The 115,343-nt window shown below is 65.5% G+C and carries 98 protein-coding genes, 7 tRNA genes and 1 riboswitch (1 of these 106 running past the window's edge); of the genes, 37 read left to right on the top strand and 68 right to left on the bottom strand.

All coding sequences use genetic code 11. The features are described from left to right. The 5 genes from ppsA to J7E83_RS10445 all read right to left on the bottom strand — a co-directional run. Positions 1-998 carry the 5' portion of a phosphoenolpyruvate synthase gene (gene ppsA, locus J7E83_RS10460; protein ID WP_214961784.1) on the bottom strand. 1,396 nt of this gene lie to the left of the window's left edge, so 998 of the gene's 2,394 nt are visible here — the first part of the coding sequence; the start codon lies at positions 996-998; the stop codon falls past the left edge of the window. A 151-nt stretch (positions 999-1,149) separates the two neighbouring features. Further along, entirely contained in the window at positions 1,150-1,968 is an 819-nt protein-coding gene (locus J7E83_RS10455; RefSeq protein ID WP_214961782.1) for a pyruvate, water dikinase regulatory protein, read from the bottom strand. A gap of 41 nt (positions 1,969-2,009) precedes the next feature. Beyond that, positions 2,010-2,462 (bottom strand): site-specific integrase, encoded by a 453-nt coding sequence (locus J7E83_RS21145; protein WP_251043722.1) that lies wholly within the window; start codon positions 2,460-2,462, stop codon positions 2,010-2,012. Continuing rightward, positions 2,369-2,977 carry a site-specific integrase gene (locus J7E83_RS21140; RefSeq protein ID WP_251043721.1) on the bottom strand — a complete coding sequence of 203 codons (609 nt, stop codon included), beginning with the start codon at positions 2,975-2,977 and terminating at the stop codon, positions 2,369-2,371. Before J7E83_RS21140 ends, J7E83_RS21145 begins: the two co-directional genes overlap by 94 nt. A gap of 222 nt (positions 2,978-3,199) precedes the next feature. After that, a tRNA-Leu gene (locus tag J7E83_RS10445) sits at positions 3,200-3,281 on the bottom strand. A gap of 204 nt (positions 3,282-3,485) precedes the next feature. Between J7E83_RS10445 and J7E83_RS10440 the strand changes: the two genes are divergently transcribed. After that, positions 3,486-4,091: an ANTAR domain-containing response regulator gene (locus J7E83_RS10440; protein ID WP_214961780.1), complete on the top strand. Its 606-nt coding sequence runs from the start codon at positions 3,486-3,488 to the stop codon at positions 4,089-4,091. 74 nt (positions 4,092-4,165) lie between these two features. Here J7E83_RS10440 and pyk read toward each other — a convergent pair whose 3' ends face one another. The 11 genes from pyk to hisI all read right to left on the bottom strand — a co-directional run bounded on the left by pyk (position 4,166) and on the right by hisI (position 19,490). Beyond that, entirely contained in the window at positions 4,166-5,656 is a 1,491-nt protein-coding gene (gene pyk / locus J7E83_RS10435; protein WP_214961779.1) for a pyruvate kinase, read from the bottom strand. Between the two features lie 70 nt (positions 5,657-5,726). After that, positions 5,727-7,184: a glutamate synthase subunit beta gene (locus J7E83_RS10430; RefSeq protein ID WP_214961778.1), complete on the bottom strand. Its 1,458-nt coding sequence runs from the start codon at positions 7,182-7,184 to the stop codon at positions 5,727-5,729. Next, on the bottom strand, positions 7,177-11,793 hold the full coding sequence (gene gltB / locus J7E83_RS10425) for a glutamate synthase large subunit (protein ID WP_214961777.1): 4,617 nt from the start codon (positions 11,791-11,793) through the stop codon (positions 7,177-7,179). The genes J7E83_RS10430 and gltB overlap by 8 nt, the downstream gene beginning before the upstream one ends. Positions 11,794-12,055: 262 nt before the next feature. Further along, positions 12,056-13,198 carry a prolipoprotein diacylglyceryl transferase gene (lgt, locus tag J7E83_RS10420; RefSeq protein ID WP_214961776.1) on the bottom strand — a complete coding sequence of 381 codons (1,143 nt, stop codon included), beginning with the start codon at positions 13,196-13,198 and terminating at the stop codon, positions 12,056-12,058. Positions 13,199-13,202: 4 nt separating this feature from the next. Then, positions 13,203-14,009 (bottom strand): tryptophan synthase subunit alpha, encoded by an 807-nt coding sequence (trpA, locus tag J7E83_RS10415; protein WP_214961775.1) that lies wholly within the window; start codon positions 14,007-14,009, stop codon positions 13,203-13,205. Continuing rightward, entirely contained in the window at positions 14,009-15,427 is a 1,419-nt protein-coding gene (gene trpB / locus J7E83_RS10410; protein WP_214961774.1) for a tryptophan synthase subunit beta, read from the bottom strand. The genes trpA and trpB overlap by 1 nt, the downstream gene beginning before the upstream one ends. Before the next feature lie 74 nt (positions 15,428-15,501). Continuing rightward, entirely contained in the window at positions 15,502-16,323 is an 822-nt protein-coding gene (trpC, locus tag J7E83_RS10405; RefSeq protein ID WP_214961772.1) for an indole-3-glycerol phosphate synthase TrpC, read from the bottom strand. Further along, complete coding sequence (locus J7E83_RS10400; protein WP_214961770.1) at positions 16,323-16,610, bottom strand: HGxxPAAW family protein; 288 nt, start codon at positions 16,608-16,610, stop codon at positions 16,323-16,325. The genes trpC and J7E83_RS10400 overlap by 1 nt, the downstream gene beginning before the upstream one ends. 93 nt (positions 16,611-16,703) lie before the next feature. Beyond that, the gene (locus J7E83_RS10395; protein ID WP_214961768.1) at positions 16,704-17,339 is read right to left on the bottom strand and encodes a Trp biosynthesis-associated membrane protein; all 636 of its coding nucleotides are present in this window, start codon (positions 17,337-17,339) and stop codon (positions 16,704-16,706) included. Continuing rightward, the gene (locus J7E83_RS10390; RefSeq protein WP_214961766.1) at positions 17,336-18,922 is read right to left on the bottom strand and encodes an anthranilate synthase component I; all 1,587 of its coding nucleotides are present in this window, start codon (positions 18,920-18,922) and stop codon (positions 17,336-17,338) included. Before J7E83_RS10390 ends, J7E83_RS10395 begins: the two co-directional genes overlap by 4 nt. Positions 18,923-19,016: 94 nt before the next feature. Beyond that, positions 19,017-19,490 carry a phosphoribosyl-AMP cyclohydrolase gene (gene hisI / locus J7E83_RS10385; protein WP_214961764.1) on the bottom strand — a complete coding sequence of 158 codons (474 nt, stop codon included), beginning with the start codon at positions 19,488-19,490 and terminating at the stop codon, positions 19,017-19,019. Positions 19,491-19,602: 112 nt separating this feature from the next. Between hisI and J7E83_RS10380 the strand changes: the two genes are divergently transcribed. After that, the gene (locus J7E83_RS10380; protein WP_214961833.1) at positions 19,603-20,247 is read left to right on the top strand and encodes a TIGR03085 family metal-binding protein; all 645 of its coding nucleotides are present in this window, start codon (positions 19,603-19,605) and stop codon (positions 20,245-20,247) included. Between the two features lie 70 nt (positions 20,248-20,317). Here J7E83_RS10380 and hisF read toward each other — a convergent pair whose 3' ends face one another. From hisF to J7E83_RS10310, 14 genes are all read right to left on the bottom strand, one after another. Then, positions 20,318-21,094: an imidazole glycerol phosphate synthase subunit HisF gene (gene hisF, locus J7E83_RS10375; protein ID WP_214961763.1), complete on the bottom strand. Its 777-nt coding sequence runs from the start codon at positions 21,092-21,094 to the stop codon at positions 20,318-20,320. A gap of 49 nt (positions 21,095-21,143) precedes the next feature. Next, positions 21,144-22,004 (bottom strand): ATP phosphoribosyltransferase, encoded by an 861-nt coding sequence (gene hisG / locus J7E83_RS10370; RefSeq protein WP_214961761.1) that lies wholly within the window; start codon positions 22,002-22,004, stop codon positions 21,144-21,146. Between the two features lie 91 nt (positions 22,005-22,095). After that, positions 22,096-22,359, bottom strand: a complete 264-nt coding sequence (locus tag J7E83_RS10365; protein ID WP_028270786.1) for a phosphoribosyl-ATP diphosphatase — start codon at positions 22,357-22,359, stop codon at positions 22,096-22,098. Positions 22,360-22,462: 103 nt separating this feature from the next. After that, on the bottom strand, positions 22,463-22,951 hold the full coding sequence (gene ribH, locus J7E83_RS10360; RefSeq protein ID WP_214961758.1) for a 6,7-dimethyl-8-ribityllumazine synthase: 489 nt from the start codon (positions 22,949-22,951) through the stop codon (positions 22,463-22,465). Positions 22,952-22,969: 18 nt separating this feature from the next. Then, positions 22,970-23,752 carry a GTP cyclohydrolase II gene (gene ribA / locus J7E83_RS10355; protein WP_251043720.1) on the bottom strand — a complete coding sequence of 261 codons (783 nt, stop codon included), beginning with the start codon at positions 23,750-23,752 and terminating at the stop codon, positions 22,970-22,972. After that, a complete protein-coding gene (gene ribB / locus J7E83_RS10350) occupies positions 23,749-24,480 on the bottom strand; it encodes a 3,4-dihydroxy-2-butanone-4-phosphate synthase (RefSeq protein ID WP_214961756.1) in 732 nt (243 codons plus the stop codon). The genes ribA and ribB overlap by 4 nt, the downstream gene beginning before the upstream one ends. Beyond that, positions 24,477-25,136 (bottom strand): riboflavin synthase, encoded by a 660-nt coding sequence (locus tag J7E83_RS10345; RefSeq protein WP_214961753.1) that lies wholly within the window; start codon positions 25,134-25,136, stop codon positions 24,477-24,479. Before J7E83_RS10345 ends, ribB begins: the two co-directional genes overlap by 4 nt. Further along, positions 25,136-26,248 (bottom strand): bifunctional diaminohydroxyphosphoribosylaminopyrimidine deaminase/5-amino-6-(5-phosphoribosylamino)uracil reductase RibD, encoded by a 1,113-nt coding sequence (gene ribD / locus J7E83_RS10340; RefSeq protein ID WP_214961751.1) that lies wholly within the window; start codon positions 26,246-26,248, stop codon positions 25,136-25,138. Before ribD ends, J7E83_RS10345 begins: the two co-directional genes overlap by 1 nt. Before the next feature lie 175 nt (positions 26,249-26,423). Then, positions 26,424-26,578, bottom strand: a riboswitch (FMN riboswitch). 40 nt (positions 26,579-26,618) lie between these two features. Beyond that, the gene (gene rpe / locus J7E83_RS10335; protein ID WP_214961748.1) at positions 26,619-27,299 is read right to left on the bottom strand and encodes a ribulose-phosphate 3-epimerase; all 681 of its coding nucleotides are present in this window, start codon (positions 27,297-27,299) and stop codon (positions 26,619-26,621) included. A 49-nt stretch (positions 27,300-27,348) separates the two neighbouring features. Further along, positions 27,349-28,935, bottom strand: coding sequence for an RsmB/NOP family class I SAM-dependent RNA methyltransferase (locus J7E83_RS10330; RefSeq protein WP_214961746.1), 1,587 nt, complete (start codon positions 28,933-28,935; stop codon positions 27,349-27,351). After that, a complete protein-coding gene (gene fmt, locus J7E83_RS10325) occupies positions 28,932-29,852 on the bottom strand; it encodes a methionyl-tRNA formyltransferase (protein ID WP_214961745.1) in 921 nt (306 codons plus the stop codon). The genes J7E83_RS10330 and fmt overlap by 4 nt, the downstream gene beginning before the upstream one ends. After that, the gene (def, locus tag J7E83_RS10320) at positions 29,849-30,436 is read right to left on the bottom strand and encodes a peptide deformylase (protein WP_214961743.1); all 588 of its coding nucleotides are present in this window, start codon (positions 30,434-30,436) and stop codon (positions 29,849-29,851) included. The genes fmt and def overlap by 4 nt, the downstream gene beginning before the upstream one ends. Positions 30,437-30,513: 77 nt before the next feature. Then, a complete protein-coding gene (locus J7E83_RS10315; RefSeq protein ID WP_214961742.1) occupies positions 30,514-31,374 on the bottom strand; it encodes a cytochrome in 861 nt (286 codons plus the stop codon). A 93-nt stretch (positions 31,375-31,467) separates the two neighbouring features. Then, a tRNA-Val gene (locus tag J7E83_RS10310) sits at positions 31,468-31,539 on the bottom strand. A 227-nt stretch (positions 31,540-31,766) separates the two neighbouring features. Between J7E83_RS10310 and J7E83_RS10305 the strand changes: the two genes are divergently transcribed. From J7E83_RS10305 to J7E83_RS10280, 6 genes are all read left to right on the top strand, one after another. Continuing rightward, positions 31,767-31,839, top strand: a tRNA-Gly gene (locus tag J7E83_RS10305). A 47-nt stretch (positions 31,840-31,886) separates the two neighbouring features. Then, positions 31,887-31,957 (top strand) — tRNA-Cys (locus J7E83_RS10300). A gap of 40 nt (positions 31,958-31,997) precedes the next feature. Beyond that, a tRNA-Val gene (locus tag J7E83_RS10295) sits at positions 31,998-32,072 on the top strand. 56 nt (positions 32,073-32,128) lie between these two features. Continuing rightward, positions 32,129-32,201, top strand: a tRNA-Gly gene (locus J7E83_RS10290). A gap of 39 nt (positions 32,202-32,240) precedes the next feature. Further along, positions 32,241-32,312 (top strand) — tRNA-Val (locus J7E83_RS10285). A gap of 161 nt (positions 32,313-32,473) precedes the next feature. Then, entirely contained in the window at positions 32,474-32,731 is a 258-nt protein-coding gene (locus J7E83_RS10280) for an antitoxin (RefSeq protein ID WP_214961740.1), read from the top strand. Positions 32,732-32,835: 104 nt separating this feature from the next. Here J7E83_RS10280 and zapE read toward each other — a convergent pair whose 3' ends face one another. Next, the gene (gene zapE, locus J7E83_RS10275; RefSeq protein WP_214961738.1) at positions 32,836-33,873 is read right to left on the bottom strand and encodes a cell division protein ZapE; all 1,038 of its coding nucleotides are present in this window, start codon (positions 33,871-33,873) and stop codon (positions 32,836-32,838) included. 217 nt (positions 33,874-34,090) lie between these two features. Between zapE and J7E83_RS10270 the strand changes: the two genes are divergently transcribed. From J7E83_RS10270 to ybaK, 3 genes are read left to right on the top strand one after another with little or no spacing between them, the layout of a single operon-like run. Beyond that, positions 34,091-35,008, top strand: a complete 918-nt coding sequence (locus J7E83_RS10270; RefSeq protein ID WP_214961730.1) for a sulfurtransferase — start codon at positions 34,091-34,093, stop codon at positions 35,006-35,008. 54 nt (positions 35,009-35,062) lie between these two features. After that, entirely contained in the window at positions 35,063-35,539 is a 477-nt protein-coding gene (locus tag J7E83_RS10265; RefSeq protein ID WP_214961728.1) for a SufE family protein, read from the top strand. Between the two features lie 13 nt (positions 35,540-35,552). Then, positions 35,553-36,047: a Cys-tRNA(Pro) deacylase gene (gene ybaK / locus J7E83_RS10260; RefSeq protein WP_214961726.1), complete on the top strand. Its 495-nt coding sequence runs from the start codon at positions 35,553-35,555 to the stop codon at positions 36,045-36,047. On the opposite strand, the gene J7E83_RS10255 is transcribed toward ybaK, so the two are convergent. Continuing rightward, the gene (locus J7E83_RS10255) at positions 36,040-37,281 is read right to left on the bottom strand and encodes a S9 family peptidase (protein WP_251043737.1); all 1,242 of its coding nucleotides are present in this window, start codon (positions 37,279-37,281) and stop codon (positions 36,040-36,042) included. The two genes, ybaK and J7E83_RS10255, sit on opposite strands and share 8 nt — an antisense overlap. Before the next feature lie 144 nt (positions 37,282-37,425). On the opposite strand from J7E83_RS10255, the gene J7E83_RS10250 reads away from it, so the two are divergent. The 9 genes from J7E83_RS10250 (at position 37,426) to J7E83_RS10210 (ending at position 47,529) form a co-directional block, all read left to right on the top strand. Beyond that, on the top strand, positions 37,426-37,917 hold the full coding sequence (locus J7E83_RS10250) for a hypothetical protein (RefSeq protein WP_214961722.1): 492 nt from the start codon (positions 37,426-37,428) through the stop codon (positions 37,915-37,917). A gap of 14 nt (positions 37,918-37,931) precedes the next feature. Then, entirely contained in the window at positions 37,932-38,438 is a 507-nt protein-coding gene (gene msrB, locus J7E83_RS10245; RefSeq protein ID WP_214961720.1) for a peptide-methionine (R)-S-oxide reductase MsrB, read from the top strand. Between the two features lie 152 nt (positions 38,439-38,590). Continuing rightward, complete coding sequence (locus J7E83_RS10240) at positions 38,591-39,970, top strand: DUF6421 family protein (protein ID WP_214961718.1); 1,380 nt, start codon at positions 38,591-38,593, stop codon at positions 39,968-39,970. A 14-nt stretch (positions 39,971-39,984) separates the two neighbouring features. Beyond that, complete coding sequence (locus J7E83_RS10235; protein WP_214961716.1) at positions 39,985-40,689, top strand: SDR family oxidoreductase; 705 nt, start codon at positions 39,985-39,987, stop codon at positions 40,687-40,689. Between the two features lie 29 nt (positions 40,690-40,718). Further along, positions 40,719-41,837, top strand: a complete 1,119-nt coding sequence (locus tag J7E83_RS10230) for a low specificity L-threonine aldolase (RefSeq protein WP_214961829.1) — start codon at positions 40,719-40,721, stop codon at positions 41,835-41,837. A gap of 61 nt (positions 41,838-41,898) precedes the next feature. Further along, positions 41,899-42,549, top strand: a complete 651-nt coding sequence (locus J7E83_RS10225; protein ID WP_214961714.1) for a DUF3000 domain-containing protein — start codon at positions 41,899-41,901, stop codon at positions 42,547-42,549. 40 nt (positions 42,550-42,589) lie between these two features. Then, entirely contained in the window at positions 42,590-43,912 is a 1,323-nt protein-coding gene (locus J7E83_RS10220; RefSeq protein WP_214961711.1) for an HRDC domain-containing protein, read from the top strand. A 174-nt stretch (positions 43,913-44,086) separates the two neighbouring features. Then, the gene (locus J7E83_RS10215) at positions 44,087-45,376 is read left to right on the top strand and encodes a thiolase family protein (RefSeq protein WP_214961703.1); all 1,290 of its coding nucleotides are present in this window, start codon (positions 44,087-44,089) and stop codon (positions 45,374-45,376) included. Beyond that, the gene (locus J7E83_RS10210; protein WP_214961701.1) at positions 45,373-47,529 is read left to right on the top strand and encodes a 3-hydroxyacyl-CoA dehydrogenase NAD-binding domain-containing protein; all 2,157 of its coding nucleotides are present in this window, start codon (positions 45,373-45,375) and stop codon (positions 47,527-47,529) included. The genes J7E83_RS10215 and J7E83_RS10210 overlap by 4 nt, the downstream gene beginning before the upstream one ends. 24 nt (positions 47,530-47,553) lie before the next feature. On the opposite strand, the gene J7E83_RS10205 is transcribed toward J7E83_RS10210, so the two are convergent. From J7E83_RS10205 to J7E83_RS10130, 16 genes are all read right to left on the bottom strand, one after another. Then, positions 47,554-48,141, bottom strand: a complete 588-nt coding sequence (locus J7E83_RS10205; protein ID WP_214961699.1) for a hypothetical protein — start codon at positions 48,139-48,141, stop codon at positions 47,554-47,556. A 10-nt stretch (positions 48,142-48,151) separates the two neighbouring features. Next, entirely contained in the window at positions 48,152-49,396 is a 1,245-nt protein-coding gene (locus tag J7E83_RS10200; RefSeq protein WP_214961697.1) for an ABC transporter permease, read from the bottom strand. Beyond that, positions 49,393-50,112 carry an ABC transporter ATP-binding protein gene (locus J7E83_RS10195; protein ID WP_251043719.1) on the bottom strand — a complete coding sequence of 240 codons (720 nt, stop codon included), beginning with the start codon at positions 50,110-50,112 and terminating at the stop codon, positions 49,393-49,395. The genes J7E83_RS10200 and J7E83_RS10195 overlap by 4 nt, the downstream gene beginning before the upstream one ends. Before the next feature lie 5 nt (positions 50,113-50,117). Further along, entirely contained in the window at positions 50,118-51,656 is a 1,539-nt protein-coding gene (locus tag J7E83_RS21410; protein ID WP_214961695.1) for an efflux RND transporter periplasmic adaptor subunit, read from the bottom strand. Positions 51,657-51,818: 162 nt separating this feature from the next. Next, positions 51,819-52,337: an AAA family ATPase gene (locus J7E83_RS10185; protein ID WP_214961693.1), complete on the bottom strand. Its 519-nt coding sequence runs from the start codon at positions 52,335-52,337 to the stop codon at positions 51,819-51,821. Between the two features lie 423 nt (positions 52,338-52,760). Continuing rightward, on the bottom strand, positions 52,761-54,284 hold the full coding sequence (locus J7E83_RS10180; protein WP_214961691.1) for an ABC transporter ATP-binding protein: 1,524 nt from the start codon (positions 54,282-54,284) through the stop codon (positions 52,761-52,763). Further along, entirely contained in the window at positions 54,281-55,033 is a 753-nt protein-coding gene (locus J7E83_RS10175) for an energy-coupling factor transporter transmembrane protein EcfT (protein ID WP_214961689.1), read from the bottom strand. Before J7E83_RS10175 ends, J7E83_RS10180 begins: the two co-directional genes overlap by 4 nt. A gap of 11 nt (positions 55,034-55,044) precedes the next feature. Further along, positions 55,045-55,866, bottom strand: a complete 822-nt coding sequence (locus tag J7E83_RS10170; protein WP_214961687.1) for an ECF transporter S component — start codon at positions 55,864-55,866, stop codon at positions 55,045-55,047. Positions 55,867-55,990: 124 nt separating this feature from the next. Further along, a complete protein-coding gene (locus tag J7E83_RS10165) occupies positions 55,991-57,046 on the bottom strand; it encodes a nucleoside hydrolase (protein WP_214961685.1) in 1,056 nt (351 codons plus the stop codon). Between the two features lie 10 nt (positions 57,047-57,056). Next, positions 57,057-58,034, bottom strand: coding sequence for an aldo/keto reductase (locus J7E83_RS10160; protein ID WP_214961683.1), 978 nt, complete (start codon positions 58,032-58,034; stop codon positions 57,057-57,059). Positions 58,035-58,043: 9 nt separating this feature from the next. After that, positions 58,044-58,604, bottom strand: coding sequence for a hypothetical protein (locus J7E83_RS10155; protein WP_214961681.1), 561 nt, complete (start codon positions 58,602-58,604; stop codon positions 58,044-58,046). Next, complete coding sequence (locus J7E83_RS10150; protein WP_311379633.1) at positions 58,601-59,170, bottom strand: DUF402 domain-containing protein; 570 nt, start codon at positions 59,168-59,170, stop codon at positions 58,601-58,603. Before J7E83_RS10150 ends, J7E83_RS10155 begins: the two co-directional genes overlap by 4 nt. Before the next feature lie 44 nt (positions 59,171-59,214). Further along, positions 59,215-61,188 carry a 1-deoxy-D-xylulose-5-phosphate synthase gene (dxs, locus tag J7E83_RS10145; protein ID WP_214961678.1) on the bottom strand — a complete coding sequence of 658 codons (1,974 nt, stop codon included), beginning with the start codon at positions 61,186-61,188 and terminating at the stop codon, positions 59,215-59,217. A gap of 127 nt (positions 61,189-61,315) precedes the next feature. Continuing rightward, positions 61,316-64,141 (bottom strand): aconitate hydratase, encoded by a 2,826-nt coding sequence (locus J7E83_RS10140; RefSeq protein WP_214961676.1) that lies wholly within the window; start codon positions 64,139-64,141, stop codon positions 61,316-61,318. A 165-nt stretch (positions 64,142-64,306) separates the two neighbouring features. Next, positions 64,307-65,716 carry a class I SAM-dependent RNA methyltransferase gene (locus J7E83_RS10135; RefSeq protein WP_214961674.1) on the bottom strand — a complete coding sequence of 470 codons (1,410 nt, stop codon included), beginning with the start codon at positions 65,714-65,716 and terminating at the stop codon, positions 64,307-64,309. Next, positions 65,713-67,689 (bottom strand): APC family permease, encoded by a 1,977-nt coding sequence (locus J7E83_RS10130; protein ID WP_214961672.1) that lies wholly within the window; start codon positions 67,687-67,689, stop codon positions 65,713-65,715. Before J7E83_RS10130 ends, J7E83_RS10135 begins: the two co-directional genes overlap by 4 nt. 119 nt (positions 67,690-67,808) lie before the next feature. Here J7E83_RS10130 and J7E83_RS10125 point away from each other — a divergent pair, with 119 nt between their 5' ends. Together J7E83_RS10125 and J7E83_RS10120 are read left to right on the top strand one after the other, a co-directional pair. Beyond that, positions 67,809-68,483 carry a TrkA family potassium uptake protein gene (locus J7E83_RS10125; RefSeq protein WP_214961670.1) on the top strand — a complete coding sequence of 225 codons (675 nt, stop codon included), beginning with the start codon at positions 67,809-67,811 and terminating at the stop codon, positions 68,481-68,483. Beyond that, complete coding sequence (locus tag J7E83_RS10120) at positions 68,480-69,229, top strand: TrkA family potassium uptake protein (protein WP_214961669.1); 750 nt, start codon at positions 68,480-68,482, stop codon at positions 69,227-69,229. Before J7E83_RS10125 ends, J7E83_RS10120 begins: the two co-directional genes overlap by 4 nt. On the opposite strand, the gene J7E83_RS10115 is transcribed toward J7E83_RS10120, so the two are convergent. From J7E83_RS10115 to dut, 4 genes are all read right to left on the bottom strand, one after another. Continuing rightward, on the bottom strand, positions 69,196-69,951 hold the full coding sequence (locus J7E83_RS10115) for a DUF3159 domain-containing protein (protein WP_214961667.1): 756 nt from the start codon (positions 69,949-69,951) through the stop codon (positions 69,196-69,198). The genes J7E83_RS10120 and J7E83_RS10115 overlap by 34 nt on opposite strands. Continuing rightward, positions 69,948-70,310 carry a hypothetical protein gene (locus J7E83_RS10110; RefSeq protein ID WP_214961665.1) on the bottom strand — a complete coding sequence of 121 codons (363 nt, stop codon included), beginning with the start codon at positions 70,308-70,310 and terminating at the stop codon, positions 69,948-69,950. Before J7E83_RS10110 ends, J7E83_RS10115 begins: the two co-directional genes overlap by 4 nt. Further along, positions 70,303-71,025 (bottom strand): DUF3710 domain-containing protein, encoded by a 723-nt coding sequence (locus tag J7E83_RS10105; RefSeq protein ID WP_214961663.1) that lies wholly within the window; start codon positions 71,023-71,025, stop codon positions 70,303-70,305. The genes J7E83_RS10110 and J7E83_RS10105 overlap by 8 nt, the downstream gene beginning before the upstream one ends. A 100-nt stretch (positions 71,026-71,125) precedes the next feature. Beyond that, a complete protein-coding gene (dut, locus tag J7E83_RS10100) occupies positions 71,126-71,680 on the bottom strand; it encodes a dUTP diphosphatase (protein WP_396020528.1) in 555 nt (184 codons plus the stop codon). 95 nt (positions 71,681-71,775) lie between these two features. Between dut and J7E83_RS10095 the strand changes: the two genes are divergently transcribed. Then, positions 71,776-72,264, top strand: coding sequence for a DUF3093 domain-containing protein (locus J7E83_RS10095; RefSeq protein WP_214961662.1), 489 nt, complete (start codon positions 71,776-71,778; stop codon positions 72,262-72,264). 6 nt (positions 72,265-72,270) lie between these two features. On the opposite strand, the gene J7E83_RS10090 is transcribed toward J7E83_RS10095, so the two are convergent. After that, on the bottom strand, positions 72,271-72,570 hold the full coding sequence (locus J7E83_RS10090) for a DUF4193 domain-containing protein (protein WP_214961660.1): 300 nt from the start codon (positions 72,568-72,570) through the stop codon (positions 72,271-72,273). 281 nt (positions 72,571-72,851) lie between these two features. Between J7E83_RS10090 and sepH the strand changes: the two genes are divergently transcribed. Continuing rightward, positions 72,852-74,261 carry a septation protein SepH gene (gene sepH, locus J7E83_RS10085; protein ID WP_214961658.1) on the top strand — a complete coding sequence of 470 codons (1,410 nt, stop codon included), beginning with the start codon at positions 72,852-72,854 and terminating at the stop codon, positions 74,259-74,261. 2 nt (positions 74,262-74,263) lie between these two features. On the opposite strand, the gene J7E83_RS10080 is transcribed toward sepH, so the two are convergent. From J7E83_RS10080 to J7E83_RS10065, 4 genes are read right to left on the bottom strand one after another with little or no spacing between them, the layout of a single operon-like run. After that, positions 74,264-74,983 (bottom strand): thymidine kinase, encoded by a 720-nt coding sequence (locus J7E83_RS10080; protein WP_214961657.1) that lies wholly within the window; start codon positions 74,981-74,983, stop codon positions 74,264-74,266. Then, complete coding sequence (locus tag J7E83_RS10075) at positions 74,976-76,211, bottom strand: alkaline phosphatase family protein (protein WP_214961656.1); 1,236 nt, start codon at positions 76,209-76,211, stop codon at positions 74,976-74,978. The genes J7E83_RS10080 and J7E83_RS10075 overlap by 8 nt, the downstream gene beginning before the upstream one ends. 1 nt (position 76,212) lies before the next feature. Beyond that, on the bottom strand, positions 76,213-76,959 hold the full coding sequence (locus tag J7E83_RS10070; protein WP_214961655.1) for a DUF5998 family protein: 747 nt from the start codon (positions 76,957-76,959) through the stop codon (positions 76,213-76,215). A 42-nt stretch (positions 76,960-77,001) separates the two neighbouring features. Beyond that, positions 77,002-79,698 (bottom strand): bifunctional GNAT family N-acetyltransferase/acetate--CoA ligase family protein, encoded by a 2,697-nt coding sequence (locus J7E83_RS10065; RefSeq protein WP_214961654.1) that lies wholly within the window; start codon positions 79,696-79,698, stop codon positions 77,002-77,004. Between the two features lie 77 nt (positions 79,699-79,775). Between J7E83_RS10065 and J7E83_RS10060 the strand changes: the two genes are divergently transcribed. Continuing rightward, positions 79,776-82,298, top strand: coding sequence for a DNA topoisomerase (ATP-hydrolyzing) subunit A (locus J7E83_RS10060; protein WP_214961653.1), 2,523 nt, complete (start codon positions 79,776-79,778; stop codon positions 82,296-82,298). Between the two features lie 9 nt (positions 82,299-82,307). Then, positions 82,308-82,826, top strand: coding sequence for a DinB family protein (locus J7E83_RS10055; RefSeq protein ID WP_214961651.1), 519 nt, complete (start codon positions 82,308-82,310; stop codon positions 82,824-82,826). A gap of 47 nt (positions 82,827-82,873) precedes the next feature. Here the strand turns inward: J7E83_RS10055 and cydD are convergent, their stop codons facing one another. The 3 genes from cydD to J7E83_RS10040 are packed head-to-tail and all read right to left on the bottom strand — an operon-like array spanning position 82,874 to position 89,140. Next, positions 82,874-86,461, bottom strand: a complete 3,588-nt coding sequence (gene cydD / locus J7E83_RS10050) for a thiol reductant ABC exporter subunit CydD (RefSeq protein WP_214961648.1) — start codon at positions 86,459-86,461, stop codon at positions 82,874-82,876. Positions 86,462-86,467: 6 nt separating this feature from the next. Continuing rightward, complete coding sequence (cydB, locus tag J7E83_RS10045; protein ID WP_214961646.1) at positions 86,468-87,517, bottom strand: cytochrome d ubiquinol oxidase subunit II; 1,050 nt, start codon at positions 87,515-87,517, stop codon at positions 86,468-86,470. Between the two features lie 21 nt (positions 87,518-87,538). Continuing rightward, entirely contained in the window at positions 87,539-89,140 is a 1,602-nt protein-coding gene (locus J7E83_RS10040) for a cytochrome ubiquinol oxidase subunit I (protein ID WP_214961644.1), read from the bottom strand. A gap of 263 nt (positions 89,141-89,403) precedes the next feature. Here J7E83_RS10040 and J7E83_RS10035 point away from each other — a divergent pair, with 263 nt between their 5' ends. After that, on the top strand, positions 89,404-89,790 hold the full coding sequence (locus tag J7E83_RS10035) for a BlaI/MecI/CopY family transcriptional regulator (RefSeq protein ID WP_214961642.1): 387 nt from the start codon (positions 89,404-89,406) through the stop codon (positions 89,788-89,790). A gap of 6 nt (positions 89,791-89,796) precedes the next feature. Further along, on the top strand, positions 89,797-90,801 hold the full coding sequence (locus J7E83_RS10030) for a M56 family metallopeptidase (RefSeq protein WP_214961640.1): 1,005 nt from the start codon (positions 89,797-89,799) through the stop codon (positions 90,799-90,801). 146 nt (positions 90,802-90,947) lie between these two features. On the opposite strand, the gene J7E83_RS10025 is transcribed toward J7E83_RS10030, so the two are convergent. Then, positions 90,948-92,480 (bottom strand): alpha-N-arabinofuranosidase, encoded by a 1,533-nt coding sequence (locus J7E83_RS10025; RefSeq protein WP_214961637.1) that lies wholly within the window; start codon positions 92,478-92,480, stop codon positions 90,948-90,950. Between the two features lie 115 nt (positions 92,481-92,595). On the opposite strand from J7E83_RS10025, the gene J7E83_RS10020 reads away from it, so the two are divergent. Next, positions 92,596-93,597 (top strand): LacI family DNA-binding transcriptional regulator, encoded by a 1,002-nt coding sequence (locus J7E83_RS10020; RefSeq protein ID WP_214961635.1) that lies wholly within the window; start codon positions 92,596-92,598, stop codon positions 93,595-93,597. A gap of 21 nt (positions 93,598-93,618) precedes the next feature. Here J7E83_RS10020 and J7E83_RS10015 read toward each other — a convergent pair whose 3' ends face one another. Further along, positions 93,619-95,727, bottom strand: coding sequence for a type IIA DNA topoisomerase subunit B (locus J7E83_RS10015; protein WP_214961633.1), 2,109 nt, complete (start codon positions 95,725-95,727; stop codon positions 93,619-93,621). A 256-nt stretch (positions 95,728-95,983) separates the two neighbouring features. Between J7E83_RS10015 and J7E83_RS10010 the strand changes: the two genes are divergently transcribed. Continuing rightward, positions 95,984-96,205 (top strand): hypothetical protein, encoded by a 222-nt coding sequence (locus J7E83_RS10010; protein WP_214961631.1) that lies wholly within the window; start codon positions 95,984-95,986, stop codon positions 96,203-96,205. A gap of 154 nt (positions 96,206-96,359) precedes the next feature. On the opposite strand, the gene J7E83_RS10005 is transcribed toward J7E83_RS10010, so the two are convergent. From J7E83_RS10005 to J7E83_RS09990, 4 genes are all read right to left on the bottom strand, one after another. Continuing rightward, positions 96,360-97,682, bottom strand: coding sequence for an RNA polymerase sigma factor (locus J7E83_RS10005; RefSeq protein WP_214961629.1), 1,323 nt, complete (start codon positions 97,680-97,682; stop codon positions 96,360-96,362). Positions 97,683-97,974: 292 nt separating this feature from the next. Beyond that, complete coding sequence (locus J7E83_RS10000) at positions 97,975-99,225, bottom strand: DUF4192 domain-containing protein (RefSeq protein ID WP_214961627.1); 1,251 nt, start codon at positions 99,223-99,225, stop codon at positions 97,975-97,977. A 73-nt stretch (positions 99,226-99,298) separates the two neighbouring features. Next, the gene (locus J7E83_RS09995; protein WP_214961625.1) at positions 99,299-100,648 is read right to left on the bottom strand and encodes a nitrate/nitrite transporter; all 1,350 of its coding nucleotides are present in this window, start codon (positions 100,646-100,648) and stop codon (positions 99,299-99,301) included. An 80-nt stretch (positions 100,649-100,728) separates the two neighbouring features. Then, complete coding sequence (locus tag J7E83_RS09990; RefSeq protein ID WP_214961623.1) at positions 100,729-101,667, bottom strand: proteasome assembly chaperone family protein; 939 nt, start codon at positions 101,665-101,667, stop codon at positions 100,729-100,731. A gap of 262 nt (positions 101,668-101,929) precedes the next feature. Here J7E83_RS09990 and J7E83_RS09985 point away from each other — a divergent pair, with 262 nt between their 5' ends. From J7E83_RS09985 to J7E83_RS09965, 5 genes are all read left to right on the top strand, one after another. After that, positions 101,930-103,456 (top strand): leucyl aminopeptidase, encoded by a 1,527-nt coding sequence (locus J7E83_RS09985; RefSeq protein WP_214961621.1) that lies wholly within the window; start codon positions 101,930-101,932, stop codon positions 103,454-103,456. 251 nt (positions 103,457-103,707) lie between these two features. Beyond that, entirely contained in the window at positions 103,708-105,090 is a 1,383-nt protein-coding gene (gene lpdA / locus J7E83_RS09980; protein WP_214961619.1) for a dihydrolipoyl dehydrogenase, read from the top strand. Positions 105,091-105,213: 123 nt separating this feature from the next. Beyond that, positions 105,214-107,001: a 2-oxoglutarate dehydrogenase, E2 component, dihydrolipoamide succinyltransferase gene (gene sucB / locus J7E83_RS09975; RefSeq protein WP_214961617.1), complete on the top strand. Its 1,788-nt coding sequence runs from the start codon at positions 105,214-105,216 to the stop codon at positions 106,999-107,001. A gap of 160 nt (positions 107,002-107,161) precedes the next feature. After that, complete coding sequence (locus J7E83_RS09970; RefSeq protein WP_214961615.1) at positions 107,162-107,515, top strand: hypothetical protein; 354 nt, start codon at positions 107,162-107,164, stop codon at positions 107,513-107,515. A 199-nt stretch (positions 107,516-107,714) separates the two neighbouring features. Beyond that, positions 107,715-108,143, top strand: coding sequence for an OsmC family protein (locus tag J7E83_RS09965; protein WP_214961613.1), 429 nt, complete (start codon positions 107,715-107,717; stop codon positions 108,141-108,143). A gap of 105 nt (positions 108,144-108,248) precedes the next feature. Here J7E83_RS09965 and J7E83_RS09960 read toward each other — a convergent pair whose 3' ends face one another. Then, positions 108,249-111,728 (bottom strand): S41 family peptidase, encoded by a 3,480-nt coding sequence (locus tag J7E83_RS09960; RefSeq protein ID WP_214961611.1) that lies wholly within the window; start codon positions 111,726-111,728, stop codon positions 108,249-108,251. A gap of 72 nt (positions 111,729-111,800) precedes the next feature. On the opposite strand from J7E83_RS09960, the gene J7E83_RS09955 reads away from it, so the two are divergent. Further along, complete coding sequence (locus J7E83_RS09955; RefSeq protein ID WP_214961609.1) at positions 111,801-112,694, top strand: TIGR01777 family oxidoreductase; 894 nt, start codon at positions 111,801-111,803, stop codon at positions 112,692-112,694. 16 nt (positions 112,695-112,710) lie between these two features. On the opposite strand, the gene J7E83_RS09950 is transcribed toward J7E83_RS09955, so the two are convergent. Beyond that, positions 112,711-114,474 carry a serine/threonine-protein kinase gene (locus J7E83_RS09950; protein ID WP_251043714.1) on the bottom strand — a complete coding sequence of 588 codons (1,764 nt, stop codon included), beginning with the start codon at positions 114,472-114,474 and terminating at the stop codon, positions 112,711-112,713. Positions 114,475-114,650: 176 nt separating this feature from the next. Here J7E83_RS09950 and lipB point away from each other — a divergent pair, with 176 nt between their 5' ends. After that, a complete protein-coding gene (lipB, locus tag J7E83_RS09945; RefSeq protein WP_214961605.1) occupies positions 114,651-115,319 on the top strand; it encodes a lipoyl(octanoyl) transferase LipB in 669 nt (222 codons plus the stop codon). The last annotated feature ends 24 nt before the right edge of the window (positions 115,320-115,343 follow it).

The following is a 115,343-nucleotide window of genomic DNA, read 5'->3' as shown; positions in this document are numbered from 1 at the left end:
GCCTGCAGGATGTACAAGCCACCGTCGATCCCGTCCTTGCCCCATTCGATGTCCATCGGACGGCCATAGTGATTCTCTATGGCGACGGCGTGGCGGGCGAGCTGCTCGACGTCGTCGTCGTCTAGGCTGAAGCGGTTCCGCAACGAGGCCTCGACAGGTACGAAGTCGATGGTGCGGCCGATCTCCCGGCTCTTCGTGTAAGTCATCTGGAGGGCCTTCTCACCCAATCCGCGCTTGAGGATGGCGGGGCGGCCGGCCTGCAGCGCGGCTTTGTACACGTAGAACTCATCAGGGTTCACGGCACCCTGAACGACCGCCTCGCCTAGGCCGTAGGAGGACGTGACGAACACGGCGTCTTTGAACCCTGACTCCGTGTCCATGGTGAACATGACCCCGGAGGAGCCGACGTCGGAGCGCACCATCCGCTGGATTCCGGCCGAGAGCGCCACCTCGGCGTGCTCGAACTTGTGGTGCACGCGGTAGGCAATGGCGCGGTCGTTGTAGAGGGAAGCGAACACGTCCTTGATTGCGAGCAGGATGTTTTCGATGCCGCGGACGTTCAGGAACGTTTCTTGCTGCCCGGCGAAGGAGGCGTCGGGCAGGTCTTCGGCCGTTGCGCTGGAACGGACCGCCCAGGACAGGTCCTCCGAGCCGCCATGCTTCTCCACCAGCTGCTGGTAGGACTCCCGGATCTGCTTTTCGAAGTCTGGCAGGAAGGGCGTCTCGCGCATGAGAGTGCGAATCTCTTGGCCGGCTGACGCAAGAGCCGTCACGTCATCGGTGTCCAGTCCGATCAGGCGGTCGGCGATTTTCTGGTCCAGGCCCGAGTCTGCCAGGAAGGTGCGGTAAGCGTCGGCAGTCGTGGCGAAGCCGTCCGGGACCTGGACGCCGGCGGAGGTCAGGTTCTGCACCATCTCACCGAGGGAGGCGTTCTTTCCGCCCACCCGGTCCAGGTCCTTGAGTCCGAGTTCTGAGAACCACAGGATGTCTGTCGTCATAGTTGCTGCTCCTTTGCAGATGATGGCAAGCAGATGTGCCGCCCAGCTCACGGCGATGACCGGTTGGTGGGCGCGAATCTTGTCCACAGTGTCAGGTCTTGGGCGCTCTTTCCACATGATGTGCGCTAAGCCACAATTGTGAAATTGTTCTCTAATGTTTGAGGTTCATGCGCTGCAGGATGGTCGCAGCCATTTCTTCCACGGACACCGTAGCTGAATTCAGGTACGGAATCCGGTGGGAGACGTACAACTGCTCGGCGCTGCGCAGCTCGAACCCGCACTGCCGCAGCGATGCGTACGGTGAGCCGCGGCGCCTCTCAGTGCGGATTTGGCTCAGGCGCAGCGGGTTGGAGGAGAGGCCGAAACATTTGTCAACGAAAGGCCTCAGCGGCTTAGGGAGTCCCTCCCGCTCAAAGTCCTCGTCCACCAGCGGGAAGTTCGCGGCGAAGATTCCGTGTTGAAGCGCCAGATACATGGTCGTTGGTGTTTTGCCGCAGCGGGACGGTGCCACGAGGATGACCTGTGCCTTTTCCAACGCTCGCAGGCTCTGGCCGTCGTCGTGTTCCATGGCGTACTCGACGGCGGCCATGCGGGATTGATACCGCTCTGCGTTGCCCAGGCCATGCGCCCTGCCGGGTTCGCCGCTAGCCGGTGAGCCGAGGGCCTGCTCCAGCTGGCCTACATGCGTCCCGATAAGATCCACGATGATCCCCTGGCATGTAGCCAAAACCTGGCGGACTTCGCCACCAACAGCGGTGGAAAAGACGATCGGCCGTGGGCCGGTGCAGGCCAGCTTGTCGATGGTACTGACCACGGTCCTAGCCTGTTCGACGGTCGTGATAAAGGGGACCGTGATGCGGTCAAAGTTATTATCGGGGAACTGCGTCAACAAGGTGTTGCCGAGAGTCTCCGCTGTGATGCCGGTGCTGTCCGAAAGGAAGTAAACAGGCCGAAGATGGTCATTGATCATGATCGCATTCTCCACTACTCGCAGTTCGGCCTGTACTGCTGCTAGCCGCGCCAGACGACCACGGAACGCTCAACTGCGTCAGCCGCATCCTGGAGGGCTTGTGGCATCAGGTGGCCGTACACCTGCTCCGTAGTGCGAGTCGAAGCGTGACCCAAGCGCCTGGACACAGTGAACAGCGAAACGCCGTCCTGGATCAACCACGACGCATGTGTATGACGCAGATCGTGAACGCGCGGAGACTTCTTCAAGCCCTTAGCCTGTGCCGCTTCGACCGCGGGCACCCAGTAGTGGTGCCAGTACAGCTTGTGAATGATCCGCTCACCCTTTGGCGTTGTAAACAGCAAGTCTGATCCAGGCCGACTGGCCACCAAGGGAATCAGTACTTCCACCACATGCGGATTCAGCGAAACGGTCCTTTTCCCGGCACCGGTCTTGGTTGCACCGATGTAGTACTCGGAATCTGTCCCCCGCTTCCATGCCTTATTGACACGCATGCTTGCCCAATGTCGGCTACGGTAACGGCAGTTGCTTCTCCGAAGCGCGTACCGGTCATGACCAGGAATTCAGTGAACGCTTTGTACCGCTCCCCCATGCACTCCAGGATCAATCCAAATTCAGCGTGCGTCAGGAACCGGGCCTCATCCTCTGCTTTTTCACCGGACGGGAGCTGAACGCCGCGGCAAGGATTGTCCTTTCGGTAGCGCAGCATGACGGCTGTCTCCATGGCCGCACATATCAAGCCATAGTTGTTTTTGATATTTTTGGCTGACCTGCCCTTGGCCTGCATTGTCTTGATCCAGTACGTCAGGTGACGGTAGTCGAGCTTGTCGACCGGAATATGCCCGATGACGTCGGCGATATGCAGCCTCAGCATCGTCCGGTACGTGTGCACCGTACCGACGGAAGGGCGAACCAGAAGGTCAATGTGCTCTTCGACAGTGGGCGACTTGGTCTGATTCTTGACCATGGCATGCTGGGCAATTTCAAACGACTGGTTGTTGGCGTCCAAGAGCCTTTTCAGGGTCTCTGCCTCCCCCGATGTGGCGAGGGTGATTCCCTCTTGTTTCCGAGTACCGGATTCCGCCAGCGGACCGTGTACGACGTGGATCCATCTGACTTTTTGCGTTCCTAGATGCTGGCCATGCCTGAAATTCTAGGCTTCGTGTGCACAAAAAACGAGCTTTTGTGCACACTCTCAGAGCCAAAACCCCGCTGACCTGCGGAAACACTGTGCCCGAGGTGGGACTCGAACCCACACACCTTTCGATACCGCATTTTGAGTGCGGCGCGTCTGCCAATTCCGCCACTCGGGCGCGGATTACATGGAGCCAACAGGGTACGCCCACAGCTGATTGTGAGCAACGCGATCGCTTCACGTACGCGGAATTACTCTACATGCAGATAGGCTGAATTCCAGAATCGCGCCGCCGACGCCGCAATTGACCATGCAGATCAAGTACAGCCGCGGGCGCGCCTAAAATAGTGATGTTCCCGCCGTACCTTTCCAAGGAGATCCCGTGACTGAACCGACGGAGCCCAAATCCTCATCCCAGCCGGCGCGCCGCGTCATTGTGGCCGAAGATGAAACCCTTATCCGCCTCGACATCATCGAGATCCTGCGCGGCGAAGGCTATGACGTCGTCGGCGAGGCAGACAACGGCGAGAAGGCCGTCCAGCTCGCGGAGGAGCTCAAGCCGGACCTGGTCCTGATGGACGTCAAGATGCCCGTCATGGACGGCATTTCCGCCGCCGAGAAGATCGTCAAGGCCCGCATCGCCCCCGTGGTGCTGCTGACCGCGTTCAGCCAGAAGGAACTCGTCGAACGCGCCCGCGACGCCGGCGCCATGGCCTACGTCGTCAAGCCGTTCACCCCGGCGGACCTCATCCCGGCCCTGGAGATCGCACTCTCCCGCCACGAGGAAATCAAGGCCCTGGAAAGCGAAGTGTCGGACCTGCAGGAGCAGTTCGCCACCCGCAAGCTCGTGGAGCGCGCCAAGAGCCTCCTGACCACCAAGATGGGCCTCACGGAACCTGAAGCCTTCCGCTGGATCCAGAAGACCTCCATGGACCGCCGCCTCAGCATGCGCGAGGTCGCAGAGACCATCATCAACCAGGTCAACTGACGCAACGGCGGACAAAAAGCAAGACAAAAGGGAAGGTCCCCGCCAAATGGCGGGGACCCTCCCTTTTCAACTGACTAAGCCTTCTTCTTGCGCTCCGGCCACGGGCCGAGCTTTTCCTTGTTCCCGGCTGCCTCGCCCGGAACAGTGGTGTCGGCGAGGTCGCCCACCTTGTGCACCTTCAGCGAGTTCGTGGAACCGGCCTTTCCGGGAGGGGAACCGGCAGCGATGACCACCAGGTCGCCGTCCTCGACGAGGTCCATTTCCAGCAGGCTGCGGTCAACCTGGGCTGTCATCTCGTCGGTGTGGCCCACCATGGGGACCAGCACCGGCTGGATGCCCCACGTCAGCGCCAACTGGTTCCAGACGTGCTCTACCGGGGTGAAGGCGAACACCGGCTTGATGGGGCGCAGGCGGGACAGGCGGCGCGCCGAATCGCCGGACTGGGTGAACGTACAGATGTACTTCGCATCCAGCTGATCGGCGATCTCGACGGCGGCGCGGGTGATGGCGCCCCCACGGGTCTTGGGCTTGGTGCCCAGCGGCGGAACGCGCTCCAGTCCGTGGACTTCGGTGGACTCGATAATCCGGGCCATGACCTTGACCGTTTCGATCGGGTACTTGCCCACGCTGGTCTCGCCCGAGAGCATCACAGCGTCAGCACCATCCAGCACCGCGTTGGCGCAGTCCGAAGCCTCCGCGCGGGTGGGCCGCGGGTTGTCGATCATGGATTCCAGGACCTGGGTGGCCACGATGACCGGCTTGGCCCAGCGGCGGGCCAGTTCGATGGCGCGCTTCTGGACGATCGGCACTTCCTCCAGCGGAAGTTCCACGCCGAGGTCGCCACGGGCCACCATGATCGCGTCGAAAGCGTCGATGATCTCGTGGAGCTGCTCCACAGCCTGCGGCTTTTCGATCTTGGCGATGACCGGCACTCGGCGGCCTTCTTCGTCCATGATCTCGTGCACGCGGACAATGTCGGAGGCATCGCGGACGAACGACAGTGCAATGAGGTCAACACCGCGGCGCATGGCCCAGCGAAGATCATCCTCGTCCTTTTCGCTCAGCGCCGGTACGTTGACCGCCACGCCGGGAAGGTTGATGCCCTTGTTGTTGGACACCATGCCGCCCACTGTCACCGTGGTGACCACCTTGACGTCATCAACCTCGATGGCGCGCAGGGCAACCTTGCCGTCGTCGATCAGCAGGGCATCCCCCACGTTGACGTCCTCAGTGAGGCTCTTCAGCGTGGTGGAGCAGATGTCCTGGGTTCCCGGAACGTCTTCGGTGGTGATGGTGAACGTGTCGCCCACGGACAGGGCGTGAGGGCCGTCGACGAAGCGGCCCAGGCGGATCTTCGGGCCCTGGAGGTCAGCCATGATCGCCACGGGCTTGTTCAGCAAGGCCGAAGCCTTGCGCACGTTCTCATAGGTGTTGTCGTGCACGGAATAATCGCCGTGGCTCATGTTCATCCGGGCAACATCCACGCCGGCTTCCAGCACCGCGAGGGTGTTCTCAAAGCTGGCAATTGCCGGTCCGAAAGTGGCCACAATTTTAGCGCGTCTCATATACCTACCCTAGTAGTTTGCTGCATTGGTTAAGTTGTTGTGGAGATGAACGTCCGGGGTTCATCCCGCATCAGAGAACGGCGATGGCCCGGTCGGTGGGCGCCACGGGCGCAGGGAGGATGGTGCTGCCCATCAGGAACTTGTCCACGGCTGCGGCGCAGGCACGGCCTTCGGCGATCGCCCACACGATGAGCGACTGGCCGCGGCCGGCGTCGCCCGCCACGAAGATGCCCTCGGTGTTGGTCATGTAGTAGCCGTCGCGGGACACGTTGCCGCGTCCGTCGAACTCCGCGCTGACCTGTTCCGTGATGCCTGCCGGCTCCGCACCGGTGAAGCCCAGGGACAGGAACACGATGTCCGCCGGGATAACCCGCTCCGTGCCGGCCTTGGGCAGCCGCTTGCCGTCGACGAACTCAGTCTCCGCAACCTTGACGCCGGTCAGCTTGCCGTTTTCGCCGACAAACTCCACGGTGGAGGCAAGGTAGGTGCGTTCGCCGCCTTCCTCGTGTGCGCTGGCAACCTCGAAGAGCGTGGGGAACGTGGGCCAGGGCTGGTGCCCTGCCCGCTCGGCGGGCGGCTGCTTGCCGATGGCCAGCGTGGTCACTGAAGCGGCGCCATGGCGGTGGGCGGTGCCGAGGCAGTCCGCTCCGGTATCGCCGCCGCCGAGGATGATCACGTGCTTGCCATTGGCGTGGATCTGGTTCTCCACGGACTCCCCTGCCACCACGCGGTTGGCCGGTACCAGGTAATCCATGGCGTAGTGGACGCCGTCCAGGTCCCGGCCCGGGATGGGCAGGTCACGCGGAACGGTGGCGCCGGTGCACACCACGACGGCGTCATAACGGCGCCGCAGCTGCTCCCAGGTCACGTCGGTGCCCACTGCAACGCCGGTGCGGAAGCGGGTGCCCTCAGCCTTCATCTGCTCGACGCGGCGGTCCACCTGCTCCTTTTCCATCTTGAAGTCGGGGATGCCGTAGCGGAGGAGGCCGCCGATCTTGTCGTCGCGCTCATACACGGCGACGGTGTGGCCCACCCGGGTCAGTTGCTGTGCCACGGCGAGTCCGGCGGGGCCGGATCCGACGACGGCGACGGTCTTTCCGGTCAGGCGCGCGGGAGGCAGCGGGTTGACCCAGCCGTTCTCGAAAGCTTCGTCAATAATCGAGACTTCGACCTGCTTGATGGTGACTGCGGGCTGGTTGATGCCCAGCACACAGGAGGCCTCACACGGCGCGGGGCAGAGCCGGCCGGTGAATTCGGGAAAGTTGTTGGTGGCGTGTAGCCGCTCAATCGCTTCCTCCCCCTTGTCCCGCCACATGAGGTCGTTCCATTCCGGAATCAGGTTGCCCAGCGGGCAGCCCTGGTGGCAGAAGGGCACGCCGCAATCCATGCAACGGCCGGCCTGGGCCTTCAGGACGCCCTTTTCCTGGGCCTCGTAGACTTCCTTCCAGTCCATGATGCGGACGGGAACGGGACGCCTTGGCTGGGTTTCACGCTGGCGTACTTTCAGAAATCCGCGTGGATCAGCCACCGGTCACCTCCAGGATTCGAGACCATACTTCTTCGCCGTCGGGGTCAAGGCCCTCTTCGATGGCGTCAAGACGGGTTTGCAGTACAGCCGCGTAATCGCGCGGCAGCACTTTGGTAATACGGGCCGCGGTGTCGTCGAAGTTCTCCAACAGCCGCGCGGCCAGCAGGGATTCCGTCTCCTCGTGGTGCTTGACCAGGAGGCCGTGGACAATGTCCCGGTCCTCGGCGTCGAGCTCGAGGAGCTGAAGTTCGCCGGACTGCAGGGCATCCTTGTTGACCCGGGTGGTCCGCAGGTCCAGCACGTAGGCAGTGCCGCCAGACATGCCGGCACCGAAGTTGCGGCCGGTGCGGCCAATGATGAGCGTCTGGCCGCCCGTCATGTACTCGCAGCCGTGATCGCCGATTCCTTCAACAACGGCGGTGGCGCCCGAGTTACGGACCAGGAAGCGTTCGCCCACCTGGCCGCGCAGGAACATCTCGCCGCTCGTGGCGCCGTACCCGATCACGTTGCCCGCGATGACGTTCGCCTCCGCTTTGAACACGTTGGTGCGGTCCGGCCGGACGATAATCCGTCCGCCGGACAGGCCCTTGCCGACATAGTCATTCGAGTCGCCATACAGGCGCAGCGTGATGCCTGCCGGCAGGAAGGCGCCCAGGGACTGGCCCGCGGTTCCGGTCAGCGTGATGTCAATCGTGTCCGTTGCCAGCACGTCGGTGCTGAACGTCTTCGTCACCACATGGCCGAGCATGGTTCCAACGGACCGGTCGGTGTTGATGACGTCCACGGCGATCTTCACCGGGCTGCGGTCGGTCAGCGCTTCGGTGGCCATCGTGATGAGGCGCTGGTCGAAGTGCTTGTCCAGCTCGTGGTTCTGTGAGGTGAGGTTGCGCAGCGGGGCGTCGTCGTCGAACTCGAGCCCATGCAGGATCGGGTCGAGGTCCAGGCCGTCGGCCTTCCAGTGGTTGATCGCGTCCCGGGCGTCCAGCATCTCGGCGTGGCCGATTGCCTCCTCCAGGCTGCGGAAACCCAGCTCGGCGAGGATTTCGCGCACTTCCTCGGCAAGGAATTCGAAGAAGTTCACCACGAACTCGGGCTTGCCGTTGAAGCGTGCCCGCAGCTCAGGGTTCTGCGTCGCGACGCCCACCGGGCAGGTGTCCAGGTGGCAGACACGCATCATGATGCAGCCGGACACCACCAGAGGAGCGGTGGCGAAGCCGAACTCTTCGCCGCCCAGCAAAGCAGCAATCACGACGTCGCGGCCGGTCTTGAGCTGACCGTCCACCTGGACCACCACGCGGTCGCGCAGGCCGTTGAGCATGAGGGTCTGCTGGGTCTCTGCGAGACCCAGCTCCCACGGCACACCCGCGTGCTTGAGCGAGTTCAGCGGGGACGCGCCGGTTCCGCCGTCGTGGCCGGAAACCAGTACGACGTCGGCCTTCGCCTTGGTGACACCGGCGGCAACTGTACCGATCCCCACCTCGGAGACGAGCTTGACGTGCACGCGGGCCGAGGGGTTGGCGCGCTTTGCATCGTAGATGAGCTGTGCAAGGTCTTCGATGGAGTAGATGTCGTGGTGCGGGGGCGGCGAGATGAGTCCGACGCCGGGGGTTGAGTGCCGGGTCCGGGCAACCCACGGGTAGACCTTCTGGGCCATCAGCTGGCCGCCTTCGCCGGGCTTGGCGCCCTGCGCCATCTTGATCTGGATGTCGTCGGCGTTGCTCAGGTACAGGCTGGTGACGCCGAAACGGCCGGAGGCGATCTGCTTGACGGCAGAGCGGCGCTCCGGGTCCAGCAGGCGGTCCACGTCCTCGCCGCCTTCACCGGTGTTGGACTTGCCGCCCAGCCGGTTCATGGCGATCGCGAGGGTCTCGTGCGCCTCCTTCGAGATCGAGCCGTAGCTCATGGCCCCCGTGGAGAAGCGCTTGACGATGCTGGAGACAGGCTCCACTTCCTCAAGCGGCACAGCGGGACGCTCCCCGGCCTTGAACTTGAGCAGCCCGCGGAGGGTCATCAGGTTCTCGGACTGGTCGTCCACGCCCTTGGTGTAGGCCTTGAAGATGTCGTACCGGCGTTCACGCGTGGCGTGCTGGAGGCGGAAGACGGTCTCCGGGTTGAAGAGGTGCGGTTCGCCGTCGCGGCGCCACTGGTACTCCCCGCCGCCCAGGAGCGGACGGTGGGGCAGTTCGATGCCGCCTTCGGGGTAGGCCATCTGGTGCCGCGCGGAAACTTCCGCTGCGATCACGTCAAGGCCCACGCCGCCGAGCTGGGAGTGCGTCCCGGCGAAGAATTCGTCCACCAGTTCCTGCCCGAGGCCCAGGGCCTCGAACGTCTGCGCACCCGTGTAGGAGGCCACTGTGGAGATGCCCATCTTGGACATGATCTTCAGGACGCCCTTGCCGAGGCCCTTGATGAGGTTGTACACGCCATCCTGCGGCGTCACACCCGTGACGTCGCCGCTGCTGATCAGCTGCTCCACTGATTCCATGGCCAGATAGGGGTTCACGGCGGAAGCGCCGTAGCCGACGAGCACGGCAACGTGGTGGGTCTCGCGGACGTCGCCGGCCTCGACCACCAGGGCGGTCTTGGTACGGTTGGCGCTGCGCAGCAGGTGATGGTGCACGGCGCTGACCAGGAGCAGCGACGGGATGGGCGCCCACTGGGCGTTCGAGTCACGGTCGGAGAGCACAACGTACTGGACACCGCGGTTGATGGCGCCGGACACCTGCTCGCAGATTTCCGTGAGCCGGGCGCGGAGCGCGTTCTCGCCGCCTTCGGGGCGGTAGAGGCCGCGGACCTTCATGGCGACCTTGTCGCCGTCGGCGTTTTCGATGTTGGCGATCTTCGCCAGCTGGTCGTTGTTGATCACGGGGAACGGCAGCGAGACCTGCGGCTGGCGGACCTGCTTGGTGTCCAGCAGGTTCCCATTGGGACCGATGGCGCAGGTCAGCGACGTGACCAGCTCTTCACGGATGGCGTCCAGCGGCGGGTTGGTCACCTGGGCGAAGGACTGCACGAAGTAGTCGAAGAGGAGGCGGGGGCGCTTGGACAGCACAGCCACCGGTGTATCGGAGCCCATGGCGCCCAGCGGTTCGGCGCCGGTGCGGGCCATCGGGCCGAGCAGGATCCTCAGTTCTTCGGTGGTGTAGCCGAAGGTGCGCTGGCGGATGTTTACGGAGGCGGCCGTGTGGACCACGTGCTCGCGCTCGGGCAAATCGTTGAGGTCGATCAGGTTGTCCTTGACCCATTCGGCCCAGGGGTTCGCCGCGGCAACGTCGGCCTTGACCTCTTCGTCGTCGATGATCCGGCCGGCATCAGTGTCCACGAGGAACATCTTGCCGGGTGACACGCGGCCCTTCTTGACCACCTTGGAGGCTTCGACGTCGATCACACCGACTTCCGAAGCGAAAACGACCAGGCCGTCCTCGGTGATCCAGTAGCGTCCCGGGCGGAGGCCGTTGCGGTCGAGGGTGGCGCCCACCAGGTTGCCGTCGGTGAAGGAGACAGCGGCAGGACCGTCCCACGGTTCCATCAGCAGGGAGTGGTACTCATAGAATGCGCGCCGCGCAGGATCCATGGTGGCGTGGTTTTCCCAGGCCTCGGGGATCATCATCATGATCGAGTGCGTGATGGGGCGGCCGGAGAGCCACAGCAGTTCCGCTACCTCGTCGAAGGACGCGGAGTCGGATGCTCCCGGCGTACAGATGGGGTAGAGCTCTTCCGGGGAATCGCCCAGCAGCGGGTTGGCGAGCTGCGACTGGCGGGCACGCATCCAGTTGCGGTTGCCCTTGACCGTGTTGATCTCGCCGTTGTGCGCGATGGTACGGAACGGCTGGGCCAGCGGCCAGGACGGGAACGTGTTGGTGGAGAAACGGGAGTGGACGATGGCCAGCTTGGTCTTGAACCGCTTATCCGAAAGGTCCGGGTAGAACGGCTCCAGCTGGGCAGTGGTGAGCATGCCCTTGTAGACGATGGTCCGCGAGGACAACGACGGGAAGTACACGCCGAACTTGTTCTGAGCGCGCTTGCGGATACGCCAGGCCCGGGAATCCAGCTCATTGCGGTCAAGTTCCTCACCGCTGGCCGAGGCCAGGAACGGCTGGGAGAAGTATGGCATGCAGGCGCGCGCCATGGCCCCAACCAGGTCCGCGACAATGGGCACCTCGCGCCAGCCAAGGACAACCAGGCCTTCGTCAGCGGCGAGGCCCTCAATGCCGGCCTTCGCGGCATCGGCTTCGCGCCGCTCGGCCGGCAGGAAGGCGGTGCCTGCCACGAACTGGCCCGGAGCGGGAAGCTCGAATTCGGTGACTGCACGGAAGAACTCGTCCGGGATCTGCATCAGGAGGCCTGCGCCGTCACCGGTTCCCTCGTCAGCGCCCACGGCACCACGGTGCTCGAGGTTGCGCAGGGCAGTCAGGGCGGCGTCGACAATGTCGTAACCGGGCTCGCCGCGGAGGGTGGCAATGATCGCCAGACCACAGGCGTCCTTCTCCTGCTCGGGGTTGTAGAGCCCCCGCGCCTCCGGCAGGGCCGCGAAGCGCTTAAACGGCGACATGGCAGCCTCTGGCTGGTCCGGTCCGGACCAGCTGGGAGTGTGAAGAGTTTGGGTCATGGGAGACGTCCTTCCTCCTGATCGTGCGTATGGAAGGGACAACGTTGGCCCCACTCAGAGCGCCTCTGTGACGGGCACAACAAAGTGTTAATTACTGGAAATTGTAGGCCAGCCGGGCCTGCTGGACTAACGGTTACGCAGGCCCCTGACCCGGACTTGACCGGTCAGCAGCTCTTGCTGTCCGGGTTTCAGCCCGATCCCACGACGCTGTGGTGTTTGGGCGCTCCGAGCGGTGACTCTGCTGCCCTGCCTTGGCGGCGTGCTACTTGGAAGTGCCAGCCTCCGGCGCGGATCCTGTGGCCTTGTGGCCGGAATCTCCAACCGCCGGCGAATCCGGAACGGACTCGTTGCCCGCCGGAGATGCCAGCACCTCTTCCGTTGGCACGGAAGGGTTGCCGGAACCGCTTTGGTTATCAGCGAGATTATCACGCGATTCACTATCTGAGACATTAGAGTCCGCATCCCGGACCGACTTGTCATCTGCGGTGTCCTCGTCCACAACGGGCTCACGGCCCGTCAGATACGGGCTGTCCGACTCCTGGCGGCCCTTCAGGCCGAGCAGGACGAAGACGATCAGCGCCACCACGAACACCAGGATGCTGGTCCAGACATTCAGCCTCGCAGTGACGCCGAAGAGGTTGATCTGTTCGGCATCGTCGATCCGCATGGCTTCGATCCAGACCCGCCCCAGCGTGTAGTACATGGCATAGAGCCAGAACAGCCGGCCGCGCCGGAAATGGAACCTCCGGTCCAGGGCCAGCAGGATCAGCACTCCGGCGATGTTCCACAGGGACTCGTAGAGGAACGTGGGGTGGAAGAGCGTATCCGCTGGCATGCCGGCGGGAAAGTTCGCGTTGTCAGGATCGATCTGCAGGCCCCACGGCAGCGTGGTGGGTCCGCCGAAGAGCTCCTGGTTGAAGTAGTTGCCCCAGCGGCCTACGGCCTGGGCCAGGAGCAAACCCGGTGCCGCAGCATCCAGGAATGCTGGGAGTTTCACACCTGCCCGCCGGCAACCGATCCATGCGCCGACGACGCCCAGTACCACCGCGCCCCAGATTCCGAGGCCGCCTTCCCAAATCTTAGGGATCCGTGAGAGGTCACCCGTTCCGTCAAAGCCGGGGCCGAAGTACGCGTCCGGGGAGGACACCACATGGTAGAGGCGTCCGCCGATGATGCCTAACGGAATTGCCCAGATGACGATGTCCCAGACGCTGCCCTCGGGTGTCCCCCGCCGCGCCCATCGCACGGACGTGAGCCACAGGCCCACCACGATACCGAGCAGGATGCAGAGGGCGTAGGCATGGATCCGGAGCGAGCCCCACGGCAGCGGAATGTCGAAGCCGGACCAGTCCGGGCTGGGAATGCTCGCGGGGACCAGGGCCGCCGCGGAAAGGAGGATCTGCATGTGGCTAGGCTTCTTCCCTGATGAGTCCGGCGCTGAGTTCCTTGGTGAGGTCGGCTACTGCGGGGACCCCGCCGTCGCGGATGGCGGCCACCAGCGCCGTGCCCACAATGACGCCATCGGCGTAGGCGCCGATCTCGCTGACATGCCCGGCGTTGGACACCCCGAGCCCCACGCAAACGCGCTCGGCGCCGGCGGCCCTGGTGTCAGCGACGAGCTTTTCGGCAGTGCTGCTGACCGCCTGCCGGGTACCTGTGATGCCCATGATGGAGACGGCATAGACAAAGCCGCGGCTTGCTTTGACGGTCATGGCCAGGCGTTCCGGGGTGGAGGACGGAGCCACCAGGAAAACCCGGTCCAGCCCATACTTTTCCGAGGCGGCGAACCATTCGGAGGCTTCGTCGGGGATGAGGTCGGGCGTGATGAGCCCGGCTCCCCCGGCCTCGGCAAGCCTCCGCGAAAACTCGTCGACGCCCATCCGGACCACCGGGTTCCAGTAGGTCATCACCAGCACGGCGACGTCGGTGGCTGCCGTGATACCGGCGACAACATCGAACACGCTCTCAACCCGGAAGCCGCCGGCGATGGCCTGGGTGGTGGCGGCCTGGATCACCGGTCCGTCCATGACGGGATCCGAGTAGGGAATGCCGATCTCGATCAGGTCCGCGCCGTTCTTCGCCATGGCAATGCCGGCGTCGATGGTGGACTGGACGTCCGGGTACCCGGCGGGCAGGTAGCACACCAGGGCCGAGCGCCCTGCGTCACGGGCGCGGTCGATGGCGGCGGCTGACTTGCTGGCCGTCTGTTCAGTCATCAATTCTGGACCTCATTGTCTTCAGCGTCGTGTGCGGCGTGATGTGCCGCTGGAACGCTGGTGGCGGGAACGGCTTCAGTGGCGGCCCTGTCCGACGGGCCCTTGGGCTTGCGGGTTGAGAGGTTGGTGCCCTTGACCTTGCCCTCCTCGTCCAGCATGTTGAACCATTCGGCCGCGGTCTCCACGTCCTTGTCGCCGCGGCCGGAGAGATTGACGACTACCACGGTTTCGGACGGGTTTGCCTTGCCCTCGGTGAGGCGCCTGCCCACCTTGATGGCGCCGGCCAGCGCATGGGAGGACTCGATGGCCGGGATGATGCCCTCGGTCTGGCAGAGCAGCTTGAACGCGTCCATGGCTTCGCTGTCGGTGATGGCTTCGTAGGTGACCCGGCCGATGTCCGCCAGGTAGGCGTGCTCCGGCCCCACGCCCGGGTAGTCCAGGCCTGCCGAAATCGAGTGCGACTCGATGGTCTGGCCGTCGTCGTCCTGCATCAGGTAGGAGCGGGCGCCGTGCAGGACACCGGGCTTGCCCAGCGTGATGGTGGCCGCGTGCCGCCCGGTGTCCACGCCGTCGCCGCCGGCCTCAAAACCGTAGATCTTGACGGAGGGATCGTCCAGGAATCCGTGGAAGATGCCGATCGCGTTGGAGCCGCCGCCGATGCAGGCGCAGACGGCGTCGGGAAGTTTTCCGGTCTGGTCCAGGATCTGGGCCCTGGCCTCCTCGCCGATCACCTCGTGGAAGAAGCGCACCATCGCCGGGAACGGGTGCGCACCAGCGGCCGTGCCCAGCAGGTAGTGGGTGGTGTCCACATTGCTGACCCAGTCCCGCAGGGCGTCGTTGATGGCGTCCTTGAGGGTCTGGGAGCCGTTCACAACTGGCACAACCGTGGCCCCGAGGAGCTGCATCCGGGCTACGTTAAGCGCCTGGCGGCGGCAGTCCTCGGCGCCCATGTACACCACGCATTCAAGGCCCAGGAGTGCCGCCGCTGTGGCGCTGGCCACGCCGTGCTGGCCGGCGCCGGTCTCGGCGATCACTCGCGTCTTGCCCATCCGCTTTGCGAGGAGCGCCTGCCCCAGTACGTTGTTGATCTTGTGGGAGCCGGTGTGGTTCAGGTCCTCGCGCTTGAGGAAGACCCGTGCCCCGCCGGCGTGCTCGGAGAAGCGCTTGGCTTCGGTCAGGAGCGAGGGCCTGCCGGAGTAGTTCTTGTTCAGGTCGGCGATCTGGGCGAGGAACTCGGGATCGGCCTTGGCCTTTTCAAACGTGTCTTCGAGCTCGTCCAGGGCTGCGATGAGGGATTCCGGCATCCAGCGGCCGCCGTAGTTGCCGAAGTATGGCCCCGGGGCGTGCTTGAGGGAGCCGGCCTGCAGGAATGCGTCCGCGGCGTTGTTGTCAGCGTTCCCTGAGGGTGCGTCAACCATCAGTCTCACCGTCCTGTTCCAGTTGGTCGTTCAGAAAGTGTGGTGCCGGCCAGCGGGCCGGCTGGTGCCGAGGCCTAGGCCCGGGCTGCGATGGCAGCAGCACCCGCCGCGGTGAACTCGGCGATCCGCTCACGGGGAGTGGAGTCGCTGACCAGGGCTTCGCCAACCAGGATGGCGTTGGCGCCGCTGGCAGCGTAGTGCGTCACGTCGTCCACGCCGCGCACGCCTGATTCGGCGATGACGAGCGCCTCGGCCGGAATCATTCCGGCGAGGGAGGCAAAAACGGAACGGTCGACGTCGAGCGTCTTCAAATTGCGCACGTTCACGCCGATGATCCGCGCCTCCGCGGCCACGGCGCGTTCGATTTCCTCTTCGGTGTGGGTCTCCACGAGCACGTTCATGCCGAGCTCACGGCTTAGTGCGCTGAAGTCCCGGAGCTGCGAATCGGAAAGCGCCGCCACGATCAGCAGGATCAGGTCGGCGCCATGGGCGCGGGCCTCCCAGATCTGGTACTCGTCCAGCGTGAAGTCCTTGCGCAGCAGCGGAACGTCGACGCGGGCACGGACGGCGTCGAGGTCCGAGAGCGAGCCATCGAACCGCCGCTTTTCGGTGAGGACGCTGATGACGGCGGCACCGCCGTCGGCATACTGCTCCGCGAGCGAGGCCGGATCCACGATGGCGGCCAGGTCCCCCTTGGACGGGCTGCGCCGCTTGATCTCCGCGATGACCTTGAGCTGGTCCCGCCGGGCCAAAGGTCCGCCCAGTGCTGCCCACGCATCGCGGGCGGGGGCCGCAGCCAGGGCCAGGTCCTTCAGTTCCGCCAGCGAAACGAGCCGCTTCCTGGCCTCCATATCCTCCCTGACACCGGCATTGATGTCATCGAGAACAGTCGCCATCAGTGGCCGGAGTTATTCAGTTTGCTGCCTTCGACGCCGTAGCCTGCCTTGCGCATGATGTAACCGGCGATCAGGCCGAGGACCATGACTGCTGCACCGGCAATGAAGATCGGTGTGCTGGCAATGACAAAGGCGATGGCCGCAATCAACGCACCGACCAGCATCACGATCACGCAGGTCCACGCTGCCGGGCTGTTGCCGTGGCCAAGTTCCTGGCTGTGGTCAACGCCGTGGCGGACATTGGATTCCGTGGCGGTCTTGGACGCGGATGCAGGTGCTTTGCTCATGTGAATCTCCTCGGGATGAATACTGCTTACATTCTGCCATTTTTTAGTTGCCGTCCGCTTACCGCCATTCAGCGGCCCTACGAAGCCAGGCGGTCAGGTGGGATCGTCACCGCGGGAGAGCCGGTCCCAGCTGTCGATTTCGTCCACCGGCCCGGCAGCGGCTGCCGCGGTGCCCGTCCCAGCGCCGGCATGTGCAGCCGTGTCATATTTTGTGCGTGTCCCCCAGTGCCTGCCGGCGGGGATGATCAGCAGGGCGCTGAGTGCCAGCAGGACACCGGCGACGACGGCGAGGGCCGGGAACGCGGTGACGGTCACCTGGGCATTGCTACCGCTGACCCCTGTGGCTGCGGCGATGGCGCCTTGTGCGGCTGACAGGGGGTCCGCCAGCACCGTGACGGCCGCGGCGATGATGCCCGCGGAGGCCAGGACGATGATGGCGGTGGTGATCCATCGCGCGATCCTTCCGGCGATGGACGCGGCCAGCCCGCCCGCAAGCGCCACCAGAGCCAGTGCCGTCACCGCCGTGGCAGCCTTGCTGCCCTGGACCTGGAGCGCGTTCTGGGCGGCCTGACCAATCTGGTCCGGATCGAGGGTGACCGTGATCCAGGTCTGCGTTGTGGTGCCGAACACGGCGAGGGCCAGCAGGGCGATCAGCAGCACCAGGGTCGATTTCCGCGCCCAGCGGGGAACAGAAGGGCTTGTGCTCCTGACAGTGGTGCCGTCGCTCATCGGTTCCCAGTCCCGGCGTCGGGAAGTGATTCGGCGTGGGGAAGCGACTCGGCGGAAATGTTGTGTAGCGATCCGGCCGTGTGGACGGCCCGAAGTGGAGCAGCAGCCTTGTTCACGGTTTCCAGGGCTTCCGTGGGGTTGACCGAATCCGCCACAATCCCGCCGCCCGCCTGCACATACGCGCGTCCTTCCCGGAGCAGGGCGGAACGGATGGCAATGGCCATGTCCATATCGCCTGCGAAGTCCAGGTAGCCCACCACGCCGCCGTAGATGCCGCGGCGGTGGGGTTCGAGCTCATCCAGCAGGCGGAGGGCCCGGGGCTTCGGGGCGCCGGACAGCGTTCCCGCGGGGAAGGTTGCCTTGAGGACGTCGTAGGCCTTGGCCGCCGGGGCAAGCTTGCCCACCACGGTGGACACCAGGTGCATGATGTGGCTGAAGCGCTCCACCTCCATAAACTGCGTGACATCCACGGTTCCCGCCACGCAGACCTTGGACAGGTCGTTGCGGGAAAGGTCCACCAGCATGAGGTGCTCCGCGCGTTCCTTCTCGTCCGCCAGCAGTTCCTCGGCCAACGCCTTGTCACCCTCCACGGTCTTCCCGCGTGGCCGCGAACCGGCGATGGGATGCGTGATGACCTCTTCACCGGTCACGGTCACAAGGGCCTCTGGGGACGAGCCGACGATCGAGTACTGGCGGCCGTCGGCATCCTCGAGGCTGAAGATGTACATGTACGGGCTGGGGTTGGTGTTGCGGAGGACGCGGTAGACGTCAAGGGGCGAGGCGCCGCATTCCATTTCAAAGCGGCGGGAGATCACTACCTGGAATACTTCGCCGTCAACAATGGCTTCCTTGCCGCGATCCAGGGCGGCCAGGTAGTCGGGCTCGTCCCAGCGTTCCTGGACGCTGGAGGCGAAATCAAGGGCAGCCGGCTCCAGCACGGACACCGGCTGGGCCACCGGTGTGCTGATCTGCGTGAGCAAAGACTTGACCCGTGCCACGGCGTCATGCCAGGCGTCGTCCACCCGGTCCGGGCTGTCATCAAAGTTGATGGCATTGGCGATCAACAGCACGGTGCCGTCAACGTTGTCGTGGACAGCCATGTCCGTGACCAGGTTCAGGGCCATTTCGGGCAGCTGGAGGTCATCCTCGGGCGGACTGGTCAGCCGTTCCCAGTGCCGGACTGTTTCCCAGCCCAGGAAGCCCACCAGTCCCGACGTAAACGGCGGCAGCCCGTCAAACCTGTCGGTGCGAAGTGCCTCGATGGTGTCCCGGATGGCATCGACGGGGTTGCCATCCACGGGAACACCTACGGGAGGCTGCCCCAGCCAATGCGCGCTGCCGTCCTTCGTGGTGAGCGTGGCACGGGATTTGGCGCCAATGAACGAGTAGCGTGACCACGCTCCGCCCACGGCTGCAGATTCCATCAGGAAGGTTCCGGGTTGTCCCTGCGCCAGCTTCCGGTAGAGGCCGATGGGTGTCTCGGCGTCCGCCAGCACTTTGAGCCGGACCGGGATGACACGGCTGCTGCCGGCGAGTTCGCGGAACTCCTCGAGGCCCGGACTGATGATTCCAAGGTCCTGCATGGCTATGCTTTCCGCCTGTTCTTGTGCGGCGCCTGTCTGAGTGGGCGCCGGAGTTGTTGCTGCCTGAATGTTTGTTTAGGCCTGCCGGCCCGGCTCAGATGGCCTGGCCGGCGGTGCCGGTGCTTGCTGTGCTGACCTGCAGTTCCCTGCCGTCGAAGCACGTGCGGGTGCCTGTATGGCAGGCTGCGCCTACCTGGTCTACGCGGATAAGGAGGGCATCGCCGTCGCAGTCCATGGCCACTGACTTGACCCATTGGACGTGCCCGGAGGTGTCCCCCTTGCGCCAGTACTCCTGGCGGGACCGCGAGTAGAATGTGACGCGGCCGGTGGTCATGGTGCGGTGCAATGCCTCGTCATCCATCCAGCCGAGCATCAGCACTTCGTTCGTATCGAATTGCTGCACCACCGCGGCCACCAGTCCGGCGCTGTCCCGCTTCAGTGCGGCGGCGACATTCTCGGGCAGTGGGCCAGCGTGAGGGCTTGCCGAGGGCGCTTCGGCCGGCACGCCGGCAGGGCCTGCGGGCTGGGCGGAAACAGGAGTTAGGGCGGGGGCGGGCTGCTCAGACATCAGACCAAGTCTAGTGCCTCTGAACAGGCCGGTAAGGAGTGTGAACAAGCGCACGGTTCCGGTGGCGGTTCTGCTGCCCAACTCCGGTGGTGTCGTGCTACTTTCACAAGTGATGCATTTCGTCGAACCGTCCCGAGAAGTCCTGGCCGAAACCCTGCTGGCGGCCGGTCCTGATGCCCCCACGCTTTGCCGCGGCTGGCGCACCAGGGACCTTGCCGCGCACCTTTACCTGCGCGAACGCAAGGCCGCTGTAGGACTGGGCCTCATCATCAAGAGCCTGGCGAAGGCCTCGGACAAGGCAACGGCCAAGCTCGCCGCGAAACTGCAAACCCCTGATGACTACACCAGGCTGGTGAACACGTTCCGTGCCGGTCCGCCTGCCTTCTCACCGATGAACATCAAGGCCCTGGATGAGAGCTCCAACCTGACCGAATACTTCGTCCACACGGAGGACATCAGGCGAGCCGTGGACCGTTGGGCGCCGCGTGCCCTCGACGAGGCCTATTCGGATGCCCTCTGGGACGAGCTCATCAAGCGCGCAGCCATCCTCTACCGGGGCGTTGACCTGGGCATCGTGCTGGTGCGCCCCTCCGGCCCGCGGCACGTGGCCAAGCGCGCACCGGTGTCTGTCGCGATTGTCGGCGAGCCGGGTGAGCTGCTGATGCACGCCCACGGCCGGACCAGGCATGCGCTGGTCACCTTCGAAGGCCAGCCCGACGCCGTCGCGCTCCTCCAGTCAGCAGAAGTCGGCCTTTAACTAAAGCGACGCGAGGTCACTTACTGCCCATAATTCCCGATGGGATGGGCCGTAAGTGACCCCGCGTTGGTTAGCGGACTTCGAATCCTGCGTCCCGGATGGCCTTTTTGACCTGGGACATCATGTCGTCCGGGCCCCAGTGAAAGATGGACGCTGCCAGTACGGCATCGGCGCCGGCTGCAACGGCGGGCGGAAAGTGTGCCGGCTCCCCCGCTCCGCCTGAGGCGATGATCGGAACCTTAACGGCAGCACGGACCAGCCGGATAAGCTCCAGGTCAAACCCGTCCTTGGTGCCGTCGGCGTCAATGGAATTCAGCAGGATCTCGCCTACCCCGCGGTCTGTGGCCTCCTTGGCCCACTCGATGGCGTCGATCCCGGTGCCGGTCCGCCCGCCGTGGGTGGTGACTTCAAAGCCCGACGGCGTGGGCTCGGATCCGGGGCGGGTTCGCCGTGCGTCCACGGACAGCACAAGCACCTGAGAGCCGAAGTGCCGCGTGATCTCATCGATGACAGCGGGCCGGGCGACGGCGGCGGTGTTGATGGAGGCCTTGTCCGCCCCGAAGCGCAGGAGCTTGTCCACCTCGGCCACACCGCGGACTCCCCCGCCCACTGTCAGGGGGATGAAGACTTCCTCGGCCGTCCGGCGGACGACGTCGAACGTGGTTTCGCGGTTGCCGGACGACGCCGTGACGTCCAGGAAGGTCAGTTCGTCGGCGCCGGCGTTGTCGTAGCGGTGCGCGAGCTCCACCGGATCCCCGGCGTCCCGCAGCCCCTCGAAATTGACGCCCTTCACGACGCGGCCGGCGTCGACGTCGAGGCACGGAATGACGCGTACAGCTACAGCCATGGGTACTCCTGGAATTCTCGGATGGTGCTGCGGGATGATCGCGGGGGGCTCAGATGCGGCAGGCGTGGATGCTGCTGACCAGGATGGCGCGGGCGCCCAGGTCGTAGAGTTCATCCATGATCCGGTTGGTTTCCTTCTTGGGAACCATGGAGCGGACGGCCACCCAGTCGGAATCGCGCAGCGGCGAGACCGTGGGCGATTCCAGGCCGGGAGTCAGGGCGGCGGCCTGCTCCACGAGCTCCTTGCGGATGTCGTAATCCATCAGGACATACTGGCGTGCCACCAGCACGCCCTGCAGGCGCCGGATAAGGACTTCGATCTCTTTGACCGTGCCGTTCGCGGCACCGCCCTCCCCGGTACGCCGGATCAGTACGGCTTCGGACTTGAGAATCGGATCGCCGAAGATTTCCATTCCGGCGGCTTTGAGCGTGTTGCCGGTCTCCACGACGTCGGCGATGGCATCCGCAACGCCGAGCCGGACAGAGGACTCCACCGCCCCGTCAAGGCGGACCACCTTGGCGCTGATGCCGCGCTGGGCGAGGTAGTCCCGGAGCAGGACGTCATAGCTGGTGGCGAGTCGCTTGCCTTCGAGCTCCTCAACCTTGGCGAAGTCGCCCACCGGTCCGGCGAAGCGGAAGGTCGAGGCGGCAAAGCCGAGCGGCAGCAGTTCCTCCGCTTCCACGTCTGCATCCAGCAGGAGGTCGCGGCCGGTGATTCCGACGTCGAGCGTTCCCTGGCCGACGTAGACGGCGATGTCGCGCGGGCGGAGGAAGAAGAATTCAATGTCGTTGTCAGGGTCCACCATGACCAGCTCGCGGGTGTCGCGTCGCTGGCGGTAGCCGGCTTCGGACAGCATGGCGGAGGCGGCTTCGGACAGGGAGCCCTTGTTGGGTACGGCTACTCGCAGCATGGGGGTCTTTCTTTGTTGGGAGGTCTGTGATCAAGCAAACGGGCCACGCGGGGCACTGGCGGCCTGTGAAGGCCGGCGGGTGCCGCAGTGGCTACAGATGCTTGTAGACGTCTTCCAGGGTCAGGCCTTTGGCGAGCATCAAAACCTGCAGGTGGTAAAGCAGCTGGGAAATCTCCTCGGCAGCTGCCTCATCGGATTCATACTCGGCGGCCATCCATACTTCGGCGGCTTCCTCCACGACTTTCTTGCCGATGCCGTGGACTCCGGACTCCAATTCAGCGACGGTGCGGGAGCCTGCCGGACGGGTGGCTGCCTTCTCACTCAGTTCAGCGAACAGCGTCTCGAAATTCTTCACGCCCACAAGCCTACTTGCTGCGGGCCGGAGGGTGCCTGTCCGCCCGTTCCATGACGGGCGCGGTGTGAGCGAACACACACCGCACCCGGCGGCTTGCTGCCACCTACCTGCTGTACTGCTTCAGCACGACGGCGGTGGCCAGCGCCGCGGTGACAGCCTCGTGGCCCTTGTCCTCGCTGGACCCCGGCAGCCCGGCGCGGTCCAGGCCCTGCTGCTCGGTATCGCAGGTCAGGACTCCGAAGCCCACCGGCACTCCGGTGGAGACGCTGACGTCGGTCAGTCCGGACGTCGCCGCCTGGCAGACGTACTCAAAGTGCGGCGTGCCGCCGCGGATCACGACGCCGAGGGCCACTACCGCGTCGAAGTGTGGTGCCAGCCGCGCGGCAGCGACCGGAAGCTCGAAGCTTCCGGGCACCCGCAGGACGGTGGGTTCGCTGATCCCGGCGTCCTTGGCGGCGCGCAGGGCACCGTCCAGGAGGCCGTCCATGATCTGGGTGTGCCAGCTGGCTGCCACTATGGCCAGCCTGAGCTGGGACGTTTCCGCCGGGTTCAGGGTTGTGAGGTCGATATCTGGTGCGCCGTGTCCGCTCATGCGTTAATCGTGATCCGTTCAGTCTTGTTCGTGGTCGAAATTGTCGGCAGAGGTGCCAGGAACCGTGACGACGTGGGTGTCCAGCGTCAGCCGGTGCTCCATGCGGTCCTTCTTGGTCTGCAGGTAGCGGATGTTCTGGTCGCGGGAGGGCACCTCGGTGGGAACCATCTCCACAACCTTCACGCCTGCCTTCGCGAGCCTGTTCTGCTTGTCCGGGTTATTGCTCAACAGCCGGACCTCATGCAGCCCCATCTCGGCGAGAACCTGGGCGGCCGCCTTGTAGCAGCGGGCATCCACGGGCAGCCCCAGCTGCTCGTTCGCTTCGACGGTATCGAAGCCGGCTTCCTGGAGGGCGTAGGCCTTGATCTTGTTTGCCAAACCGATCCCCCGGCCCTCCTGGCCGCGCAGGTACAGCAAGGTTCCGCCGAACTCCGCGATCATTTCGAGGGCATAGGCCAACTGTTCGCCGCAGTCGCACCGGTACGAACCGAAGACATCGCCGGTGAGGCACTCGGAGTGCAACCGGACCAGCGGGGCCTTGCCATCCTTGGGCGGGTTGGGCGAACTCACGGCGAGGTGCTCGGCGCCCGTCACCAGATCAGTCCACGCCTGCGCCACGAAGTCGCCAAATGCGGTGGGCAGCTGCACTATGGGACCGCCGCTTACGGGGTGCAGGACCTTACCGTTGCCGGTCTGCCCCGGATGGTGGCCGTTGCCGGTCTGCCCCGGATGGTGGCCGTTGCCGCTCTGCCCATGGTCGTGGCTCTGGTGACTGTCGCCGGGGACTCCGGTTGCCGTCATCGTTTCTCCTCTTCTCCGCCCGGACGTACTGCCCGGGTTTCACTCTCCGCGGAAGCCGCAGCCCCTTCTTCAAGGTAGGCCACCAGATCCTCGATCGAGATCAGGGGGCAACCGTGTTCGGCGGCAAAAGTCCGCAACCCGTCCAGGCGCATCATTTCACCGTCGTCGTATACAACCTCCGCGATGACACCCACGGGCTCCAGGCCGGCGAGCCGGCAGAGGTCAACTGCGGCCTCGGTGTGGCCGGGGCGTTCACGCACTCCACCCTTAACGGCGCGCAGCGGGAAAATATGCCCTGGCCGGGTCACGGACGCCGGTCCCGCTGCCGGATCAGCCAGGACACGGGCGGTCAGCGCCCGGTCTGTGGCCGAGATGCCGGTACTCACGCCGATGGCGGCGTCGCAGGAAACTGTATACGCCGTGCCCTTGGCGTCCTCGTTGACTGCCACCATCGGCGGCAGCACCAAGGCATCCGCGCGGTCCCCGGAAAGCGGGACGCAGATGACGCCGGAGCTGTACCGGATGGTCCACCCCATCAGGGCCGGGGTGGCATGCTGGGCCGCGAAGATGATGTCGCCTTCGTTTTCGCGGTCTTCGTTGTCCACCACCAGCACCGGCCTTCCCTGGGCCATTGCACGCACTGCGTCCTCGACCGGATCAAGCCTTTGCACAGGATCAAGCTTCAACGCAGGGACTGGCGCCGGCTCGAGCCGGGCCGTGCCGTTCATCGTAGGCCTCCGGTGGCGGCGGCTGTGCTGCCTTCGCTGCCGGAAAGCGTGCTGAAGGAGAGGAGGCGTTCGGTGTATTTGGCGAGGACATCCACTTCGAGGTTGACCCTGCTGCCGGCGGATTTCGCTCCCAGCCCGGTTTCGGCCAGCGTGGTGGGGATGAGTCCCACCTCGAACCATGGCTCCGGTTCCGCAGCGGGGCTGACCGCGGTCACGGTCAGCGAGACGCCGTCGATCGCTATTGACCCCTTTTCCGCGACATAGCGCGCCAGGTTATTCGGCAATCCGAAGCGGAGCCGTTCCCAGTTACCCAATGCTTCGCGTTCCAAAAGCCGGCCAACGCCGTCGACGTGTCCCTGGACCACGTGCCCGTCCAGCCGTCCGCCGGCCGGGACGCACCGCTCGAGGTTGACGGTGTCGCCAGCGGCGAGCTCTCCGATGGTGCTGCGGACCAGGGTTTCGCCCATCACGTCGACACTGAAGTCCCTGCCGTCGATTTCGGTGGCCGTCAGGCACACGCCGTTCACCGCGATGGATCCGCCCAGTGCCAGGCCCTCAGTGGATCCTGGCGCGTGCAGCCTGACGGTGGCACTGGTATCGCCATCCCTTTCAACGGACAGAACCTGTCCCTGTTCGGCGATAATTCCGGTAAACATCAGTAGCCTCCCATGGCTGGTTCCGCGCCGGGGCGGGATGATTGTGGTTCCAAAGATTGAGTTGTTTGTGGACGCAGGTGAAGCCTCAGGTCGCGGCCCAGGCTCCGTACCGAGCCGCCGTCGGACTCGTCCCATTCCCACTGCTGTGCATCCGCCAGGCTGGTGATTCCGAGTCCGTTGAGGGCAGGAGTTCCGGAACCGAGCAGGGTCGGGGCCAGATAAACGATGAGTTCGTCAACGAGTCCCGCGGCAAGGAAGGCACTGAGGATGCGTGAGCCGCCCTCGACCATGAGATGGCGCACGCCGGCAGCGTACAGCAGTGAGAGTGCTTCACGGGGATCGCGGGTGGGCAGGTGGAGCACGCGCCCGTCCTCCCCCCGGACTGCGGCATCTGCCGGAATGTCCCGCAACCCCATCACTGCCCTCAGCGGCTGCTTGCCTGCCGGGGCACCGGATGCATCCCGGGCGGTGAGCCGCGGGTTGTCCACCAGGACGGTCCGGGTGCCCACCAGGATGGCATCGATCCGCGCCCTGAGTCCGTGGTTGTCAGCGAGCGATTCCGGGCTGGAAATCCATTGGCTGGTCCCGTCCTCCGCGGCGATGCGGCTGTCCACTGTCTGGGCGATGTGGAGCGTCACGAACGGCAGCTTGGCGGCGACCCCTTGGAACCATTGCCTGTTCAGCTCCAGGGCCTCCCTGGCGGCCAGCCCGCTCCGCACCCTGATACCGGAATCCCGAAGGGTGGCTGCGCCGCCGGCCGCCGGGTCATGGGGATCGTCCACAGCGTAGATAACATCGGTGATTCCGGCCTCGATGATCGCCTGCGCGCACGGTCCCGTCCGGCCGACGTGGTTGCACGGTTCGAGCGTGACCAGCATGGTGGAGCCGCGCAGGTCCAGACCGGCGGCAGCGGCCTGGGCGATCGCGTCGGCTTCCGCATGGGCAGTGCCGGCGCCGCGGTGGTACCCGGTCACCAGCTTCCTGCCGTCGGCATCAACGACGACGGCGCCCACCAGCGGGTTCGCTCCCCGCGGCCCCCGCAGGGCTGCCTCCAGCGCCGTGTCCATGGCTGCGGTCTCTGCCGCACTGAAAGCCGTCACGACGTCGATCATCGGGCACCCGCCGGCTCGGCAGAATCAGATTGCGCCTCAACGGAGATCCTGGCATCAAAGAGCCATCGCAAAGGGTTCATGTCTGTGTGTCGTTCCTTCCCTCTAGAACCGCGATGGCTCCGGGGGTATACGACAGCAGAAGGCTGCGGCGTCACAGGACACCGCAGATACAGCTGTACGTGCTTCTCTCATCCAGACTTTAACTGTCGGTACCGGAATTTCACCGGTTCAACCGTCCGCCGGGTCCCTTCCTGGAGAGGAAAAGCACCGGCTCGCGGGTCGCGGACTGTCACCGCCGGTTCGGACTTACACCGACCCCGGAGCACGTATTGTGTGTTGCTATTCTGCCACAACCCCGAGGGGCTGCCGTCTATTCCGCCGACCCCGCGCGTAACCTCTGGCGGCCCGCCTCGCGCAGCCTGTCAATCGCGCCGGCAGGGTCAGCCGCACCGTAGACTGCCGAGCCGGCAACAAAGACGTTAGCTCCGGCCTCGGCTGCACGAACGATGGTCTCCTCGGTGATGCCGCCGTCAACCTGGATGGCGACGCCGATCCCCGAGCCGTCGATAGCAGCCCTCGCGCGGCGGATTTTCGGCAGCGTCAAGTCCAGGAACGACTGGCCGCCGAAGCCCGGCTCGACCGTCATGATCAGCAGCATGTCCAGCTCGGACAGCATGTCCAGGTAGGGCTCCACCGCGGTTCCCGGCCGCAATGCCATACCAGCTTTGGAGCCGCGGGCCCGCAACTCCCGGGCAAGCTTGACGGGGGCGATGGATGCCTCGGCATGGAAGGTCACGGAGGCCAGTCCGGCGTCCGCGAACCCCGGAGCCCAGCGGTCGGCATCGGCGATCATCAGGTGTGCATCCACCGGCACCGGGCTGACAGCCTGGATCCGCTGGACCACGGGCAGCCCGATGGTCAGGTTGGGAACAAAATGGTTGTCCATCACGTCCACGTGCACGGCGTCCGCATTGCTGATGCGCTGCAGTTCGGCTTCGAGATTAACGAAATCGGCGGAGAGGATGCTCGGGTTGATGCAGCATTCAGTCATGCGGAACCTTTCACTGGGCCTGCGGTAAGTCCTGGTCAATCTGGTCGGATCAGATTTTCTTGCGGATGAGGGCGAGGAACATCGCATCCGTGGAGTGGATGTGCGGCCAAAGCTGGGCCGTGGACTCATGGCCTGCACCCAGGCTCCCGGGAAGGCTGACGCTGTCCAGCGCCGCGCCCGCATCGAGCAGCTCAAGGTCGTCACGCTTCCGGAGCACATCAGCCACCACTGCCGTGGTCTCAGCCGGGTGCGGCGAGCAGGTGACGTAGGCCACCACTCCCCCGGGCCGGACGGCGTCGAGGGCTGACCTGAGGAGATCGCGCTGCAGCGGCCCCAGATCCGCCAGGTCCTTGGGCGTGCGGCGCCAGCGGGACTCCGGCCGGCGCCGGAGCGCGCCGAGCCCGCTGCACGGCACATCCACGAGGACCCGGTCGAAGGACTCCGGTTGCTCGGTGCCAACTTCGCGGCCGTCACCAGTGCGGACCCGCCACACATCCCGCGGCACGGCAGACAGGGCCTGGCTGACAAGTTTGGCACGGTGCGGGGCGGGTTCATTGGCCAGCAGTGTTGCACCCGAGGCGTTGGCCAGCGCGCCCAGCAAGGCTGCCTTGCCTCCGGGCCCGGCGCACAGGTCCAGCCATGCCTCACCGCCGGTTCCGCTTCCGGCGCCCGATTCAAGGCGGGGCCCAAGGTCCACGGCTGCCATGGCCCGGGCCACGAGCTGGGAGCCCACGTCCTGGACACGGGTGCTGCCGTTGCGAACGGATGCCAGCCGCCCGAGGTCACCGCCGCTTGAGAGGGCCGAGCCTTCGACGAGCACCCCGGGGGTGGCACCGCCTTCAATGGCCTCGTCAAGGTTCCCCAGACCGGGCAGCGCAACCAGGTTGACCACCGGGGCGGCGTTATCCGCTTCGAGCAGATCGTTGATTTCGGCGGCGGAGCGCCCGTGCGCCACCAGCGACTGGCGCATGGCCCGGACGATCCATTCCGGATGGGCGTATCGGAGGGAGGCGACTTTGGTTTCGTCGCTTTCGCCGGAAACCAGCAGCTCGAGCCATTCGTCAAGGCTGTGGGCCGTGACCTTACGGAGCACCGCGTTGATGAGGGCCGACGGGCCGGCGCCAATCACGGCACGCGCCAGGCCCACGGTCTGGTCCAGCGCCGCGTGGGCAGGGACCCGCATGGCGAGCAGTTGGTGGGTTCCGATCCGCAGGGCATCGAGGATAGCGAGGTCAAGCTGGTCCAGGGGCCTGTCGACGCAGCGGGCCAGGATGGCGTCGTACGTCCCCTGGCCGCGGAGGGCCCCGTAGCTGAGTTCCGTGGCGAAGCCGGCGTCGCGTTTGTCCAGCCCGTGATGACGGATCCGGGCCGGGAGCACGAGGTTGGCGTACGCGTCCTCGGCGGCGACCGCGCGCAGGACTTCGAAGGCCACCAGCCGGGCGGGGTCGGCCCGGCGGGTGCGCTGTGACGGTGCGTTCCCGGTGAAGCTCCGCTGGGAGCTGCGGTTCCGTTCCCGGCCCTGCGCGTTGCGCTGGCTGCTGTCCCGCTTCCCCCCGCCGCCACGGCCGCCACGGCCGCCGCTGCCGGCGCCACCGCTGCCGTGGCCGCCTGAATTACCGCCGGACGACTCGCTCATTCGAACACCACACTTTCAGGTGAAGCCATGCCGCGGGCCCAATCGGCCGCCGCCATCATCTTTTTGCCCGAAGGCTGGATCCGCGTTAGCTCTACAGCGTGGGATCCCGTCCCGACCAGGACGCTCTTCCCGTCGAGCTCCAACGCACCCGGGCCCAGGTGGCCGACGTCCGGCCGGAGGCGCACCGGCTCAAGCTTGACGCGCTGCGAGTCCAGGGAAGTCCAGGCGCCCGGCTCGGGCGTGACCCCGCGGGCCCGCCGTCCAATAGCGAGCGCAGGCTGGCTCCAGTCGATCCTGCCGTCGTCGATAGTCAGCTTGGGCGCGAGGGAAACCTGCCCCTGCTGCGGCTGCGCGACGGCCTTCCCGGCTTCCACCGCTGACAGCGTCTGTGCCAAGAGGACGGCCCCGCTGTGCGAGAGCCGCTCGAGCAGGACGCCGGCGGTGTCCTCCGGACCCACGCCTTCGGTCAACGTCCCGAAGACCGGTCCGGTATCCAGCCCTTCCTCGAGCAGGAAGGTCACTGCCCCGGTGATGTCGTCCCCGGCCATCACCGCACGCTGCACGGGAGCTGCCCCGCGCCAGGCAGGGAGGAGTGAAAAGTGCAGGTTGATCCAGCCATGCCTGGGGACATCGAGGGCCGCGCGCGGAATGAGCCCGCCGTAGGCGACGATAGCTGCGACGTCCGGACTGACAGCGGCGATGGTGGCCGTCACGGCGTCATCGACGCGGGCGGCATGGATGATCTCAATGCCCAGTTCTGCGGCCCGGGCGGCAACGGGCGACGGCGTCAGCACGCGTTTGCGTCCGACCGGCGCATCCGGGCGGGTAAGAACCGCAACGACGTCAAAACCGGCCTGCACCAGGGCGTCCAGTGACGGGACCGCAACGGCGGGCGTGCCTGCAAAAAGTACCCTCATGTGGCGGCGCCGCGCGGACCCGCACCAAAGCTTGTTCCACCAAAACTGGACCCGACCGTCTTGGCGCGCTTCGCCGTCGTGCGTTCAGCGACTGCGCCGTAGTCGGCATTGCGGATGGAGCGCAAGGCGGTCTTCCGGTCTTCGCCCTCAAGCCGGTCCGTGTACAGGATGCCGTCAAGGTGGTCCGTCTCGTGCTGGAAACAGCGCGCCAGCAGCCCTTCGGCTTCCACGGAAACCGGCTGGCCGTTCACGTCGAGGCCGGTAGCTCGCGTGGCGCGGTAGCGGCGGACCGGAAACCCCAGCCCCGGGATGGACAGGCAGCCCTCAACCTGGTCAGCCTGGTAGTCCTCGCTGTTTTCCAGGACCGGGTTGATGATGTGGCCTTCGACCCCGCCGATTCGGTAAGTGAAGACCCGCTGGCTGACGCCTATCTGTGGGGCCGCCAGGCCGGCGCCATCCACGTCCTCCATGGTTTCCGTCATGTCTGCGACGAGCTTGACCAGCTCCGGCCCGAATTCCGTCACGGGATCGGCAACTGTGCGAAGCACAGGATCGCCGATGATGCGGATATTCAGAATGGCCATATGCAGCACTTTCCTCACGGTGGGGTAAAGGGAACCAATCCAGTTTAGGCGCAGGGGCTTCGGTGCGGGGACTTCGGCTATGCGCTCTGGACCTGCGCGGATGGCGGTGGAGCGATGGGAAGCAGGGCCGAGCCCGCGCTGAGGGTATCTGCCGAGAGCTCCCAGACCCGCCGCAGCGCACAGAATTTCCACCAGTGGTGTTTGAGGACCTCGGGGTTGGCGCGGACGGGGCGGACTTCGGTCTCCCCGATGGCTACCGCCAGGAGGACCGGGCTCTCCCCGTACTGCCAGGATTCCCACTCACCTGCGACAGGATCCACGAGACTTTCTTCCGCCTTCATGCCGGCCACCAGCTGCATGACCACCTTGTCGTCGAGGGGCTTCACCGTGCCCTCCCGCGTGGTGCCCTTGGTCTTGTAGTCGATGAGGCAGATCCGGCCGTTGATGCGCGCCACCAGATCCAGCGTCCCCGCGTAGCCAACGGATTTGTTCCAGACGGTGATTTCGGGGGCGATGGGCTCCACGCCGAAGAGCTCCCACCATTCATCAAACCGGACAGCGAAGGCCTCCTCACCGTTTGCCGCGAGGGCCTCACGCGTTTCCTTCATGGTGTGAGGACGGCCCAGCGCACGGAGCGCAACCTGTTCGCAGTAACTGTGGACGCGGTCGCCGCGACGGGCGGCCTCATCGCGGTACGTCTCGGCCGCTTTGGCGGCCCTGTTGACGGCCTGCCGGATTTTGGCAGGGCTGCCCAGGCAGTCTGCGAGCAGCGGATCCTTCGCCAGGCTGCTGGCTCCCATATATCCGAACCAACCGTCCAGCCCATGCGGCTGCTGGCCGATGACGGTGGTGATGGAAGGAACGGAGAACTGCTCGGACGTGGAGCGCGCATACATGCGGCCGTATTCCGTGGCGTGGGCGAGAAGTGGATCAGTCATACAAAGACTCTTTCACAAGGGGCTGACAGAATGGCCGGGCACAAAAAAGGTCCGTTTCCCCTCGGTGTGAGCGGAAACGGACCAGATCCTCGGTGGGCGATACTGGGTTCGAACCAGTGACCTCTTCGGTGTGAACGAAGCGCGCTACCACTGCGCCAATCGCCCCGATGCATTTGAATGCTAGCCGACCCTGGGCCGTTTTTGGAAATCGGGAATTCATCCCGCCCGAATTACACCCTTGTAATTCGGAACTTCCGCTAGATTGCAGGGATCCAAGGCCGTTGCCGGATCTGGGAAGGGCGCGATTTGGAGAATCCTTGAACCTCCTATAGAGTTCTTACTCGTTGGAACGCGAGGAAATGCCCGGAACGGCAAGGAATCAGACTCCAAATGCGGACGTAGCTCAGCTGGTAGAGCACCACCTTGCCAAGGTGGATGTCGCGAGTTCGAATCTCGTCGTCCGCTCGCAGGACACTGTCAAGGCAAAGGTTCTTCGGGGCCGACGCTTACACGGTGGGTTGGCCGAGAGGCGAGGCAGCGGCCTGCAAAGCCGTTTACACGGGTTCGAATCCCGTACCCACCTCGGTGAAAACCATGGTTTCCGGTTCAGGCCGGGCAGCAATGGGCGATTGGCGCAGCGGTAGCGCGCTTCCCTGACACGGAAGAGGTCACTGGTTCGATCCCAGTATCGCCCACCAGGCAAGGAAACTTGCTTCATGCAGTACGTTCGGCCCGCGCCGGAACGCACTCATATGCGGACGTAGCTCAGCTGGTAGAGCACCACCTTGCCAAGGTGGATGTCGCGAGTTCGAATCTCGTCGTCCGCTCTCTTCTCACAAAACCCCTTTGACCGGACATCCGGTTCCGGGCGATTGGCGCAGCGGTAGCGCGCTTCCCTGACACGGAAGAGGTCACTGGTTCGATCCCAGTATCGCCCACAAAGCAGCTCCGACGGAGCTGCTTTTTTATTGCCCGGATTTTACGGATTGAACCCACAAATGTTGACAGGATTTGTCAATGCACCTTGGCACGTCCCCACGACAGGGCTAGGATCGGTTGCGGAGGAGCGAACTGGCTCCGCGATTGAAGGGAGGTGCTCGTGGGACTGATTGACGATCTTAAGGGCAAGGCTCAGGGTCTCATCCACGGAAACGAGCGGACCATCAAGGACGGCATCACAAAAGCCGGCGATTTCGTCGACTCAAAGACCGGCGGCAAGTACGCAGGTCATGTGAACAAAGTCCAGGAGGGCGCTTCCAAGCTTGTTGACAAGAATGACGGAACACCAGGCCAGGCACCTGCTACAGAGCAGGCTCCACCGGCCAACCCGGTTCCGCCGGTTGACAAGGCTCCGTAACAAGGATTCGGCCAGGGCATTGCCCTAGCACGTCAAGGGGGTGCGGGTCCCGCCGGGAGGCGGCGCCCGCACCTTTGGCGTTTAAGCCGGCTTGGGCGCCGCCGCTACGACGGCTCGTGGTTCTGGGCCTCACGGGCCAGCGCAGTAAGCCGGGAAACTGCCCGGTAATACTTCTTGGTATACCCGCCATGCATCATTTCGTCGGTGAAGAGTTGGTCGAAGGGAACACCGCTGGCCAGGATGGGAACATCCTTGTCGTACAGCCGGTCCGCGAGCACCACGAAGCGCAGCGCCACGGCCTGTTCGGTGATGGTTTCGACGTTGCGCCACACCACGCCGTCGATGCCGTCGATCAGTTGCCGGTAGCGGCTCGGATGCACACCTGCAAGGTGGCCGATCAACGTACTGAATTCGTCCTGCGCCACGGTCTTGCCGTCGAATTCGGCTTTCATCTGGGCTGCGAGCTGGCTGTTCTTGAGCGGGGCCGGAGGGGTAGGAAGTCCGCGGTGGCGGAAGTCCTCGCCGTCGATCCTGATCACGTCGAACTGGTCCGCCAGTACCTGGATCTCCCGCTGGAAATCGACGGCGGCAAAGCGCCCGTCGCCGAGCGACCCGGGCAGCGTGTTGGAGGTAGCGGCAAGCTTGACGCCGGCGTCGGCCAGTTCCCGCATCAGCCTGGACATCAGCACGGTATCGCCCGGATCATCCAGCTCAAACTCGTCGATGCACACCAGCTTGTAGTGGCTCAGGGCCTCCACGGTCTTGCGGAAAGACAATGCCCCCACCAGATTGGTGTACTCCACAAAGGTGCCGAAGGCCTTGGGCCCCGGCGCAGCGTGCCACAGCGAAGCCAACAGGTGCGTCTTGCCGACGCCGAACCCGCCGTCAAGATAGATGCCTGCCCGTGAGGTGTCCTTCTTGGCGAAGAGCCTCTTGAACAGCCCGTCACCGTCACCGGCACCCACTCCCCCGGCAAAACCTTCCAGGGCCTTCACTGCTGCTGACTGGCTGGGCTGTTTGGGGTCGGGCCGGTAGCTGGCAAAAGAGACCTTGCCGAACCGCGGCGAAGGATAGAAACCCTTGAGGAGCTCGTCCACCGAAACTGCCGGAGTGCGGGCGGCAAGCTGTTCGATCTGTACCAAGGGTGGTCCGTTCTGCTGGTGAGTTGTCCACAGAAAAGGATACCGGCAAGGCGGCGGCGCTCCTCGGCCATGGCGCCAGTAGGCGGACCAGCGTGACGAAGGCCATATTTCCCTCTATTAACCGGAGGGGCGAAATCGCCGGCTGCCGTGGCTTATGTTGGATCAGGTTCCCAACCTCCTTCTGCAGGTCCGCCCTACGTTTCAGTGAAAGGCCACTATGTCCTACCCGATTGAACAGAACGAGAAATTCGCTGCCTATGCCCGCCCGGAGCGGCTGGTTTCCACCGATTGGCTGGCTGCGGCCCTTGAAAGCGGCGCCGTAGCTGACGGAAACCTTGTGGTGGTCGAATCCGATGAAGACGTCCTGCTGTACGAGACGGGCCACATTCCCGGGGCCGTCAAGATCGACTGGCACACCGATCTGAACGACGAAGTTACGCGTGATTACGTCGACGGCAAGGCTTTTGCCGCGCTCGTCGCATCGAAGGGCATTTCCCGCGACAGCACGGTGGTCATCTACGGGGACAAGTCCAACTGGTGGGCTGCCTACGCGCTGTGGGTCTTCACGCTTTTCGGCCACGAGGACGTCAGGCTGCTCGACGGCGGCCGGGACAAGTGGATCGCCGAAGGCCGGGAACTGAGCACGGACACCCCCACTCCGGTGGCTGGCGAATACCCTGTGGTGGAACGCAATGACGCACCCATCCGTGCCTTCAAGGAAGACGTCCTGGCGCACCTGGGCAAGCCGCTCATCGATGTCCGCTCCCCTGAGGAATACACTGGCCAGCGCACGCACATGCCTGCCTACCCGGAAGAAGGCGCCCTCCGCGGCGGCCACATCCCGACGGCGGCGTCCATTCCCTGGGCACGCGCCGCAGCCCCGGACGGAACGTACCGCAGCCGCGAGGATCTGGAAGCCCTGTACCTCGGCGAAGCGGGCCTCACTGAAGGCGACGATGTTGTGGCTTACTGCCGCATCGGTGAGCGTTCCAGCCACACCTGGTTTGCGCTCAAGTACCTGCTGGGCTTCGACAGCGTCCGCAACTACGACGGTTCCTGGACCGAGTGGGGCAACGCCGTCCGCGTCCCCATCGTGAAGGGCGCAGAGCGGGGAACGGTCCCTGCCGCCAACTAGGACCGCCCGAATGTACACAGACGCCTGCCTGAAAAACTGCGAAAGCTGGAAGCGATGACTACATATGCCCTGCCCGCCGCTTTGGCGGAAATCGTCGATGACTTCCAGGCCCTGACCGAACCGGAGCGGCTTCAGCTGCTGCTCGAGTTCTCCCGTGAGCTGCCGGAACTGCCTGACAGGCTGAAGGACCACCCCGAGCTCCTGGAGCAAGTGGTGGAATGCCAGTCGCCGCTGTTCCTGACGATCGAGATGGACGGGAACGACGACGGACAGGCCGACAGCGTGCGGCTGTTCTTCAAGGCTCCGCCGGAAGCCCCCACCACGCGGGGTTTCGCGGGGGTGCTCCTCGAGGGGCTCGACGGGCTTACCGCTGAGGAGATCCTTGCCGTCCCTGACGACATGCCGGAACTGCTGGGCCTGACCCGTGCCATCACGCCGTTGCGGATGCGCGGCATGACGGCCATGCTGGGCCGAATCAAGCGCAAGGTGGCCGCTACCTCGCGGCTGCGGACCAAAACCGCTGCGCCCTGACGGTTCCTTCCGGTTGGGACGCAAGGCCTCTTCACAGGGAACGCCGGCCACTGCGGCATTGACCGCGGCCGGTGTTCCCTTTGTGCTGCACCCGTATACTCATGACCCCTCCGCGGCGAGCTACGGCACCGAAGCTGCCGACGCCCTGGGGATTGACCCGGAAAGGGTCTTCAAAACCCTGATGGTGCACGTGGAAGGGCGGCTCGCGGTGGGTGTGGTGCCGGTGAGCGGAAATCTTGACCTGAAGGCGTTCGCTGCCGCCTTGGGCGCGAAAAGGGCCCTGATGGCGGACCCAGCGGCCGCTGAACGCCGGACAGGCTACGTCCTCGGCGGGATCTCCCCGTTGGGACAGCGCCAATCCTCGCCGACAGTCATTGACGGCAGTGCCCTTGCCCTGGAGACCATGCTGGTTTCGGGAGGAAGGCGCGGGCTGGACATCGAAGTCGCGCCGGCTGACCTCCTCCGGCTCACGGGCGGCATCACAGCCGCAATCGGAACGGCTAAGTAGCCGCCTTTCCGGGGTAGGACTGTCCCGGGTTGATCCGCGGAACAAGGTGCTGGCGGAGCCATGCCTTGACGAGCCGTTCCCAACGTTCGGGGTCCACGTTCCACTCCTTCGTGTGCCTGGCGTGGTTGAAGGTTTCGAAGGTGACCATTTCCGGATTCCGCTCGGCGAGGGTGGCAGATGGTCCGTAGGGCACGTATTCATCGTCAACGCTGTGGAGGATCAGCGTGGGGGTCCGGAGTTCCACGGCCCGGGAGACCCAGTCCATGGCTTTGAGGTCCACGGGTGCTGCCAGGCCCGTGAGCCTGCGGCCCAGCGGGTGGCCCAGCATCAGCTGTCCGTACCGTCCCACCAGGGATGGGATCCTGTTCACCTCTGCATGATGGGCGAGCACGTTCACCCAGTTGATGACGGGAGCATCCAGGACCATGGCCCGGATCACGTGGCGGTACCGCGACAGGTCCGCGGTCTGCAGGCAGATGGCTCCGCCCATGGACCAGCCGAAGAGGACAACCTCCTCGGCACCGTTGGCCAGGGCGTATTCGATGGCGGCTTCCACATCCCGCCACTCGGTCGATCCCAGGCCGTAGCGGCCGTCGCCCGCCGATGGCGCCAGGCCGTCGTTGCGGTAGGAGACCAGCAGGCTGGTCAGCCCCAGTTCCAGGGCCGGCCCCACTGCCCTCAAGGCTTCCAGCCGGGTGGCGCCGCGGCCGTGGACCATCACGGCCCACGTGCGCGGTTGTCCGCCGGCCCGTACCAGCCAGGCCGGTGCCTGGCCGCCGTCGACGCCGATGAGGACGTCCTCTGCCGGCAGGCCGACGGCGGCCGGGTCAGGATAGACGGCTCCGCTCCACCACCCGCGGCGGGCGGTGTTGAGATCACCGCTGTAGACAGCCTCGACTTCCCGGAGGACCGTGCGTTCGGCCGGGGCGTAGGAGACGATGCGTCCGATCCGGGCGTGTCCTTTGCCGCCGTCGAAGAAGAGGCCGTATACGCCGTCAACGGTAGTGTCCTCATTTGCTGCGAGGATGACCTGCTGGCCTTGGCCCTCGCGGATTACGGCAAGCACTTCCTGGTTCGCGACCCGCTGCCGCGCGGGGGTAATGACACGGCGGGCAAAATACAGTGCAAGGGCCGAGGAACCGGTGGCCAGCAGGCCAGCCAGGGCACCCCCGCCGATGACGCTGCCGATGGCCCACTTCGCGCGCAGCGACATCCCCGGGCCCGGTTGGGGCATGGGTGCAGCCGTGAGGGGTTCGGTTCTCGGAAAAGATGACATGGTTCCATTCTTACCGCCGCCGGCCTGCAGGCCATATTCGCGCGCCGTGCCGCGCCGGACTCAATGGATGCAGGTGCCCGAGCACAGGGCTAGGCTGATTCCATGAGCGACCCTATCGTCATCCTGACCGAAGAACCGCTGGGAGCGGACGACCGCCTGAACATTGAACGGCTGGTGGATGGGGCAGACACGCGCCTTGTGCTCCTGGTTCCGGCCAATACCGAGCGGCACCTGGTGGTGGATTTCCTGGAAAACCTCTCCATGCTGGACGTTGCCAAGGCCTTCCATGAACTGACGGCCCATGCCCCGGATCCGGCCGCCGAGCGGGCGGAAGCCGCCGAGACCCTGGCGGTCTCACTCGACGCTCTTGAGGGCCTGGGCGGCGGAGTCACCGGAGAGGTGGTGGAGGGCGGTGCCGTCAGCGGCCTGGTATCCAAGGTCAAGGAGCTGGGCGCAGCCCAGGCTGTGGTCATCACCCGTCCGCACGCGGTGGCCGACACCTTCCACACGGACTGGGCAAACAAAGCCCAGGACCGGCTTGGGCTCCCGGTCCTGCATCTCTATGCCGGTTCGGGATTTATCGGTGACTCCTGAGCGTTGACCACGTTATGAGCATCTTTGGAAACAGCATCTTCGGCAACAAGGCCACGGGCTCCATTCCCGCAGTCGGGGACGTGACCGGCCCAGAATCCAGCCAGCAGAAATCCGATGCGGAGTGGCGGCAGGAACTCACGCCGGAGGAGTACCACGTGCTGCGCGACGCCGGCACCGAACGGCCCTTCACCGGCGAGTACTGCGACACGCACACGGCCGGGGTCTACCAATGCCGGGCCTGCGGGGCAGAGCTTTTCACCAGCAACGAGAAATTCGATTCCCACTGCGGCTGGCCGTCCTTCTGGGCGCCGCTCGCCGAGGGCACCGTGCGCTACATCCATGACCGCACCCTGGGGATGGAAAGAGTGGAGGTCCGTTGCGCCACGTGTGATTCGCACCTGGGCCACGTTTTCGACGGCGAGGGCTACGGAACCCCGACTGACCAGCGCTTCTGCATTAATTCCGTTTCACTGAAGCTGGTTCCCCGCGAGGTTGAGGAACAGTCCACACCTGATTCCTGATGGCCACCAGGCCCTGGGAATACTTGAGCTGGAGTGTCTCTTTGAGCCATCGAGGCAAAGACTTGCTTATGGGTGCAGCCTTTTTGAGTTAGGAGATCTGGGTGATTGCTAGGCTCGCCGTAGAGTCCCAAGCAATGAGAAAGGCACCTACGATGACCGAGACCGTGATCAGCGCCCCCACCAGGATTTCCGCCGAACATCCGCACTGGATCCGTTTGAAGGACGCCGCCACCGCGCTCCAGGCCCTCCAGGTCCAGGACGGCTCCATCCCCGGTTCAAGTGACCACGGCGCCGCGGCTGCGCACGTGGCAGCCATCGCCGAATCCGTCAGCTCACTTGCCCCCCTGTTCCCGCACGATGAGCCCTACCTTGCCGCAGTGAAAGCCGATTTCGAGGAATGGGCGGCCAGCGGCTTCGGCATCCCGGATTTCCTCTCCTCGCTCCTGGCGTTCCAGCCCCAGCAGCAGCGCCAGGATGGGCTGCAGCATGTGGTCATCTTCCCCATGTACACCCAGAACGGCAGCAGCAGCCGTCTCGTGGAAGCGGTCCTGATCGAGGTGATCTGGCCTGATTTCATCGCTGGCCTGGAAGCCGGGGATTACTCCAATAAGCTTTTTGTGCCCATTCGCTTCCTGGACTTCACGCCCGGGTACAACACCAACTCCGCAGTGCTGTTCCCGGAAACGGTGGGCGTCAGGGAAACGCCTTCCTTCACGTGGGGCGCGATCTTTGCGGACCGCGAGGCAGCGCGGTTCCGCCGGGTCCTGCGGGCGGCAGCGGACATCACCTCGCTGGAGCTTCCCCCCGGTGCCGCGGAGCTGCTGGAAGACCAGGAACTGACCGAGGCCACGTTTGTGATGTGGGACCTGATCCACGACCGGACCCACATGCGCGGCGACCTCCCGTTTGACCCGTTCATGATCAAGCAGCGCATGCCGTTCTTCCTGTATTCGCTGGAGGAACTCCGCTGCGACCTCACCGCCTTCAGGGAATCCGTCCGGATCGAAAAGGACGACGACGCCGAACCCGAAGCCCGCCGTCACGCCGGACTTGTCCAGTATGCCATCATCTTCGATAGGATTTTTCGCTTCGCGATCACCGGCAGCCGGGTCCGCAATTACGACGGCCTGGGGGGCCAGCTGCTCTTCGCGTGGCTACACCAGCACCACGTCCTGCACTGGACAGACAGCCGTCTCAGCGTCGACTGGGACCACGTGGCGGATGCCGTGATCGCCCTGGGAGCCAGGATCGACGAGCTGTACTGGCGTTCCATCGACCGGCCCAAAACGGCCCATTGGCTCGCGGCCTACCAGCTGATTTCCGACACCCTCACGCCGAACCCCGCGTCGGTATGGGCCAAGGGCCCTGAATCGCTGCCGCTCGCCGGTCCTCCCCGGGGCCTGACGGACCAGGTGTTGGATGACGAATTCCCGCTGTCCATGTTCTATGAGGCTTTGGAGAAGAAAATGCGTCCCGTCATCGAATCCACGGCCGGAATCACCGGCAGCTCTGCACTGAATCCGGCACTGTGAGTCATATCCCGGCTGTGAATGGCGCCCCGGTCCTGAACGTCCTGGTCACCGGGGGCAGCGGAGCATCAGGAATTGCCGTCGCCGGGGCCCTCCGGGAAGGAGGGTTCCGGGTCTTCACAGTGGGTTCGGACAGGACCCGCATTGAAGAGGCGGCAGCGCAGGCCGGCGACGGCGTCACTCCCCTCGTCTGCGACCTTGCCGGCCTCGCCGACGTCCAGTCCCTCAGGGACAGCCTCGCCGGCACTGGCGTCACCATCGACGCGGTCATCCACCTGGTGGGCGGCTGGCGCGGGGCAAAGGGAATCCCGGACCAGAGCGACTCCGACTGGGAGTTCCTGGAGCGGGGAGCCATCACCACCCTCCGGAATGTGTCCCGCGTGTTCTACGCGGACCTGGCCGCTTCCGTTTGCGGGAGGTTTGCCATGGTCTCCTCGACGGCCGTGGGTAAACCCACCGCGGCAACGGCCAGCTACGTGGCGGCGAAAGCCGCCGCCGAGGCGTGGACCATGGCCATGGCCGAAGGCTTCAGCCGCGCGGAGTCCAGCGCCGCCGTCGTCCTGGTGGTGAAGGCGCTCGTGGATGCGGAGATGCGGAAGCAGCACCCGGAACGGGCTTTTCCCGGCGCCACCGATGTCCGGGACCTGGCCGCCGCCGTCGTCGGCCTGTTCAGCAGTCCTGCAGGCGGGCTGAACGGCCAGCGCCTGCTGCTGACCCCCTGACTCCTTAGACTGAAAGCGTGAGCAAAGCAATGACACCCGCAACAAATACGGCCCCACCGCTGGAAATTCCCTCCATGGCCCGGCTTCACGATACAGCTGTCCGCGGCTTCGCTTCGGACAACTACTCAGGCGTCCACCCCGAGGTCCTGGCCGCGCTGGCTGCGGCGAATGGGGGCCACCAGGTTTCCTACGGCGAGGACGACTACACCGCGCGCCTCCAGGAACTGATGGAGGAACACTTCGGATCCGGTATCGAATGCTTCCCGGTGTTCAACGGGACCGGCGCCAACGTCCTGTCCCTGCAGTCGCTGCTTCCGCGCTGGGGTGCCGTGGTCTGTGCGTCCACAGCCCATATCAACATGGACGAGAACGGTGCCCCCGAACGGATCGGCGGGATTAAGCTGCTGCACGTCCCCACGCCTGACGGCAAGCTGACGCCGGAACTGATTGACCGCGAGGCGTGGGGCTGGGGCGATGAGCACCGCGCACAACCGCTGGCCGTCTCCATCACCCAGACGACCGAACTCGGCACGTGCTACAGCCCTGACGAGGTGCGCGCCATTGCGGACCATGCCCATGCCAAGGGCATGAAGCTCCACATGGACGGCGCCCGCCTGGCCAACGCGGCCGCGCACCTGCAGGTTCCGCTGAGGGATTTCACGCGCGACGCCGGTGTGGACATCCTGTCTTTCGGCGGGACGAAGAACGGGCTGCTCTTCGGCGAAGTTGTTGTGGCGCTCAACCCGGAAGCGGCGTCCGGCCTGGTGTACCTGCGGAAGATGAACATGCAGCTCGCCTCCAAGATGCGGTTTCTTTCAGCCCAGTTCATCGCGTTGCTGGAAGGCGGCCTGTGGCTCCGTTCGGCGTCCCACGCCAACGCCATGGCCACCCGCCTCCGTGCGGCCGTGGACAGGATCGATGGCGTGGAGCCCACACAGAAGACAGAATCCAACGGTGTATTTGCCGTCCTCCCGGAGGGCGTGGCCGGCAGGCTGCGGGAGTCCTTCCGGTTCTACGACTGGAATGAGGCCGCCCGGGAAGTCCGCTGGATGTGTTCCTTCGACACGAGTGAGGACGATATTGATGCCTTCGTTACCGCGATCCGCCGGGAGCTGGCTGCCCACCACGCAGGCGCAGCCTCCAGATAGCATGAACCCGCTGACGGCGAGCCTGCGCTCCCGCCCCGCTGCGGTTGCGTAACCTGCGAAGGTGAATGCACTCGCCCAGGTTCCCCCGGAGTTTCTTCACGCGTTGGGAACCCTCAGGAAGGCCCAGTGCCGCAGTGAACTGCGCCTGGCGGAAATTCCGGCTCCGGCACGGCTGGCACCCTACGCGGTGGCCCTCGGTGCCGAAGTCATGGCGCCCCGTCCCGGCAGCGCTGCCACTCCTGTCCACGGGCCGGCGGCCATGGCCCTTGCTGCTGCCTCCGGAACAGACGACGACGGCGACACGGAGCTCGCCACCGGGCGTTTTATCCTCCTGCACGATCCCGATGGCTCCGCCGTCTGGGACGGCGCGTTCCGCATCGTGACCTATATCCGGGCGCAGCTGGAACCCGACATGGGCAATGACGAAATGCTGGGGACGGTGGCGTGGACCTGGCTCGTGGAAGCCCTCGAGAACCACAAGGCCCCCTACCGGGCAGCCGGCGGCACGGCCACGCGTGTGCTCTCCGAGAGCTTCGGGACGCTATCCGAAAGGCCAGGCTCGATCGATATCGAACTGCGCGCATCCTGGACACCGGCGTCGTCGGACGTCACCGCCCATCTGGAAGCGTGGTCCGACATGGTGTGCACGTTCGCGGGGCTCCCTCCGCTTCCCGACGGCGTGTCTGCCCTTCCCCGCCGCCGCCGGAACTAGAAGCAGCCGGATACCACCTTGTCGGTAAACTGAAGGCACCATGACCCCTCACATTCCGGATAACACCACGGCCGGCGCTCCGGCTGCTGATACCACCACCCACATCACGGTGGAGGGCTTCGACAGCCCGATCCCCGAAATCATTGACCTCGATTCACCCCGCGACGGCGTGCCCCTTGTCATCGAAACGCAGTCCGGGCTGGAGCGGTGCGCCGCGGCCATCGCCGCAGGGACCGGGCCGGCGGGCGTGGATGCCGAACGCGCCTCCGGGTTCCGGTACGGCCAGCGCGCCTTCCTGGTCCAGATTCGCCGCGAAGGCTCGGGAACCTGGCTGATCGATCCGGAGCCCTTCGGCGACCTGGCCATCATCAACGATGCCCTCAAGGGAGTGGAGTGGATCCTGCACGCGGCCAGCCAGGACCTCCCTTGCCTGTCCGAATTGGGCATGTGGCCGGACAAGCTGTTTGACACAGAGCTTGCCGCCAGGCTCGCAGGCTTGCCGCGCGTCGGCCTGGCCGCAGTCATTGAGCAGCTGCTGGGCTTCGGCCTGGCCAAGGAACACTCGGCCGCCGACTGGTCCACCCGCCCCCTGCCGGAGCCGTGGCTGCGCTACGCCGCGCTGGACGTGGAAGTCCTGACGGAACTGCGCGAAGAACTCATCGAACTGCTTGAGGCGGACGGCAAGCTGGAGTTCGCAGAGCAGGAGTTCGCCGCCATCCTGGCAGCCGGAGTAGCCCCTCCCCGGATTGATCCCTGGCGCAAAACCTCCGGCCTCCATCAGATCCGTGACCGCCGGCAGCTGGCGGCGGTCCGCGAGATGTGGCTGGAGCGCGATTCCCTGGCGCAGAAGCGGGATGTCGCTCCCGGCAGGCTCGTTCCGGATTCCGCCCTGGTGGCCGCGGCCAAGGCCATGCCTGCCACCGTGCCCCAGTTGCTGGGAACCAAGGGCTTCCACGGCCGGGCGGCACAGCGGGAGGCCCCACGCTGGCTTCGCTGTATCGCCGCTGCGAGGGACCTTGAAGAACTTCCCCCGCTGCACCTGCCCACTAACGCACCGCCCCCTCCCCGCGTGTGGACGGACCGCGATCCGGAGGCAGCAGCACGCCTGTCAACCGCCCGCCCGCTACTGCAGGAAAAGGCGGAGCAGCTGAACCTGCCCTTGGAGAACCTCCTCACCCCGGACTACCTGCGCCGCGTGGCATGGCGCCCGCCCGCAGACACCACCGAAGCCGCCGTTGCCGGGGAGCTCCGTATCCTCGGCGCCCGCGAGTGGCAGATCGGACTCGTGGCCCCGCTCATCACCGAGGCGTTCCTGAACCCACAGCCACTGCCGGCCAAGGAACCCCGCGAGCCAAAGCCATAGCAGGGGTCAGGGACTGAAGCACGAAGCCCGACCGGCACGAAACCAGCCCTCACCCTTGCGAACGGCGGGCCTTGCACGCTAAGTTACTCACGAGTAACATAGTGTCCACTGCCGTCCGGATCATTGCTGCCCTTGGCCACTGACCGGCGCCAACGTCTCGATGAGGAGTTACACGTGAGCCAAGCCCGCCACAGCGGAGAACACAGCAGCGGATCCCCGCGCACAGTCCGCGACGTCGTTTTTGTCGACGGCGTCCGCACACCCTTTGGCCGGGCCGGCGAAAAAGGTATCTATGCCGGAACCCGTGCCGACGACCTGATGGTCAAATGCATCCGCGAACTCCTGCGCCGCAACCCTTCGTTGCCGGCAGAGCGGATCGACGAAGTAGCCGTGGCCGCCACCACCCAGACCGGTGACCAGGGCCTGACCCTGGGACGTACCGCAGCCCTGCTGGCCGGACTCCCCCGCACCGTTCCGGGCTTCGCCATCGACCGCATGTGCGCCGGCGCCATGACAGCCGTGACCACCACAGCCAGCGGCATCGGCTTCGGCGCCTACGACGTTGTGATCGCCGGCGGCGTGGAGCACATGGGCAACCACCCGATGGGCTCTGGGGCCGATCCCAACCCCCGCTTCATGTCAGAGCGACTGGTGGACCCCGCTGCGCTGAACATGGGCAACACGGCGGAGAACCTGCACGACCGCTTTCCCGCCATCACCAAGGAACGCACCGACGCGTACGCCGTCTCCTCGCAGGACAAACTGGCCGCGGCCTACGGCAAGGGTCAGATCCAGCCGGACCTGGTGCCGGTGGCCACCCTCAAGCCGGAACAGGGCTGGACCCTGAACAGCGTGGACGAGCCGCCCCGCCCCGGCACCACGCTGGAGGATCTTGCCGCCCTGCGCACCCCCTTCCGGGCCCATGGCCGCGTCACCGCCGGCAACGCCGCCGGACTGAACGACGGCGCCACCGCTGCCGTCCTGGCGTCCTCGGATGCCGCTGCCGAGCTGGGCCTGCCGGTCAAGATGCGCCTGGTCAGTTATGCCTACGCTGGCGTTGAGCCGGAGGTGATGGGGATCGGTCCCGTGCCCGCCACCGAGAAGGCCCTGAAGAACGCGGGCCTCGGCATTGACGACATCGGCCTGTTCGAAATCAACGAAGCGTTTGCCGTCCAGGTGCTGAGCTTCCTGGACCACTTCGGAATCTCCGACGACGATCCCCGCGTCAACCGATATGGGGGCGCCATTGCCGTGGGCCATCCGCTGGCCTCCTCCGGCGTGCGGCTCATGAACCAGCTGGCCCGGCAGTTCGAAGAGGACCCCTCCGTACGCTATGGCATCACCACCATGTGCATCGGCCTGGGCATGGGAGCCACCGTCATCTGGGAAAACCCGCACCACCCCGGCTACGGCACAGCCACCGGGTCCGGTCCTGAATCAGTTACAGAAGGAGCCGCAGCATGAGCGCCGCAGATTTCACCAAGCTGGCCGAACTCTTCCCCGATGAGACGGTGACGCACTCTTACGTCCAGGACATCGCGCTCCCCGCGGCGCACGGGAAGCCAAGTCCCGGCATTTTCGCCCTGGTCACCCTGGACAACGGCCTGGACCACTCCAAGCCCACCACACTGGGACCCAACACCCTGGTGGAACTGGGTACCGTCCTGGAAGGCCTGCGCGAACGCGCGGCCCGCGGCGAGATCGTGGGTGTCGGCGTTACAGGCAAGCCGTACTACCTCGTCGCCGGAGCGGACCTCTCCGCGGTGAAATCGCTGGACAACCGGGAGCACGGGCTCTGGATGGCCCAGCTCGGCCACGACGTCTACGCCACGCTGGCCAACCTCGGCGTGCCCAGCTTCGCGTTCATCAACGGCGTGGCATTGGGGGGCGGCCTGGAGATCGCCCTGCAGTCCACGTACCGCACCGTGTCCACCGGCGCCGGCGCCCTGGCGCTGCCCGAGGCTTTCATCGGCCTGGTACCGGGCTGGGGCGGGGTCTACATCCTGCCGCGGCTGATCGGACCGGAGAACGCCGTTCAGGTCATGATCGAAAACCCGCTCAGCAACAACCGCACCCTCAACGGGCCCCAGGCCTTCAAGCTGGGCATCGCCGACGCAATGTTCGAGCCTGCGGACTTCCTGGAGCAGTCGCTCGCCTGGGCCGCGGAAGTAATCTCCGGCGACGTGGTCCCGGAGCGCTCCAACGCCGTCGATCCTTCCCTCCCCGGCACGGCTGACCGCTGGACGGCCGCCGTGGCCGCCGGCCGCGCCTTTGTCGAAGGCAAAACGTCCAACGCGTCGCCGGCGCCGGCCAAGGTCCTGGACATCCTCGAGGCCAACCGCACCATGACGCAGGCGGAATCCGCCGCGCTCGAATGTGAAACGCTCGCCGGGCTGATGCAGACCGATGAATTCCGCGCCACCGTCTATGCCTTCCTGGACCTCGTGCAGAAGCGGTCCAAGCGCCCGGCCGGTGCTCCTGACCGAAAGCTCGCCCGGCCGGTGACCAAGGTGGGTGTGGTGGGTGCCGGGCTCATGGCCAGCCAACTGGCCCTCCTGTTCGCCCGCCAGCTCAAGGTGCCGGTCGTCATGACGGACATCGACCAGGCGCGCGTGGACAAGGGCGTGGGCTACGTCCACTCAGAGGTGGACAAGCTCCTCGGCAAGAAACGGATCAGCCAGGATGCCGCCAACCGCACCAAGGCTCTGGTCACGGGCTCGGTGTCAAAGGAGGCCTTCGCGGATGCGGACTTCGTGATCGAGGCCGTCTTTGAGGAGCTGAACGTCAAGAAGCAGGTGTTCGCCGAGGTTGAGGCGATCGTGTCCTCCGACTGCATCCTCGCGACCAACACGTCGTCGCTATCCGTGACGGCCATGGCTGAGGACCTTAAGCAGCCGGAACGGCTTGTGGGCTTCCACTTCTTCAACCCGGTGGCAGTCATGCCGCTGCTGGAGATCGTCCGCGCCCCAAAGACCGACGACGCCGTGCTGGCCACCGCCTTCGAGCTCGCCAAGGGACTGAAGAAGACCGGAGTGCTGGTCAAGGATGCGGCCGCGTTTGTGGTCAACCGGATCCTCCTGCGCCTCATGGGTGAGGTCACGGCAGCCTTCGATGAAGGAACCCCCGCCGAGGTCGCTGACAGCGCACTGCGGCCGATGGGCCTGCCCATGACACCCTTCACGCTCGGCGCCATGGTGGGCCTGCCGGTAGCCCAACACGTCCAGGAATCCTTGCACACCGCGTTCGGCGACCGCTTCAGTGTGTCCGCCAACCTGCAGAAACTGATCGACAACGGCATCACGTCGCTGTGGGTGCCTTCCTCCGGCGGCTCCCAGGAAATCCCGGAATCCACATTGTCGCTCATGTCCTTTGGCACGTCCCCGTCCACCGGCGAGGAAGTGCTGCGGCGCACCCAGGATGCCCTGGCCGAGGAAATCGGGCTGATGCTGGACGAAGGCGTGGTGGCCGGCGCCGAGGACATCGACCTCTGCATGATCCTCGGTGCGGGCTGGCCCATGTTCCTGGGCGGCATCACCCCCTATCTGGACCGGACGGGGGCGTCCGAGCGGGTCAACGGCAAGCGGTTCCTGGCGCCCGGAATCGCTTCCCGCGCCTGACGGCGACTGCGCCGACGGCAGACGCTATTGCCGCGTGCCCGTCGTCGGCGCAGCCGTTGCGCCAGTTGCGGCTCCCCCGGTCGCCGTGCCAGCTGTCCCGGCTCCCCCCGAACCCGTTCCCCCGGTCCCGGAAGCTCCGTTGCGGCGTCCCTGGCCGGGCGTCTGGGCCCCAGCACCACCTCCTGTACTGGCACCGGTGCCGGTGCCCTGGAAATTGGAAAAGTTGGTCCGGGCTCCGCGGGTTCCGGCGTCGATTTGCTTCTGGATGGCCGAGCCGCCAAACAGACCGGCAGCGACCAGCAGGATGCAGGCCATGACCTTTGTGGAGCGGCCCATGACGTACCTGCTTCTGGGGACAAAAGGCTCCTCGTCGGCCGGGGCCGGCAGCGGATCACCGTGGAAGGGTGCCGACTCGTCGCCGAAGGCTGCGCCGACGAGGGGGCTGTCCTCGCCGACGACGGCGCTGCCCGTGCCGCCGTCGTCATCCCGCCCTGTACCGGAAGGCCACTCCTGGAGTCCCTGTGGATCCGCCGCGGGCAATGCCTGGGTGTCGGGCTCTCCGGCGCCGCGACGGCCGCGGGGAGTGTGGGTGCTGCCTGGGAAGAAACTCATATCGGAAGTCCTATTCGTAGCGGAGGGCATCGATCGGCCGCAACTTGGCGGCCTTGTTGGCGGGATAGACACCGAAGACCAGGCCGATGACGGCCGACACAGCCAGCGAGACCCAGACCGTCCAGGGCTGGACCTCGGGCTGGACTCCGAGGACAGGGAAGGCACTGCCAGCGAAGCCGATCACGATTCCGGCGATGCCGCCAATGACTGAAATGATCAGCGACTCGATCAGGAACTGGGCGACGATGCTGCCCCGCGAAGCCCCGATGGCCTTGCGGATTCCGATTTCGCGGGTACGTTCGGTCACCGTGACCAGCATGATGTTCATGACGCCTATCCCGCCCACCAGGAGGCTGATGGCCGCCACAGCGCCGAGCAGGATAGTTAGTGTCTGCGTCGTGTTGGTGGCGGTGGTGAGAATCTGCGCCTGGTTACGGACCTGGTAGTCACGGTTGGTGGCGTCCACCTTGTGGCGGGCGTCCAGGATCATCTGCACTTCATTCTGGGCCTGGTTCATGACGTCGGCCGAGGCAGCCTGCACGGTGATCGAGGCCAGCGTCGGGGAGTAACCGGTGAACTTGTTCTGCGCAACAGTCATCGGGACCACGACGATGTCATCGGGGTCGTTCAGTCCCGAGGATCCCTTGACGCTCAGCACGCCGGCAACGGTGAAGTTCTGGCCGTTCAATTGGATGGTCTGGCCGACGGCGGACCCGGTTGCAGCCCCGAACAGATCGGCGGCGACTGTGTTGCCGATGACCGCGACCGGGTTTGCTGCCTGCTGGTCGGCATCCGTGAAGAGCTTTCCCGAAGCCGCCGTGCTGTCGCTGATGTCAAAATAGGCCGGCGACGTGCCCAGGAAGCTGGCTACCGAGTGTGTCGCGTTGCTGAACGTCGCGGTGACGCCCTGCGCCTGGACGATCGGAGCTGTCCGGGCGATGTCGGGGGCGAGCACCGGGTCCGTCAGCGCATGCTCGTCGTCGAGGGTGAGGTTTGTGCTGCGGGTCCGGTTCGCTCCCGGCTGGGCTCCGGCGCCCGCGCGGCCTCCAAAAGACGTGGAACGGCTCACGGTCAGGACGTTGGTGCCAAGCTTGCCGATTTGGGCCTTGATGTTGTTGCTGGTTCCCGCGCCGACCGCGAGCAGGATGATGACGGCGGCGATTCCGATCAGGATTCCCAGGGTGGTCAGCACGGAGCGCATCTTGTTGGCCGCAACCCCCGAGAGAGCGAAACGGGCGGACTCCAGGACGTTCATGGGGTCACGGCCAGGGTCCGGCCGCCGAGCGGCTGCTGGCGGTCGTCGGAGACGATCAGGCCGTCCTGCATGCGCACGACGCGCCCGGCGCGCTCAGCTACGTCCATCTCATGCGTGATCATGATGATGGTCCGGCCCGAGTCGTGGAGCCGGCCGAAGAGGTCCAGGATCTCCGCTGACGCCCGCGAATCGAGGGCGCCCGTGGGCTCGTCCGCCAGCAGCAGGACGGGATTCGTAACGAGCGCCCGTGCGATGGCCACGCGCTGCTGCTGGCCGCCTGAGAGTTGGGACGGCCGGTGGTCTGCCCTGCTCGACAGACCCACCGCGTCCAGCATCTCCAGGGCGCGGGCGTGCCGCTCCTGCCGGCTCACGCCGGCATAGGCGAGCGGCATCGCCACGTTGTCCGCCGCCTTGGTGCGCGAGATCAGGTTGAAGTTCTGGAAGACGAACCCGATCTTCCTGTTGCGGATCTGTGCCTGCTGGTACTCATCGAGTTCCACGGTGTTGATTCCGTCCAGCAGGTAGCTCCCGGCAGTGGGTGCATCCAGGCAGCCGATGATGTTCATCATCGTCGACTTCCCGGAGCCCGAGGCCCCGATGATTGCCACGAAGTCGCCGCGCTCGATAACGATGTCCACGCCGTCGAGCGCCCGGACTTCCGCCTCGCCCTTGCCGTAGACCTTGCTGACTCCGGACAGTTCGATCACTGCAGCCATGGCCACTAACCGCCGTTCCGGGTGCCGCCGCTACGGTTGCCGCCGCCGAATCCGGCGCCGCCGAAGCCGTTGCCGCTGGTGCTGGCCGTGCCGGTGTCCAGCGTGCCCGAGATCGCCGGTAGCTGGATCTGGTCTCCTTCGGAGAGGCCGGTGAGGATCTGCGTGCGCCCGCTGGCGCTGATGCCGGTGGTGACCTGTTTCGCCGTCGTGGTCCCGTCCTTAACCACATTGACAGTCTGGCGCGTCCCGCTGGTGGTCACCGCCAGGCTCGGAACCACCAGCGCACTGTCGGCTGTGGCCGTGGTGACGGTGATGCTGGCGCTTTGGCCGAGCCGCAGCGCGGCCGGCGGATTGTCAATGGAAACCGTGACCGGGTAGGTGACGACGCCATTGGTGGTGCTGGACGTCTGGGCGATTGACACCACCTTGCCCGTGACAGGCGCCGCCGAGGCGTCCTGGGTCAGCGCTGGAAAGGTGAACTGGGCTGTCTGATCGGGCTTCATGCTGGTGACATCAGATTCCGAAAAACCTGCGACGACCTGCAGGTGCGCCGTGTCGCTGATGGTCACCAAGCCGCCGCCCGACGACGACGACGTAACGGAGGCAGCCGCGGAACCTGAACCCGCGGCGGAGCCGCTGGCACCGGTGGACCCGGCGGACCCTGCACTGGCAGAGCCTGCCGACCCCGCGCCGGAGGAACCGGTCAGGGCACCCACAGTGGCGCTGACCGCAGTGATGGTGCCGGCCACGGGTGAGTTCAGGGTGCAGGCGGCCAGATTGGTCTTGGCCGTTTCGACCGCGAGCTGGGCACTGGTGATATTGGTGCCGCCTGCGGCAGCTCTCGCGTTCTGCGCGTTGCCAAGCGTCGTGGCGGCTGAGGAGACCTGTTGTTTGTCTTTGAGTTGCGTCGACGCCGCCTGGTTCTGCGCCTGGCTCAGGGCCGACTGGTCCTTGGCCAACTGGTTCTGGGCGGAAACGACCGGATCCGCCCAGTTGGCCGGCTTCGGGTTCGGAACGGGCTGCCCCGGCGCGGCAGCCACGGCAGCATTGTCGGCGTCCACGGCCTTCTGGGCGGCCGCGACGGCGGCAGCCTGCTGGGAAGTGTCCAGGCTGGCGGACTGTTGCGCATTCGCCAGGCTCTGGCTGGCAGAAGACACCTGGCCCGCGGCCGAAACCTGCTGCTGATTGGCCTGTGCAGACACCGAGTCAAGCTGTGCCTGGGCCACGTTCAGGGCGTTTTGCGCGTTCGTGGGATCGATTGACAGCAGTTGCTGGCCGGCAGCGACCTGCTGGCCAAGCGCCGCACTGACGGACACGATGGGGCCGGTGCAGTTCTGGGCGTTCACCACCGTCGTCGTTGCCGGGGCAACGTTGCCGGTGGCGGTCGCTACCGAGGCTATGGTTGCCTTGCTCACCGCAACAGTCCGGGCGGCCGCGGCAGGAGTGGCTGAACTGGCGGCCGTGGCGGAAAGGTAGGTGCCTGCCCCGAGCGCCAGAATCACGGCGCCCAGGCCCAGGTTAATAACAAGGGTTTTTGAGGTCATGGCTGGACCGTATTACCCCGAGCTGAGCGCATGCCGGGAATATGGTGGGAGCGCGCCCATTGGTGCCAGGTTTCCGGATATCCGGTGCACCCCGCACCGTTGTGACGTAACAGAAACTACCAATTCCGTGGCCAGTACACCGTCCAAAGTGTTGCAACTGCTTTATTGATGCTTTGGGAATCGACCGAGACCGACGGCGTGGTTGATCGCCGCGGCGACTGCGCCTGGCGCAAGCCCGTCGACGTCGATGACATGGTCAACGGGGGTCGCTTGGGCTTGGTGGTAGCGGTCAACGAAGAACTGGTCGATTTCAGGGCGCACGTCGTCGGACTTGAACCGCTGCCTCCACGATGTCTCTGCAAGGTGAAGTTGAACTGTCGTGATGCGCGTAGCATCGGGGGCGAGCCTTCGCACCACGTCGTGCATTGCCTCGTTCTGGAACACCCAGGTGACGATCAGGATGTCGACCTCCGCAGCCGCGGCGTTGGACATCACCGCCCTTAGATTGGCGTGGAGCATCCCAGTGGTTACGTCATCGACGCGCCAGGGCTGATGGAGCCAGAGCGCGTCTACGTCGACCCACTGAATCAGGAGCGGTCCCTTGGCCGCCGAGCGCAGCAGGTGCCTAGCCGCCGTCGACTTGCCCACTCCGGCCGCACCGCCAACGAGAACCAGCCGCATGCCGTTCACATCCCCCTGCCAGCTTCGACCATGGCCCGACACTACGGCCGGTCCAGATGAATGCTCTTTACAACACGCACAAGATGACGAGAGTTTCGACCCGAATGAAGGACCTCCACCTGGATGGGGCCCGCGGCCAGCTGAATCGCAAAGCCATCCAGAGGTACTCTAAAGCTCCTTGAGCCACGGGTGGTTGGGATAGGCCACTTCCATGGCTGACCGGAGCCATCGCCGGTCGGAGTCGTTAAGCAAGGGTAGACAAGACTGGAAAAGGGGTTCGTCAACCTCTCCGATGAGTGGGCGGAGAGCTCCCCTGTCAGCGGCCCACACATCCAATTGTGACTTGAGGTGCCGTCGAGGAGGGCGATATCGGAGCGCGGGATGCTGGGATCCAGGAGTGACGTCCCCGTCGCCGCAGTCCGGCTATACCTCGCGCAGCCGGCCGGCGTCGATCTGCAGGTTCCGGTACGCGGCGGTCCGGGCATAACCGGCGTCGTGCGTGACCAATACAACGCCCTTCCCCCTCGCCGCCGCCTGTTCGACTGCACGGCCGAGGCGCTCCACACCGTGCCGGTCCAGCCCCACGGAGGGCTCATCCAACGCAATTACTGCCGGATCCCGCGCCAGAACGCTGGCGAGGGCGAGGAGCCGCTGCTGCGAGGCGGGCAGGTCTGCCGGATGGACCGACGCAGCAGCGGACAGTCCTACGTCCTCCAGCGCCGCACGTGCCCGGGCATCGGCACCCTCGGAGCCAAGGAGCTGGCGGAGTCCGAAGCGTACTTCCCGCAATGCCGTCCGTTCGAACAGCTGATCCCGCGGTTGCTGGAACAAGAGTCCAACGGAGGCCGCCACCCCTCCCACCGGCATACTTGCGATACTGTTTCCGCCTACCCGGACGTCCCCGTACGAGGGCCGGAGCAGGCCGTTGAACAAGCGAAGGAGCGTGGACTTACCGGCGCCGTTGGGCCCGGTAATGGCCACGATCTCTCCCGGCCGCAAGCTGAAGTCCAGGTCCCGCAGCACTGCATTTTCCGTAGCGCGGCCAGGGCGCCCTGGTGATGCCGCAGGATAGCCGAATCCCACTCCCTGGAGTTCCAGGATCACGGGCACGTCGCCAAGGTTGAAGGCGGGCCCTGGCGGAGCGGCAGGCAGCGCCGACGCCGCTGGAGCCGAAAGCCGCACGCCCGAGGCGTCCAGTTCCGGTGATCCCATGATGTGAGCCGGAGACCCGGCCGCAGTTGCAATGCCGCCGTCAAGGACTATCCAGTGCCCCGCCTGGAGGGCCAGCCTGTCCACCGAGTGCCCCAGGACGACGACGGCGACGCCCCGGGCGACCAGGCTTCGGATAAGATCGGCCATCTGCGCCGCACCGGCAGCATCGAGCGAGGCCAGCGGCTCATCGAGGACCAGGACGTCCGGCTCGGTGATGACGGCGCAGCCCACGGCCAACCGCCTCAGTTCACCGCCCGAGAGCGTGGCCGGATCCCGGTCCAGCAGTGCCGACAGTCCGATGCCGGCTGCTGCACGCTCCACCGCAACCAGCATGTCCTGCCGTGGAGTTCCCCGGTTTTCCAGGCCAAAAGCCAGTTCCTCTGCCACCGTTGAGCGTACCGTCGACAGCATCGCGGCGGCGTCCTGGGGAACGAAACACACCCGGCGGGACCATTCCGCAGGGTTGATCCGCGGATCTCCGGCGGAACCGCGGAAGTCCAGGCGCGTGCCGAAAAGCTCCAGGCTTCCCCGAAGGGCGCCTGAATGTCCGGCGCGCAACCAGCCGGCCAGCACCTTGCCCAGAGTTGATTTGCCGCTCCCGGATCCGCCCAGGACAGCTGTCAGGCTTCCCGGGGCGATCTCAAGGCCGACGCCGCGCAGTGCAGGTGCTGTCCCGCCATGGAACGTGAACTCATCAATCCCGGCCCGCAGCGCTGCGCGCGTCGCCGCCGTCATGGGGACGCCACTTCCGGCCACGAGGCCAGGAGACGGAGCACGACGGCCATCGCTGCCAAGACCAGCGCCACGGCCCGGAAAATCCGCTGCCGGGGCGGGTCCTCAACGTGCCGGAAGATTGTGTGCGGTCCCGGGGCGCCGAAGCCCCGGGCCTCGAGCGCCTGGGCGCGGATACCGGCGTCGTCAATCAGCCCCAGGACCAGCGGCACCATCTGCAGGCGGAGGGCACCGAGGCGGGACAGCAGCCCGCCCCGAAGCAGCAGACCCCGCGCTTCCTGGGCCTGCCGGATTCGATCCAGGCGGGCGGCGATGGCAGGCACCAGGGTAAGGGTGGAAGCCAGCACGAAGCCGAACTGCGGCGGGACGCTGCGCGCCGCCAGCGCGGACACAAGGTCGGGCACGCTCACGGTGAAAGAGAACAGGAGGAGGACCAGCACACAGGCCGAGGTGCGCGTGGCAAGGTCCAGGGCGAACTCCAGGCCTTCGGCCGTGACCCGCGCCGGCCCCCACTCGGCCAGGACTGTCCGGCCTTCGGGGAAGAAAAGCCCGTGCAGCACCAGCAGCGAAAGGCACAGCGGAGCCATTGTGACTGCCGCCGCAAACAGCACGCGCCCCGCAACCCTCGCGCGCGCCGCCAGGACGGCTGTGGCCACGACTACCGCAACGGACAGCGGCCAGCTCGCTGCCGCCGTCGTGGCAACAGCGGTGCAGGCTGCCGCCGTCAGCGCGGTGAACGGGTGCAGGCGCATGGACAGCGGTGTCAGGAGGCGGGCGCGGCCGGGGCCTTCCCTGCGAGTACCCGGAAACGCCGAACGAAGGGGAACTGGAAAGTGGTCCGGCGCGGCAGCGCGTAAACCAGCATCGCCGCGATAGCGAAAACGATCGCCTTGTCCATGGGGTCGGAGATGAGCGCCTGCTTGGTGATGGCTGCCAGAAGGGTGTCGCCCATGGCGCGGAAGGCACTGACGATCGCACCCGTACCGACGCCGGACGTGCCGCCGAAGACGAAAGCGGCAATCGGGGCGGAGACGACGCCCGCGACGATCCCTGTGATGAAACCGGCCACAGGTGCCAGGTAAAAGCGGCGGAACAGTCCGCTGCGGGCGGCCAGTCCCGCCAGGAAGCCGATCAGGGCTGCGCCGGCGGCGAAGGGCAGGACGGTGGGGTTGAAGAAGGACCAGACAATGCTGCTCAGGGCCCCGGTGGCTGCGCCCGCGGCAGGTCCGGCCAGGACAGCTATCAGGACAGTGCCGATGGCGTCGAAGTAGAACGGCAGTCCGGTGCTGCCCATGACCTGGCCAAGGACCACGTTCAGGACGAGAGCCACCGGGATGAGGACCAAGGTGGAGGTGGGGAGCACCGGCAGCACGGCCACGATCAGGAGCACGGCACCGAGCAGGAAGCCACCCAACGCCACGAGTGCCGAGAAGCTTGCGGGACCATTGGCAATGTCCGCCGGCTGGGTGAGGACAAGGAAGATATAGGTTCCCGCGATCGCGGCGGCGCCCAGAATCTCCAGGATGCGGCGATTCCGTGAGGCAGCCTTGCGAGCTTCGGGCAGTGTCAGGGACGAGGATGACATGGTGTTTCCTTTGAAGGTTCAGGCTCCGCGGCCGGGAAGGTCCGGGACTGTGCATGCAGCTGCGTATGTCACCTCGGCAGCGGGCCGGGCACGCGTTTCCGCTCCCCCGGGACCGGACACCAGTTTACCGGCTGGGAGACGGCCGGACATCCCCTTCAGCCAGCCTGCGGGCAAGGCCGCCAACGGACTTCACGAGCTCATCGAAGGCCGCACGCGGGTTGTTGTCCGAGACGATCCTGGCGTTGTGCGGATGGCCCCACAGGTTCCGGTAGTCAGCGACCGTGGTCCCCGCCAGCAGCGGAGAGTCAGTCTCAACATCCACCGTGGCCAGCCGGGTGGAATATTCGAGGGTGCCGGCCGCAACGCCGGCGGCAAAGTAGTCATGAACGTGGGCGATGTAGCCCTGGTCATAGTGCCGGTGGAATTCGAAGTAGAACCGGAGCGCGTCGGACAGGTGGCGGATCAGCGGGTTATCGGAGCCGCTCCGGAGGCCTTCCGGCTGGTCCGGGAGCACAAGTTCCTCCACGGCACAACCTGCCTCCGCCGCCAGCAGGCGAACGTGCTCCGGCCGCAGCTCTATCCGCTCGGTGGTGTCGAGCGAACAGACGATAGGCAGGCGTTCCGCGGGCAGCCCGCGGTATGCCGCATAGACTTCCTTCGCGGCATGCGGATCAACGTGGGTGTTCCACTCGGCCAGCGGCGTGGTGTTTCCCTGGTGGTAGAAACTGCCACCCATGATGACCACCTTGTCCAGGAGCTCGGGCAACCGGGGTTCTTTCCGGATGGCGAGGGCAAAGTTCGTCAGCGGAGCCGTAATCAGGGCCGTCAGCTCCCCCGGGCTGGCACGCGCGGCTTCCACCCACACGTCCGCGGCATCCCGCCCGGAGACCGCCCCTGACGGAGCGGGCAGCACAGCATGGCCCAGGCCCTGGGGACCGTGGGTTTCGGGAGTGGTCACCAGCGGGATTCCCAACGGAACCTCCGCCCCGACCACCACCTCCACATTCCGCCGCCCGCACAGCTCCAGCATGGCCAGGGTGTTGCGTGCCACCTGGTGGACGTCAACGTTGCCGGCGGACGACGTGACGGCCACGAACTCAATGTCCGGCAGGGATGCCAGATAGGCCAGGGCCAGGGCATCGTCGATCCCTGTGTCCACGTCCAGGAGCAGTCGTGTCATTCGGCCTCCGCTAGAACAGCGCGACTTTGGGAACGCTGGGGAAGATCGAATCCAGCTCGGCCAGCTCTTCCCTCTCCGGCACCCAGGCCACCGCCCCAGCGTTCTGCCGGATCTGTTCAGGCTTCGTGGCACCTGCAATCACGCTGCTGACCGACGGCTGGGCAGCCAGCCAGGAAAATGCCACCTGGATTTCTGTCAGGTTGCGCTCGGCCGCGAAGGCGCCAAACTTTTCGAGTTGCTCCCAGTCGGCATCATGAACCAGGTTGGTCCTGGTGTGGCTGAGCCTTGACCCCGCCGGGGCCAGATCACGCGAGTACTTTCCGGTGAGGAGTCCGTTGGCGAGCGGAAAGTAGGGCAGCAGGCCAATGCCGTAGGCCTCGGCGGCCGGGATGACCTCCAGCTCGGCGCGCCGGTCCAGGAGGTTGTAGTGGTTCTGGGCGGAGATAAATCGCGTCAGTCCTGACGCCCGCGCCACGAATTCGGCCTCGGCGATTTGCCAGCCGGCACGGTTCGAGTGCCCGATGTAGCGGACCTTCCCGCTGGTCACCAGATCGTCCAGCGCGGACAGTGTCTCATCGATCGGCGTCAGCGGGTCAGGGGTGTGGAACTGGTAGAGGTCAATCCAGTCCGTTCCCAACCGGCGCAGTGAAGCTTCCGCGGCTCGGATGATGTAGCGGCGGGAGCCCCTGGCTCCGAAGTCAGGGCCGTTGGCCCCGCGCATGTCCATCCCGAACTTGGTGGCCACCACGGCGTCGTTACGCCTGGCGGCGAGGGCCTTGCCGAGCATTGTCTCACTGAGTCCGGGCTCGCGTCCGTACGTGTCCGCGACGTCGAAAAGGGTCACCCCTGCGTCCAGGGCGGCGTGCACGACGGCGTCAGTGCCCTCCTGCGTTTCGGTCGCCGTCTTGGCGCGGCCGAGGTTGTTGCAGCCCAGCCCCACCACGGAAACTGTCAGTCCGGAGCTTCCCACTCGTCGATATTCAGTCATGGCACCACCCTAGAGGCTGAAGCTGTGGGCAGGCTTGGCGGAGTGCTTGAGTTTGAAGTTGCCGGGTTCGCTGTAGGGCGCAGCACCGATGCTGAGTTTGGTGAAGTCCAGGTCCTCCCCACGGCTGCAGACTTTGATCGCGCTGACTGCTTTGTTGACGTCGGGGCAGAGGCAGACGATGTTCAGCTTGTAGTCGCTGAACTCAGTGCGCTCCACGGTACCCAGCCCGCGCCACGCCAGGTGGCTGATGATGGCGTCCTTCGCCTTCTCCTCCAGGTAGCGGTCCCGGTCGGTGCCGTCCTTGGTTTTAAGCGCGAACTGGGCCACCACCCAGTACTGCTCTTCGTCGGGAATCTCTGCGTACCCGTCCTCCGCACACTGCGCCGAGAAAGCGTCCATGAGCCCTTCGACTGCCTCGGCATCGGCGACATCCGTCTCTTCGGTCTTGCTTTGGTGCCCCACCACGCCGTAATTCATCACGAACTGGCTGTAGTCCTCGTCGAACCAGCCCTCGCGAAAGTGCAGCACTCCCTCGTCGTCGCGTTTGTAGACCCTGATAATTCCGCTCATGCGCGTCCCTTCGTGAACCACTCGACGTCGGTACCGTCGAAGGGTGCCTGCTGTGCCTTAACGGCCTGAAAAAGCTGGTCGGTGGCCGCCTGGAGGGATTCCACCAGATGGGCCGGGTATTTCATGGCGAGGCGATGTTCGGCAAACTCGTCTTCGTCGTCGATGTAAACCCCGCGGTCAGACGTACGGACCACGTCCAGGTCCATGTCGATCACATGGAACTCGGTGACCCCGGGCCGGATGTTGCTCCACTCATGGGCAACGGCAAGGTCCACGTATACCCGTACGCCGTTCGGGTGGGCATCATCGTAGAAGGTGGCCACCCATTCACCCGAACGCGGAATGAGGAGCACGGCATCGGACTCCGCGTAGAAAGCAGCTCCCGGGCGCGAGCAGAACTCGTTTGTCCCCTGGAAGATCCACCACCCGAACTGGTCCTCACCCAGGTAGCGTCCGGGTACCACCCAGTGGGCTTTTCCGTTCCATTTCCTGTTCCGTGCCACCACTAGCTGCCCGGGTTCAAGGCCTGAAGGGACGCGGGTTGTGCTTTGATGCTGTTCGGTCACCCCGTCCCCCCAGGCGCCCGGATACTTCAGCCTGTCCTCTTCCCTCACAGGATCGGCAGACTGCCGGTGGTGGGATGCTGCTGCCCAGGCAGGGGACGCGCAAAGGGGACCTTCGTCCCCAGAACCTGGGCCACGACGTCGTGCGTTATCTGCTGGGCCGTAAGTCCCACGCGTTCCAGCACCTGGCTACGGGTCCCATGGTCGAGGAACTCGGCAGGCAGTCCTACCTCGTTCAGGGCAGTGTCCACCCCCGCGCCACGCATTTCCTGCCGGATCCGGGAACCCACGCCGCCCGCGCGCACGCCGTCCTCGATGCAGATCACCAGCCGGTGATGGGACGCCAGGGCAATGATTGAGCGGCGTACGGGGAGAACCCAGCGTGGATCCACCACGGTGCTGCTGATGCCCTGGGCACCCAGCCTGTTGGCGACGTCCAGGGCGAGTTCGGACATGGCGCCTACGCTGACGATCAGCACATCGTTCTCGGTGGAACCGGAAGGCCGGCGGGCCAGCACATCCACGCCGTCGCTCAATTGTTCGATGGCTTCCACTTCAGCACCCACGGTCCCCTTGGAATACCGCACCACGCTCGGGGCGTCGCTGATCGCCACGGCCTCCCGGAGTTCTTCACGCAGCCGTGTCGCGTCACGGGGTGCCGCTAGGTGGAGCCCCGGAACGATCTGGACCATGGACATGTCCCACATGCCGTGGTGGCTTGCGCCGTCCGGGCCAGTGACGCCGGCCCGGTCCAGGACGATTGTGACACCGGCTTTGTGCAGCGCGACATCCATCAGGAGCTGGTCGAAGGCGCGGTTCAGGAAGGTGGCGTACACCGCAACCACCGGGTGGAGGCCACCGAAGGCCATACCGGCGGCCGAAGTAAGGGCGTGCTGCTCTGCGATGCCGACGTCGATGACGCGGTCCGGGTGCCTCGCAGCGAACTTATGCAGCCCCACGGGAATCAGCATCGCACCGGTGATACCGACGATGTCGTCGCGTTCATCGGCGATCGCGGCAATCTCGTCGGCGAAAACCGAGGTCCAGGACTGGGCGCCGGCGGAACCCGTCGGTTCGCCGGTCTCTGGATCGATGATGCCGACGGCGTGGAACTGGTCCGCTTCATGGGCCCGCGCCGGTGCGTACCCGTGGCCCTTTTCGGTCATGGCGTGCACGATAACCGGGCCTGCGTAGTGCCTGGCAGTGGACAGTGCAAGCTCCATGGCCTGGAGGTTGTGGCCATCCACCGGGCCGATGTACTTCATGCCGAGGTCTTCGAACATTCCCTGGGGGGCCCACCAGTCCTTGATGCCCTTCTTCATGGCATGCAGGCTCTTGTAGGTGAACTGTCCGAGCGGGCCGCTCTTCTGGAGCTTCCGCCTCCACCAGTCCAGGGTGCCCTCATACGCGGGCGCAGCACGGAAGGAATCGATGGTGGGCCGGAGGGAGGCCAGGTAGTCCGCGAAACCGCCAACCGTTGGCGCGTATGACCGCCCATTGTCGTTCACGACGATCACCACGCGCCGCCGCTTGTCAGCAGCGATGTTGTTGATGGCCTCCCAGGCCATTCCGCCCGTCAGAGCACCGTCCCCCACCACTGCGACAACATAGCGGTCGCCCTCGCCGGTGAGCTGCCTCGCCCTGGAGATGCCATCTGCCCAGGACAGAGACGAAGATGCATGGGAGCTTTCCACGATGTCGTGTTCGGACTCGGCGCGGGACGGGTAGCCGGACATTCCGCCCTGCTGGCGCAATGTACTGAAGTCCTGCCGGCCGGTCAGGAGCTTGTGGACGTAGGACTGGTGCCCGGTGTCGAAAACGATGCTGTCCCGGGGTGAGTCAAAAATGCGGTGCACGGCAAGCGTCATTTCCACGACGCCGAGGTTGGGGCCGAGGTGTCCACCCGTCTGCGAGACGTTGGCGATCAGGAAACTCCTGATCTCACCAGCCAGTTGCTCCAACTGGCTTTGTGACAACTCGTTCAGGTCCTGCGGATTCCGGATGGTGTCCAAGATTCCCAATGACCCCTCCTTCGGGTGGTAGACGTGCCTTTTAACTCTAACGCCTTGACTGAAATGCATAGCCGAAGCCCCGGCTGGTCGGTGACCGGCCGGGGCTTCGGAGGGTGGTGCTTCGGTTCAGAACCCGCTAGTTCACGGAGATCTGGCGGAGCACGTACTGCAGGATGCCGCCGTTGCGGTAGTAGTCCGCCTCGCCTGGGGTATCGATGCGGAGCACGGCGTCAAACGACGTGACAGAGCCGTCCTCAGCGGTGGCGGTGACCTTGAGTGTCTTCGGCGTGGTGCCTTCGTTCAGGGCGGTCACACCTTCGACCGCGAAGACCTCGGTGCCCGTGAGGCCCAGGGTTGCTGCGGATTCTCCGGCCGGGTACTGCAGGGGAAGGACGCCCATGCCGATCAGGTTGGAGCGGTGGATGCGCTCGTAGCTTTCGGCAATGACCGCCTTCACGCCCAGGAGCGCGGTGCCCTTGGCTGCCCAGTCGCGTGATGAGCCGGATCCGTATTCCTTGCCAGCCAGGACCACCAGCGGAGTGCCGGCTGCCTGGTAGTTCTGGGCGGCGTCGTAGACGTAGGCCTGCGGGCCGTCAGCCTGGCTGAAGTCGCGGGTGAAGCCACCCTCCACGCCGTCCAGGAGCTGGTTCTTGATGCGGATATTGGCGAACGTGCCACGGATCATGACCTCGTGGTTTCCGCGCCGGGAGCCGTAGGAGTTGAAGTCCTTGCGCTCTACTCCGTTGGCCAGGAGGTACTGGCCAGCGGGGGTGTCGGACTTGAAGGAACCAGCCGGGGAGATGTGGTCCGTGGTGACCGAATCGCCGAGCTTAAGCAGCACGCGGGCGCCGGTGATGTCGGTAACGGCCTCCGGCTGCGCCTTCATGCCCTCGAAGTACGGGGGCTTCCGCACGTACGTGGAGTTCGGATCCCAGGCGAAGGTGTCGCCGGCCGGCGTGTCGAGCGCTTTCCAGCGGTCGTCGCCGTCGAAGACGCCCTCGTAGCCGCGGGCGAACATTTCCTTGTCGATCGAGGAGTCGATGACCTGCTGGACCTCGACCGGGTTCGGCCAGATGTCCTTCAGGAAGACGTCGTTTCCGGCTTCGTCCTGGCCGAGGGAGTCGGTCTCGAAGTCGAAGTCCATGGATCCGGCCAGAGCGTAGGCGATGACCAGCGGCGGGGAGGCCAGGTAGTTCATCTTGACGTCCGGGTTGATACGGCCTTCGAAGTTGCGGTTACCGGACAGCACGGCGGCGACAGAAAGATCGTTGGCCTGGATGGCCTCGGAGATTTCGGCGTCGAGCGGGCCGGAGTTGCCGATGCAGGTGGCGCAGCCGTAGCCGACAATGTAGAAGCCAAGCTTCTCCAGGTACGGGGTCAGGCCGGACTTCTCGTAATAGTCAGTGACAACCTTGGAACCGGGGGCCACAGAGGTCTTGACCCACGGCTTGGACGTCAGGCCCTTGTCGACGGCGTTGCGGGCGAGCAGCGCGGCCGCCAGCATGACCGAGGGGTTGGAGGTGTTGGTGCAGGACGTGATGGAGGCGATGGCGACTGCCCCGTGGTCCAGTTCAAACTCCCGCCCGTCTTCAGTCTTCACGCCAACGGCATTGGAGACCCGGCCGGCAGCCCCGTGTGCTGCGGAGTAGATGGGCGGCACGCGGTCCGTGTCCGTGACGTGGGTGTCAGGCTGCGTGAACGACGGCGGATCCGAGGCCGGGAAGCTCTCTTCCAGGGACTCGTCCAAGGTGCCGGCGTCGGCGTTGTGGGAAACGTAGTTGAGCAGGTCGTGGCGGAACTCGTCCTTGGCCTCGGTGAGCACGATGCGGTCCTGGGGACGCTTCGGGCCGGAAATGGAGGGAACCACGGTGGACAGGTCCAGCTCAAGATACTCGGAGAACTTGATCTCGTGGGAAGGATCGTGCCAGAGGCCTTGTTCCTTGGCGTAAGCCTCCACGAGGGCGACGTTCTCGTCGGAGCGGCCGGTGAGGCGCAGGTACTCCAGGGTGACGTCATCGATCGGGAACATGGCGGCAGTGGAACCGAACTCGGGGCTCATGTTGCCGATAGTCGCGCGGTTGGCCAGCGGCACAGCCGCGACGCCTTCGCCATAGAACTCCACGAACTTGCCCACAACGCCGTGCTTGCGCAGCTGTTCGGTGATGGTCAGCACGACGTCCGTGGCGGTTGCACCGGCCGGGATGGAGCCCGTCAGCTTGAAACCCACAACACGCGGAATCAGCATGGAGACGGGCTGGCCGAGCATGGCCGCCTCGGCTTCGATGCCGCCAACGCCCCAACCAAGCACGCCCAGGCCGTTGACCATGGTGGTGTGCGAGTCGGTACCGACGCAGGTGTCGGGGTAGGCACGAACGACGCCGTCAACCTCACGGGTCATGACGGTCCGCGCCAGGTACTCGATGTTGACCTGGTGCACGATGCCGGTTCCCGGCGGCACCACCTTGAAGTCGTCGAATGCGGTCTGGCCCCAACGCAGGAACTGGTACCGCTCACCGTTGCGCTGGTACTCGATCTCCATGTTGCGCTCCAGTGCGCCGGAGTTGCCGAAGGCGTCGATCTGCACCGAGTGGTCGATCACCATTTCCGCCGGTGCCAGCGGGTTGACCCGCTTGGGGTCTCCGCCGAGCTCCTTGACGGCCTCGCGCATCGTGGCCAGGTCCACCACGCAGGGCACGCCAGTGAAGTCCTGCATGATCACGCGCGCCGGCGTGAACTGGATTTCAGTGTCGGGCTGGGCGCTGGGGTCCCAGCCGGCCAGGGCGCGGACGTGGTCGGCCGTAATATTCGCGCCGTCCTCGGTCCTCAACAGGTTTTCAAGCAATACCTTGAGGCTGAACGGAAGGTTTTCTGCACCTTCAACGGAGTTCAACCGGAAAATTTCGTATTCGGTTCCGGCTACATTAAGTTTGCCTTTTGAACCGAAGCTGTCCACAGTGCTCATCGCAGGACTCCTCTCGCAACAGTTTTCATCTTTGTCGCGCGGTAGACCGCTTGCTAGTTAGGAAGTCCTAATTAGTGCAGACCCGGAAGAATTGCAGGTGGCCGCCGTGAATACGGAGCGCGACGTGGGACTACTACCGCCATACTAGTGCAAATAGTTGTGGCTTCACCGGCGCGGCATCAGCAATGCCACCGCCTCCAGGTGGTGGGTGTGCGGATAGAGATCGAATGCCCGCAGGCCGGCCAGGGACCAGCCTCCCTGCTGGAAGTAACCCACGTCACGGGCGAATGACGCCGGATCGCACGACACATAAGCAATGGCCCGGGGACCCGCGGCGATCAACTGGTCCACCACCGCCTTTCCCGCACCTGCCCGGGGCGGGTCAAGCACCAGTGCGTCAAAATTCCGCGGTTTCTGGCGCAGCACACGCTCAACCCGCCCCTGGACGATCTCCACTTGCGGTGCCCCGTGCAGGTTCTTGCGCGCGTCCCGGCTGGTTCCCGGCGCACCTTCCACGGACAGGACCGAGCCGGTCTCCCCCACCGCATCCGCCAGCGGCGCGGTGAACAGGCCAGCGCCGGCGTAGAGGTCAGCCACCACCGAGCCAGGCTCGAGGAAGCCGCCATCATGGAGGAATTCTGTGACGGCCCCCACAAGAGCTCCGGGCGCGTCGCGGTGGATCTGCCAGAAACCGGCGCCTGTAATCCGGTAGTCATGTCCTGCGGCGGACTCCTGGACCCAGGTCCGGCCACGCAGCTGCCTGGCCTCGTCCTTGAGCGGGTCGAAGGTGGCCACGGAGACGTCATCCGGGAGCTGGTCGACGATCGCGCTGAGTCGCTTTGCCTTCGTGCCGGGGGCAGGGGCCAGGAGGACGAGGGGACGTGAGCCGTTGGCCGGTGCCGCTACCTCCACGCGCTCAATGCCCTGCAGGTCGATGTCCCAGAGGCGCAGGCGGTTGATCCCGTCCACTGCGAGCGGCATTTCCCGGACGGGGATGATGTGGTCGGAGCGGTGGGCGTGCATGCCCAGCTTGCCGCCTGTGGTGACCGAGAAGCTGGCGCGGGTCCGCCACCCCAGGCCACTGCCGGCGTCGTGCTGTTGACCTGTGTCCTGCCGCCCGCCGCCCACTGCCTCCACGAGACCGTTCTCCGATGGGTTCTCCGGTTCGGGGAAGAGTTCGACGGCGGCGAGCCGCTTGAGCTGTTCTGCCAGCACTGCGGATTTAAGGGCACGCTGGCGGGCCAGGGTGATGTGGCCGAATTCAGCGCCGCCCACCGGCGGGTGGCCGTGCGCCCACGCGCGCCGGGAGTCGGCGAGGTGCCAGAAGTGATCAACACGGTCGGGCGAGGCGTCCAGCACCTCCACGACGTCGGCGCGCCAAAACTTGGCGGACTCCCCCGCCTCCGTCAGCCTGGCACGGACTTTCTCGCCCGGGATGCCGTGCCGAACAAAGATCACCCTGCCTTCGTGGCGGGCCACGCAGTGTCCGCCATGGGCCACCGGACCGACGTCGAGCACCAGTTCCGTCACAGCCTCGGCGGCCGGGCTGGGGGCGGCCTGTGTCTTAGGGTTCATCGGATATCCTGCAGGTTCTTGGCTTCTTCGGACGATTTGAGCTGCCACGGGACGCTGGCCACCATCACGCCAGGTTCGAAGTGCAACCTGGTTTTGATGCGCAGGGCCGTCTGGTTGTGGACCAGCTGTTCCCACCATTTGCCCACCACGTACTCGGGGATGTAGACCACGATGAGGTCGCGGGGGGAATCGCGCCGCATGTTCTTCACGTATTCCATGATGGGCGTGATGGTCTCCCGGTAGGGGCTCGCGAGGACTGTGAGCGGGACGGGGATCTCGAGCTTCTCCCAGTCCGCCACCGTATGCGCGGTCTCCTCGGCGTTGATGTCCACCGTGATGGCGTCCAGGCGTGAAGGCCTTGAGGCGCGGGCGTATGCCAGCGCCCGGAGGACAGGCTTGCGGACGTGGGAGACCAGGAGGACAGCGTGCACCCGGGAAGGAAGGGCGCGCGGCGAGGAGTCCTCGTCCACCGCCAGCTCCTTGGCCACGTTGTCGTAGTGTGCCCGGATGCTCCACATGATCAAGAACAGCAGGAACATGGCCAGCAGCGCGATCCAGGCCCCCTGCTCGAACTTGGTGATCAGGACGATGACCAGCACCAGCCCAGTCATGCCGAACCCGATGCTGTTGATGGTGCGGGACTTTGCCATCCGGAGCCGCACCGACTTGTCCTTGGCCAGCTTGAGCTGCCTGCCCCAGTGCCTGATCATGCCCAGCTGGCTCATGGTAAAGGAAATGAAGACGCCCACGATGTAGAGCTGGATCAGCTTGGTGACATCGGCATTGAAGGCGATGATCAGCACCAGGGCACCCGCGGCGAGGGCCAGCACGCCGTTGCTGTACGCCAGCCGGTCCCCCCTCGTGCGCAACTGGCGGGGAAGGTAGCCATCCTGCGCCAGGATGGAACCGAGCACAGGGAACCCGTTGAAGGCAGTGTTGGACGCAAAAACCAGGATCACTCCCGTGGCCGCAACCACGATGTAGAACGGGATCGAACCCGGGCCGAAGATGGTCTGCGCAATCTGGCTGATGGCCGGATTCTGGATGTAGTCCTCCGGAAGCGGCTTGCCATCCAGGAGGAACTCCCGGGCCGGATCCAGCACAATGTGGACCTTGGTGGCGTTGGCCAGGTAAATGATGCCGGCCAGCATCGCGGCGCCGATAACGCCCAGGAGCAGCAGCGTCGTGGCGGCATTCTTGCTCTTCGGCACCTTGAAGTTTGGCACTCCGTTGCTGATCGCCTCGACGCCGGTCAGGGCAGCGGCGCCCGAAGAAAACGCCCGCAGCAGGAGGAACGCGCCCGCCAGTCCCACGAGCCCCTGGTCGAAGCCGGGGGCCGGAACGATCGTGAACGCCGCTGACGGGGCTTCCCCAAGCTGCCCTGTTGCCGCCTGGAAGACACCCACAGCCGTCATGCCCAGGATCGAGGCCATGAAAATATAGGTGGGAACCGCGAAAACATTGCCGGCTTCCTTGATGCCACGAAGGTTGACCAGGGCAAGGATCACGACGCCGATGGTGGCGATGGCGGCCTGCTGGCCATGCAGGGAAGGCACGGCAGTGGTCAGGTAGGCCGCGGCCGAGGACATTGACACCGCCACCGTCAGGACGTAGTCCACCAGGAGCGCCGCAGCGACCGTCAGTCCGGCGTACTTGCCGAGGTTCTCGTTGGCGATCTCGTAGTCGCCCCCGCCGGAAGGGTAGGCGTGCACGTTCTGCCGGTAGGACGCCACCACGGTCAGCAGCACCACCATCACGGCGAGTCCCACCCACGGCGAGAGCGCCACGGCACTCACCCCGGCAAGCGCCAGCGTCAGCAGGATTTCGTCCGGTGCGTAGGCCACGGAGGACAGCGCGTCCGAGGCGAAAACGGGCAGCGCTATGCGCTTCGGAAGCAGCGTATGGGCGAGCCGGTCGTTCCTGAAGGGCCTGCCCACCAGCACCCGCTTCACGGCGTTCAGTATTGTCAACACCCCACAAAGCTAGTCTGATTCGCGGGCTATGTCATGACGGGGTGCGGGCCGCTGCAACAGCTGCAGTGCCGGTAGAGTTCTAATAGCAGCAACGGGCGAGGAAAGTCGAGGAGATACGGGTGGCGCATTTCGTGATCATGGGATGTGGCAGGGTAGGGGCGACGCTGGCACACACGCTGGAGGACGCCGGCCACTCTGTAGCCATTATCGACCAGGACGACCGCGCTTTCCGCAGGCTTCGCCAGGGCTTCACCGGGCGGAAGGTCACAGGAGTCGGCTTTGACCGCGACACCCTGATGCAGGCCGGCGTCGCGGATGCGTACGCCTTCGCGGCCGTTTCCAGTGGTGACAACTCCAATATCCTGGCCACCCGCGTGGCACGGGAGACCTTCCATGTCCCCCATGTCGTTGCCAGAATCTATGATCCCGGCCGGGCCGAGATCTACCAGCGCCTCGGAATCCCCACCGTCGCCGCCGTCCGGTGGAGCGCCGACCAGGTCCTGCGCCGCATTCTTCCCGAGCAGCACCTCGCCGGCGATTTCCGTGAACCTTCGGGCCGCCTCGTGCTCGCCGAGCTGGAGCTCGACGCCGGCTGGATCGGTCACCGAATCAGCGAGATCGAAAAAGCCGCGGACGTCCGGGTGGCGTATCTCACGCGCTTCGGCGAAGGTGTGCTTCCCGAAGCCGGAACCGCTTTTCAGGACGGCGACACCGTGCACGCCATGCTGCAGGTGGACCGCAGTTCCCAGGTCAGCCAGGTCCTGGCCAAAGCCCCCGCCAAGGAGTCGCAGTGAAAGTTGTTATCGTCGGCGCCGGCAGCGTCGGGTCATCGATCGCCAGGGAGCTGCTGGCCCACAAACATGAAATCCTGCTCATTGACCTAAAACCGGAGGTCATCGGCCGCAGCGGACTGCGGGGCGCGCACTGGCTGGTGGGCGATGCCTGCGAACTCAGCACGCTGCAGGGCGCCAAGGTGGAAGACGCCGACGTCGTGGTTTCGGCAACTGGCGACGACAAGGTGAACCTGGTGGTCTCCCTCCTGGCCAAGACCGAATTCGGCGTGGGCCGCACGGTGGGCCGGGTCAACAACCCCAAAAACGACTGGATGTTCAACGATTCCTGGGGCGTGGACGTTGCGGTCAATACGCCGCAGCTCATGACCGCCCTGGTGGAGGAAGCCGTGGAGATCGGCGACCTCGTGCGGCTGCTCACGCTTCAGACCGGGGTGTCCTCGATCGTGGAGTTCACCGTCCCGCATGACTCCCATGCCATCGGCCTGACCGTCGGTGAGATCCGTTGGCCCGAGGACTCCACGCTTGTTGCCATCCTCCGTGACCACGCCCCCATTACCCCCAGCCGCGATGATGTGATCGACGGCGGGGACGAGCTGTTCTTCGTCACCACCATCGCGGCCGAGGATGAACTCCGCGCCCTGCTCTCTCCGGAGTCTGGGGAGACCCCGGACCAAGCCGGCGAGCACTCCGACGGCCTACAGCCCGTTGAGGCTCAGGTCGCGGAAGGTGACGGATTCGACGGCTGAGCTCCATCTTCGACCGGAGCCGGCCGGGTGACGAGCCAGGCAATCCAGATGCCAAGGATGTACAGCGGAGCTCCCATGATGAGCCGCATGGTGGCCAGCGCCGCCAGCCCGTCCCCGCCCATCAGGTACAGGGGAACCTGGACCACGAGGCGGAGCACCAGGACCGCGACGATAATCCACGTGCCAAGGCGGTATGCCTTCACACGGGCAGGATCCTTGCGCCACTCGATGCCTTCGTTGCGGATGAAGCCGAACAGCAGCCCGGCCACTGGCCATTTGACCAAGATCGAGATGGCCATGGCGAGGATGTACGCAGCGTTGGTGATGAACCCTGGCAGATAGAAATCCTCTGCTTTTCCCGTCGTGTTTGCGAGCCAGGCCGAGATGCCCACGCCCACAACCCCGGCGAGGGCCTGCGTCAGCGGGCGCCGTTGCACCAGGCGCACTACCGTGAACACCACGGCCGACGCCAGGGCCGCAACGAGCGACGGTGTCAGGTCCCGGGTGAGAGTGAAGGCGATCAGGAAAACCAGGCCGGGGAGGACGCTTTCGGCAATCCCCTGGATGCCGCCGGCGCTACGGAGCACATCGACCCGGCCGTCGTGGGTGCGGTGAAGCCCGGCCTTCGCCGCGTATCCTTCAGCGAGTCCCGCGATGGTGGAAGGCTCGGGCTCCGGCCGGGGTGGCCTGGCGGACGGCTCGGGCTGCTGGGGCGAGGTCATTGCTTCTCCTGGCTGGACAGTATCTCGTAGCGGGGATTGAACATGGTGGTAAGGCCCTGGCTGTGGGTGACCATACCCTCCAGCCGGACTTCAGTTCCGGCGTCGACGCCCGGCACGCGGCGGCGCCCCAGCCAGACAACGCGCAGCCGGCTGCGCCGCCCGGTGGGGGCCCGAAGGGCTGGCCGCGGGTCTTCCAGGTCCGTCACGATGGCGGTAAAGGCTGCCGTCTGGTCTGCTGGCATGTAGGTGACCGATTCGATCTGCCCGTGGCATACAACGCGGCCCTTTTCCGGGAGGAGGCTGACCGGAAGGCCAGACCCATCGGACGGAGCAAGGCCGCCATGGAGTGAATCAGCCAATCTGGGTGATCTCCGGGCCGCGCTCGGGCTCCTGGAAATCAGGGGTGCCTGCAGGCGGAGTAACGGTGGCGTCCTTGGGGAGGCGAAGCTGCAGCAGATCTCGTGGCGGCATCGGGCTGTCGCCCCGGAGCACCACAATCTGGCGGAAAAGCGACTCCAGCGGAGCGGCGGCCTCACGGTCCATCGCCGCGGCACCGCCCAGGACTCCACGCAGGAACCAGCGCGGGCCGTCTACTCCGATGAATCGGGCCACCCGGTAGCCCTGGCTTCCGTCCGCGGCTCCGGCAGGTAGTTTGGCGATGAGTTCGGGCCCGAAACCGCCCTGGACTTCTTCGACCTGGCCGCCCTGGCTGCCCACGGACTGTCCGATCTGCTCCCTGATCTCGTCCCACAGACCTTCGGACTTGGGTGCGGCGAAGGCCTGCAGTTGCAGGCTCGAGCCGTCCAGATCCATCGTCACGGCCACTACACGCTGGGTGGCTTCCTCAACTTCAAGCCTCAACTGGAGTCCCTCGCTTGGGGCGACCAGCAGCGCGCCAAGATCCACGTAACCGTCACGGCTGGAGATTTCGGAGACATCAAAAGGCCCTGAAGCGCGGGGCCCGGTGGCGTCCGCCGCGCTCTCCCCCGAATCTGTCAGGTCCTCGGACGCCTCGGAATCATCCGCTCCGGCAACGTGATCTTTCCTGGCTTTCCTGCCGAGCCCAAAAACCATGGGGGGTCGTCTCCTTAGTAGTGAATATGCCTGGCCGGTCCGGGGGTCCCGCCATAAAGTCTTCATCGCCGCCCCGGACACGCCCGCCTCGGCCGTGGGTTCAGGGATTCGGGGCTGCGAATCCGCCGGTGGAGCCGAATCCGCCCGCACCGCGTACCGATCCGCTCAATTCGTTGACGGGAACAAACTGGGCGTACTCCACCCGCTGGATCACCATCTGTGCAATTCTATCGCCGCGGCGCAGCTCGATGGCATGACGGACGTCGGTATTCAGCAGGGTCACCGAAATCTCCCCGCGATATCCGGCGTCCACCGTCCCGGGTGCATTGACAATGGTCAGCCCGTGCTTGGTGGCAAGTCCTGAACGCGGGTGGATCAGCGCAACGTAGCCGTCCGGCAAGGCGATGGCCACCCCGGTGGGAACCAGCTTCCGCTCTCCGGGCTGCAGCACCACATCCTCACGCGCCCGCAGGTCCGCGCCCGCGTCTCCGGGGTGGGCGTAGGACGGCGCCTCCAGCCCCGCATCCAGCATTTTCAGCTGTACCTGCAGGGTCGGCGCGCCGTGGGCTGCGCCTTCGCCGGGTGCGGCGGCCGGCTCGTCGGCTGGCAGCGTCCCGTCAAGAGCAGTTTCAACAGTGGCAAGTTCATCAGTCACAGTCACTCACTCTAACGTCCGCCAACAAATCCGGGCTAGCTTCGCCTTCCCTGGCCCAAGATGAAATAGCCACCGAAAGGTGGAAAGCTGGGGACATGCCCGAATCAAGCTCCACTGCACCTGTTCCCGAGACTCCTTCCGCCGTTACCACGGTGATTTTCAGGGAAAGGCTGTGGCCCAACGTTGGTGTCTGGGTGATCGCAGCGGGAATCGCCGGTGCCGGGATCCTGGTGTTCGCACCGATCAGCATGCCCGCGGGGTATACGGCTGCCGGGGTACTATTCGCGGTCATGGCGGTTCTGCTGGTGCTCTCCACGCCCACCATCATTGTCACCGCGGATTCGCTCACAGTAGGCCGGGCCACCATCGAGCGGAGGTTTATCGGTGCCGTGCAGCCGTTCCGGGGGAAGGAGGCAACCGCGGAACGCGGGACCCGGCTGAACGGGCTCGCCTACCTTTGCATCAGGGGCTGGATCGATCCCGTCGTCAGGATCGAGATCACCGATCCGTCCGACCGGACTCCCTATTGGCTGGCGTCCTCACGTCGGCCCGAAGAACTGGCAGCCGCCCTGTCCTCCAGCTAGGCCTGATCAGCCCTCGCATTCCTCGCAGTAGAACCGTCCGTCTTTTTCGCGTGCTATCTGCGAACGGTGCCGGACCAGGAAGCACGACGAGCAAGTGAATTCATCCGCCTGCGGCGGGACAACCAGGACGAGGAGTTCCTCACCCGACAGATCCGCTCCAGGAAGTTCGAACCCTGCAGCGAGATCGCTCTCGTCTTCTTCTACCACGGCGGTGGGTTTGTCCGACCGCCGTGACTTCAGCTCCTCCAGCGAATCCTCGTTGAGGTCTTCTTCGGACTTTCTCGGCGCATCGTAGTCGGTGGCCATCTCCCTTAACCTCGCTCCTGTCCGCTGTCCGCTTGTATCACCCTTGATAACGCCCGGCACATAGCGTTGGTGCCCCTGTGGGGCACATCTTTCCGCAAGCCGGAGGCAAAAACCAGAGCCCGGCGCCGCTATCCTCCGCCACAGCCTGGCAAACCCGGCCAAGCCCCGCCCCTGGCCCGAAAGGCCCCGGAATATCGCGGCGCGCCCTTGCTCCTAACCGAAAAATGAGCCGCCGGGTGGCAGAGTTTCGATTGATAGTAATGCCAGGGTGGAGGATTTGTATGCAGGATCTACGGCTTGTAGGCGTGCACGACGACGGAGAGCATCTCCTGTTGAGCGGTGCCGGCGGCGAGATGTTCCGGCTGCCGATCGACGAAGCACTTCGGGCGGCGAGCCGGCCTTCGGCGAAGAGTGCGGCCGGGACCGCTCCCATTCCCATGTCCCCAAGAGACATTCAGGCGAGGATCCGAAGCGGTGCTACCGCGGCGGACGTGGCTGAGCTTTCCGGGCTGCCCCTTGGAAAGGTAGAACGCTACGAGGGTCCGGTCCTCGCCGAACGCGAGTACGTTGCGCAGCAGGCTCGCAAAGTGGAGGTCGCTTCACCATCGCCTGGCCATGACATGTACCGCTCGGTCTTTGGCGACAACCCGGCATCGCTGAACGACATGGTGGCCCACCGGCTTTCGGCGCACGGCATTGAACCCTCTTCCGTCGAGTGGGATTCCTGGCGCCGCCCGGATGGCAGCTGGACAGTCGCCGCCAGTTTCGAGCCGAAGAACGATGGCACGTCCGGCATCGGCGAGGAACCGCCGGCCCTCTGGACGTTCAGCCCCGCACGCAAGTCGTTGCAGAACGCCAACCGCTGGGCACAGCAGCTTAGCGAGTTGGAGCCTTTGGAGGGCCCCGTGCCTGCGCGCCGCCTGGCGGCTGTGTCGGACCGGCCCTTCGACTTCGAAACGGATGCTGACGCGGCAGCTGCCCGCAACGCTGGCGGACCCCACGGCGCTCCCCACCCCGGCAAGGACTCCGACGGTCTCCTTGACATGCTCCGTGCCCGCCGCGGACAGCGGCTCGGCGTTGACGAAGACGCCGATGACGCCCTTGCCCTCCTGTTGACTCACGGCGTCCCGGCAGCACATCCCAGGCCGTCGGAAGTTCCTCCGGAATCCGAACCCCGCCAGGATGCATCTGCCGCCCCGGCAGGCTCGCCCGGACCCCGCCAGGATGCAAATGCCGCCCCGGCAGATCCGCTCACCCGCAAGCGCGAGGGCAGGCCGTCCATGCTGTCACGGCTGAGCCTCACGCCGCCGCACCGGGGATCCGGGGATGACATGCTGAAACTGCACGACGGCGTCAGTACCGAAACCCGGGAGATCACCATTGCGGCGTCCCCGCTTCGCCCGGGCGCCCCCGCAGCACCGCTTGGGGACGCCGCCTCTTCGAATGACACTGCCACTGCGAAAGACGCGGCCCGCAAGGACGCCGGGGATGCGCCGCCAAGTGTGGGCCTTGACGAGCTGCTGGGGGGCGGCGGCCAGAGGCGCGCGGCCCGGCCGGTGGGTCCTGAAGACACTTCCTCCGGCCCAGGTCACGAGCGGGACACCGATGTTCCGGAGCGGCAGCCCTCCAGGCCGAAGCGCTCAAGCATTCCCTCCTGGGATGAGATCGTCTTCGGAACCAGGGGCGACTGAACCTAGCCGGAGGTTCCGCCGGAGCCCCGCCATAGGCAGGCATCCACCTCAAAAGGCAGGAGCTGGTCCTGCTGGGCCATGATGTTGGCGCCGTGCGCGGTGACACGACGCATGTAGTGTCGTCGGCAGAGGGTCTCGTATCCCACCACCGGCGCGTGCCCCTCGCCTCCGGCGGCTGCCTGGTCGCCTGCCATGTCCACGTCTCCGACCACCACCTGGGCGCCTTCCATGACCATCACGCCGTCGACGGTGCGGGCGTTCTGCGTGGCCCGGCGCCCGCACCAGCACAACGCTTCGACCTGGAGCACCTGGACGCGGTCGGCAAGCTCGATCAGCCGCTGGGAGCCGGGAAAGAGCCGTGTCCTGAAGTCCGCAGTGATGCCAAAAGCGAAAACGTCGACGTCGATCTCGTCCACCACCCTGGCCAACTGCTCCACCTGTACAGGCGAATAGAACTGGGCTTCATCGCAGATCAGGTAATCCACCCGCTGGCCCCGGGTGCGCCGGTTGACCACTTCATCCCAGAAATCCGTGCCGTCCATAACTTCCACGGCGTCCGTTTCCAGGCCCAGCCGGCTCGATATCCTGGAGCCGCCCGCGCGGTCGTTGCGGCTGAACCGCACGCCGCCCCGGCCCCGGGCGCGGTGGTTGTGGTCCATCTGCAGTGCCAGCGTGGACTTTCCGCAGTCCATGGTTCCGGAGAAGAACACCAGCTCAGCCACGGCCGGTCTTCCTGCCTTCTGCCCGGAAGCACAGCAGCGGTACTTCGCGTTCCGCTTTCGTCAGTGAGCCGTGCTGGCCCACTACCTCCATGGCGGCCGGACGGACGCGGCGGGTGTCATACAGTGCCAGGGCGTCCCTCGCCGCGATCATGACGTCGCCGATGCGGGGCCCGACGGCGGGGCGCAGCGGCCCGAAGAGCCCTCCGGCCAGGGCCTCCTCCCTGGTAAACGCCCAGACCCTTTCGCCGAAACGGGCACGCCACGCGTCCAGCAGGCGTTCACGCCCTGAGGGATCCGCCGGGTCCTCAAGGTAGAGATGGACCATCCGGGGCTCACCCGCGGTGTGCCGCACACCGTCGATGAGCGCAGGATCCGCCGCGTAGTCAATTCTCTGCTGCTCAGGAACGTCAAGCATTCCGTGGTCCGCGGTGAGCAGCACGACGGTTCCGGCTGGAAGCGAGGCGTTGAGCCGCTTGACCGTGGCGTCGAGTTCCTCAAGCTGGTGTTCCCACTGTTCCGACTGGCAGCCGTAGCGGTGGCCTGCCTTGTCCAGCTCGTTGACATAGAAGTACATCAGCGACGGCACATTGGCGGCCATGGCTTCGGCAGCGGCGGCGGTGCGGGCATGGGCTGATGTGGCGGAGATAAAGCGGCCGCCGCGAAGCGCCGCCTGGGTCATGGGCGAGTTGCCGAACTGCGGGAGGCTGATGGTGGTGACGTCAACCCATGCAGCAGCCCGTTCGAGCACCGTCGGAAAGGGCTGCCACGCCAACGGATCCACGGCGGCATCCCAGTTGCCCAGCATGTTGACAACTTTGTCCTGGTCCGGGTCCAGGACGTCGTAGCCCACCAGGCCGTGCTGGCCCGGCACCAGCCCCGTGCCGAAGCTTGCCAGCGCTGCCGCCGTGGTGGAGGGAAACGTGGAGTCCAGCCACACAGGGACCTCACCCTGCCCGGCCTGCATCACTGAGCGCAGGAACGGCGTGTGGGCCGACTTCTGCTTCAGCAGGCTCCGGCCCAGGCCGTCCGCCACGACCACGCAGACACGCGAGGCCGTGGGAAGGCCCAGGGTATTCCTAAACCCCTCGATTCCCAGGCTTGCTGCCGCACTGGTCAGCACTTCGGCGATGGACCGCTGGCCGAAGGCAGGTGCCGGCGGCAGGTTCGGCGTCAGGGTGTTCCCTTCAGGTGGCAGAGCAGTGACTGTTGCTTTCCCATGCTCAGGCATTTCAGCGCTGCTGGTGTCCGCGGCTGAGGCGGTTTCCGAAGACCCCCGCCCGGGGACGGGGCTGGAGCGCCTGCCTCGCGTGCAGCGCGGGGGCGGTTGATCCGGTGTTCACCGCACGGAGGGCGCGGGCGAAGAGTTTGGCGTCCTGGACTGCCTGGAGGCCGTCTGCCTCGGCGCTGATCCGCAGGACGATGTCCTCCTGGGCAATGGTGCCGCTGTAGCCGTGGTCCGCCTCGCACTGCGGATCGCCACAGCTGGCCGGCCCCATGTCCAGCCTTTGGCCGCCAGACCAGGCGATGGCGAGGGTGAGCTCCCGTACGGGGTCGGAGGGCTTGTAGTTCTGCGGCTGGGCGTACATGTAGCTCAGCACGACGGAGCGGATCTGTGCTACGGGGACTGACTCGGTGGAAATCTGGGCGACGATTTGTTCACCGGCCTCATCCAGCTGCTGGTCGTCCACGTGGGTGATCACCAGCATGTCCGAGGTAAGGACCAGAACCGTAATGTGGCGGCGTACTTCGGCGCGGTCGAAGTGCGTTTCCAGGTGCACGAGGTGTGCCACGCAGTCGCGGCCGTCCAGCGCATCGTCAACGACGTCGGCCACAAGCCGCGGGTAGAAGCCTGCCTGCTGCAGCGCGCCCTCAAGGCTCTGGCCCTGCGCGCTGTGGCTGTGTGAGCTGTGCTGGCGGACTGCCTGGTTGTCATTGCCGGGCGTGGGGGGCACCGGCGTGGAAGGCTGTGAGCTCATTGCCCCATTTTCACAGATCGGCCCGCGACTTGCTAACCGCGGCTAGCCCAGCATGGCCCGGCGGGCACTGTCGGTGCGCTGGGCGGCGTTCCCGATCCGGACGTCAGCCGCGAGGATGGCCACGCCTTGGGTTCCGCACAGCACGGGATTGAATTCCACCAACGCTATCTCCGGGTGGTTGTCCTTCATCCATGCCAGCCTGGCGGCGAGCTCCTCCAGCGCGGCAACGTCCACCGCAGGCAGGCCCTGGTAGCCGAAGAGCTTGCCGGCCGCCCGGGGCGCGCGGATGAAGTCCTTGACGTCGGCGGCGGACAGCGGCGGCACGCGGTGCGCCCAGTCGTCCAGCAGGTTGACGGCGTCCCCGGCCAGCCCGAATGAGACCACCGGCCCAAGAAGAGGGTCCTCAATGGCACGGAAGGTGCAGGCCTGTCCCACGGGAGCCATGGACTGTACCTCCAGGGAAGGCGAACTGTAGGGCGACAGCGCCCGCCGCATCTGGACGATGTTCTGGCGGAGGGACTCAGGGTCCTCGATGTCCAGTCGCACTCCTCCCAGGTCAAGGCGGTGGCGGAGGGAGGGGTCAGTCGTTTTCAGGGCCACCGGCCAGCCCAGCCTGTCTGCGGCCTCAACCGCCTGCTCCGCAGTCTGGAAGCCCACGCAGGGCAGCACATCGATGCCGTAGTGCCTCAACAGCGCAGCGGCAGCGTCCGGATCCAGCTGTCCGAGTTGCTCCCCGTGGACGTCGCGGACCAGGACGTCAAGCTGGGCCCGCGCGCTTTCGGGGTCGCAGCCGGAGGGTTCCACAAAATGCCCTTGGTCCCTGGACAGCCACTCGGAATACCTCACTGCCGCCGCGAGCGCGGCAACCGCTGCTCCGGCGTTGGAGAAACAGGGAACGGAGTGGACGTCGCCGACCATACCCTCCACATACACTGACGGGTCCAGGATGCCGGTGAAGGCGGCCACCACAGGTTTCCCGGCCTCCACCGAACACTCGGCCAGGACTTCCGCGATATTCTCCACGGTGAGGCCCCTGGCCGGAAGCAGTGCCGCCACCACGGCGTGGACGGTGTCTGAGGCCAGCGCGGACTGGAGGCTGAGGCGTAGCGCCGGCAGCGCGAGTGACATTCCGGCGTCGAGATCCACGCTGGTGACAATCCGCTCAACACCCAGGCCGTGCGCGGAGGCGCTGTCCGCCACCACTTTGCCCAGAGCCTGGGAATTGCTGAAGACCGCCAGGTCCGGGCCCGCAGGCAAGGGCTGGCCAGACACGATCTGGGCCACGTCCACAAGCTGTTCGATGGTTTCCACCCGAATCACGCCGGACTGGCGCATCATGGCGTCCAGCGCGCCGGCAGGCGCCTGGGTGGTGCGGACAACGTGGCCGGGCGGCAGCCGCAGCCCCATCGACTCTGACTTGGCCACGATCACCGGCTTCGTGCGGGCCAGCCGCCGGGCGAGGCGCGAAAACTTGCGCGGGTTGCCGATGGACTCCAGGTAGAGCCCCACGGCGGCGGTATCGGCGTCGTCCTCCCAGAACTGCATCATGTCGTTGCCAGACACATCGGCCCTGTTGCCAGCCGAGAGGAAGGTGGACAGGCCCATCCTGCGGCGGCTCGACGCGGCGTAGAGGGAAACTCCGATCGCCGCCGACTGGCTGAACAGACCGAGGCCGCCGCGGCGCGGCAGCGTGGGCGCCATTGAGGCGTTCAGTGACACCTCGGGATGGGTGTTGACAATCCCGAGCGACGCGGGACCGATGACCCGCATGCCGTTGGCACGCGCCTTCCGGACCAGGTCCCGCTGGCGCGCGAGCCCGCGTTCGCCGTCGTCAGCGAAGCCGGCGGAGGCAATCACCATGCCCTTCACTCCCGCGGCGGCGCAGTCGTCCACCACGGCGGAGACTTCCTCGTAGGGGACGGCAACGACCGCGAGCTGAACCGGATCGGGGACCTCGGAGAGCCGGGCAAAGGACATCATCCCGGCGAGCTCCAGGGCCTCCGGATTGATGGCATAGACGGGACCGGGAAAGCCGCCTTCGATAATGTGCTCCAGCAGCTGGTGGCCCACGGTCCCCCATTTGCGGCTGGCACCGATGACAGCCACGGACGACGGCGCCAGCAGGTCACGCACGCTCCTCGCCTCGGCCCGGTGCTCGCGCGATTCCATGACGGCCCGGGACTTCTCGGTGGGGTCGATGGCGAATTCCAGGCTGACGACGCCGTCGTCGAAATGGCGTTTGACATCGTAGCCTGCGTCGGAGAACACGATCAGCATCTTGCGGTTTTCCGGCAGCACCTCGGCGCTGAACCGGCGGATGCCGTTTTCGTGGGCGGCTGCGGCAAGATGTTCCAGGAGGATTGATCCGATGCCCCTGCCCTGATGTGCGTCGGCGATGTTGAAGGCGACCTCGGCCTCGGTGGGGTCATCGAGCCTGTCGTAGCGGCCGATGCCCATGATTTCGCCGCCGATGGTGATCACGAAAGCCACCCGGTCCTTGTAATCCACTTCGGTGAAGCGCTTGAGTTCCTTGCTGGACAGCCTGGCTTTGAACGCAAAGAAGCGCATGTAGATTGAGTTCTGCGACTGTCCTATATGGAAGGCTTGGACGGCGTCGGCATCCGCAGGCTGGATGGGCCTCAGGTGGGCGGTTCCGCCGTCCCTCAGGACGACATCGGCCTCCCAATATTCCGGATATACGCTGTCCCCAGATACGCTGTCCCCGGGCTGATCCACCATAGGCTTAGCCTAGTCAAAAATACCCGCAGCACACCCCCAGCGCTGACACCAGTACCCCAGAAGGATTTACCAGCCCTATGGCCCGCCGCCAAAGTCCAGCCCCCGCAGTGGATTCCAGCCCGGATTACACCGAGAACATCGTGGATATCGACGTCACTTCCGAAATGGAAGGCTCCTTCCTGGAGTACGCATACTCCGTGATCTATTCCAGGGCGTTGCCCGACGCCCGGGACGGGCTCAAACCGGTCCAGCGACGGATCCTCTACATGATGAGCGAGATGGGCCTGCGCCCGGACCGCGGCCATGTCAAAAGCGCCCGTGTGGTGGGCGAGGTCATGGGCAAGCTCCACCCTCACGGAGACACGGCCATCTACGACGCCCTGGTCCGCATGGCGCAGGACTTTTCGCTGCGGCTGCCGCTGATCGACGGCCACGGCAACTTCGGATCGCTCGACGACGGCCCGGCAGCCCCGCGGTATACGGAGGCACGCCTCGCGGCGGCCGCGCTCACGCTCACGGACCACCTTGACGAAGACGTGGTGGACTTTGTCCCCAACTACGACAACCAGCTGACCCAGCCGGAGGTGCTCCCGGCAGCCTTCCCCAATCTGCTGGTCAACGGGGCCACGGGCATCGCCGTCGGCATGGCCACCAACATGGCCCCGCACAACCTGGTGGAGGTCATTTCAGCTGCACGGCACCTGATTGCCCATCCGGACGCGACGCTGGATGACCTCATGCGGTTTGTTCCCGGTCCCGACCTGCCCACAGGCGGACGGATCGTGGGGCTGGACGGCATCCGCGATGCCTACGCCACCGGTCGCGGCTCGTTCAAGACCCGCGCCAAGGTGGAGATCGAGCAGCTCTCGGCCCGCCGCACCGGCCTGGTGGTCACGGAACTGCCGTACATGGTGGGGCCGGAAAAGGTGATCGAGAAAATCAAGGACGCCGTCAACGGCAAGAAGCTGACGGGCATCAGCGACATCGTTGACCTCACGGACCGCAAGCACGGCCTGCGGCTGGTCATCGAACTCAAGAACGGGTTCAACCCGAACGCCGTACTCCAGCAGCTCTACCGCTATTCGCCCATGGAAGACTCCTTCGGCATCAACAATGTGACACTGGTGGACGGGCAGCCCCAGACCCTGGGGCTGGTGGAGCTGCTCTCCGTGTACGTGGGCCACCGGATCGACGTGGTGCGCCGCCGGACGGCGTTCCGGCTGGGCAAGAAGAAGGACCGCCTGCACCTCGTGGAGGGCCTCCTCATTGCCATCGTGGACATTGACGAGGTCATCCAGATCATCCGCTCCTCCGATGAGGCCGCGGCCGCCCGGGTCCGGCTGATGTCCATCTACGATCTCTCCGAAATCCAGGCGAACTACATCCTGGAACTCCGCCTCCGCCAGCTGACCAAGTACTCGCGGATCGAGCTGGAGAAGGAGCAGGATGAGCTGCGCCGCGAAATCGCGGAGCTGGAGTCCATCCTTGGTTCCGAGGAGCGGCTGCGGGAGCTCGTGTCCAGTGAGCTCAGCGAGATTGCCGAAAAGTACGGCACCCCCCGGCGTACCGTACTCCTCGAATCGGAAGCCGTCTCCCCCACAGTGGCCGCTGCGCTCGCAGCTTCCAACGGCAAGGGAAAGGCTGCGCCGCTTGCTTTGGAGATCGCCGACGATCCCTGCTGGGCGATCCTGACGGCGTCCGGCCAGATCGCGCGCACGTCCAACCAGGAGCCCCTTGCCGAATCCGGTCCCCGCTCCAGGCACGACGTGTTCCTGTCTGCTGTCAGGACCACTGCGCGCGGGGAAATCGCCGGCGTCACGTCCCAAGGGCGCATGCTGCGCCTGCAGGTGATGGACATGCCGATGCTGCCCCCGATGTCCGGGCTGCCCAACCTTGCCGGCGGCGTCCAGGCCAAGGATTTCATCACGCTGCTAAAAGGCGAATCGCTCGTGGCATTTGCGCCGCTGGACGAGGTCCTGGCCATCGGGACCGCCCAGGGAGTGGTCAAGCGGGTGCAGCCCGACTATCCGCTGAACCGCGAGGACTGGGAAGTCATCGCACTCAAGGACAAGGACTCGGTGGTGGGCGTGGCCCCGGCCGGTTCCGAGGACGCGGAGCTGGTGTTCCTGACCCGGCAGGCACAGTTGCTGAGGTTCGGTGCCGCCCAGGTCCGGCCGCAGGGCAGGACAGCCGGCGGCATGGCAGGGATCAAGCTGTCCGCCGGTGACCAGGTGCTCTTCTTCAGCGCCCTCAAAGCGGAGGACGACGCCGCTGTGGTGGTCACCATCGCAGGCACCAATGGCGCGCTGCCGGGAACAGACCCGGGAACAGCGAAGGTGACAGCGTTCTCCGAATACCCGGCCAAGGGCCGAGCCACCGCAGGCGTCCGCGCCCACAGGTTCCTCAAGGGCGAGGACACACTGCTACTGGCGTGGGCAGGACATGGTCCGGCGAAAGCGTCATCGCTCGCCGGGGTTGCGCGCTCGCTGCCGCAGGAGCACGGCCGGCGCGACGGCTCCGGCATTCCGTTGTCCCAGCCCGTGGATGTGATCGGCCCTGCCATGGCGTGGCCGGATCAGGCCCAGCCGGATCCGGCCTAGACTGCTGCCATGCCTATCGTTCCTGATGAAAAAGACTGGACCTGGGTCCTTTCGCGGCCGTGCCCCGAGTGTTCGTTTGACTCCTCCACAGCAACCCCTGCGACGGTTGCGAGGACCGTGCAGAACATGCTGCCGCGGTGGCGGGCCGTCCTCCGGCGGCCTGACGTGGCCGAGCGTCCGGACGAGGACACATGGTCGGCCCTGGAGTACGCCTGCCACGTCCGGGACGTCTTCAGCCTCTTCGACCAGCGCCTAAACCTCATGCTGGACAGTGACGACGCCCGGTTTGAGAATTGGGACCAGGACCTGACAGCCGTCGAAAAGGACTATGCCAACGCTGACGCGGCCGTGGTCAGCGCCGAGCTGACCGCGGAAGGCATGCAGATCGCGGAGTCGTTTGCCGGTACCCGCGAGGCGGAGTGGGGAAGGAAGGGACTGCGGAGCAACGGGTCGGAATTCACCGTCCTGACGCTGGCACAGTATTTCCTGCACGACGTCGCCCACCACCTCCACGACGTAGACGGCTGAGCCGTAGACGGCTGAGCCGTGGACGGCTGAGACTGGACGGCTGAGCTTCAGCGCCCGGCCAGAGCGGCTTCCCGATGGTGCGAGGCTCCCGGAAGTTCGAGCAAAGCATCAGCGGGATGGATGTCAGCCGGATCGTGCGTGACCAGGACAACCGTGCGGCCTTGCAAGCCGGCGCGGAGGTCCGCCAGCATGGCGCGCCCTGCCTCGGCGTCCAGATGGGCGGTGGGCTCGTCGAGCAGGATCACCCCCGCACCGGTCATCAGGGTCCGGGCGACCGCCAGCCGTTGGCGTTCGCCGCCGCTGAGGAAAGATCCGCCCGGCCCGATCCGGGTGTCCAGCCCTGCCGGCAGCCGGGAAACCAGTCCGCTAAGTCCGACGGCGGCCAGGGCAGCTTCCAGCGCTGCGTCTGTCGCGCCTGTATTGGAGTTGGCGGCGTCAACCGCACCTGAATCAGCCGCAGCCTTCCCACGCATGGTGATGGCGGTGCCGGCCGCCGGGCGTCCCAGGAGGAGGTTGCCCCGGAGCGTCGAATCAAACAGGTGGGCCTCCTGAGGGCACCAGGCAGCGGTGCCCGTGACCCTGACACCGCCTTTGGATGCGGGCAGGAAGCCAAGCAGGACAGACAGCAGCGTGGATTTTCCGGCACCCGACGGGCCCGTGACGGCCAGCCAGCGGCCTGGGACGGCGGTGGCTGAGAGGCCAGAGAACACAGCTGCCCCGCCTGGCCAGGCCGCCTCAACGTTCGTCAGTTCAACGCCGGCGGCATCACCGGCCCGGGGTGGAACATTTTCCAGCCCGTCGCCCGGAGGATCAGCCGAACCGTTCCTGCCAGATCTTCCGTCTGCCAGCACTCCTGATTCCCCGATCCGGCGCAAAACGTTGCGGAGAGCCGGAAACTGGCGCACCGCCGTCGTCATGGCTGCATAGGGTTCAACGAGCGCCAACTGGAGCAGGACGATGACAGCGGCGGTGGCGGGCGGGAGGGCCCCGCCAAGCACCATCGGCGCAGCCAGCGCCGCGCTGGCCATGGCAGCTGCTCCGCAGGCTGCGGTGGTGATGGCCTGGCCAAGGCCTTCTGCCCATGCCGAACGTTGGGTTGCCCCGGTGGCTGCACGGTCCTGCTCGCGGAGCCCGGCAAGGACCGCGCCGGCGACCCCGTTCGCGTGCAGCTCAGCCCGGGCGTCGAGGGCCGCCGCCGTGCGGCGGAGGACGGCGGAGCGCAGGTTCTGTTCCGCGGTGGCGGACATCCTGTCACCCCACAGAGCGGCGGCCGGGGCCACGAGCAGGCTCACCGCCGCAGCTGCCGCAACGGCCGGAAAAGCCGCTGGAACCAGGTATTCCGTGGCGACAAGGGCCGCCATAGATACGGCCAGGGCTGTCAGCGGCGGCAGGACCACGCGCGGGAGCAGGTCCCGGACGGTGTCGACGTCGTCTATCACCGTGCCCAGGACGTTGCCACCCTGCAGGAGCCGCCGGAGCGACAGTGCCCTCCGGCTCAGTGCTTCCCAGAGCCGGCCGCGCAGCCTCGTGAGGGCGGCGAACACGGCATCGTGCAACAGGAGCCGTTCCCAGTAACGGAGGACCGCGCGTCCGATCCCGAAGAAGCGCACTCCGACGATGGCAGTGAGCAGGTAGAGGATGGGGGGCTGCTCGCTGGCCCTGATGATGAGCCAGCCGGACAGCCCGGACAGCGCGACGGCGAAAACGGCCGCCAGGGTCCCCACGACGGCGGCGCCAAAGAACCTCCCGGCCACTGGTGCCAGCAGCCCGGCCAGGAGCCGCAAAGTCGGGACGTGCCGCCGCTCCCCCTCCACCACCGGACCTTTCGTCGCCGCGTCCACGGTGCTTGGGCGCCCTGCCGCCGGGGGCAGGGTACCCGGGCTGGTACGTTGTGGAACGGCAGGCAACGGGGAGGGCGCCGTAGCACCCCGGGTAGAGACAGGGACCAGGTGGTCGGCCAACGCGCGGGTCTGGGCGTCATGGGCCACCAGGACGACCGTGACGCGTCCGCGGAGAGCCAGGATTGCCTGCTGCACATGCGCCGCGGATGCTGCGTCCAGGTGGGCCGTGGGTTCGTCGAGCAGGAGCACCGTTGCCCCGGCCCTGATGCGTGCAAGGCCACGCGCCAGCGCCACGCGGCGAAGCTCGCCGGGACTCAGTTCGGCCGGGTGCTTTCCCGCGAGATGGCCGGCAGCAGCTTCAGCCAGGCAAAGCAGTGCAACCGCTTCAGCACCCGCACCTGCTTCCTCTCTGGTTCTGGTGGCGCCAGCGTCGGTTCCCCCAGACTGTGTCCCCGCAGGCTCGGTTCCCCCAGACTGTGTCCCCGCAGCCAGATACAGCAGGACCTCATCCAATACCGTGTCCGCAACCATGACGGGATGCTGCGGCACCCAGGCGGTGGTGCCGCGGTTGAGGCCGGAGATCCTGCCGGTGACCGAGGTTCCGGCGCCGTCCCCCACTGTTCCGGCCAGCACCCCCAGGATGGTGCTCTTGCCGGCCCCGCTGGGACCATCGAGGGCTGTGATTTGGCCGCAGGGGGCGGTGAAGCCCAGCGGCCCGACGGCGGGGGCAGACCGCCCGGGGTAGGTGACCGTGAGATCCGTAACAGTCACTCCGGCTGGAGTCGGGGCGGAAAGGCGGCCACCGCCGTCGTACACCGCCGCACTGGCGGACGTCCCGGCCGCAGCGGGCAGCGCCCGCGGCTCCGGTGCGTCGGTAACCGCCCTGGCCTCGGCGAGCGCCGCGCGCCCGTCATCACTCGCATGGTGCGCGGTACCCAGTTCGCGGAGGGGAAGGTAGCAGTCCGGAGCGAGGATCAGGGCCAGGAGCCCGGCCTCCAGCGCCATGTCACCGTGCACCAGTCGGACACCGATGAACACAGCCACCACCGCCACGGAGATCGTGGCGATAAGCTCAAGTGCCAGCGCAGACAGGAACGCCGTCCTCAGCGTGCCCATGGTCTTGGACCTGTACTCCTCGGAGATCTCCTCCAGGGCCCTTCTCTGCGCCGTCGCACGGCCGAGGCCGACGAGGACAGGCAGTCCCTTGGCAAGCTCCAGCATGTGGGCGGACAGCCTTGCCAGGGTGGCCTGCGCCTCCCGGACGTTCTCCTCGGTGTAGCGGCCGATCAGCACCATGAACAGGGGCACCAGGGGAACCGTGAGGACGATGACCACGGCGCTGAGCCAGTCCGCGAACAGGATGCGGGCTCCGAGCAGCAGCGGAATGGCGGCGCAGTTCACCAGCGCGGGGAGGAACTGGGTGTAGTAGCTGTCCAGGGCGTCCAGGCCACGGGTGGCCAGTACTGCGAGCCCGCCATCCGCAGGACCGGCGCTGCGGACACCGTTCCGGAGGGCGTGGTCCAGCAGGCCGGACCGTAGTTCCTCCTTGATCCCCAGGGCTGCGTGGCGGGCCGCGATCCCCTGGGCCCAGACGGTGGCGGACCTCAGGAATACGCCGGCCAGTCCCCAGGGAAGCTGATCCTGCCAGGCGGGATCCGCCGTCGCCAGTCCTGCCAGCATGGACGCGACGGCCTGGCCCATCAGGACAAGCGATAAGGCCTTCAGCGCCGCCAGGAGGCCTAGCCAATAGACGGCTGAGCGGTCGGCAGGTCCGGCCGGGAAGTGTGGGCCCACGCCCGCTCAGCCCTTCAGGGTCAAGGCCTTGGCGGCAACGGCCGGGAGGAAACTGTGCGCCTCCGGGATGTGGGCGGCGCTGACGCGACGGCGGAACACCCAATACGTCCACGCCTGGTAGGCGATCACCAGGGGAAGTCCGACGGCGGCAACGATGCTCATCAGCCCGAGGGTGTAGTCCGAGGATGAGGCATTTGAAATGGTCAGGTCAAACTCGGGGCTGAGGGTAGAGGGCAGCACCACCGGGAACACCGCGCCGAATATGGCGGCGCTGCCGAGCACCAGGAATGCACCGAGCGCCACAAAGGCCCTGCCTTCAGAGCCCTTGCGGGCAAACACCCAGGCAGCCGCGGCTGCCGCGACGGCGAGGAGGACCGCTGCCCAGGTCCATGGTTTGCCGTCCAGGAACTGGATGGCAAGGGCCCAGGCAGCGATGGGGAGCAGCAGCACCGGAAGCAGCCGCACGAACCAGCGGCGGGCACGGTGGCGCACGTCGCCGTCGGTCTTCAGAGCCAGGAACGCCAGGGCGTGCAGCAGCGAGAAACCTGCCACGGCCAGTCCGCCGAGCACGGCATAGCCGCTGAACCAGGCGAACGGACCGCCTTCGCGGTCGCCGTTGGAGTTCAGCGGCAGCCCGGTGGTGGTGAGGGCCAGGGCAGCGCCGACTCCGAATGCCGTGAAGAAGGAGCCCAGTGCGATGGCCCAGTCCCAGCGGGCGCGCCAGCTCTCGCTATCCACCTTGCCGCGGTACTCGAAGGCCACCGCACGGAAGATCAGGGCCACGAGGACCATCAGGAGCGGGAGGTACAGGGAGGAAAACAGCGACGCGTACCAGAGCGGGAAGGCGGCAAAGGTTGCAGCGCCGGCGGTGATAAGCCACACTTCGTTGCCATCCCAGACGGGTCCTATGGTGTTGAGCAGCACTCTTCGCTCCGTATTGTCCCGGGCGAAGAGCTTCATCAGCATTCCGACACCGAGGTCAAAGCCTTCCAGGAAGAGGTATCCGGTCCACAGCACCGCTATGACGATGAACCAGATAGTGGGCAGCAGTTCCATTCTGAGTATCCTCTGCTCTTCTTAGTAGGCGAACGCCAGGACGTCGTCTGCTTGTTTTCCGGTGCCCGGTTCGTCCAGGTTAGGGGTCGCGTCCTCGTTTTCGTCGACGGGTAGGTGGGCCAGTTCCGGCATCGCCGAGACAACACCTCCGCGGATGTATCTGACCAGGAGCTTGACCTCCACCACCAGGAGAACCGCGTAGACAGATGTCAGCACAAGCAGCGAGGTCAGGATTTCACCGGCGGACACTCCCGGCGAGACGGCGGCTGCCGTGAACATGAACACCTGGTCGATGCCGTTCATATCCGGATTGGGTGCCACGACAAATGGCTGGCGCCCCATTTCCGTGAAGATCCAGCCGGCAGCATTGGCGCCGAACGGGGCCAGGATGCCGAAGACGGCGAGGCGCATCAGCCAGCGCGATTCCGGAACAGTTCCCTTCCGCGTCAGCCACAGGGCGATCAGGGCGGCAAGGGCTGCAAGTCCGCCGAAGCCGATCATCATGCGGAATCCCCAGTAGGTGACTTCCATGACCGGCACGTATTGGATCTCCTGGCCTGCACGGTCGCCATAGATCGGGTTGTCGGGCAGGTTCGTTCCGTAGTCCGCCTTGTACTGGGCCTGGAGGCTGTTCACGCCTTTCACCTCGGTGCTGAAATCGCCTTTGGCCAGGAATGACAGGATCCCCGGAACCTCGATCACCGCGACGACGTCATCACAGTTCCGCGAGCCTACGTTGCCGATGCTCAGCACCGAGAAGCCGGTGCCGTCGTGGCACGCGGCCTCCGCTGCGGCCATTTTCATAGGCTGTTGCTGGAACATCAGCTTCCCCTGCATGTCGCCGGTCATGGCGGTGCCTGCGAAGGAGATCATGGCAACGACGGCGCCGATCCGGAGGGAACGGATCCAGACTTTATGATCCGTCCGGTCACGGCCCGGAATGTCGGCCTCCCCGGCGATGACCTTGCCGTCCGCGCCAACGGTGTCGACGCCGTCGCGCCGCCGACGCCACAGGTGGTACCACGCGATGCCCAGGAGGAAACCGCCGGCCACTGCCAGCGCCCCGAACAACGTATGCGGAACGGCGACCAGGGCGGTGTTGTTGGTGAAGACGGCCCAGGCGTCGGTCATCACCGGGCGGCCGTTAACCATTTCCACCCCCACAGGATGCTGCATCCAGCTGTTGGCCACGATGATGAAGTAGGCAGAGAACAGGGATCCCACCACTGCGATCCACAGGCAGGCCAGGTGCACGGCGGGCTTGAGTTGCTTCCAGCCGAAGATCCACAGGCCAAGGAATGTCGACTCAATGAAGAAGGCAAGCAGTGCTTCAAGTGCCAGGGGTGCCCCGAAAACGTCGCCGACAAACCGGCTGTACTCGCTCCAGGCCATGCCGAACTGGAACTCCTGGACGATGCCGGTGGCCACGCCCATGATGAAGTTGATGAGGAACAGTTTGCCCCAGAACTTGGTCATCCTGAGATACTCCGGCTTGCCCGTCCGGTGCCAGACCGTCTGGATGACCGCCACCACCAAGCCAAGTCCGATGGTGAGCGGGACCATCATGAAGTGGTAGACGGTGGTGATGCCGAATTGCCAGCGTGCGATTTCCAAGGCGTCCAAGGCAGTCCCTACTGTTGGCGGTGCAACTTTTCTACGAACCGTAGAACTCTGACTTCTACCGAGTGTAGAACAAGGTGCGAGCACTGTAAACCAACAGTTCCACTCAAAAGGGGTCCCCACAAGGCCGCGGCGCGCCGATTGTTCTACCTGACGTAGAACCTGCGGCGGAAACGGGGTAAATTGTTTCTGTAGTTGTAGCGTTCGTTTTGTGGTCACCGCGGCCTTCCAGGCCTGCCGGTGCGGGGAATCTAAGGAAGTATGGAATGGCTAGTCTCGGTGAACTTGAACGGGCAGTGATGGATCTGCTCTGGGCGGGCCAGGCAGCGGCCACCGCGAACACGCTCCGCGACCAGCTGGCGCTGAGCACCGAAGCGCAGGGGGGAACCGCGGGCCACGAAGGCAAGGAACTGGCCGTTACCACTGTGCTTACCGTCCTCTCGCGCCTTGAGAAGAAGGGCCTCGTGGAGCGGGAACGCGGCACCAGGCCGCACCGCTACCAGGCCGTCTCCAGCAGGGAAGACCACACCGCGGAACTCATGCATGAGGTGCTGGGATCAGCCCCCGACCGTGAGGCAGTACTCGCCCGTTTCATCGGGTCCGTGACGGAAAGTGAAGCTGAAACGCTGCGCAAACTGCTTGGCCACATCTAGCGGACCATGTTCTGGGCCTCATATCTGCTGGCGGTCCTTGCGATAGCGCTGGCGTGGCCGGTGCCTGTCTTCCTCTCACGCGCCCAGTGGCCGGCCCGATCCCCCTTCACGGCAATGCTCCTGTGGCAGGCCATAGCCCTTGCCGGCGGGCTGTCCATGATCGGCGCCATGCTGGTGTACGGGCTGGAACCTATCGGGGACAACCTGATCGCGGGCCTGCGCGCCCTGGCCGGCATGGTGTTGCTTGACGCGCCCACCACCGCACTGGGCTTTTGGCACCTCTTTGCCCTCTCAGCCGCGGCACTGCTGACCGCGCACCTCGTGTTCACCCTGCTGCTCACGTACTACAGGATCGAGCGCCAACGGCGCCGGCACCGTGAACTCCTGGCGCTGCTGGCCTCGCCCTCCGCCGAAGGGGCCGGAACAGTGGTCATCAGCCACGACTCACCGGTTGCCTACTGTCTTCCGGGCGGGGCCCGCTCGGTCACCGTCCTGTCGGATGGCCTCATGGCGGCCCTTGAGCCTGCCGAACTCCGGGCCGTCCTGATTCACGAGAATGCCCATCTCAGCCAACGGCATCACCTGTTGCTGTGGGCCTTCGCCGCCTGGCGGCAGGCACTCCCCTGGCTTCCTACCACGCGGCTCGCCCAGGAATCGGTGAACTCGCTCATCGAGATGCTGGCCGATGATGTTGCCCTTAAGACCGAGAGCAAGGCCAGCCTCATCAAGGCCATCGCGATTGTAGCCAGCGGCTCGGCGGGAGGCGTGGCGGCCCCCGTTGCCGCTGGAGCCCTATCAGGCGGCCCGGCCAGCGTTCCGCTCGGGGGACTGGAGGCGGCGGCCGGAGTCACCGGCGCCGATTCTGCGCGCACCACAGCCTCCCGGGTCAGCCGCCTGCTCTCCCCCGTGCCCCAGCTGAGCGCTTCCGCCCGGGGGGCGGTGCTGGCCTGCTGTGTCCTGCTCCTGGCCCTTCCTACGGCCCTGCTGATCGTGCCCGGCCTGCTGGGCTGACGGCATGGCCGGCAGATCCAGCCCACCGCTGCGCCTCCCCGGGCAACGAGGTGGACGGTCCTTGGTGTCGTGTCGAGGACTGCGTCCGCCCGAGTGACGCGAGCGGCTCGGCCAGTCACCGTGATCTGCCGGCCGGCCGTGTTGTCTCAAACCTCCAGGTTGAGCGAGACGGTTACATAGGAGTGTGGTGGCAGTTCCAGTTCAAGTCCGCTCGGGTGGTCCTTCACAGCTGTGAAGTCCACAGGCTGGACAGCGACCGGGTCTCCCGCAGTGTTATGCGTGTTGAGGCTGGGCGCGCTGAGCAGTTGTGCTGTCCATCCGGCCACAGCCCGCCCGCGCAGGTCCAACAGCAGCGTCGCCGGCTGCTCCGCATCGAGGTTCGACAACGACACGAGCGCGGTATCGTCCTTGGCTGACGCAGACGCCGAAAGCAGCGGGATGGAGGTACCGTCCACGTCCCGTTCCGGCAGCGCACCGACGAAGTCCACGTCGAGAGCGCGGGCGTCATGGTGGCCCGTGTTCATTGCGTAGACGTGGTAGGTGGGCGTGAGTACCAGCGCTCCGCTCTCCTCATCCGTGAGGATCATGGCCTGAAGGACGTTGACGGTCTGCGCGATGTTCGTCATGACCAGCCGCTCAGCGTGGCGGTGGAACGCATCGAAGTGGACGCTGGCGACGAGTGCGTCGCGGAGGGTGTTCTGCTGGTACAGGAACCCGGGGTTCGTGCCCGGTTCGGCGTTCCACCATGTGCCCCACTCATCAAGAACGAGGCCAACCTTCTTGTGGGGGTCGTAGACGTCCATCACATTGCTGTGACCTTGCAGGATCTGATCAATTTCCTGCGCCTTCAGCATGGTGGAGTAGTACTGGTCGTTGTCGAACTTTACCGCGTCGCCCTTGTCTTCCCATGGCCCGGTCACCGTGTAGTGGTGGACAGAGATCGCCTGATAGATGTTCTGGGGGAACGGCCCGCAGCCGATGCAAAGTGCCTTCATCAGGGCTTCAGTCCATGCGTAGTCCGTATCGGAGGCCCCGGCCGCGATGCGGTACACCTTGTTTTCGCCGTGGTCTCGGACGTAGGTGGAGTACTGGCGGGCAAGATCCGCGTAGGCTTCAGCACGCATGTTGCCGCCGCAGCCCCAGGCCTCGTTGCCGATGCCCCAGAAGGGGACCTTCCACGGCTCGTCGCGGCCGTTCTGGCGGCGCAAGCTCGCCATGGGCGAGTCGCCGGCACGGGTGAGGTACTCGACCCATTCGCTCATTTCACGCACCGTGCCGGAGCCGACATTCCCGCTGACATAAGGATCGGCGCCGAGGAGTTCACACAACGCCATGAACTCATGCGTGCCGAAGGAGTTGTCTTCGACGATGTCGCCCCAGTGGCTGTTGACCATACGGGGCCGCTGCTCCCGCGGACCAATCCCGTCCCGCCAGTGATATTCGTCCGCGAAGCAGCCACCGGGCCACCGCAGGTTCGGAATCTGCAGCTTCCGGAGAGCCTCCACGACGTCCCGCCGGATGCCTCCTTCGTTGGGGATGGAGGAGTCCTCACCGACCCAGAACCCGCCATAGATGCACCGGCCGAGGTGTTCGGCGAAATGGCCGTAGATGTGGCGGCTGATTACCGGGCCGAGGACATCGAGGTCGATGACGGCGCGGAGCGGGGTGTTCGGGGACATAGGTCTCTCTTCCGGAGTTGTATCGATAAATTTTTACCGATACAAATGTTATATACACTGGATGCGGCGGTCAACAGCCATTCCGTACGACGTGAATGCGGGAGGTGAAGCAGACATGGCAACGATCTATGACGTGGCGCGCGTGGCGGGGGTGTCCTCCATGACCGTCTCAAACGTGATCAACGCCCATCCGCACGTGCGTCAGTCCACGCGGGACCGGGTATTGCGGGCTATCCAGGAACTTGATTTCACAGTGAATGTGGCTGCCCGCAATCTGCGTACCGGCCGGTCAGGAACCATCGGACTGGCCGTTCCGAGCGTGGATAATCCGTACTTCTCCCGTCTGATAGCCGAGATTGTGAGCGCTGCACGGGAACGCGGGTACCGTGTCGCCGTCGAACAGACAAGCTCTGCCCGCGAGACGGAACTGGAAGCCGTTTCAATGTCACGGAACAGGCTGTACGACGGGTTGCTGCTTTCGACAGTGGGATTGAGTCCGGCGGATGCCGACCTCCTCCGCGTCGACTACCCGGTGGTGCTGCTCGGCGAAGGGATCTTCGGTGGGCCGGTAGACCACATCGCCATGCCCAATGTGGACGGGTCCCGCGCCGCCGTACAGCACCTCCTCGGTCGGGGCTGCAGGAAAATCGCGATCTTTGACATGCCTCTACAGGAAGGAGCCGGAGTGGCGGACCTACGGCTGCAGGGTTATCGGGAAGCCTTGGATGAGGCTGGAATCGATTTCGATGATCGCTACTTCATCGCCATGCAGGATTTCACAATGGAGTGCGGTGCCGCTGCCGCCAAGCGGGTCGCTGATCTCGGATTGCAAGCGGACGGCGTCTTCTGCCCGACCGATGCCGTCGCAGTTGGTGCGCTCCGCGGGTTCACGGACGTCGGGCTGAGAGTACCCGAGGATGTGCGCGTGATCGGATTCGACGACATTCACGCAGGATCATTCACGGTTCCGCGACTTTCCACCGTGGCTCCGGACCACTCAATCACAGCGGCAACGGCGGTCGACTTTCTCCTGGAACGCATTGAAGGAAACGCACCGGAATCGGCGCGCGAGTTCATCACGCCATTCACCCTCGTCGCCCGGGAGTCGACGGCTTAAAACAGTACGGTCACCGGCCGGTCAGGCGTCGATCCGCTCCCGGTCAAGACTTGAGGCACCGGCGATAATAAAGTCCTTGCGCGGAGCCACGTCCGATCCCATCAGCAGGTCAAAGGTGTCCTCGGCCTGTTTGGCGTTCTCGATGCCCACTTTGCGCAGCGTCCGGTGCCGCGGATCCATCGTGGTTTCTGCCAGTTGCTCCGCGTCCATCTCGCCAAGCCCCTTGTAACGCTGGATGGGTTCCTTATAGCGCTTGCCCTCCTTGGCCAGCCTCGACAGGAGGACGTGCAGTTCCGCTTCCGAGTAGGTGTAGATCATCTCGTTAGCTTTCTGCCCCGCGTTGATCACTTCAACCCGGTGCAATGGCGGGACCGCTGCGAAGACCCGGCCTTCGTCGATCATGGGCCGCATATACCGGAAGAACAAGGTGAGCAGCAGGGTGCGGATGTGGGCGCCGTCGACGTCGGCGTCGGTCATGAGGATCACCTTGCCGTATCGGGCGGCGGCAAGGTCGAAGCTGCGACCGGAACCTGCGCCCACCACCTGGATCAGGGCCGCGCATTCAGCGTTGGATAACATGTCGCCCACGGAGGCCTTCTGCACGTTGAGGATCTTGCCGCGGATAGGCAGCAGGGCCTGGAAATCCGAGGACCGCGCCAGCTTGGCCGTTCCCAGCGCCGAGTCACCTTCCACAATGAACAGTTCAGAGCGTTCGACGTCGTCCGTGCGGCAGTCTGCGAGCTTGGTGGGCATGGACGAGGTTTCGAGGGCGTTCTTGCGGCGCTGTGTTTCCTTATGGACGCGCGCCGAGATGCGCGATTTCATCTCGCTGACGATTTTTTCGAGCAGCAGCGCCGACTGGGCCTTGTCGTTGCGGTTGGCGGAGTTGAGCTTCGCATTGATCTCGTGCTCCACCACCTTCGCCACGATGGCCCGGACCGCCGAGGTGCCCAGGATTTCCTTCGTCTGGCCCTCGAACTGCGGCTCCGCCAGCCGCACCGTCAGGACGGCGGTCAGGCCGGCGAAGATGTCGTCCTTCTCAATTTTGTCGTTTCCGGCCTTGAGCTTGCGGGCATTGTTCTCCACCGCCTTCCGGAAGGTCTTGACCAGCGCCTGCTCGAAACCTGACTGGTGGGTTCCGCCCTTGGGCGTGGAAATAATGTTGACGAAGCTGCGGACGGTGCTGTCGTAGCCGATGCCCCAGCGCAGGGCAACATCCACCTCGCAGTCGCGCTCCACCTCGGCCAGCTGGCTGTGGCCGCGTTCGTCGAGCACGGGCACGGTTTCCTTGAACTTTCCCGATCCGTGGAGGCGCCAGATGTCTGTGACAGCGGGATCGGCGGCGAGGAAATCAACGAACTCGGAGATGCCGCCGTCGTGATGGAAAACTTCCTCATGGGGGGCCGCTTCCCCGGGGGTACCGGCGAGCCGGCGCTCATCGCGGACCGTGAGTTTGAGCCCCGGCACCAGGAAGGAGGTCTGGCGGGCCCGTGCAGCCAGCTCGTCATAAGAGAATTTGGCGTCGGGGGTGAAGATCTGACGGTCGGCCCAATAGCGGATCCGGGTGCCCGTGACGCCGCGCTTGGCCTTGCCCACCACGTCCAGGACTGAACCGTCCACGAACGGCGCAAATGCCGCCGCAGGGTCCACCCTGCTGCCTTGGTCCTTGAAGCGGCCAGGCTCGCCCCGGCGGAACGACATCTTGTAGGTCTTGCTGCCGCGGTCAACTTCCACGTCCAGTCGGGCGGACAGGGCGTTCACGACGGAGGCGCCCACGCCGTGCAGACCGCCCGATGCCGTGTACGATCCCCCGCCGAACTTGCCGCCGGCATGGAGTTTGGTGAACACCACCTCCACGCCGGTGAGACCAGTCTTCGGTTCCAAATCCACCGGAATGCCGCGGCCATCGTCGTGGATCTCCACCGAGTTGTCCGCATGCAGGATGATCTTGATGTCGTGGCCGAAACCTGCCAGGGCCTCGTCCACGGAGTTGTCGATGATTTCCCACAGGCAGTGCATGAGTCCGCGGGAGTCTGTGGAACCGATGTACATGCCCGGACGCTTGCGGACGGCTTCAAGGCCTTCCAGCACTGACAGGTGCCGGGCGGTGTAATCAGAACTTGGTGCCACGGGTGGTGAACTCCTTGAGTGACGGAACAACGAACGCTCGGTGACGCTCTTCCTAGCCTAGTCGGCCGCGGATCGGACGCCCGTCAGCCACACTTTGGACCCGGTGGTCCAGGCCGCCCGTTACGTTTCTGTGATGCCACGTGCCGGCCTTGATGCATTCTTGCGGATACGCGGACAGCGAACTTGCCCCATCCTTGCGCTGGATTGGATACGAATACTGGTTATATAGAAGTACAGATCTACTAAGGAGGCCGAAATGACAACAGCAGTAGCGGACCGCACGCTCAACGCACTGGACCGGTGCGATCGTTGCGGAGCCCAAGCATATGTCCGTGTTGTTCTTGAGTCCTCCGGCGGTGAGCTGCTCTTCTGCGGCCACCATGCCCGTGCGGTCGAGGCGACGCTCAAGCCCTTGAGCTCCGACTGGCACGATGAGACGGGCCGTCTTCACGAGAAGGCGCCCGTAGAAATCGATTAGCCCACCAGGCAAAAGTCAGGACCCTTCCAGTCGGAGGGGTCCTGACTTTTTAACCGGCGTTCCCTAACCGGCCAAAAGAAACGCGGGGTCACACTGCGCCCATGATCCGAGGATCTTGGGCCGCACTGTAACCCCGCGCTGATGGCCGTAGTCCTTAGTCGAGGTAGTCCCTAAGCACCTGGGACCGCGACGGGTGGCGGAGCTTGGACATGGTCTTGGATTCGATCTGGCGGATGCGTTCCCGGGTGACACCGTAGACCTTGCCGATTTCGTCTAAAGTCTTCGGCTGCCCGTCGGTGAGGCCGAACCGCATGGCCACCACACCTGCTTCGCGCTCCGAGAGTGTGTCCAGCACTGAGTGCAACTGCTCCTGGAGCAGCGTGAAGCTGACGGCGTCGGCCGGGACCACGGCTTCGGAATCTTCGATGAGATCGCCGAACTCGGAGTCGCCGTCCTCACCAAGCGGGGTGTGGAGCGAAATGGGCTCGCGGCCATACTTCTGGACCTCCACCACCTTCTCCGGGGTCATGTCCAGTTCCAGTGCCAGCTCTTCGGGCGTGGGTTCCCGGCCGAGGTCCTGGAGCATCTGTCGCTGGACGCGTGCCAGCTTGTTGATGACCTCGACCATGTGGACCGGGATGCGGATGGTGCGTGCCTGATCCGCCATGGCGCGGGTGATGGCCTGGCGGATCCACCAGGTGGCGTACGTGGAGAACTTGAAGCCCTTGGTGTAATCGAACTTCTCCACGGCCCGGATCAGGCCCAGGTTGCCTTCCTGGATGAGGTCCAGGAAGAGCATGCCGCGGCCTGTGTAGCGTTTGGCCAGGGAGACCACGAGACGGAGGTTGGCCTCAAGCAGGTGGTTCTTGGCGCGCTTGCCGTCGTGGATGACGAATTCGAGCTCACGCTTGAACTTCGGATCGATGGAGCCGTCGTCCGCGTTGATCTTCTCTTCGGCGAAGAGGCCGGCTTCAATCCTGAGCGCAAGGTCCACTTCCTGCTCGGCATTGAGCAGCGCCACCTTGCCGATCTGCTTCAGGTAGTCCTTGACGGGGTCAGCCGTGGCACCGGCGGACATGACCTGCTGGACAGGGGCGTCGTCGTCATCAGCATCTGAGTAGACGAATCCCTTGCCGGTGACTGCCGATGCAGCCTTGGCAGCGTTGATGTCGCCGTCCTCGGCGCCTTCGAGGATGATGTCGTCAAGATCCTCTTCGATGTCATCGTCGTCGTCGGAGTCGGTGCCCCCGGTGGCGGACTTACCGGCGGCTTCAGCAGCGGCCTTCGCGCCGGGCTTGGGCCCGCGCTTCTTGGGTTCAGGCTTGCCGTCCACGTCGGTATCACCGGCGGTGGCATCCTTGACAGCTTTGTTGGCTGCCCGCGTGGCTGCTCGCTTGGCGTTCGTTGCAGCCTGCTTCTCCTCAGGGGACGACTCGTCCTGGGCGGCGGGTTCCTTCTTCATGGAAGACGGGGTCACAGAAAACCTTTCTAGCGGCGGTCTGTGGAATCACCATACGGGCAACACCACTATGACCCTGTCAAGTCCGTGATGAACATCAGGTGCAACCACGGCCGGCAGAGTCTATGAATAGAACTGCCGGGGCGGCCGTAATGTTCCCGCAAAGGCACCATTACATGCACTTGATACACGGACCCAACCGGGTCTCGGCATCCATTGTCTCATGGTTTTCCAAAACAGGCCCATCGAGCTCTGCCCTGTGGGGATATGACGCAGCAGTGCGAAAGCCGAAGAACTCTGACCTCGACCCTCAGGCGGCGTCAGGTTCGAATTTCTGCCAGGCGGCTTCCTTTCGCGCCGCCCACCCGCAAAGTGTCCCCCGCCTCACCAGTTCGAGCATGAGCTCTGCCAGCCGGTAGCCCGCTTCCTCTTCCAGCGCCTTGCTGAGGTAGGCCGCCGCATAGGACCCCCGTCCCCGGCACCAGCTGATCCATCCGCGTCCGGTCAAGGCAGCCGCGCCGGCTTGCCCACCCCAGGGCGACAATTGCTCCAGGATGCGATCGAGGTGATGCAGCCGGCTCCAGTCGGGCAGAGCTGGCTCCAGTCCCAGCAGGACGTCGCCGTAGCCGGGCACATCAGACGGATCGCCTGGAACGGAAACCGGCGGCGCGGCCGTTCCCGAACCGGGCAAGCCCGCAACTGGCGGGCCAATCGGCGCCAACCCGCAACCGGCGTCGAAAATCCCGAACTGTTCCGCGCCTGTCAGCGCCGCCCGGGCGCCGGCCGCCGCCATGACCAGGACCGCGTCCCGCCACGCCGGCACCTGGAGTGACGCCCGGAGGAAGGCCTGCTGGGCGTCAGGGAGGACAAGACCGGGCAGCGCCGGATCGGAAAGGGCTTCAGCTGGTGGGCTGCCCAGCAGCCCTTCCCAGAACGCGAGCAGCGCGTTGAACTGCGCCCTGCTCCGCCGCCGTGGTTCCAGTTGAACGGACCACACAGCTTCCGCTGCCAGTATCGCAGCCTTGTCTTCGGCGGAAACTGAGCAGAGTGGCCGGGCTTGGTCTTCCGGCGCGGGGCCCACGCTGCTGCCGCGGAAAACCATCTCCGCATTGAGCATGCTGTCCCGGATGTCCTGGATGGGCCGGCCAGGGAGCGGACAGCACGAGTGATCGGTGCAGTAGGCGTCCCGCCAGTACAAGTCCCCGACGTACCATGCGTCCCGCACCGGCATTCCTGCCGCGCCTAGGACGGCCTGCAGCGCGGCCAGCAGCCCCGTATAGGTCCGGGGCAGATCCATCCAGCCGTCGTTGGTGAATAAGACCAACAACGCGGCGTCGGCGCCGTGGTCTGCACGGAGGTAATCGCGCACGGTACGGGCATATTGGTGCGGGTCCGCGAGCGTTTCCGGTCCGGGCAGGTCAAGCCGGAGGGTGGCACCCAGCCGTTTGCCGTGCAGGGTCATGGCCACGAGGCTGTCCGCCGGCCAGTACCCCAGAGAATGCGGAATGAATCCGAGGATGTCCTCGGGGCCCCGGACTGTCAGGTTTTGTGAAGGTGTCATGCCTCCAGCTTTAGCGCCCCGCCGGACATGCAAAAGACCGGGCGTCCGCCATGTCAATTGTGGAGGAGTAGTGTCAGTCGCCCCTGGACCGGGAACCCTGCCGGCGCTGCACCAGGTTCGCACGCCGTTGCCGCGCAAGGGCAGTCAGCAGCGGGGGGACAACAACGCCCTGCGCCGCCATCTGCCGCCGCACCTTGCGGCGGCAGACCAGCATGGCGCCGACACCGAAGCCCAAGAGCAGGAACTGGACGCTCAGGGCGATCCGGAACGGCTCCAGCCCGTAGAGCACGCCGTTGGAAAATCCGGTCGCTTTCAGGATGTCCAGCACCAGTCCGATCAGGAAAATCGCCACGAGAGCTGCAATGAAGCCGCCCACGTTCACTATGCCGGTTGCCGTACCGATCCTGTGCGCGGGATTGAACGTCCGGGCGAAATCGAAACCGATCATCGAGCCAGGACCCCCGATGGCCAGGACCATCACCAGGCCGGCCAGGAGCCACAGCGGGGAACGGCCGGGCGTGAGGAGCACCGCCGCCCATGCGGCAGCGGTGGCACCGGCAATGAGCAGGACCATCGTGGACCGGCGCAGCGGGTGCCGGGAGACAAACCGGCCAATAAACGGCCCCACGGCCATGGCGGCAGCAACGTACAGGGCCATCAGGGCCGCGACGGTCGCGGCGTCCAGGCCCTGCGCGGAGATCAGGAAAGGGTAGCCCCACGTCATCGCAAAAACGGTGCCGCTGAACTGGATGGTGAAGTGGCTCCACAGTCCCAGCCTGGTCCCGGGCTGCCGCCAGGCCCGGGCGAGGGAGGCGCCGGTGGCATGCAGTCCCTGCTGTGCCTGCGGCCGGGGCACGGCCGGCGGGTGGTCCTGCAGGAGCACCAGGACAAGGACGACGGCGAGTCCGGACATGCCGGCGAGCATCAGGAAACCGGGCGTCCAGCCGTAGGAGTGAAGGACAAAGGCGAAAGGCACCACGCTGAAAAGCTGCCCCAGTTGGCCGGACATCCCCGTCAGCTGGGTGACCAGGGGAACACGTGCGGGGGCGAACCACAGCGGGATGAGCCGGATCACGGAGATGAAGGTCATGGCATCGCCGGCACCGACAAGCACGCGGCCTGCCACGCCGCCCGGAATGCTGTCCGCGAAGGCGAGCTGGAGCTGGCCGAGGCCCATCAGTACCGCGCCGCCGGCGATCATCGCCCGCGAGCCGAACCTGTCCACTAGAAGGCCCACCGGTATCTGGAGGCCGGCGTAAACCAGAAGCTGCAGCACTGTAAAGAAGGAGATCGCGGACGCGCCGGCGTGGAACCTCTCCGTGGCTTCAAGCCCCACGACGCCGAAGGAGGTCCGCTGCGAGACCGCCACAAGATAGGCAAAGATTCCGATGGTCCAGATCAGCCAGGCGCGGGGTGCAGTCACTCCTTTATTATGCCCGGCCAGGATGACGGCCGGGCTTGGGACGGCCCGGCGGACAGCATCCGGGCGGTTCCAACGTCCGGCTACTTTGCGGGATTCTCCCGTGCCAGGTAGGCCTCCACGGCGGCCCCCAGCGCGTCCCCGCTGGGCAGCTGGTCGTTTTCATCCGCAAGGAGCGACCGGCGGACGGTGCCTTCAGCCTTCTCGTCATACCGCGACTCAAGGCGCGATACGACCTGCTGCACCTCTTCGGAGGCGACGATCTGCTCGGCGATCTGGCGGCCCACTTCCCTGCCGGCTTCCCGGAGCCTGTCGGTGGGAAGCATCAGGGATGTGGCGGCGCCAAGGTATTCCAGGCCAGCCACAGCCGCGGTGGGGTATTCAGCTTCGGCCAGATAGTGCGGAACGTGGATCACATAGCCCGCCACGTTGCGGCCTGCTTCAACCAGCCGCAGTTCGAGGATGTGGCCCACGGCCGCCGGAACCTCCACGGTGGGCTTCCACACCGAGATGCCCTCGATCAGCTCCGGCCTGTTGCCGTGGACGGTAACGCCCACGGGCCGGGTGTGAGGGACCGGCATGGGGATGGAATGGATCCAGGTCACCAGGTTCACGTCCAGCTTTTCCACGATCCCGACGACGGCACGGGCAAACCGCTCCCACTGAAGGTCAGGTTCAAAGCCGGCCAGCAGGAGGAACGGGCTCCCAAGCCCGTCCGTCATCCGATACAGCGCCAAAACGGGTTCCTGGTAGTCCTGGAGGTGGTCCTCGACGAAGGAGACGTGGGGTCTCCGGGACCGGTAGTCGATCAGCTGGTCTGCGTCGAACACAGCCACCGGCTCAGGGTTGAGGGTGTCCAGCAGCTCTGCGTTGATCTGCTTCACCACATGGCCGGCATCAGCAAATCCGGTGAAACCCATCACCAGGTTCAGCCCGCGGAGTGCCGGGCTGTTGAACAGCCCGGGGTTGCTCGCATACAACGTGTCCGGGTCCAGCAGGGAGCCGGAAATCCGTTCAAGCACGGCATGTTCCTTTCGTGGTTTCGGGTGGATACCTCCTACAACGCCCCCGGGTACCTGGGCATTCCGGACGGCGGGTGTGGCGCGGCTCTCAGAAGATTCAGCTGCCGCGGCCCATACGGGCTACGATCGGAACTGGCCTGCCAGACGGGCTTTCGCAGACATTCCGGCGACGTCTCAAGCTGACGGCACCCGGGTTTCCATGGCAGAGCGCCAAACATGCATTCCTGCCGAAACGATCTTTCGAGAATTGAGGACTGACCCCGTGGTCAAGAATACTGAAATCAACCTTAGTACCCTCGCCCGTGACCTGAAGAAGGCCCCCAGTGACGCCGTTATCATCGGCGTGGGACAGGGGCCTGACGGTCCCGTCCTCCTCGACAACCCGCTGACGGCCAAGTCCGCCGAGGCGCTGGCCGATTCGCTGAAGGTTCTTGGCGTCACCGGAGCCGCTGACCAGGTCGTGCGGCTCCCCGGCCTTCCGGAAACCGGTGCCGGCGTGCTGGTCCTGGTGGGAGTGGGCAAGATCGCTCCGGGCGTTCCGCTTGACGGGGAGGCACTCCGCCGGGCCTCAGGTTCGGCGGTCCGCCAGCTCGCCGGCCTCGCCACGGTTGTCCTTGCACTTCCGACGGCGGGAATCGCCGACGTCGCCGCCGTCGCCGAAGGTGCCGCCCTGGGCTCCTACGCCTTCACCGAGTACCGGTCCACGAAGGACGGGCTGAAGGACCCGGTTCGCCACGCGGTGATCCACACGGAGGTTGCCGCGGACAAGGAACTCCGTTCCACCCTGATGCGCGCCCAACTGATCGGCAAGGCCGTCAACGCCACCAGGTCGCTGGTCAACCAGCCGCCAAGCCACCTCTACCCGGAATCATTCGCCGACGCGGCCAAAGAACTGTCCAAGGGGCTGCCGGTCAAGGTCACGGTGTGGGACGAAAAGCGCCTCGAAAAGGAAGGGTTCGGCGGCATCATGGGCGTGGGCAAGGGTTCGTCCCGCCAGCCGCGCCTCGTCAAGGTGGAGTACTCCCCCGCCAAGGCGACGGCAAACATTGCGTTGGTGGGCAAGGGCATCACTTTCGACACAGGGGGCATCTCCATCAAGCCGGCCCTCGGCATGGGTGACATGAAGAGCGACATGGCGGGCGCCGCCGTCGTACTTAACACGGTCCTGGCGCTCGCAGGCCTTGGCCTGCCCGTCAAGGCGACCGCTTGGCTCTGCATCGCCGAAAACATGCCCTCGGGTGCCGCGTCCCGGCCCGCCGATGTCCTCACGATGTTCGGGGGCAAGACCGTCGAGGTCCTTAACACCGATGCCGAAGGCCGCCTCGTCATGGCGGACGGCATCGTCGCGGCAAGCCAGGAGCACCCGGACGCCATCATCGACGTCGCCACCCTCACCGGAGCGCAGCTTATTGCCCTCGGCAACCGCACAGCCGGAATTATGGGCTCGGACAGCGTCACCGCCCCCCTTAAAGCAGCCGCGGACCGTGCGGGCGAGCTGGTGTGGCCCATGCCCCTGCCCGAAGAGCTGCGGCCCAGCCTGGATTCCCAGGTGGCGGATCTGGCCAACATCGGCGAACGCCACGGCGGCATGATGACCGCGGCTGTGTTCCTGCGCGAGTTCGTGGGTAAGGGCAAGGACGGCGAACAGATTCCGTGGGCCCACATCGACATCGCAGGACCTTCCTTCAACAACGGCACTCCGTACGGCTACACGCACAAACAGGGCACAGGCTGCACGGTCCGAACCCTGGTGGCCTACGCCGAAGACCTGGTGGCGGCAACCGTCTGATCCGCGTCGGAGTCGTCATGCGGCATTGTGACAGCCACGGTGATCCCTTGGACACACAGCCGCGTGACACTCGACACAAGCGCTCCACAAACGCGGTGCCAAGGTGGAGCATGGATAAGTGGTTCGCTAAGGTGAACCACGGTAGTCACAAATGAAAGAGAACCTGCCTGCTGGCATAATCACGGCAGTACAAGTTCCAAGACCAGATGATGCGTACGCTCGCGTCATCGTTCACGCGAGGGAGCGTTTAAGTGGCCGATCAGGCAACTGCGCAAGAATTCGACATCCTGGTACTCGGTGGCGGCAGCGGCGGATACGCCACCGCCCTGCGGGCCGTACAGCTTGGCTTCACCGTCGGCCTCGTGGAGAAGGGCAAGCTCGGGGGCACATGCCTCCATAACGGCTGCATCCCCACCAAGGCCCTGCTCCACTCGGCCGAACTGGCCGACCACGCCCGTGACTCCGCCAAGTACGGCGTGAACGTCACCCTCGATGGCATCGACATCACCGCCGTCAACGCGTACAAGGACGGCATCATCGCCGGCAAGTTCAAGGGCCTCCAGGGGCTTATCAAGTCCAAGGGCATCACCGTCATCGAAGGTGAGGGAAAGCTCCAGGGCACCGACACCGTTGTGGTGAACGGCACCGCCTACAAGGGCAAGAACATCGTCCTTGCCACCGGTTCCTACTCCCGCTCGCTTCCGGGCCTGGAAATCGGCGGCCGCGTGATCACATCCGACGAAGCCTTGACCATGGACTACATCCCCAAGAGCGCCATCGTGCTCGGCGGCGGCGTCATCGGCGTCGAATTCGCGTCCGTCTGGAAGTCCTTCGGCGTGGACGTCACCATCGTTGAGGGCCTGCCCTCACTGGTGCCCAACGAAGACACAGCGATCGTGAAGAACCTCGAGCGTGCCTTTAAGAAGCGCGGCATCAAGTTCACCACCGGCATCTTCTTCCAGGGCGTGGAGCAGAACGACTCCGGTGTCAAGGTCACCCTCGTGGACGGGCAGACGTTCGAGGCAGAACTCCTTTTGGTCGCCGTTGGCCGCGGCCCCGTCACCGCCAACCTCGGCTATGAAGAGGCTGGCGTGACCATCGACCGCGGCTTCGTCATCACCAACGAGCGCCTGCACACCGGCGTGGGCAACATCTACGCCGTGGGCGACATCGTTCCGGGCGTGCAGCTGGCCCACCGCGGCTACCAGCAGGGCATTTTCGTTGCCGAGGAGATCGCCGGCCTCAAGCCCGTCATCGTTGAAGACGTCAACATCCCCAAGGTCACTTACTGCGAGCCCGAAATCGCGACCGTCGGCTACACGGAGAAGGCCGCCAAGGAGAAGTTCGGCGACGACCAGATCCAGATCCAGGAATACAACCTCGCCGGCAACGGCAAGAGCTCCATCCTGGGCACCGGAGGCCTGGTCAAGCTCGTCCGCCAAAAGGACGGCCCCGTGGTGGGTGTCCACATGATCGGGTCCCGCATGGGCGAGCAGATCGGCGAGGCCCAGCTCATTGTGAACTGGGAAGCTTACCCCGAGGACGTCGCCCAGCTGGTCCACGCGCACCCCACCCAGAACGAGGCCCTGGGCGAAGCCCATCTGGCACTCGCGGGCAAGCCGCTCCACGGCTAATCTCCCCCGGCACCACCGCAAGACATCAGAGTTTGGTGCGCCCGGCACGATCTGCCGGGTGCACTAAGCTCAACAAGGCAGCAATCATCCGCACTAAAGATCAATAAGGAGAACGGGGACGACATGTCTGAATCCGTTAACTTGCCCGCCCTCGGTGAGAGCGTCACCGAAGGAACCGTCACCCGCTGGCTCAAGCAGGTAGGTGACCGGGTAGAGGTGGACGAACCGCTGCTCGAGGTTTCCACCGACAAAGTAGACACTGAAATCCCCTCTCCCATCGCCGGCGTGATCGAAGAAATCCTCGTCGCCGAAGACGAGACCGCCGAAGTGGGCGCTCCCCTGGTCCGCATCGGCGACGGCTCCGGCGGCGGTTCAGCCCCCGAAGCAGCAGCACCGGCCGAAGCAGCTCCAGCTGAAGAAGCCCCCGCCGCGCCCGCTGAAGCAGCCCCCGCAGCCGCGCCGGCACCGGCCGAGCAGGCGCCGACGGCGTCGGGCGGCGAAAGCCACGAGGTCACTCTGCCGGCACTCGGCGAAAGCGTCACGGAAGGCACCGTCACCCGCTGGCTTAAGGCCGTGGGCGACAGCGTTGACATCGATGAGCCGCTGCTTGAGGTGTCAACCGACAAGGTCGACACCGAGATCCCGTCCCCTGTGGCCGGAACGCTCCAGGAAATCCGCGTCAACGAGGACGAAACCGCTGAGGTGGGCTCTGTTCTCGCTGTCATCGGTTCCGGTGCCGCCACCCCCGCAGCCGCTGCACCCGCGCAGCCCGCACCGGCAGCCGAAGAGAAGACCGAAGCTGCCCCGGCTCCGGCCGAGGCACCGAAAGCAGCCGAAGCTCCCGCTCCTGCTGCCGCCCCTGCTCCGGCAGCCGCACCCGCTCCCGAAACGTCACAGCCCGCAGCAGCTCAGCCTGCAGCTGCTCAGCCTGCAGCTGCTCAGCCTGCAGCCCAGGCCGCGGCGTCGTCGAACGGGTCCGACTCGGGCTATGTCACTCCGCTTGTCCGTAAGCTGGCCAACCAGCAGGGTGTGGACATCTCCTCCCTGACGGGCACCGGCGTCGGAGGCCGTATCCGCAAGCAGGACGTCCTCGCCGCAGCCGAGGCGAAGGCCGCTCCCGCCGCAGCCCCGGCAGCAACGGCCGCTGCACCGGCCAGGCCGGCCGCCGCAGGTCCGGCCGCCTCTTCCCTGCGCGGCACTGTGCAGAAGGCTCCCCGGATCCGCCAGGTCATCGCCCGGCGCATGCGCGAATCCCTCGAGGTCTCCACCCAGCTCACGCAGGTGCACGAAGTCGACATGACCAAGATTGCCAAGCTGCGACTCAAGGCCAAGAACTCGTTCCAGGCCCAGAACGGCGTCAAGCTCACGTTCCTTCCGTTCATCGCCAAGGCCGTCGCCGAGGCCCTGAAGCAGCACCCGAAGCTCAATGCCGCCTACGACGAGGACAAGCAGGAGATCACGTACCACAACGCCGAGCACCTGGCGATCGCTGTGGACACGGACAAGGGTCTTCTGGTTCCGGTCGTCTCGGATGCCGGCAACCTGAACCTGGCCGGCCTTGCCGGCAAGATCGCCGACGTCGCCGGCCGCACCCGCGACGGCAAGATCGGTCCGGACGAACTGTCCGGCGGAACCTTCAGCATCACCAACATCGGTTCAGTCGGGGCACTGTTCGACACCCCGATCATCAACCAGCCGCAGGTGGGCATCCTGGGCACCGGTGCCATCGTCAAGCGGGCAGTGGTGGTTTCGGACGAGAACGGTGACGACTCCCTCGCCATCCGGTCCATGATGTACCTCTCCCTGACATACGACCACCGCCTGGTGGACGGCGCCGATGCAGGACGCTTCCTGCAGACGCTGAAGGCCCGCCTGGAAGAAGGCGCCTTCGAGGCTGACCTGGGGCTTTAGCCCGGATCTTCAGCTGGGTGCGGCCGGAAACGGCGGCACTCCACGAACGACGGCGGGGCAGGCTCTGGTGGGAATCCACCGGAGCCTGCCCCGTTTTTTTGGACCGGTTTGAGCCGTGGTTTTGCTACAGGACGTAGAACCTTCTGGCTAAGCTTGAAGCATGAAAATCCTCTTTGACATCCTGCTGTTCCTGCACATTGTCGGCGCCGCCATGATCGTCGGCATCTGGATCGGCAACATGAAGAAGCCCACAGTCCACCCGCGCCAGCGCGACGGTGCGTTCCTCCAGCTGATTACCGGCGTCGCTATGATGGGCGTGCTGCCCCTGCTGCCGGACAGTGACCCCAACTATGTCAAGCTCGGCATCAAGCTCGCCGTCGGCATCGCCGTCGCCGTCCTCGCTGTGATCGGAGCGCGCAAATACAAGAAGAACGAGGACATCAGCACGGGTCTTGCCCACAGCGTGGGGGGTCTCGCCCTCCTCAACGTGGCGATTGCGACGCTCTGGAACTGATTGCCCCCAGCGCCAAACAGCGCGACGGCGCCGCTCCCCTGTCCGGGAGTGGCGCCGTCATGGTTAAAGCACCTTCCATGGTCACAATCCACTGAGAGCGGACAGTCCGTGCATGGGTGCCACGGAGTCCCTAGGATGGGAAGCGGCGGAGCCCAGGCAGGAGCCGGCCCCGGTTCGAATCTAACTTTGAGGAGTGAACATGGCAGCAACACGTTCAGCAAACGCAGTATGGAACGGCAACCTGACCGAGGGTTCCGGAACTACCAGCCTGGACAGCTCGGGCCTTGGCACGTTCGACGTCACCTGGAAGGCCCGCACTGAAGCGGCCAATGGCAAAACCAGCCCCGAGGAGCTGATCGCGGCGGCTCACGCAGCATGCTTCTCCATGGCCTTCAGCAACGAACTTGCAAAGGCAGGCCACACGCCGGAGGAAGTCCGGACAAAGGCTGATGTGACGTTCGTGCCCGGCACCGGCATCACGGGAAGCCACCTCACCATGTCAGCGAAGGTTCCCGGCATCTCCGAGGAAGAGTTCCAGAAGATTGCCGGAGAGGCCAAGGTCGGCTGCCCCGTCTCCGGAGCCCTGGCGAGCATCGACATCACGCTGGACGCCACGCTGGAGTCCTGACCCCCGGGCAGCAGCAGCCCAGGCGCTGCTGACGCCAGGACAAATGAGAAGGCCCTGCCCGCTCCCGGATTATCCGGGAGCGGGCAGGGCCTTCTGTCCTTGTGGTCAGGCGTCGTTCCTGCGGTCCGGAAGCGGAGCGGGGCGGAGGAGACGGTAGCCCTCGCGGACAGGCGGCCGGTCGGTGGGAAGTTCCTGGACCATTTCCTTGAGTGCCCCGATCCCGTACTCCAGCTGCGGATCCCGTCCTGCGGCATAAGCATGTGGCGGGAAGGTGACCTCTATGTCGGGGTCCACTCCGTGGTTTTCGACGCTCCAGCCCACGCCGCCGCCGAACCACGTGGCATACCTGGGCTGTGTGACGCCCGTACCGTCGGCGAGCGAGAACCGGTTATCGATGCCCACCACGCCGCCCCACGTGCGTGTACCGATGACTGGTCCGATCCCGCGCAGCTTCGACACCTGGGTGATGATGTCACCGTCGGAACCGGCAAATTCATCGGCAAGGATGATTACAGGGCCCCGGGGGGCGTGGTGGGGGTAGGTTCGGGGCCGTTCCCCGCGCGGCATGCTCCACCCGGTCACCTTGCGGCCGATCAGTTCCGCCACGAGCTGGGACGTGTGTCCGCCACGGTTCCGCCGGACGTCCACAATCAGCCCGTCGAGGGCCGTCTCGGTGTCCAGGTCCCGGTGCAGCTGCGCCCAGCCGTTGGCCATCATGTCCGGTATGTGCAGGTACCCGAAGCTTCCGCCTGATGCTTCACGGACCGTCCGCCGGTTGGACGCCACCCAGTCCTGGTAGCGCAGGCGTTCCTCGTCCTTGACCGGGATGACAGCAATGCGGCGCTGGACCCCGGCGGCCTCCCCGTGGCCAGGCCCGTTGCTGAGCGTGAGCTCCACGGCCCGGCCGGCCGCGCCCACCAACTGCATCGCCGGAGTGGTGGTTTCGGACAGCTCGACGCCGTCAATCGCCAACAGGATGTCGCCGGCCCTGGCTCCGGCGCCGGGACGCGTCAGCGGGGACGTTGCCAGCGGATCCGAGGATTCGCCGGCGAGGATACGCGTTATCTCCCAACCCTCCGGAGTGAAGACGAGGTCCGCCCCCAGCCGGCCCTGTCCGTTGCTGCCGTTTTCCGTGACTGCCGCCGGCTTGACGTAGGCGTGGGACGTGCCCAGCTCGCCATGGAGCTCCCACAGCAGGTCCACGAGGTCATCGTGCGAACCCAGGCGGTCCACGAGGGGCCGGTACCGCTTATGGATGGAATCCCAGTCCTGGCCGGCCATGTCCTCTGCCCAGAAGAAGTCCCGCTGCAGGCGCCAGGCTTCGTCAAAGGCCTGGCCCCAGACACTGAGCGGGTCCATCAGCACCCTGATCCGACCCAGGTCCACCTTGACCAGCTGCCCGGAGTCTTCATCCGCTTTGGCGTCCGAAGGGACTACGCTGACCTGCTTGTCGTCGATCAGCACCACTTTCTTGCCGTCGCCCGAGAGCCGGTAGCTGTCCAGCGCCTCCACCAGGGTGGAAGGCTTTCGCCGTGCCAGGTCAAACCGGACCAGGCTGGGCCTGGCGTCCTTGTCGTCCTGGCTTGCTTTCCCATCGCCGGTGACGCCAGCCAGTGCCCAGTCCAGCCACAAAAGCGCACCGTCGGTCGACCTCAGCGAGGTGTAGTTGCCCTGGGGCACGGGGACGCCGATGACGCGGTGCGCCAGCCCGTCCGAATCAACCCGGAGCGCTGAAGCTGTCTCCTGCGCGCCCTTTTCGTCCGTAAGGCTGTCTGCAGCCGGGTCAACTGCCGGTCCGAACGGGGACGGCGTATCGGCAGCCAGTGCGACCAGGTAGGGCTTGATGGGGCTGGGGAAGGACAGGTCGAACGAGTGCCCGTCGTAGACCGGATCGAAGCTTCGGTTGGACAGGAAGGCGAGGAACTTCCCGTCCGGCGTGAAGCTCGGTGACTTGTCACAGAAGCGGCCGTCCGTAACGTCAACCACGCCGCCATCCCGGTCGGTGACATTGGCCAGCCGGAGCCTGCTGCGTGAGCCGAAGGACGTGACAGGCTCGGACCAGGCCAGCCACCGGGAGTCTGCCGACCAGGCCAGCTCCGCGATGGTGCCTTCGCCGATGCTGGCCTGCAGGGACAGCTCGCCAGTGGCGGTGTCCGCGACAAAGACGTCCCCGAAGGATGTGCCCAGGGCAAGCCAACGGCCGTCCGGGCTCGCCTCCATGGCACTGGCGCGCGAGGACTTCGGAAAGTCGATGCGGGTGGCAGCGGCGGCTCCCGGCAGTTCTGCCGGGGACGCGGCTGCGTCGGGGGCAACATCGGCCTGCGGGTCTTCGGGGACGGGCATTACGACGTCGGCAGTTGCCCGGACGGCGGATCCCGCCGCCGGAACCGGTCGGGGCAGTTGCGCCTCCGATGCGTCCGGTTCTTCCGAATGAGCCCGGGATTGAGCCTCCACCCGGGGGGCCGTCTGGGCAGCAGGAACTCCGGCTCCAGACACCGGAGCCGCAATCTGCTTGATGTAAAGCGCCTCCACGCCGTCGTGGTCGGCGATGTAGGCGATCCGGCCGCCGTCGAGCGGCCGGGGAAGCCGCGCACGGACGCCAGGTGTGGCCTCCACGATGCGGGACGGGCCGTCCTTGTGCCTGATCCAATGGATGGTTCCGTGGGCCTCTACGGTGCTGGCGGACCCAGTGGCGTCCGGCACAACGGCGCCAAGGTGCTTCGACACCTTGAGCGGGGCCGGGCGCCGCGACTGGGAGGCGGAGCCGAGCGAGATCTCCAGCTGGACCGCGTCCGAGGCAAGGTCGTGCAGGACCCAGAGCTCGCCCGCGGACTCGTAGACGACCCGCTGGCCGTCCGTAGCGGCGTGCCGGACGTAGAAGTCCTCGTGGTCGGTGTGCCGGCGGAGGTCGCCGCCGCCTGGTAGCACTGAATAGAGGTTGCCGTATCCTTCGTGGTCTGACAGGAACGCGATCCGTCCGCCCACCCACATGGGGTCGGCCAGGTTTCCGTCCAGCTCGGGAACTAGACGCTCAAATTCACCGTTGCCGTCGGAGTCGATCCAGAGCTTGCCGGCCGTGCCACCGCGATAACGCTTCCACCAGGCAGGTTCCCGGGACAGCACACTGCCAACCACAACGGGGCGCTCGTCGCCGATTTCGGGCCCGAAGGCCACGGATTCCACCGGGCCGAAGGGGAGCTCCTGGGCCCATCCGCCGTCAACCGGGACGCTGTAGGCGTAGGTGTGCCGGCTCTCGGCCTGGCGGAACGCGCTCGTGACCACCACTGCACCGCTTGCGGTGAAGCCTTTGACCCGGGTGCTGCTGTGACCGAAATACGTGAGCTGCCGGTATCCCCCGCCGTCCACGTCCGCCGCCACCACTTCGGGCGCCGTCCCCTGGACGACCGTCCAGACCAGCTGCTTGCCGTCGAGGGTGAAGCGCGGGTTGCGGGCGGGGAGCTGGAGTGAGGAAACACGCCAGGCGCGGCCGCCGCTAAGGGGAGCGATCCAGACGTCGTCCTCGGCCACGAAGGTGACCAGATCGCCGTGGACATGCGGGAATCGGAGGTAGCTCGAAGAGGTCATCGTTCGATCATAGTCAACTCCGGTAAGGCCTGAGGGAGGTTGCGACTGGTGCCGGGCATGGTGAGATGGACCATGCGAATTGTCATTGCGGGCGCCTCAGGGCTGATCGGGACCGACCTATCCGCCGCCTTGCGCCGCGGCGGACACGATGTGGTGGAGCTCGTCCGACGCCCGCCGGCGGCGGCCCGGGAGGTCCGCTGGGATCCCACGGCGGGCCAGCTGGACCCACAGGTATTTGAAGGCTCCGACGTCGTGATCAACCTTTCCGGGGCCGGCATCGGGGACCGTCTCTGGACGCGCCGACGGATCCACGAGCTGTTCAGTTCCCGGCTTGACGCCACGCGGACCCTGACCCGCGCTATGAGGAAGCTGGATGATCCTCCGTCTACGTTCCTCAGCCAGTCGGCCTCCGGATACTACGGAGATGCTGGCGCCGCGCAGCTTCGGGAAGGCTCCTCCCCCGGATCGGGCGTCCTTTCCCGCTTGTGTGTCGATTGGGAGGCCGCGGCGCATGACGCACCCCAGGGTGTCCGTGTGGTGACCCCCCGCACCGGCGTCGTGCTCAGCCGGTCGGGCGGTGCGATGGGCAGGCTTCTCCCGCTGCTACGGCTCGGGCTGGGCGGCCCGCTCGGCCACGGCAGGCAATACTGGCCATGGATCACCCTCCCGGACGTTTCGGCGGCTTTTTCGTTTCTGGTCGACTCCCGCCTGCAGGGACCGGTGAACGTCTGCGCCCCTGAAGATGCTGACGTCAATTCGCTCATGGCGGCGTTGGCAACTGCCCTGCACCGTCCCGCCGTTCTGCGCGTTCCCTCTCCTGCGTTGCGACTGGTGATGGGGAAGCTCGCCGACGAGTTGCTGTTGCCCAGCCAGCGTATGGAGCCCGCGCTGTTGTCCGAAGCGGGATTCCAGTGGCGGCATCCGTCGCTCTCGCAGGCTGCGGCATGGGTCGCTGGGAAGGACTAACCAGGGGGTTCCAGCCTCACGGCCCGGGGAGGATTTCCGTAATACGCCATCGTCCGTCCACCGGGACCAGCACCAGCCGAAGCTCCTGCCCTTCTCCTGGCGGTGCCGAAGCCACAACGTGTCCGGATAGATCCTGTTCCTGATAGGACGACGACGACGATTTTACGCGCACAACCGCCTGGCCGTGCGAACTTCCAGGCTGGAGCTCCACGTTGGACAGGGTGCTGGTGAATCCCGTCAGGACGTGGCCGGATTCCTGCAGCCGGGCCTTGACTCGTCCATCTGCCGCAGCAGCCGCCGAGCCAGGGACATTAACCTGGTCAAGGAGCTCTATCCGGCCTGAGCTGAAGGCATGGGACCTGACCCAAGCCAGGCCCTTCACGGCTTCGGCTGGATCGATTGAGGCAATCTGGGCGCTGACACTGTCCGGAATCCGGGCGTCCACCACATCAGCGTCAGGATCGCGGCCGGAGCTGGCAGGCGACGGACCGGTTCCGCCGGGGCCTTCCTGCGAAGCGGCGGGCCACGGTGCTGTTGGCCAGGGTGCCGTGGGCCACGGTGCAGAGGACCCGAAGGCACCGGCTGCCCAAACGGCGCCGGCCACAACCGCAACAGCCCCGGCAGCCAGCCAGGCGGTCCCCATTCCACGCCTGCCACCTAGCCTTGGTCCCGACACCCGGGACCCGGCAGCCAGCCAGGCGGTCCCCATTCCACGCCTGCCACCTAGCCTTGGTCCCGACACCCGGGACATCGTCCCTGCATGCTTCCCCCGAACGTGGGGCATGCCGGTTCGCCCGACGTGATCCGGCGCCGGGTGCGGCTTTTCGCCGACGGGAAAGGGCATCACTTGGGGTGCATGAAGCAATTCGGACCATCGGGAGGTTGAAATCCTCCGCCTCCAGGCGCCCAGGCCCTCCCGGAGGGCACCTCCGGAACGCTCTGGGAGCCGCCGTGTCAGCAGTTCCGGAATGACGGTGGGGTGCACAGATGCCGCCAGATCAACCGGGAGAGGCGGCGCGCTCCGGTAGACCGCCGTCGCCAGTTCGACCGCTGTAGGCCGGAGCCGCCTGTCCTCATCGAGGCCCGCCTCCAACGCTGCGGCCAGCTCACCCGGGACGTCGGGCACCAGGAGGGACAGGGGCGCCCGGTCAGCCGTCCGCCTGGGCGGTTCACCGGTCAGGCAATACCAGCCTAGCGCCGCCACCGCGTACACGTCGCGCTCAGGCTGCAGTCCGGCCCGCACCGCGTCCACGGGCGTGGGATCCATGAACCCGGCTGTGCCGTGATCGGGCACGGCCGTTTCGTCCCCTACCATCCGGGATATGCCGACGTCGGCGAGCATGGGCTTGCCGTGGCCGGTGAAAAGCACGTTCCCCGGAGAGACATCCGAATGCGTGAAACCCTTGCCGTGAAGATAGCCGAGCACTTGGCAGATGGGGGTCAGCACGGTGACCGTCTCCCCCAGGCTCAACGTGCCGCGGCTGGCCACCAACTCGCCCAGGGAACCCCCGGACGCATACTCCACCAACAGGCCCAGCCCGACGCCGGAGCCATCGCCGATGCGAACGACGTCGTGCGCCTTGACGAGGTGGGGGTGGTCCAGGGCGGAGAGAATCCGGATCTCACGCCGCAAGTCGTCCTCTCCGGAGTCCTCCGGAGGGTGACCGTCCTGCGCAGGCCCTGCCCGGAGGCATTTCAGGGCAAAGTTCCGGCCAGTCCCTTCGTCCTTGACGAGCCAGACGGTTGAACTCCCACCTCGGCCCAGGCTGCGTTCAACCATAAAGCCAGGTAACTGTGGGACAGCCAAATCATCCATAAGTCATGTCTAGCGGAATCCGGAGTGCGGTGCAGAAGTTATCCACAGGCAGCTTCCGCTCCCGATTGCACGGGCTGACGGGGGTGAGAGGTTGGACACTTAATCAGAACCAGCGCCGGCCGGGGTCTAAGCTGGATCGCATGACTCTTGAGTTTTCACAACTGGGTCTTGCCCCGGATTTCGTTGACTACATGCAGGGCTGGGACCTACAGCGCGAGACCCACAACAAAGTTGTTGCCGGCGAGCAAAACAGCACCGTCCTGCTCCTTGAGCACGCCGCCGTCTATACGGCAGGCAAACTCACCGAAGAGCACGAACGGCCGTTTGACGGCACTCCCGTTGTACCCGTGGATCGCGGCGGCAAGTTGACGTGGCACGGCCCCGGACAGCTCATCGCTTATCCCATCCTCAAGCTCAAGAACCGTGCAGGAATCCGCGACTACGTCGAACGGCTTGAAGCCAGCATGATCGCCGTCATCGCAGATTACGGGATCAAGGCTGTCACCGTGAAAGGCCGGGCCGGCGTCTGGGTCCTCGCCGACGACAAAGGGCCGGACCGGAAGATCGCCGCGATCGGCATCCGGGTCCTGGACGGCGTGACAATGCACGGTGTGGCCATCAACTGCAGCAATGATCTCGCCCCCTATGCGCAGATCATCGCGTGCGGAATCACCGACGCCACTGTCACCACCATGTCGCTGGAAACCGGCCGGACCATCAATCCTGCCGATATCGTTGACCGCTTCGTGGAAGAATTCCGCAAGCACGAAGAAGCACTCGTTTCCACCCCCGAAGGAGCACTCCAGTGACCTTGGCACCTGAAGGCCGTAAGC

This window comes from Arthrobacter sp. ISL-48 (assembly GCF_018613805.1).
In the GTDB taxonomy this organism is placed as follows: Bacteria; Actinomycetota; Actinomycetes; order Actinomycetales; family Micrococcaceae; genus Arthrobacter.
Note: the sequence above shows the minus strand (reverse complement) of the source record. Positions and strands in the feature narration are given on the sequence as shown.

Excerpts from the sequence above, each read along its gene's own strand:
- J7E83_RS10455 (WP_214961782.1), bottom strand. The coding sequence starts at position 1,968 with ATGATCAATGACCATCTTCGGCCTGTTTACTTCCTTTCGGACAGCACC.
- J7E83_RS21145 (WP_251043722.1), bottom strand. The coding sequence starts at position 2,462 with ATGCGTGTCAATAAGGCATGGAAGCGGGGGACAGATTCCGAGTACTAC.
- pyk (WP_214961779.1), bottom strand. The coding sequence starts at position 5,656 with ATGAGACGCGCTAAAATTGTGGCCACTTTCGGACCGGCAATTGCCAGC.
- gltB (WP_214961777.1), bottom strand. The coding sequence starts at position 11,793 with ATGACCCAAACTCTTCACACTCCCAGCTGGTCCGGACCGGACCAGCCA.
- lgt (WP_214961776.1), bottom strand. The coding sequence starts at position 13,198 with ATGCAGATCCTCCTTTCCGCGGCGGCCCTGGTCCCCGCGAGCATTCCC.
- trpA (WP_214961775.1), bottom strand. The coding sequence starts at position 14,009 with ATGACTGAACAGACGGCCAGCAAGTCAGCCGCCGCCATCGACCGCGCC.
- trpB (WP_214961774.1), bottom strand. The coding sequence starts at position 15,427 with ATGGTTGACGCACCCTCAGGGAACGCTGACAACAACGCCGCGGACGCA.
- trpC (WP_214961772.1), bottom strand. The coding sequence starts at position 16,323 with ATGGCGACTGTTCTCGATGACATCAATGCCGGTGTCAGGGAGGATATG.
- J7E83_RS10400 (WP_214961770.1), bottom strand. The coding sequence starts at position 16,610 with ATGAGCAAAGCACCTGCATCCGCGTCCAAGACCGCCACGGAATCCAAT.
- J7E83_RS10395 (WP_214961768.1), bottom strand. The coding sequence starts at position 17,339 with ATGAGCGACGGCACCACTGTCAGGAGCACAAGCCCTTCTGTTCCCCGC.
- J7E83_RS10390 (WP_214961766.1), bottom strand. The coding sequence starts at position 18,922 with ATGCAGGACCTTGGAATCATCAGTCCGGGCCTCGAGGAGTTCCGCGAA.
- hisI (WP_214961764.1), bottom strand. The coding sequence starts at position 19,490 with ATGTCTGAGCAGCCCGCCCCCGCCCTAACTCCTGTTTCCGCCCAGCCC.
- J7E83_RS10380 (WP_214961833.1), top strand. The coding sequence starts at position 19,603 with ATGCATTTCGTCGAACCGTCCCGAGAAGTCCTGGCCGAAACCCTGCTG.
- hisF (WP_214961763.1), bottom strand. The coding sequence starts at position 21,094 with ATGGCTGTAGCTGTACGCGTCATTCCGTGCCTCGACGTCGACGCCGGC.
- hisG (WP_214961761.1), bottom strand. The coding sequence starts at position 22,004 with ATGCTGCGAGTAGCCGTACCCAACAAGGGCTCCCTGTCCGAAGCCGCC.
- ribH (WP_214961758.1), bottom strand. The coding sequence starts at position 22,951 with ATGAGCGGACACGGCGCACCAGATATCGACCTCACAACCCTGAACCCG.
- ribA (WP_251043720.1), bottom strand. The coding sequence starts at position 23,752 with ATGACGGCAACCGGAGTCCCCGGCGACAGTCACCAGAGCCACGACCAT.
- ribB (WP_214961756.1), bottom strand. The coding sequence starts at position 24,480 with ATGAACGGCACGGCCCGGCTCGAGCCGGCGCCAGTCCCTGCGTTGAAG.
- J7E83_RS10345 (WP_214961753.1), bottom strand. The coding sequence starts at position 25,136 with ATGTTTACCGGAATTATCGCCGAACAGGGACAGGTTCTGTCCGTTGAA.
- ribD (WP_214961751.1), bottom strand. The coding sequence starts at position 26,248 with ATGATCGACGTCGTGACGGCTTTCAGTGCGGCAGAGACCGCAGCCATG.
- rpe (WP_214961748.1), bottom strand. The coding sequence starts at position 27,299 with ATGACTGAATGCTGCATCAACCCGAGCATCCTCTCCGCCGATTTCGTT.
- J7E83_RS10330 (WP_214961746.1), bottom strand. The coding sequence starts at position 28,935 with ATGAGCGAGTCGTCCGGCGGTAATTCAGGCGGCCACGGCAGCGGTGGC.
- fmt (WP_214961745.1), bottom strand. The coding sequence starts at position 29,852 with ATGAGGGTACTTTTTGCAGGCACGCCCGCCGTTGCGGTCCCGTCACTG.
- def (WP_214961743.1), bottom strand. The coding sequence starts at position 30,436 with ATGGCCATTCTGAATATCCGCATCATCGGCGATCCTGTGCTTCGCACA.
- J7E83_RS10315 (WP_214961742.1), bottom strand. The coding sequence starts at position 31,374 with ATGACTGATCCACTTCTCGCCCACGCCACGGAATACGGCCGCATGTAT.
- J7E83_RS10270 (WP_214961730.1), top strand. The coding sequence starts at position 34,091 with ATGTCCTACCCGATTGAACAGAACGAGAAATTCGCTGCCTATGCCCGC.
- J7E83_RS10265 (WP_214961728.1), top strand. The coding sequence starts at position 35,063 with ATGACTACATATGCCCTGCCCGCCGCTTTGGCGGAAATCGTCGATGAC.
- J7E83_RS10255 (WP_251043737.1), bottom strand. The coding sequence starts at position 37,281 with ATGCCCCAACCGGGCCCGGGGATGTCGCTGCGCGCGAAGTGGGCCATC.
- J7E83_RS10250 (WP_214961722.1), top strand. The coding sequence starts at position 37,426 with ATGAGCGACCCTATCGTCATCCTGACCGAAGAACCGCTGGGAGCGGAC.
- msrB (WP_214961720.1), top strand. The coding sequence starts at position 37,932 with ATGAGCATCTTTGGAAACAGCATCTTCGGCAACAAGGCCACGGGCTCC.
- J7E83_RS10240 (WP_214961718.1), top strand. The coding sequence starts at position 38,591 with ATGACCGAGACCGTGATCAGCGCCCCCACCAGGATTTCCGCCGAACAT.
- J7E83_RS10230 (WP_214961829.1), top strand. The coding sequence starts at position 40,719 with ATGACACCCGCAACAAATACGGCCCCACCGCTGGAAATTCCCTCCATG.
- J7E83_RS10220 (WP_214961711.1), top strand. The coding sequence starts at position 42,590 with ATGACCCCTCACATTCCGGATAACACCACGGCCGGCGCTCCGGCTGCT.
- J7E83_RS10210 (WP_214961701.1), top strand. The coding sequence starts at position 45,373 with ATGAGCGCCGCAGATTTCACCAAGCTGGCCGAACTCTTCCCCGATGAG.
- J7E83_RS10205 (WP_214961699.1), bottom strand. The coding sequence starts at position 48,141 with ATGAGTTTCTTCCCAGGCAGCACCCACACTCCCCGCGGCCGTCGCGGC.
- J7E83_RS10200 (WP_214961697.1), bottom strand. The coding sequence starts at position 49,396 with ATGAACGTCCTGGAGTCCGCCCGTTTCGCTCTCTCGGGGGTTGCGGCC.
- J7E83_RS10195 (WP_251043719.1), bottom strand. The coding sequence starts at position 50,112 with ATGGCTGCAGTGATCGAACTGTCCGGAGTCAGCAAGGTCTACGGCAAG.
- J7E83_RS21410 (WP_214961695.1), bottom strand. The coding sequence starts at position 51,656 with ATGACCTCAAAAACCCTTGTTATTAACCTGGGCCTGGGCGCCGTGATT.
- J7E83_RS10185 (WP_214961693.1), bottom strand. The coding sequence starts at position 52,337 with ATGCGGCTGGTTCTCGTTGGCGGTGCGGCCGGAGTGGGCAAGTCGACG.
- J7E83_RS10180 (WP_214961691.1), bottom strand. The coding sequence starts at position 54,284 with ATGACGGCGGCGACGCGCGCAGCGCTGCGGGCCGGGATTGATGAGTTC.
- J7E83_RS10175 (WP_214961689.1), bottom strand. The coding sequence starts at position 55,033 with ATGCGCCTGCACCCGTTCACCGCGCTGACGGCGGCAGCCTGCACCGCT.
- J7E83_RS10170 (WP_214961687.1), bottom strand. The coding sequence starts at position 55,866 with ATGTCATCCTCGTCCCTGACACTGCCCGAAGCTCGCAAGGCTGCCTCA.
- J7E83_RS10165 (WP_214961685.1), bottom strand. The coding sequence starts at position 57,046 with ATGACACGACTGCTCCTGGACGTGGACACAGGGATCGACGATGCCCTG.
- J7E83_RS10160 (WP_214961683.1), bottom strand. The coding sequence starts at position 58,034 with ATGACTGAATATCGACGAGTGGGAAGCTCCGGACTGACAGTTTCCGTG.
- J7E83_RS10155 (WP_214961681.1), bottom strand. The coding sequence starts at position 58,604 with ATGAGCGGAATTATCAGGGTCTACAAACGCGACGACGAGGGAGTGCTG.
- J7E83_RS10140 (WP_214961676.1), bottom strand. The coding sequence starts at position 64,141 with ATGAGCACTGTGGACAGCTTCGGTTCAAAAGGCAAACTTAATGTAGCC.
- J7E83_RS10135 (WP_214961674.1), bottom strand. The coding sequence starts at position 65,716 with ATGAACCCTAAGACACAGGCCGCCCCCAGCCCGGCCGCCGAGGCTGTG.
- J7E83_RS10115 (WP_214961667.1), bottom strand. The coding sequence starts at position 69,951 with ATGACCTCGCCCCAGCAGCCCGAGCCGTCCGCCAGGCCACCCCGGCCG.
- J7E83_RS10105 (WP_214961663.1), bottom strand. The coding sequence starts at position 71,025 with ATGGTTTTTGGGCTCGGCAGGAAAGCCAGGAAAGATCACGTTGCCGGA.
- J7E83_RS10095 (WP_214961662.1), top strand. The coding sequence starts at position 71,776 with ATGCCCGAATCAAGCTCCACTGCACCTGTTCCCGAGACTCCTTCCGCC.
- J7E83_RS10090 (WP_214961660.1), bottom strand. The coding sequence starts at position 72,570 with ATGGCCACCGACTACGATGCGCCGAGAAAGTCCGAAGAAGACCTCAAC.
- sepH (WP_214961658.1), top strand. The coding sequence starts at position 72,852 with ATGCAGGATCTACGGCTTGTAGGCGTGCACGACGACGGAGAGCATCTC.
- J7E83_RS10075 (WP_214961656.1), bottom strand. The coding sequence starts at position 76,211 with ATGCCTGAGCATGGGAAAGCAACAGTCACTGCTCTGCCACCTGAAGGG.
- J7E83_RS10070 (WP_214961655.1), bottom strand. The coding sequence starts at position 76,959 with ATGAGCTCACAGCCTTCCACGCCGGTGCCCCCCACGCCCGGCAATGAC.
- J7E83_RS10065 (WP_214961654.1), bottom strand. The coding sequence starts at position 79,698 with ATGGTGGATCAGCCCGGGGACAGCGTATCTGGGGACAGCGTATATCCG.
- J7E83_RS10060 (WP_214961653.1), top strand. The coding sequence starts at position 79,776 with ATGGCCCGCCGCCAAAGTCCAGCCCCCGCAGTGGATTCCAGCCCGGAT.
- J7E83_RS10055 (WP_214961651.1), top strand. The coding sequence starts at position 82,308 with ATGCCTATCGTTCCTGATGAAAAAGACTGGACCTGGGTCCTTTCGCGG.
- cydB (WP_214961646.1), bottom strand. The coding sequence starts at position 87,517 with ATGGAACTGCTGCCCACTATCTGGTTCATCGTCATAGCGGTGCTGTGG.
- J7E83_RS10035 (WP_214961642.1), top strand. The coding sequence starts at position 89,404 with ATGGCTAGTCTCGGTGAACTTGAACGGGCAGTGATGGATCTGCTCTGG.
- J7E83_RS10030 (WP_214961640.1), top strand. The coding sequence starts at position 89,797 with ATGTTCTGGGCCTCATATCTGCTGGCGGTCCTTGCGATAGCGCTGGCG.
- J7E83_RS10025 (WP_214961637.1), bottom strand. The coding sequence starts at position 92,480 with ATGTCCCCGAACACCCCGCTCCGCGCCGTCATCGACCTCGATGTCCTC.
- J7E83_RS10020 (WP_214961635.1), top strand. The coding sequence starts at position 92,596 with ATGGCAACGATCTATGACGTGGCGCGCGTGGCGGGGGTGTCCTCCATG.
- J7E83_RS10010 (WP_214961631.1), top strand. The coding sequence starts at position 95,984 with ATGACAACAGCAGTAGCGGACCGCACGCTCAACGCACTGGACCGGTGC.
- J7E83_RS10000 (WP_214961627.1), bottom strand. The coding sequence starts at position 99,225 with ATGACACCTTCACAAAACCTGACAGTCCGGGGCCCCGAGGACATCCTC.
- sucB (WP_214961617.1), top strand. The coding sequence starts at position 105,214 with ATGTCTGAATCCGTTAACTTGCCCGCCCTCGGTGAGAGCGTCACCGAA.
- J7E83_RS09970 (WP_214961615.1), top strand. The coding sequence starts at position 107,162 with ATGAAAATCCTCTTTGACATCCTGCTGTTCCTGCACATTGTCGGCGCC.
- J7E83_RS09965 (WP_214961613.1), top strand. The coding sequence starts at position 107,715 with ATGGCAGCAACACGTTCAGCAAACGCAGTATGGAACGGCAACCTGACC.
- J7E83_RS09960 (WP_214961611.1), bottom strand. The coding sequence starts at position 111,728 with ATGACCTCTTCGAGCTACCTCCGATTCCCGCATGTCCACGGCGATCTG.
- J7E83_RS09955 (WP_214961609.1), top strand. The coding sequence starts at position 111,801 with ATGCGAATTGTCATTGCGGGCGCCTCAGGGCTGATCGGGACCGACCTA.
- J7E83_RS09950 (WP_251043714.1), bottom strand. The coding sequence starts at position 114,474 with ATGGTTGAACGCAGCCTGGGCCGAGGTGGGAGTTCAACCGTCTGGCTC.
- lipB (WP_214961605.1), top strand. The coding sequence starts at position 114,651 with ATGACTCTTGAGTTTTCACAACTGGGTCTTGCCCCGGATTTCGTTGAC.